The organism is Nocardia sp. NPDC047038 (genome assembly GCF_040644075.1).
Classification (GTDB): Bacteria; Actinomycetota; Actinomycetes; order Mycobacteriales; family Mycobacteriaceae; genus Nocardia; species Nocardia sichangensis.
The window spans coordinates 113515-211485 of the sequence record NZ_JBEYVQ010000010.1 but is presented as its reverse complement, the minus strand read 5'-3'; the positions used below and the strand labels follow the sequence as shown (position 1 = coordinate 211485).

77 protein-coding genes (1 of these 77 only partly in view) are annotated in these 97971 nt (G+C 68.8%); 57 read left to right on the top strand and 20 right to left on the bottom strand.

Going from position 1 to position 97971, the window contains the following annotated elements; genetic code table 11:
- Positions 1-898 precede the first annotated feature (898 nt).
- From ABZ824_RS28390 to ABZ824_RS28350, 9 genes are all read left to right on the top strand, one after another.
- A complete protein-coding gene (locus ABZ824_RS28390; RefSeq protein ID WP_356966593.1) occupies positions 899-1468 on the top strand; it encodes a hypothetical protein in 570 nt (189 codons plus the stop codon).
- Between the two features lie 29 nt (positions 1469-1497).
- Positions 1498-3114, top strand: a complete 1617-nt coding sequence (locus tag ABZ824_RS28385) for a hypothetical protein (RefSeq protein ID WP_356966591.1) — start codon at positions 1498-1500, stop codon at positions 3112-3114.
- Between the two features lie 45 nt (positions 3115-3159).
- The gene (locus ABZ824_RS28380; protein ID WP_356966589.1) at positions 3160-4623 is read left to right on the top strand and encodes a PE family protein; all 1464 of its coding nucleotides are present in this window, start codon (positions 3160-3162) and stop codon (positions 4621-4623) included.
- 22 nt (positions 4624-4645) lie between these two features.
- Positions 4646-4984, top strand: a complete 339-nt coding sequence (locus ABZ824_RS28375) for a hypothetical protein (protein ID WP_356966587.1) — start codon at positions 4646-4648, stop codon at positions 4982-4984.
- Complete coding sequence (locus ABZ824_RS28370) at positions 4981-5706, top strand: hypothetical protein (RefSeq protein WP_356966585.1); 726 nt, start codon at positions 4981-4983, stop codon at positions 5704-5706. The genes ABZ824_RS28375 and ABZ824_RS28370 overlap by 4 nt, the downstream gene beginning before the upstream one ends.
- Entirely contained in the window at positions 5703-6077 is a 375-nt protein-coding gene (locus ABZ824_RS28365; RefSeq protein WP_356966584.1) for a hypothetical protein, read from the top strand. Before ABZ824_RS28370 ends, ABZ824_RS28365 begins: the two co-directional genes overlap by 4 nt.
- A gap of 37 nt (positions 6078-6114) precedes the next feature.
- Positions 6115-6432 (top strand): hypothetical protein, encoded by a 318-nt coding sequence (locus ABZ824_RS28360; protein WP_356966582.1) that lies wholly within the window; start codon positions 6115-6117, stop codon positions 6430-6432.
- A gap of 7 nt (positions 6433-6439) precedes the next feature.
- Positions 6440-8986, top strand: a complete 2547-nt coding sequence (locus ABZ824_RS28355) for a hypothetical protein (protein ID WP_356966580.1) — start codon at positions 6440-6442, stop codon at positions 8984-8986.
- 146 nt (positions 8987-9132) lie between these two features.
- Positions 9133-11070 carry a type VII secretion target gene (locus ABZ824_RS28350; protein WP_356966579.1) on the top strand — a complete coding sequence of 646 codons (1938 nt, stop codon included), beginning with the start codon at positions 9133-9135 and terminating at the stop codon, positions 11068-11070.
- Positions 11071-11446: 376 nt separating this feature from the next.
- On the opposite strand, the gene ABZ824_RS28345 is transcribed toward ABZ824_RS28350, so the two are convergent.
- Positions 11447-12574 carry a hypothetical protein gene (locus tag ABZ824_RS28345; protein ID WP_356966577.1) on the bottom strand — a complete coding sequence of 376 codons (1128 nt, stop codon included), beginning with the start codon at positions 12572-12574 and terminating at the stop codon, positions 11447-11449.
- Positions 12575-12750: 176 nt separating this feature from the next.
- Here ABZ824_RS28345 and ABZ824_RS28340 point away from each other — a divergent pair, with 176 nt between their 5' ends.
- From ABZ824_RS28340 to ABZ824_RS28245, 20 genes are all read left to right on the top strand, one after another.
- The gene (locus tag ABZ824_RS28340) at positions 12751-13698 is read left to right on the top strand and encodes a C40 family peptidase (RefSeq protein ID WP_356966575.1); all 948 of its coding nucleotides are present in this window, start codon (positions 12751-12753) and stop codon (positions 13696-13698) included.
- Positions 13699-13725: 27 nt separating this feature from the next.
- Positions 13726-15390: a hypothetical protein gene (locus ABZ824_RS28335; protein WP_356966574.1), complete on the top strand. Its 1665-nt coding sequence runs from the start codon at positions 13726-13728 to the stop codon at positions 15388-15390.
- 527 nt (positions 15391-15917) lie between these two features.
- Positions 15918-17678 (top strand): type VII secretion AAA-ATPase EccA, encoded by a 1761-nt coding sequence (gene eccA, locus ABZ824_RS28330; RefSeq protein WP_356966571.1) that lies wholly within the window; start codon positions 15918-15920, stop codon positions 17676-17678.
- 106 nt (positions 17679-17784) lie between these two features.
- Positions 17785-19341 carry a type VII secretion protein EccB gene (gene eccB / locus ABZ824_RS28325; protein WP_356966569.1) on the top strand — a complete coding sequence of 519 codons (1557 nt, stop codon included), beginning with the start codon at positions 17785-17787 and terminating at the stop codon, positions 19339-19341.
- On the top strand, positions 19338-23339 hold the full coding sequence (gene eccCa, locus ABZ824_RS28320) for a type VII secretion protein EccCa (protein WP_356966567.1): 4002 nt from the start codon (positions 19338-19340) through the stop codon (positions 23337-23339). The genes eccB and eccCa overlap by 4 nt, the downstream gene beginning before the upstream one ends.
- Before the next feature lie 75 nt (positions 23340-23414).
- Entirely contained in the window at positions 23415-23666 is a 252-nt protein-coding gene (locus tag ABZ824_RS28315; RefSeq protein ID WP_356966565.1) for a hypothetical protein, read from the top strand.
- Between the two features lie 34 nt (positions 23667-23700).
- Positions 23701-24072 (top strand): hypothetical protein, encoded by a 372-nt coding sequence (locus ABZ824_RS28310; RefSeq protein WP_356966564.1) that lies wholly within the window; start codon positions 23701-23703, stop codon positions 24070-24072.
- Between the two features lie 213 nt (positions 24073-24285).
- On the top strand, positions 24286-24696 hold the full coding sequence (locus ABZ824_RS28305; RefSeq protein WP_356966562.1) for a hypothetical protein: 411 nt from the start codon (positions 24286-24288) through the stop codon (positions 24694-24696).
- Between the two features lie 42 nt (positions 24697-24738).
- Entirely contained in the window at positions 24739-25038 is a 300-nt protein-coding gene (locus tag ABZ824_RS28300; RefSeq protein WP_356966560.1) for a hypothetical protein, read from the top strand.
- Between the two features lie 542 nt (positions 25039-25580).
- Positions 25581-25892 carry a hypothetical protein gene (locus ABZ824_RS28295; protein ID WP_356966558.1) on the top strand — a complete coding sequence of 104 codons (312 nt, stop codon included), beginning with the start codon at positions 25581-25583 and terminating at the stop codon, positions 25890-25892.
- A 30-nt stretch (positions 25893-25922) separates the two neighbouring features.
- On the top strand, positions 25923-27284 hold the full coding sequence (locus tag ABZ824_RS28290) for a PPE domain-containing protein (RefSeq protein WP_356966557.1): 1362 nt from the start codon (positions 25923-25925) through the stop codon (positions 27282-27284).
- 59 nt (positions 27285-27343) lie between these two features.
- Positions 27344-28174 (top strand): ESX secretion-associated protein EspG, encoded by an 831-nt coding sequence (locus tag ABZ824_RS28285; protein WP_356966555.1) that lies wholly within the window; start codon positions 27344-27346, stop codon positions 28172-28174.
- A gap of 34 nt (positions 28175-28208) precedes the next feature.
- Positions 28209-29801, top strand: coding sequence for an AAA family ATPase (locus ABZ824_RS28280; RefSeq protein ID WP_356966554.1), 1593 nt, complete (start codon positions 28209-28211; stop codon positions 29799-29801).
- 34 nt (positions 29802-29835) lie between these two features.
- On the top strand, positions 29836-31359 hold the full coding sequence (gene eccD / locus ABZ824_RS28275; protein WP_356966552.1) for a type VII secretion integral membrane protein EccD: 1524 nt from the start codon (positions 29836-29838) through the stop codon (positions 31357-31359).
- Positions 31359-32714 (top strand): type VII secretion-associated serine protease mycosin, encoded by a 1356-nt coding sequence (gene mycP, locus ABZ824_RS28270; RefSeq protein ID WP_356966550.1) that lies wholly within the window; start codon positions 31359-31361, stop codon positions 32712-32714. The genes eccD and mycP overlap by 1 nt, the downstream gene beginning before the upstream one ends.
- Positions 32711-34429, top strand: a complete 1719-nt coding sequence (gene eccE / locus ABZ824_RS28265; RefSeq protein WP_356966548.1) for a type VII secretion protein EccE — start codon at positions 32711-32713, stop codon at positions 34427-34429. Before mycP ends, eccE begins: the two co-directional genes overlap by 4 nt.
- 16 nt (positions 34430-34445) lie before the next feature.
- A complete protein-coding gene (locus ABZ824_RS28260; RefSeq protein ID WP_039804933.1) occupies positions 34446-34799 on the top strand; it encodes a helix-turn-helix transcriptional regulator in 354 nt (117 codons plus the stop codon).
- 77 nt (positions 34800-34876) lie between these two features.
- The gene (locus tag ABZ824_RS28255; protein ID WP_356966546.1) at positions 34877-35929 is read left to right on the top strand and encodes a hypothetical protein; all 1053 of its coding nucleotides are present in this window, start codon (positions 34877-34879) and stop codon (positions 35927-35929) included.
- Position 35930: 1 nt separating this feature from the next.
- Positions 35931-36623, top strand: coding sequence for a hypothetical protein (locus ABZ824_RS28250; RefSeq protein ID WP_356966544.1), 693 nt, complete (start codon positions 35931-35933; stop codon positions 36621-36623).
- 170 nt (positions 36624-36793) lie between these two features.
- Entirely contained in the window at positions 36794-41734 is a 4941-nt protein-coding gene (locus ABZ824_RS28245) for an NAD-glutamate dehydrogenase (protein ID WP_356966542.1), read from the top strand.
- 35 nt (positions 41735-41769) lie between these two features.
- On the opposite strand, the gene ABZ824_RS28240 is transcribed toward ABZ824_RS28245, so the two are convergent.
- On the bottom strand, positions 41770-42834 hold the full coding sequence (locus ABZ824_RS28240) for an SPFH domain-containing protein (protein ID WP_355072211.1): 1065 nt from the start codon (positions 42832-42834) through the stop codon (positions 41770-41772).
- Positions 42835-43046: 212 nt separating this feature from the next.
- Here ABZ824_RS28240 and ABZ824_RS28235 point away from each other — a divergent pair, with 212 nt between their 5' ends.
- Positions 43047-44579 carry an amino acid permease gene (locus ABZ824_RS28235; protein WP_356966541.1) on the top strand — a complete coding sequence of 511 codons (1533 nt, stop codon included), beginning with the start codon at positions 43047-43049 and terminating at the stop codon, positions 44577-44579.
- A gap of 318 nt (positions 44580-44897) precedes the next feature.
- Positions 44898-47141, top strand: a complete 2244-nt coding sequence (locus ABZ824_RS28230) for a tetratricopeptide repeat protein (protein WP_355072215.1) — start codon at positions 44898-44900, stop codon at positions 47139-47141.
- 6 nt (positions 47142-47147) lie between these two features.
- Here the strand turns inward: ABZ824_RS28230 and ABZ824_RS28225 are convergent, their stop codons facing one another.
- Positions 47148-47504, bottom strand: a complete 357-nt coding sequence (locus ABZ824_RS28225; protein ID WP_356966539.1) for a DUF1707 domain-containing protein — start codon at positions 47502-47504, stop codon at positions 47148-47150.
- 204 nt (positions 47505-47708) lie between these two features.
- On the opposite strand from ABZ824_RS28225, the gene ABZ824_RS28220 reads away from it, so the two are divergent.
- The 4 genes from ABZ824_RS28220 to ABZ824_RS28205 all read left to right on the top strand — a co-directional run bounded on the left by ABZ824_RS28220 (position 47709) and on the right by ABZ824_RS28205 (position 54564).
- Positions 47709-48443, top strand: a complete 735-nt coding sequence (locus ABZ824_RS28220) for a MerR family transcriptional regulator (RefSeq protein WP_355072219.1) — start codon at positions 47709-47711, stop codon at positions 48441-48443.
- Between the two features lie 241 nt (positions 48444-48684).
- On the top strand, positions 48685-49260 hold the full coding sequence (locus ABZ824_RS28215; protein ID WP_355072221.1) for a dihydrofolate reductase family protein: 576 nt from the start codon (positions 48685-48687) through the stop codon (positions 49258-49260).
- Between the two features lie 115 nt (positions 49261-49375).
- Positions 49376-51904: an AAA family ATPase gene (locus ABZ824_RS28210; RefSeq protein WP_356966536.1), complete on the top strand. Its 2529-nt coding sequence runs from the start codon at positions 49376-49378 to the stop codon at positions 51902-51904.
- Between the two features lie 107 nt (positions 51905-52011).
- On the top strand, positions 52012-54564 hold the full coding sequence (locus ABZ824_RS28205) for a hypothetical protein (RefSeq protein WP_355072225.1): 2553 nt from the start codon (positions 52012-52014) through the stop codon (positions 54562-54564).
- 46 nt (positions 54565-54610) lie between these two features.
- On the opposite strand, the gene ABZ824_RS28200 is transcribed toward ABZ824_RS28205, so the two are convergent.
- The 5 genes from ABZ824_RS28200 to ABZ824_RS28180 all read right to left on the bottom strand — a co-directional run bounded on the left by ABZ824_RS28200 (position 54611) and on the right by ABZ824_RS28180 (position 60674).
- Positions 54611-55153 (bottom strand): hypothetical protein, encoded by a 543-nt coding sequence (locus ABZ824_RS28200; RefSeq protein ID WP_355072227.1) that lies wholly within the window; start codon positions 55151-55153, stop codon positions 54611-54613.
- Between the two features lie 149 nt (positions 55154-55302).
- Positions 55303-55677, bottom strand: a complete 375-nt coding sequence (locus tag ABZ824_RS28195) for a hypothetical protein (RefSeq protein WP_356966534.1) — start codon at positions 55675-55677, stop codon at positions 55303-55305.
- A gap of 938 nt (positions 55678-56615) precedes the next feature.
- Positions 56616-57365 carry a DUF6008 family protein gene (locus tag ABZ824_RS28190; protein WP_356966532.1) on the bottom strand — a complete coding sequence of 250 codons (750 nt, stop codon included), beginning with the start codon at positions 57363-57365 and terminating at the stop codon, positions 56616-56618.
- A 181-nt stretch (positions 57366-57546) separates the two neighbouring features.
- Positions 57547-58167, bottom strand: a complete 621-nt coding sequence (locus ABZ824_RS28185; RefSeq protein WP_356966531.1) for a TetR/AcrR family transcriptional regulator — start codon at positions 58165-58167, stop codon at positions 57547-57549.
- A 38-nt stretch (positions 58168-58205) separates the two neighbouring features.
- Positions 58206-60674 (bottom strand): phosphoketolase family protein, encoded by a 2469-nt coding sequence (locus ABZ824_RS28180; RefSeq protein ID WP_356966529.1) that lies wholly within the window; start codon positions 60672-60674, stop codon positions 58206-58208.
- Between the two features lie 208 nt (positions 60675-60882).
- On the opposite strand from ABZ824_RS28180, the gene ABZ824_RS28175 reads away from it, so the two are divergent.
- The 7 genes from ABZ824_RS28175 to ABZ824_RS28145 all read left to right on the top strand — a co-directional run bounded on the left by ABZ824_RS28175 (position 60883) and on the right by ABZ824_RS28145 (position 67226).
- Entirely contained in the window at positions 60883-61458 is a 576-nt protein-coding gene (locus tag ABZ824_RS28175; RefSeq protein WP_356966527.1) for an FKBP-type peptidyl-prolyl cis-trans isomerase, read from the top strand.
- A 264-nt stretch (positions 61459-61722) separates the two neighbouring features.
- Entirely contained in the window at positions 61723-63099 is a 1377-nt protein-coding gene (gene tig, locus ABZ824_RS28170; RefSeq protein WP_356966525.1) for a trigger factor, read from the top strand.
- A 235-nt stretch (positions 63100-63334) separates the two neighbouring features.
- Positions 63335-63922, top strand: a complete 588-nt coding sequence (locus tag ABZ824_RS28165; protein ID WP_355072241.1) for an ATP-dependent Clp protease proteolytic subunit — start codon at positions 63335-63337, stop codon at positions 63920-63922.
- A gap of 70 nt (positions 63923-63992) precedes the next feature.
- On the top strand, positions 63993-64661 hold the full coding sequence (locus ABZ824_RS28160; protein ID WP_355072243.1) for an ATP-dependent Clp protease proteolytic subunit: 669 nt from the start codon (positions 63993-63995) through the stop codon (positions 64659-64661).
- 430 nt (positions 64662-65091) lie between these two features.
- Positions 65092-66372, top strand: a complete 1281-nt coding sequence (gene clpX, locus ABZ824_RS28155; protein ID WP_195131826.1) for an ATP-dependent Clp protease ATP-binding subunit ClpX — start codon at positions 65092-65094, stop codon at positions 66370-66372.
- Between the two features lie 149 nt (positions 66373-66521).
- Positions 66522-66932, top strand: coding sequence for an STAS domain-containing protein (locus ABZ824_RS28150; protein WP_356966523.1), 411 nt, complete (start codon positions 66522-66524; stop codon positions 66930-66932).
- A 27-nt stretch (positions 66933-66959) separates the two neighbouring features.
- Positions 66960-67226 carry a ribosomal protein L7/L12 gene (locus tag ABZ824_RS28145; RefSeq protein ID WP_355072247.1) on the top strand — a complete coding sequence of 89 codons (267 nt, stop codon included), beginning with the start codon at positions 66960-66962 and terminating at the stop codon, positions 67224-67226.
- Between the two features lie 99 nt (positions 67227-67325).
- Here the strand turns inward: ABZ824_RS28145 and ABZ824_RS28140 are convergent, their stop codons facing one another.
- From ABZ824_RS28140 to ABZ824_RS28125, 4 genes are all read right to left on the bottom strand, one after another.
- Positions 67326-68207 carry a hypothetical protein gene (locus tag ABZ824_RS28140; RefSeq protein WP_356966520.1) on the bottom strand — a complete coding sequence of 294 codons (882 nt, stop codon included), beginning with the start codon at positions 68205-68207 and terminating at the stop codon, positions 67326-67328.
- A gap of 218 nt (positions 68208-68425) precedes the next feature.
- Complete coding sequence (locus ABZ824_RS28135; RefSeq protein WP_355072251.1) at positions 68426-68995, bottom strand: carboxymuconolactone decarboxylase family protein; 570 nt, start codon at positions 68993-68995, stop codon at positions 68426-68428.
- A 106-nt stretch (positions 68996-69101) separates the two neighbouring features.
- Complete coding sequence (locus ABZ824_RS28130) at positions 69102-69479, bottom strand: nuclear transport factor 2 family protein (RefSeq protein WP_356966518.1); 378 nt, start codon at positions 69477-69479, stop codon at positions 69102-69104.
- Between the two features lie 39 nt (positions 69480-69518).
- Entirely contained in the window at positions 69519-70313 is a 795-nt protein-coding gene (locus tag ABZ824_RS28125; RefSeq protein WP_356966516.1) for an AraC family transcriptional regulator, read from the bottom strand.
- Positions 70314-70799: 486 nt separating this feature from the next.
- On the opposite strand from ABZ824_RS28125, the gene mihF reads away from it, so the two are divergent.
- Positions 70800-71114: an integration host factor, actinobacterial type gene (mihF, locus tag ABZ824_RS28120; RefSeq protein ID WP_039796616.1), complete on the top strand. Its 315-nt coding sequence runs from the start codon at positions 70800-70802 to the stop codon at positions 71112-71114.
- Between the two features lie 104 nt (positions 71115-71218).
- Here mihF and ABZ824_RS28115 read toward each other — a convergent pair whose 3' ends face one another.
- The 4 genes from ABZ824_RS28115 to ABZ824_RS28100 form a co-directional block, all read right to left on the bottom strand.
- On the bottom strand, positions 71219-71758 hold the full coding sequence (locus ABZ824_RS28115) for a hypothetical protein (protein WP_356966513.1): 540 nt from the start codon (positions 71756-71758) through the stop codon (positions 71219-71221).
- An 80-nt stretch (positions 71759-71838) separates the two neighbouring features.
- Complete coding sequence (gene fdhD, locus ABZ824_RS28110) at positions 71839-72678, bottom strand: formate dehydrogenase accessory sulfurtransferase FdhD (protein ID WP_356966511.1); 840 nt, start codon at positions 72676-72678, stop codon at positions 71839-71841.
- Between the two features lie 49 nt (positions 72679-72727).
- Positions 72728-75025 (bottom strand): FdhF/YdeP family oxidoreductase, encoded by a 2298-nt coding sequence (locus ABZ824_RS28105; RefSeq protein WP_356966509.1) that lies wholly within the window; start codon positions 75023-75025, stop codon positions 72728-72730.
- A gap of 380 nt (positions 75026-75405) precedes the next feature.
- Positions 75406-76662: an FHA domain-containing protein gene (locus tag ABZ824_RS28100; protein ID WP_356966507.1), complete on the bottom strand. Its 1257-nt coding sequence runs from the start codon at positions 76660-76662 to the stop codon at positions 75406-75408.
- A 526-nt stretch (positions 76663-77188) separates the two neighbouring features.
- Here ABZ824_RS28100 and ABZ824_RS28095 point away from each other — a divergent pair.
- Both ABZ824_RS28095 and ABZ824_RS28090 read left to right on the top strand, forming a co-directional pair.
- Positions 77189-77860 carry a TetR/AcrR family transcriptional regulator C-terminal domain-containing protein gene (locus ABZ824_RS28095; protein ID WP_356966505.1) on the top strand — a complete coding sequence of 224 codons (672 nt, stop codon included), beginning with the start codon at positions 77189-77191 and terminating at the stop codon, positions 77858-77860.
- A gap of 43 nt (positions 77861-77903) precedes the next feature.
- A complete protein-coding gene (locus ABZ824_RS28090) occupies positions 77904-78422 on the top strand; it encodes a GNAT family N-acetyltransferase (RefSeq protein WP_356966503.1) in 519 nt (172 codons plus the stop codon).
- Between the two features lie 22 nt (positions 78423-78444).
- On the opposite strand, the gene ABZ824_RS28085 is transcribed toward ABZ824_RS28090, so the two are convergent.
- Entirely contained in the window at positions 78445-79986 is a 1542-nt protein-coding gene (locus tag ABZ824_RS28085) for a glycerol-3-phosphate dehydrogenase/oxidase (protein ID WP_356966501.1), read from the bottom strand.
- Between the two features lie 42 nt (positions 79987-80028).
- Entirely contained in the window at positions 80029-80664 is a 636-nt protein-coding gene (locus ABZ824_RS28080; protein ID WP_356966500.1) for a helix-turn-helix domain-containing protein, read from the bottom strand.
- Between the two features lie 179 nt (positions 80665-80843).
- Here ABZ824_RS28080 and ABZ824_RS28075 point away from each other — a divergent pair, with 179 nt between their 5' ends.
- Complete coding sequence (locus ABZ824_RS28075) at positions 80844-82421, top strand: FAD-binding oxidoreductase (protein ID WP_356966605.1); 1578 nt, start codon at positions 80844-80846, stop codon at positions 82419-82421.
- A complete protein-coding gene (locus ABZ824_RS28070; protein WP_356966498.1) occupies positions 82418-83362 on the top strand; it encodes a diacylglycerol kinase in 945 nt (314 codons plus the stop codon). Before ABZ824_RS28075 ends, ABZ824_RS28070 begins: the two co-directional genes overlap by 4 nt.
- Before the next feature lie 27 nt (positions 83363-83389).
- Here the strand turns inward: ABZ824_RS28070 and ABZ824_RS28065 are convergent, their stop codons facing one another.
- Positions 83390-84088, bottom strand: a complete 699-nt coding sequence (locus ABZ824_RS28065) for a hypothetical protein (RefSeq protein ID WP_356966496.1) — start codon at positions 84086-84088, stop codon at positions 83390-83392.
- 122 nt (positions 84089-84210) lie between these two features.
- The gene (locus tag ABZ824_RS28060; RefSeq protein ID WP_355072278.1) at positions 84211-84804 is read right to left on the bottom strand and encodes an XRE family transcriptional regulator; all 594 of its coding nucleotides are present in this window, start codon (positions 84802-84804) and stop codon (positions 84211-84213) included.
- A 91-nt stretch (positions 84805-84895) separates the two neighbouring features.
- Between ABZ824_RS28060 and ABZ824_RS28055 the strand changes: the two genes are divergently transcribed.
- The 10 genes from ABZ824_RS28055 to proB form a co-directional block, all read left to right on the top strand.
- On the top strand, positions 84896-85822 hold the full coding sequence (locus tag ABZ824_RS28055; protein ID WP_356966494.1) for an NAD(P)/FAD-dependent oxidoreductase: 927 nt from the start codon (positions 84896-84898) through the stop codon (positions 85820-85822).
- Between the two features lie 301 nt (positions 85823-86123).
- The gene (locus tag ABZ824_RS28050) at positions 86124-88802 is read left to right on the top strand and encodes a valine--tRNA ligase (RefSeq protein ID WP_356966492.1); all 2679 of its coding nucleotides are present in this window, start codon (positions 86124-86126) and stop codon (positions 88800-88802) included.
- Between the two features lie 89 nt (positions 88803-88891).
- Entirely contained in the window at positions 88892-90262 is a 1371-nt protein-coding gene (locus tag ABZ824_RS28045) for a folylpolyglutamate synthase/dihydrofolate synthase family protein (RefSeq protein ID WP_355072950.1), read from the top strand.
- A gap of 106 nt (positions 90263-90368) precedes the next feature.
- Positions 90369-90785, top strand: a complete 417-nt coding sequence (locus ABZ824_RS28040) for a DUF4233 domain-containing protein (protein WP_355072284.1) — start codon at positions 90369-90371, stop codon at positions 90783-90785.
- 129 nt (positions 90786-90914) lie between these two features.
- Positions 90915-91331, top strand: coding sequence for a nucleoside-diphosphate kinase (gene ndk, locus ABZ824_RS28035; RefSeq protein WP_355072286.1), 417 nt, complete (start codon positions 90915-90917; stop codon positions 91329-91331).
- 470 nt (positions 91332-91801) lie between these two features.
- Complete coding sequence (locus tag ABZ824_RS28030) at positions 91802-95038, top strand: translation initiation factor IF-2 N-terminal domain-containing protein (protein WP_356966490.1); 3237 nt, start codon at positions 91802-91804, stop codon at positions 95036-95038.
- A 332-nt stretch (positions 95039-95370) separates the two neighbouring features.
- Positions 95371-95682: a 50S ribosomal protein L21 gene (gene rplU, locus ABZ824_RS28025; protein WP_039796660.1), complete on the top strand. Its 312-nt coding sequence runs from the start codon at positions 95371-95373 to the stop codon at positions 95680-95682.
- A 22-nt stretch (positions 95683-95704) separates the two neighbouring features.
- Positions 95705-95971: a 50S ribosomal protein L27 gene (rpmA, locus tag ABZ824_RS28020; protein ID WP_355072289.1), complete on the top strand. Its 267-nt coding sequence runs from the start codon at positions 95705-95707 to the stop codon at positions 95969-95971.
- Between the two features lie 121 nt (positions 95972-96092).
- Entirely contained in the window at positions 96093-97547 is a 1455-nt protein-coding gene (obgE, locus tag ABZ824_RS28015) for a GTPase ObgE (protein ID WP_355072291.1), read from the top strand.
- 163 nt (positions 97548-97710) lie between these two features.
- Positions 97711-97971: the 5' portion of a glutamate 5-kinase gene (gene proB, locus ABZ824_RS28010; protein WP_355072952.1), read on the top strand. It continues 840 nt past the right edge of the window; the window shows 261 of its 1101 coding nt (coding positions 1-261); its start codon is at positions 97711-97713; its stop codon lies off the right edge, out of view.

Genomic DNA, 97971 nt, shown 5'->3' with positions numbered 1-97971 from the left:
ATCCCCGCCATCGGCGCCATACCCGCCACCAACTCCGGATCCACCAACGGCTCCGGCTCCGGCTCAGGCTCCCGACCCCCACCACCCGGCGGCGCCGACTCCACCCGCGGAGCCACCACACCACCCGGCTGCCCAGGCACAGCAACCTGCCCAGGCACACCCTGACCAGGCACACCCGCGGGCAGCCCCGCCTGACCAGGCACGCCCGACCCACCCGGCACAGCCGGACCCGAATTGGACGAATTCGGTTGCCCGGCGCCAGCGGATTGGCCGGGTGCCGGAGCGCCCGCTTGCCCGGGCGGAGGGGAAACGCTCGGTTGTCCCGGTACGGCCGTGCCCGGCCGTGGCCGCTGCTGATCCGGCCGGCTTGACCATGGCGTCGCAGGGCCGGTCTGGTGATCTTCCGCCGTCTCCGGCTCTTGCGCTGCCACCTCGACCCCGGCGGGCCAGATTTCAGCAGAGGTCATGATCGTCCCCCGGTTGACGGTGCCATCGGCAGGTGGAGGGTGCCCGAACGGTAGGTTCGAGCAGTGGGTCGTAGACGTTCATCCAACCCATCCGCACAAGTCGCTGTGAACTCATCTGGCAGCCTGGACAATTCGCGCATGTCAGTGTAGATGGATTCGGACCGGCCTCCCCGGTTCTGCCAGCGCGCTGCTTCCCGTAGTTGGGAAGCCTCGACAATGAAGACGTCGAAAGTAGGTCTCACTCATGGTCGATCACCGCGTACACCGCTCCGGTCGACGATGAGGAGTTCGATCGAAAGGCGGACTTTGCCGTGGTGAGGCACGAGCCTTGCGAGCCTCTGACCCAGGTGGTGTCGGCCGCAATGGACACAAGTGACGACCAGTCGACCGCCGTGCACCGGCGCTCCGCCTAGCATCCGGGAGGTGATCTCATGGGCTTCTTCGGTATTCCATGGTCGAGTGTCGCCAAGTTCGCGGTGACCACAACTGCCACCGTTGCTGGTGGCGCGGTTGGGTCGCTTATTCCCATTCCGGGGGTCGGTACCGCGTTAGGCGCTTCGGCGGGGGCATTCCTGTCGGAGACGCTCTGGGACGGCATCTCCACTGGCAACTGGGGCGAGGCAGCGAGTAATGGCGCCGAATCCGGCGCCTTTGCATTGCTAGGAGGCGGGGCCGGTGGTGCCGCCCGTGGTGCGTTCGCGACGCTGGGTGGGCGCAATCTGGCGAGACGGATGCTCGACGGTGCAATCCATCCAGCTATAAGAAACCCTACCCAGATCGCCCGAGCAACATTAGGCAGGGATGTCGCAACGGCGTTTGGCAATAGGGGCGTCTCACTGAATGCCGCCCGCGGTTGGTTGACCGGCGCCGGCGTTTTTTCCGGTCTTTCGGGCGTCGGGCATGCAGGGGGGCCGGGCTCGGCTCCGGGGCAAGGGCAGTCATATCCGGCGACGCTGCCGACCAAGCCACTCAACGCAAAAACGACATTCAGCACTAGCTGAGGGGCGGTTCCATGAAGGAAATGCACCCGATGCTGATGCCCGACCGGAAGAAGATCCAGGAGGGCAATTACCCGGCCGAATGGGTCTTCTCGGTCTTCACCGATTCCTGCTTCAAGAGCCTGTATCAAAACTTCGACGGGATCTGGAAGAGTCTCGGAGAAGATTCGAAGAGTGATCCCCCCAATGCTCCGGATGTGCCACAGGTCGCCCCCGCGAATGTCGGCAGTTTTACGAACTACACGGAAGTGGCGGTGCAACTGAAGCGGTCGTACAGCGACCTGAACGGCAACATCACCGAACTGGTGAACTCGGTACGAGAATCCGGAAAATGGTCCGAAGCGGGGCAGCAAGTGACCAATAAGGTAATCGACGAGAAAATTGTGGCGATGGCGCCTACCGCCCCACCCCAGGGCATACAAATCGACAGTTATATCTTGACCTGGGTGACTGATGCCAACGATTCCCTTGCCACCGAGATCGATACCGTAAGGCAGGGGCAGAGCGGCGTGGCCAAGGACATCGACGATCAGACGAAGATGATCAAGGACCTGCAAGATCAGATAAAGAAACTGGAGGCGGCGTCGAAGGACCCGGCGACGACCCCGCCTGCCGTCGACACGTCGAACTGGCCGACGACCCCCGGTACCACCGACCAGACGACCCCGCCGGCCGTGGACAACAGTGCCTTCCCCACCGGCCTGGACAGCCTGGACGACCCGACCAGCCCCAGCACGACGCCGACCGATCTGGACACCTCTGGAACGGACACTCCCGGCTCGACCAGCCAGACGCCCAGTAGTCTCGACCCCAGCGGGACCACGACGCCGGGCGTGACGACACCCGAGACTCCGAGTGTGCCGTCGTCGGCCGCTACGTCGCCTGCGAGTTCCGGCCTGGACGCGATGTCCATGCTGCCGTTCATGATGGGGCCACTCATGAATCGTCTCGGCGCAGACACGGACCTGAACAGCCGCCGCGCGGAGCTGGATCCCCGTCGTTACGAGGACGAACTCGACCAGGTCGCTCCGCAACCGGTTGTCCCGCCGACCACGGCCCAGCCCGTCACCGCACAGCCGTCCACGACCGCTCCGGCGGCGCAGCACACCGGAGCGCCCGCGGGCACGACGACTTCCACACAGCCCGCGGTGGCGCCCGGTCGTACACCGGGTGCGGACGGCAGCGTGGTCTACACCTTCCCCGACGGACGCACGCAGAAGGTTTCCGCGATGCGCGCCCAAGTTCTCGACGCGGCGTTCGGAAACAAGAGCGGCACCGACGCGCAGAAGGCGTACGAGAAGACGTCGTCGAAGTGGTCGGACAAGAAGCAGATCGGCGCTCCCATCGATCCTTTCCAGGCGATGACCGGAGACGTCGGCATCTGGGAGAAGCGCACGGCGGTTCTCGTGGTATTCCCTTCCGACACGGGTGGCACGATGGAAGTCATCGTCGACGGCGAGCTGAAACCGTGCAATCCAGCTGAGATGTCCGACAAGGCAGGAGAATTCGGTGCGTTCCAGGGGTTCGTGCACCCGAAGGACACCGATATGACCGCGCCGGTGGACGGGGGCGTGCCCTCGGCGACGCCGGGCACGGCCGATCAGTCCGCGAACGCGGCAATGCCGGTTGCCGCGGTACCCGCGGGCTGATCGCGCGAGCAATGTGGCAGCGGCAGATGAGGATAGGAGGTCGCGATGGCGCTGAATGTGGATCCGCAGGAACTCGTCGCTGCGGCGTCGAAACTCGCCGGGGTGGCGCGCGATACCGGGGCGGCGATACCCGGCGGATGGGTGGTGCCCGCGGGAGCTGACCCGATTTCCGCTGCGGCGGTGCCGGAGCTCAACGCGCAAGCCGCGTCTCTGCTCAATGGCATGGCGGGTGTTCTCACCGACATCCAGCGCACCGCGTACAACATCGGCACGGCGGCAGCCGAGTACACCGCGGGCGATGACGACGGCGCACGGGCCATCAACGGCAGCGGCGGTGAACGCCTGACCAATCCCGTCGGCGATGTCCAGGAAATCGGCCAGCGGCGCCCGCCCGCGCTGAGGTTCCCTGTCGCGGGTGGCGCCGTCGACCCGTTGACCTTCGCCCAGCAGTTGCACTCGGGCCCAGGGCCGGGCGCGGCGAAGGGATTCGCGGACGCGTTGCGCAAGTTCGCCGGAGGACCGCACCTCGCGGCCGTCGAGGGAGTGGACTCGGCGACGAGGTCGATGCAGCACTGGGAACCGGTCGGCGCGAAGGCGGCGTCGGAACTCGGGCGGCGCCGCGGATGGCTCGACCAGCTCGGTACGGGTCTCGGTCTCCTGGCCGACGGAATCGACACCTACAGCGACGCATTCCGTACCGCGAAAGCGAAGCATCCCACGCCGGAGGAGATCATCGCCGCGCGCAAGGAGCTCCTCGCGGCGATGCGCTCCAAAAACGAAGTCGGTATCCAAGCCGCGCTGGCGAAATTCAACGAACAGAATGCTCGTTCGGCGGAGACGATCACCGGATATTCCACCGAGGTCGGCTCGAAGGTCGGCACCAGCGAAGGCACCGGCGATGGCAAGGGAAGCGGTAGCGGTGACAGCAGCGCGTTGAGCCAGATGCTGCCCGCCTTGATGAGTGCGATGACCTCGGCCGGAATGCCACTGAGTCAGCTCGGCAAGTCGGATCCGTCGGAGGCGTACGACGACTACGGCGTCGATGACTACGGTTACGACGATCTCGGCATTCCCAGCGGACTCGGGACGGGCAGCCCGAGCGGGATGCCCGCCGGCAGTCCCGGTCTCGGCATCCCGGATGTCGAGGCCGAAACCGTCGCGGCGACCGCGCTGCCGGTGGCCGCGGCGGCCAGTCTGGGTTCGGGCATGCCCCGCACGTCGGTCATCGAACCACTCGCCGCGTCGTCGGCCGCAGGGGCAACCGCCGCGCGTGGCGGATCGCCGATGATGCCGTACATGCCGATGGCGCCGGGTATGGGCAACGCGGGAGGCAATGGCAACGACCGCAACCGAGTCGTGGCGTGGCATCCGGACCGCTTGATGTATGTCGATGACACACCGCACACCGAAGCGGTCATCGGCGAACGGCCGACCATAGCCCCGACCGTGACCCCGCCGACGCCCGGCCCGGGCAACCAGACACCGACCCAATCCGGAGGTAACGCATGAGTGAGCGCAGCGAGGTGGAGCTATGAGTTCCATCCACCCGGACGTGCAGGCGGCTTTGGACGCCGCCCGCAATCTGCGGCACCGGATCGCCGAGATGCGGGAGAAGATCGACAACATCAGGGCACGCAGGCCGTCGCCCAGTGGCGCGGTCATCCCGGAAGTCGACGCGATGGGGAGGTTGACCGACCTCTACCTCGCGCCGGGCACCGCTGCGCGGCTCAGCTGCCCCGAACTGGTCACCGAGATCATGGCCGCCATCCGGGAGAGCACCGCCGACGCGGCACGGCAGTACCAAAGCGTCATGGAGAACCCCGTCGAGGCGGCAGAGCCGGTCGCCACCGCTTCCGGGCAGGCAGGATGACCGAGCCGGCCCCGGACGTCACCGTCGCGGATACGGTGCGGTGGCTGCACGACGAGGGGCTGGTCCGTCTGGCCGGGGTGGCGGACGGTATTTCGGAGACGATCGTGGCCTACACGATCGATATCGCCACCGGAACCGTCTCGGCGCACCCGGCGACCGGTGGCTCGGTCGGTGCGGACGTGGTGTCCCTGGCCGCCGATGACCTGCCGTACCCGGTGGGCACCGCCAGGCGTCTGGTGATCGCCGGTGTCACGAATACGGATTCGGTTCTCGTGGTCGACTTGGCGGCCACCCTCACCATCGCGATCAACGCCGACCATCCCGAGCAGGCGGCTCGCTCGTGGGTGCTGCAACTGCTGTTGAATCCCGAGGTCACCATCACCACCAACAGCGCGGACGTCGCGATCGGAACCAGCGCCCGGTTGCGGCAGAGCTTCATTCCGGGCGGCGGCGCGACCTTGGTCAATGTCGACGACACCCGCCCGCCGCTCACGGCCGTCAGCTTGAACGCAACTACCGACGGTCCCGATCATCTCGATGTGGCAGCCGACGGCACCGGTGAGATGTATCTCGGCGCCAGGTTCTGGCAGTTGCGCCAAGTCATGCGTATCGAGGACTCCGCGTGGTCCGCACTGGCAGCGCGCCTGGAATCCGTGTCCGACGATGCCGACTACCTGATAGACCCTCGCCCCGGCGAACGATTCTCGGAGAGCAGCCGATGACCGACATGCACTCGTTCCAGGTCGACGACTTCGACGTCGACGACGACGGTGAGCACGAAGCCGCCCCGCCGGACTGGCGGAACCTGACCTACGAGGTGTTCAACCCTGATCACACGGTCGGCGTCGGGTGCGACCGGGACGGGGAGATCATCGGCCTGTATATCACCGATGACGCCCGCGACAACGGCGACGAGTGGCTGGCGTCCCAAATCGTCAAGCTCGCGCGCCTGGCGCACGCGAAATCGCGTGTGGGCCTGCGGGCCGAGATGGAGTACAAGGGCACCCGTTCCTACACGATCGACTCGTTCGATCTTCCGACCGAGGCGTCGTATCGCGCCATGGAGGAATCCGAGTTCCGACGCGACACCTGAGTGCCGACCGCCGCAACGGCGAGACAGGACAGCGACAATGACCGACAGACTCGACACCGACCCGCCGCACGAGGTGGTCGCCACCGCGTACAAGTGGGGGACGGCGATGACCACTACCGGCGGTCGGACGAAAGGGACCGTCGACGGCTTCGTCGCGCCGCGGCGGCCCGAATCGGAGCTCGACCGCCAACTCGTGGCGAAGACGGAGTGGATCAGGACCACCTTCGAGCGTGCGGTGCGTGCCAACGGCCGCCGGGCGGAGGCGACCACGCAGTTCGCGGCACGGATCTCCCACGCGCACGGTGATCACGATCGAGAAGGCGGCGCCGCGGTGCGTAGCGCCGAACCCATCTGACTCGCTGATGGAACCGGAGCGCAGCAGTCCGTACTGGACCGAGATCGTCAAAGACAACTGGCCGGCGATTTCGCCGGGGGACTGGGATGCGCTCGAACGTCTCGCGCGCGACGGCGCGGCGGGGTTGGATCTGCTCGAGGCCGACGGCAAGCGCCGCGACTTCGACGAACGGGTTCGCGCCAGCGCCGCTCTGGACCCGATCAAGGACGAGATGCTGCGCCAGAGCAAGAATCCGCAGGCGTTCGCCGACGCCTTGGAGGCGGCAGCCGACACCTTTCGCTTCTTCTCCGACCTCGTCTACCGGACACGCCACAAGATCCTGGACGTGGTCGATGAGGCCACTCGAAGGATCAACGCGACGAAGCGGGCCGCCGCGGCGGAGGAAGACGAAGCCGACGCCCAGGCGATCCGGAACCGGATTCCCGGAATAATCAACGCCGCCCGGGACGACGTCGAGGATATCGTCCGAGCCGCGCTCGGCGCGCTCGGGCCGAACGACCTGCCCACTTTGAATCGGATCGGCGATGCGCTGGACCAGCCGGGGCCTTGGGAGCCGGAACACCGCAGGGCGCACGACCACAGCGGTGGCGACCACCAACAGAACCGTCCCGCCACGGATCACTCCGGCAGCCAACGGCAAGACGGATCACCGCGGGTGAACGGGCCGAAGGACGATTCGCCGGTTGCGGTGTTCCCCGAAAAAGTCGATCATCGACCGACCGTGGACCCGGGCGAGGTGCTGTTGCCCGGTGACGAACTCGGGCAACAACCGAATCCGGAGCCGGTGCAGGACACTCCGGTCGGCCCTTCGGCGACAAACCCTGTGCCCGACCAGCGCACGCCCGGTGGGGCGACGACCGTCCCCGTGAGCAACACGCCCGGTGGGGTCCCCGATCACGGACCCGGTCTGCCTGCCGCGAGTGGCCCGCCTCGTGGGCACATCACGGACAGCCAGCCCATGGCTTCGGACCAGGATGTGGCGACGGACGGTCACGATCAAGGTGTGCCCGGTTCGGATGCACACGGTTCACGCGGGAGGGACCAGGATGTCTCGGTCGACAGAACGGAGTCCGCGAGCCCCGACCGTGCCACTACCGTCTCTGCGGCGGAATCGCACGACATTGCCGCATCCGACCAGTTCACCGGTTCCTCCGTGCCCGGGGCCGACCCGGTCGCATCGGCGCCACCGCCGTTGATTCTTCCGCCACCTGTCGCGGCGCCTGTTGCCACCGCACCGCCCGCATCGTATGTACCGGCCACACCCGCCGCCTCGGCCCCTCCTCCCGGATCGTCGGTCTCCGCTCCAGCGGCACAGGCGAGCTCGGGTCCGCCGCAAGTCCAGCCGAAGCAGACCACGGTCGCGCCGAGCGAAACCCGTGGACCGGCCGCCGCGCCCAAAGTCACGGCGGTGGGCGCGACGCCACCTCCCGGGGCGAGCGGCACAGGGCGGGCGCAGCCGCCGGAACGGACCGAACAGCGTGCTGATGCGGACAAGGACGACACCGACGACTCGATGCGCACCGTGGTGGGCGCGGCCATGACCTCGGCGGCCGCACCGGCATTCGTGCTGGGCGAGCGAGTGGATGGCGACCTGGTGCTGGCCCGCACGCTGCTCGGCGGCGTCCTTGCCGCGGGCGGCGACGCGGTCCTCGGGCTCGGCTGGGCAGTCTCGGTGATGCGTCATTCGAGCGGCATCACCGCATTCATCACCTCGAACGAGGGCCGCGGCTGGATGCCCGCCGGGCTGTACCTGCCGCGTGAGATGTCCACGCCGTGGGTGTGGGAGGTGGCCCAGAGCGCGTGGGAGGGTGTCGCCGATCCCGCGCGTGTTCTGGCCGAATTCGGAATCGCCTGGGGCCGCAAGTCCGGTGCTCGGCTGACCGCCGTCGTCTCTTCGGAGGAAGTCGGTGCCGAGTTGCGACGGCAATTGGGTGACGTGCCGATCGAAGGTGAAGTCCCCGCCGCTTCGGCGATGGACTTCAGCGCGCCGAAGCCGAATCTGGTCGACCGCCTCGAACTGATCGGAGCTCCCGCGCTGGTGCAGCGGGCCGCGACCACGCCGGAGTCGGAGATCGGGGTGCGATGCTGGGAGTTGGCCTGGGACGCGCATGTCCGGGTCCACAAGGCGGGTCTGGGTTCCCCCGCCGCGCTGGCAGCGCCTGCGACACGGGAGCGGATCCTCGGCGCGCTCCGGCAGGGCCGTGAGGTATCGCAGGAGTGGTGGGAGGAGTTGCGGGATGCCGACGACCTGCTCACCGCGACGATGCTGTCGCGGCGTGCCGATGTGTCCAGGGTCGCGCTGGGCGAGTTGCGCGCCGATCAGGCCGACGGCCGGTACACGTCGGAGATGAGCGCGTTGCGCGCCATGGTTTTCGAGCGCCGCTGCGACGAACTCGTGCTGCTGCTGGCGGAGGACGCGACACGCCGGCGTCTGCGCGACGCGGTGTACGCGCACGCGCAAATCGTGGGTCATCCGGACTTCGTCGCACCGGCTCCGGGCCCCGCTGCCGCCCGGACTCGTCGCCCGACCATCACCGCGGGTCCGGGTCGGTGAGGATGGGCCGGGCGCCGCAATAGACGAAAAGCGCTACGGCCCAATGCCACTGATCAAAGTGTGAACCGGGCAAACGCCGCGCACTACCCATGGCTGGGAAGGATCGACAATAGTGGGACGTGTGGTGGGAAAGGATCTGATCGAGCATGCCGAACAGCATGGAAATCGACCCTGCGGTTTTGCGTCAGCTGGCCGACCAACACCGCCGGGTCGCGGCCGATACCAGGGAATGGGCCAAACCGCCCGCTGACTGGCTCGCGAACTTCCTGCCCACCTACGGCAAGATCGCCTATCCGGTCTACGAAGCGCTGGAGCGCTATTACGATGCCCGCCAGCGTGCGGGCGAGGCGCTGGCCAGTGAACACGACCGCACCGCCGATTCGCTGCAGGCGTCCGCGGCCGCCTACGAGCGGCATGACTCGGAAACCGCCTCGGAGATCCGGCGGCTGATGGACGACACCGATCACAGGTCCCCGACCGGGCTCGGCGGAAGCCCGACCGATCAGTACGGTCCGGGCGGCACGAGGACGCCGGTCGGTTCGGCGCCCGGCGACAGCCCCGTGTCGGCCGCTCCTACTTCGGCAGGCCCCGTTTCGGCGGGCCCGGCATCGGCCGATCCCGACGGCACCCAGAACTACCCGCTCGGTACGTCGCCCGGCGGCCCGAACGGTGCGTCGCCCACGGGTACGGGTGTGCCCGGAGCGACCGCCGCGCCGACGGAATCGGTCGGCACCAACGGCGCTGGAACGCCGAACGCGGCCGGCGCGACGCCGACAACAACGGGTGGACCGTCGAGCACCGGCGTGACCGCGCCGACGACCGCAGGCATGCCGCCCGGTGGAGTGGGGCCACTCAACGCGAGCCCGGACGACCGAGGCGCCACGCAGCCGACCAGCGGCGCGACCGGCCGGTCGGACATGCCGCCCATGCCGGTCCCGGTCGCGAGCCCGTTCGCCTCCGCCGTCGCCTCGGCGAAGGACAAGGAGGCTGAACCCGCCTACGTGGTGGGCAGCCCGGTCAACGACGATCTGGTGCTGGCCAAGACGCTGCTCGGTAGCGTGCTCGCCGCCGTGGACTCTCCGGTGGGCATGGCCTGGGCGGTCGCGGTGATGCGCGGTCCAGGGGGAATCGGCGTCTTCATCACTTCCAACGAAGGCCGTGGTTGGTTGCCCGCAGGACTGTTCCTGCCGCGTGAGGTTTCCACGCCGTGGAACTGGGACGAGTTGCTCGCCGCCGACGACGGTGCCGGTTCACCGTGGGAGGGTGTCACGGATCCGGCTCGGGTACTGGCGGAGTTCGGCCTGGCGTGGGGCGGCAAAGCGAACGCGAGCTTGTCTGCCCTGGTCTCGTCCGGACCGATCGACCCCGGCTTGCGTGCCCGATTCGGTGACGCGGCGATGGAAGGACTTGTCGGTCCGGTCTACGACGTCGACCTGCGCACGTTCACCCCCGACACGGCTGACCGCCTCGGTCTTGCTGGTTCGATCCCCGGCCTGGAGCATGTCGCGTCGGTGCCCGACGCGAAGGTGGCATCTCGATGTGTGGAGCTGGCCGCGGATGCCCACGCACAGGTCGGACGTTCCGGACCGGTGCCCGCCGAAGCCGCCACGTCGCGCACGGTGCGGGAACGAATCCTCGCCGAGTTGCAAGCCGGGAGGGCCGTGCCGCGCGCACTGTGGGACGAGCTGCGTGACGCCGACGATCTGCTGGCGGCCTCGATGCTCGGACAGCGGGTCGACGTGGGCCGTGTGGAGATCGGCCAGCTGCGGCTGGATGCCGGGGTTTCCCCATTGCGCAGCATGGTTTTCGAGCGACGATGCAACGAGCTGGTGCTGCTGCTGGCCGACGAACCGGGGCGACAGACTCTGCGCGACGCTGTCTACGCGCACGAACAGATCACGTTGCATCCGCAATTCGTCTCGACACCGGCGCCCGTCTCCGCCGCCGTGCAGCCCGAGCGGGTGGCTCGGCCCGCGACGGTTCCCTCGGTCACCGCACCGGAAGTCGCCGGAGGGCCGCCGCCCACCATCGTCGTCGCGCCTTCGACGACGCCGCCGTCGGTGGCGCCGCCGGAGCAGTCGTGAAAGCTGAACTCGCCTAGAGTCTTTCGGAGGTACGGACGCGGTGCGGTGGGGTTTCACACCCACCTCGCCGCGACCCGGATCGCGCGTACCTGCCAGCAACCGTGCTACGCGAAACCGGTCTGTGCAGGGGAGGCGAGGGCACACACTGGGCAGGCACCGGCAATTCCGACCGAGTTGCGGCGACGGCCCATGGGAGGCTGCGCTGCCGTGCTCATGGTGACCGACGCGGCGGACACCGATGGTTGCGTTGATCCCCACGGCCCGCGCCGACGCCCGTCCGCCGGACCGCGATCGTGCCAGGCGAATAGCCGGATATCGAGCGTGCGAACCAGCTACACGCGGGATCACTTCGAGCGGTGACCGAACGGCCGCTCGACTATGCGTCGATGACCGAGCTTTCTTCCCGATCCGGTTCGCGCTCGTCCACCGCATCCTGCGCGGTCTGGCTGTCGGGCCGATCGGCGGCGGACCTCTCCCTGGTCCGCCGAGCCGGGATGACGCCGGGTGATCCGGTGGCCGGAGCCACGTTCTGTTCGCCGGGCGGCGCGGTATTCGCCGCCGGGGCCGCGGTGACGCCGCCGGGTGGCGCGGTGACGCCGCCGGGTGGCGCGGTGGCCGGTTGTGCTCCGGCTGGTTGCGCGTTCGGGTCGCCCTGCGGCGGCGCGGCCTGGTTGCCGGGTGGCGGCGCTTGGCCCGGCTGTCCGGGAGCGCCGTTCTTCTGATTCTCCTCGGCCTTTTTTGCCTTGTCCTCTTCGGCCTTCTGCATCATCTGGGGTATCTGCGAGATCAGCGGCATGGCCGCCATCGGCAGCATCGCCAGCATCGGCAACAGCGACGACAGTCCGCCGTCGCCGCCGCCACTGCTGCCGCCGGAGGTGCTTCCCCCGTTGGTCTGGCCGCCGCTCGAACTTCCGTTGCCGCTGCCGCTTCCGCCGCCGTTGGCCATGTGATCGTTGAGTTCGGCGATCGCGGTGACCTTGTCGTAGACCCGGTCCACCGCGGTGGCGACAGCTTCGAGATAGGGAAGCTCGTCTTTGGGCTTGAGTTTGCGCGTGCCCGCGCGCTTCAGCGTTTCGTTGAGGTTGGCGACGATATCTTGGATTGATTTCACAGCCCGCGCCTGCTCGCTGGCCACCGTCTGCGAGGTCCTGATCACCTTATTGTCCATCTGCAGCAGTTGAAACTGCTTGGCCTCGACCTTGTCGACGCTTTTTCGATATTCCTCGTCCGCTTCGCCCTTGCCGAGGGTTTTGTAGAAGTCGGGCTGCAGCAGCTCTTCCACGTCCGGCGGCGGCTTGGGCATGCCGCGGCCGAGCAGGTCGACGGCGGTTTGGATGGCGGTCTCCGCCATCGCGATGAAGGCGCGCAGCCCTTCCGACGCACCGGGCGGGCAGTGCAAATGGATCGGCACCACATGCTTGGCGTCGGAGGCATAGCTCGCCAGGGTGGCGGATGCCGACGCCGTTGCCTTCTTGGCTTCGGTATTCGTCGCCGTCGTTACCATGCAGCCGCCACCGCCTCTCAGAAGTCACCCCTATTGTCTCGGCTTCCCGATTCTGGGAAGTGGTTCATAGTTCGATTACCCACCCAGGAATGGGAATACGGCCGAAGCGGTGGAGGCGACACAATAGCTGCAGAGTGTGAGAGGCGGTCGGTGATGAGCGATGGCGAGTCGGTCGAATGGCACCGGCACTGACGAATGACCTGGACGGAGTGCTCCGATCGCTGCTCGCGCTGTACGGCGACGGCCAGCCCGCCGGCCAGGCGGCGACCACGACCCAAGCGCTCGCCGCCGACCTGGGCGCCCATTCCGGCGTGGCGGCGCGCCGGTATGGCGAGGCGCAGGGCATGCAGCTGTCGATCGCGGAATCGCATGCGGGCAAGGACAGCATCGTCCAGAAGGCCGTGGGCGAGTCCGGTGACGGATCGGTCAACGGCCGCGGCCGGCTCACCAACCAGATCGCGGATCTCCAGAGCCGGATACAGGCGATCGCCGCGGTGGGCGACACCCGTTTCAGCGGTCCCGCGCTGCTGGATGCCGCGCAGACCACCATCTCGAATGCCACCAAGCAGGTCGACGCCGATGTCGCCGCCGCGCGTCAGCAGGCCGCGCAGATCATGCCGCCCGCGACGCCGGTGACCCGGCAGGCCGGGCACGGCGCCGCGCCTCGGCGGCGGCGACGGACGCGTTCCAGGGCCAAGTCCTCGTCTCGGTTGCGTCGCAGCGGCATGGTGCCCTCCGACGGGACGACCGGCAGCAACGCGGTACTGGCCGCCAGTAACTGGCTCGGCACGCCGTATGTCTGGGGTGGCGGCGGCGCGGGTGGTCCGAGCGGCGGCGGATTCGACTGCTCGGGCCTTACGCAGTACGCCGTCGCCCAGGCCAGCCACGGGGAAGTGGTGTTGCCGCGCACCACATACGAGCAGATCTACAGCGGGGTCCGGGTGCATCCCGAGGATGTGCGTCCCGGTGACCTGGTGTTCCCTGCCAGCTCCTTCAGCACGAGAGGGCCCGAGCACGTGCAGCTGGCCGCGGGCAACGGAATGGTCATCGAGGCGCCCTACACGGGTTCGACGGTGAAATGGTCACGTATGCCGAGCGAAGCCGTCGTCGTGCGGGTGCTGTGAGCCGGTGACCGCGGAGGAGAACGCAGCGTGGCCATAAATATCCCCAGCGAGGTCGCGCTGTTCCTCAACATCTGCGGCATCCCCTACCCGGACATCAACGAGGACGATGTGCGTGCCCTCGCCGGGCATGTCCGGACCTTCGCCGAGCAAGTGCGGGATACGCACGACTCGGCGAGCGGCGTGATAAACCAGATGGGCGCCTTCTACTCTGGCGAGTCCTACCAGCAGCTGGTCGCCACCTGGGCGGGCATGAGCGCTACCCACATGCGACAACTCGACAGCGCCTGCAAGCTCGTGGGGCAGGCCCTCGAAGTGGCGGCGACAGTGATCACCGCGGTGAAGATCGCCGTATTGGCCGAACTCGCCGCCCTGGCCGCGACCTACGCGTCGATCATGGTCACGCCGCCGCTGGCTCCGTCCGCGCCGCTGGTCGCCGCAGCGGCACGCCGCCTGTGCGAGGAGATGGTGCAGTACCTGGTCGGCTACATCGTCGCCGAGGTCGTCGGCAAAGCCATCGAACCTCTCGAGCAGGCCATCGACGACATGGTCAACGGGATCGTCTACGACGCCACCCGCAACGCCCTCGATATCCCTTCGTCGAGCGGAGCCACCCGGTTGAACATCGACACCGACGCGGTGCAGCATTTCGCGAAGGTGCTCGATGATCACGCCGACGACATCATGCGGCACGCGGCGACATTCGCCGAGAACGTCGCGGAACTCGACTTCACGACGTCGACGCCGTTCGACGATGTGGCGCAGCACACCGCGACGGACACCCCCACACCGCACGGTCCTGCCCCGGCAGCGCGGGAATTCCCTGTAGCGCGCGACGCACAGCCCGGGTCACGCTTCGCTCCGGCTGCACAGGGAAACATTGGTCTCGACGGACACCGCACCGACAACGTGCGAGTCCCCGCCGCGATGCGTGATGCCACGAACGCGATCGGTAACGGGGACCGGCCGGTCGACCGGAACGGATCCGAAGGCCGCGCGGGTGGTCCGGTCCAGGCCGGCGACCGGTCGGCCGCACCTGCCGGTGCGGACCCACGTGATCCGGCCGCGGATCCCGCGAGGAAATCACCGGTATCCGATGTCGGGCGCAACGGCGTGGATTCGGATGTGGCGCAGCGACCCGCCGGGCTCGAGCCCCCCCGTGCGATCTCCGCGCAAGCGGATGCCGTGCCGGTCGCCGCTCGTGATGCGGTGCCCGAGGTTCCGGCGCGCTCGACGCCCGACGCCGATGTGCACCGGCTCGGCTTGGCATCCGACGCGGTTGCGCCCGCCGGCCAGCTGTCCGTAGCGGACGGGTCCGCGGTCGAGAGTCCCGTCGTGGGCGATTCGCCGAGTGTTCCGCCCGTCACCCAGCAGGGCTCCGCTGCGGCGTCCACCCCTTGGGGGCGTGCCGTGGCGCAGTCGGGCCCGTCGAATCCCGCACCGCCGAAGCCCGAACCTCTGGCGAAGGCCACTCCGAAAGCCCGTCGGCCCGCGGTGACCCCGTGGACCAAGACCCGTCGTACTCGGGACGTTCCGGCCGTGGTGCACGCTCCGGCCGCGCGACCGCCGCTGCGTGTGGTCCGGGAGAAGGGGGCCGAAGCGAGCGTCGACAGTGTCCATCTCGCCGACGCGGCGGCGGCTCCGTCGCGGGTGACGTCCTCCGATCGCGTGGATCCGTCGGGGGCGCGCGACTGAGCGGACGATCTATGGCACAAGAAAACCCATTCCCAAGCAGGGGAATGGGTTGCTGAGTCGAAGTGGCGGCAGTGGTAGACGTAGACACACCGTGCTACCGGCCTGGGTGTCGCGCCCCCGCAACGGCCGGTGGCCTGCCGGTGCCACCGGCCGTTGCTTTGGGTTCAGATCGTCAGGATGAGGGACTGACGATCTGTGTTCAGACAGTACCCTCTTCTGTCGGAACGTTCAATAGTGTGCACCTAAATAGCGGCAAGAAATTTCGCCAGAGCCTGCGACCTGCTGCGCGGCGGCTGGAGGGACCGGATCGCGGCTGGCCAGCCGCCGCCTAAGGGGTCGTCTGCAGGCGGATGTTTGCCGACCCTGAGGTAAACATACCGTTAACTGATGGCACGTTCAAAATTGGCATGTCCCGGCCGGGCGGCATCATGCTGTGGCCTTCCCATTGTTGGGAAGTGACCGAGTCCTGGGCGTGACCGCCGGAATCTATCGTTCGATGAGGCTAGATCGGCGGAAGGGAAGTCCGAGTGTCAGCGGCCGAGGACGCGTTCTACACGGGTGTACAGAATCTTGGGTTGGTCGCCGGTGGCGTGCGCAACGAACAGCACGCGGCGGCAGCGTTTCGGGCTGCCACCGACCTCGACCCGGACATGTGCGATGCCTGGCTCGGGCGCGCCATGGCGGGGGAGGTCACCTCTGAGGTGATCTATGGCGCCTATCGCTCGGTGCACAATCTCTATCGCGATCAGCAACGGGCGGGTCTGGTCGATCGCGCCCTGTGGTGCCAGGTCGAGATCGGCATGTACGGCCTGCGCGTCGCGATGGCCGACCGTGACCAGATCGCCATCGCACAGGCGTGCTCGTATGCCGAAGGCGGTGAATGGCAGGAGGCCGCGGCGATTCTCGACGAGGTTCCGCGCGACGATGTATCCGATTTCGTGCGTATGTCGCTGTACTTCCGGACGAAGCAATGGCCGGATGTGCTCGCGCTGCGCAGCGCGCGGCCGGTACTGGAAGACGGTCTGCTGGACATCGCCGCGGAGTTGATGACCGCGCAGTCGTTGGCGCATCTGGGTCGCTTCGGCGAGGCCATGCCGCGCGCGCAGCGGATCGTCGAGGACAGCTCCTCGGGCAGTCTGTCCTACATTTGGGCCGACGCGCACTTCTTGCTCGGCATGCTGATGCGGCACAACGGCGACCACGAAGCCGCCGACAAGGTCCTCAAAGGACTACAGGGCTCGGCGCTGTGGCCCGAGCGCGAGGAATGGCAGCGCGCGGTGCGGGACAAGGCGTACCGATTCGAAGTCGCCACTGCGGAACTCATCGCCTCCCGGACCAACAAGTGGGATCCGAAGACGGGTGACGATCCGCGTGAGGCGGCCGCCAGCGCGGCGCGTGCGGAGCGCGAGAGCCTCCTCGCGGAGGCCTCGGATCTGCTGCAGGCGCAGATCGGCATGGACTCGGTCAAGGAGCAGGTCGACCGGCTCAAGTCCGGCGTGCTGATGGACCAGGTGCGCGCCAAGCGCGGGCTCGCGGTGGATTCCAAGTCGCAGCATTTGATCTTCTCGGGCCCGCCCGGCACCGGTAAGACGACCATCGCCCGTGTGATCGCCAAGATCTTCGCAGGCCTGGGTGTCGTGGAGAACGCCGATGTCATCGAGGTCTCCCGCAACGATATGGTCGGCACCCACCTCGGCCACACGGCCCCCAAGACCAACGCGCTGATCGACACGGCGCTCGGCGGTGTGCTGTTCATCGACGAGGCGTACACCCTGATCCAGGAAGGTCTTTCCGGCGGCGACGCGTTCGGCAAAGAAGCGGTCGACACGTTGCTGGCCCGGATGGAGAACGATCGCGACAAGCTCGTCGTGATCATCGCGGGATACGAGGACCAAATCGACCGGTTCCTCGCGTCCAACGACGGTCTGGCGTCCCGTTTCACCAAGCGCATCCGTTTCGCCAGCTACGGGGCCGACGAGCTGGTGCAGATCGCCGAACACATCGCGCGGAAGAAGGACTCGATCCTCTCCGAGCAGGCACGCGAGGTGCTGCGGCTGCGGTGCGAAGAGTTGGCGGGGCAGACCAAGAACGGCAGGCGATTGATCGATCTGGCCGGCAACGGTCGTTTCGTGCGCAACGTGGTCGAGGCCGCCGAAGCCGAGCGCGACTATCGCTTCACCAGGGAGAACGCCGATATCGCCGCGATGACCGACCAGGAGCTCATGACGATCGATGCGTTCGATGTCACCGCGGCGCTGGAGGGTTTGGCGCCGAGCACGCGGGTGTGAGGCGTCCGCTGATCCACTGTTCCCGACGCTGGGGATAGTGGTCGTATTCATGCCGTAACCGCTGGTTACGGTGTGGTGGGCAGGGCGGCGGAAGGAACGAGAACCGGTGGCGCGCTTCCGGGTTGTGACCAAACACCAGATTTCCGGCTGGCGCTTTCTGCTGCGCCGGATCGAGCACGCGCTGGTCCGTCGCGACGCGTCGATGATCGATGATCCGCAGCGCGGTCGCTCGACCGCGCTGACCGTCGGCATCGCGCTCGCGTGCGTGATCATCGCGGGTGCTGCCGTGCTGGCGTTCTTCAAGCCTGCCAAGAAGGTGGGGGACTCGAAGATCATCGCGGAGAAGGACACCGGCGCGCTGTTCGTGCGCGTGAACAACCGGCTGTTCCCGGCGCTGAATCTGACGTCGGCCCGGTTGATCGTCGGGTCCCCCGACAAGCCGGTGCAGGTCTCCCGGGACGAGCTGTCGAAATTTCCCCGCGGGCCGTGGGTCGGCATTCCCGGTGCGCCTGGCAGCATCGTCGACACCGGCGAGAGGGATTCGTCGTGGACGGTGTGCGACACGGCGCGAACCGGTGCGGCGGCGCCGGTCAACCCCGCGACCGGTCTGCCGACCGTGAGTCGCTCCGCGGTGCGCACGACGGCGATCGGCGGCCCGCTCACCCTGGACGGCGACGCCAATCGCGCACTGGGCGACGGTGAGGCCCGTCTGCTGCGTGACGACACCACGACCTGGTTGGTGTACGGCGACGCCGAGAAAGGCGTGGTGCGCGCCGCGATCGATCTCGCGAACACGGCGGTGGCCATGGCGCTCGGCATCGATTCGACCGCTCCGGTGATGGCGGCGTCCAAAGGCTTGGTCAACGCCATTCCCGAGGCTCCTCCGTTGCGGGTGCCCGACGTACCGGGTAAGGGCGAGTCGGTCACGCTGAACAATGGATTCACCACGCCGGTCGGGTCGGTACTCACCGTATCGACGCCGGACCAGGGAGTTTCGTACTATCTCGTCTCACAGTCGGGGTTGGTGCGGGTCAGCTCGGTGCTGGCGGCGATGGTGCGCAACGCCGACTCCCAAGGCGCGGTGTCCACTCGCACCGTCGGCCCCGACGTGATCGCGGCGAACCTGCGCCCCGGGCAATGGCCGGGCACCGCCACCTATCCGACGCGTCCCATTCGCTTGGTCGACCCGGAGCGGTCCGGCGTGACCTGCTTGCACTGGTCGCGCTCGGGAAACGATCCGAACGCGGCCACCGAGCTGCTGGTGGGGAGACAGTTGCCGCTGACGAAGGATGAACAGGGTCGCGCCGTGGACTTGGTGACCTCCGCCGCCTCACGCGGCACCACCGCGGACGCTGCCTACCTGCCCAGGGACACCGGCCGTTTCGTGCAGGTGACCGGCACCGAGCCGGGATCGCCGTTGCGGGAATCGCTCTACTGGGTCTCCGACAGCGGCGTGCGCTACGGCCTCATCACCGAGCCGAACAGCGGCGGCGGCGGCGATCCCACCTTGACCTCGCTCGCCCTGCGTGCCCCGGTCCCGGCGCCGTGGAGCATCATCTCGCTCTTCGCGGTCGGACCCGCCCTGTCCCAGAAGGAAGCTCGCATCCAACACGACGGAATTCCGAACAACAAGATCGTCGCCGGGCTCGGGGGAACACAGTGACCAGTACTCGCCGATTCGTGCGGCCCGCACGGATGGTGCGCGGTCCCAAAGCACCCGCCGTGACCGAGTTGCGGCTGCAACCGCCGACCGAGCTGCCCAAGCCGGTTCCGCCTTCGCGGCTGCGGATGATCATGCCCGTGGTCATGGTCGCGGCCATGGCAGGGATGATGGTCATGATGTTCCGCGGCGGCGGAGCCATGAACCCGATGACGCTGATGTTCCCGGCCATGATGGTCGTGTCGATGTTCGGCATGATGGGTGGCGCCTTCGGGGGCAATTCCGGCGGTGCGGCGAGCCTGAACGAGGAACGCAAGGACTACCTGCGCAGTATCACCGACAACCGCAAGACGGTGCACGCGGCGGAAGCCGAGCTGCATACCTTCCTCCGCTACACCCACCCCGGTCCCGACGAGATCGCCCGGTTGATCGGCGGCAAGCGGATGTGGGAGGTGCAGGTCGCCAGTCCGCAGTTCCTGCGCGTGCGGGTCGGCCGCGGGCGCATCGCCAACCAGGTGCGCGTGATCGTCCCCGAAGCCGCGCCCACGTCCGATCTGGACCCGGTCGGCGTCGTCGAGCTGACCCGCTTCGCCAAGGCCTATTCCACGGTCGGCGGCATGCCGGTCGCGATCAATCTGCTGTCGGCGCCGCAGGTGGGCATCGATGGCGACCCGCGCTTGGTGTCCGGGCTGGTCCGCGCGATGATCGCCGAGGTGGTAGTGCTGCACGGACCGGACCAGGTGGCGGTCGCGGCGGTGCTGTCCGACCCGGACGCGCCGGAATGGTCCTGGCTGAAATGGCTGCCGCACACCCAGCATCCGAACGAGACCGATGCCATCGGCTCCAGCCGGATGGTCTACCGCACCGTCGCCGAACTGCGCACCAAGGTGCTCGCCGGGCTCAATCGGGGTCCGTTCTCGGCTAATTCGCAGCCCACCTTGGATCGCACGCACTTCCTGCTGCTCGTCGACGTCGCCGGGCCCGCGAGTGACCGGGACATTTCCGGCATCGACGGCTGCACCTGGTTGCGGCTGGGCGCCACGGAACAGAATCTGCCGCGCGCCCTGCGCTTCACCGTGAGTGACGACCGGTCGCTCAACGAGGTGACCGTCCGTGGGCTGCGGCGCGTCGGCGTCGCCGACACGCTCTCGGTGGCGGCGATGACGAGGATGGCGCGCAGCCTCTCGCCGTACCGGCTGTCCACCGTGGTGGAGGCGGTGGCCGCGGAGCAAGCCAGCGGCGGCACCTCCTGGGAGGAAATGGTCGGTCTGCCCGATCCGGGCGCGGTGCGCATCGATCTGCAGTGGCCCCGGCGCCGAGACGCGGACCGCTCGCGGTTGAACATCCCCTTCGGACACGATCCGGCGGGCGGTGTGGTCTATCTCGACATCAAGGAATCCGCCGAGGAAGGCATGGGCCCGCACGGCATGTGCATCGGCGCGACTGGTTCCGGCAAATCGGAATTCCTACGCACGCTGGTGCTCTCGGCAATCGCGACGCACTCCCCGGACGTACTGAACCTGTTGCTGGTCGACTTCAAAGGTGGCGCCACCTTCCTCGGCTACGACCGCCTCTCCCATGTCACCGCCGTCGTGACCAACATGGAGGAGGAAGCCGATCTCGTCACCCGTATGGAAGACGTGATCAACGGTGAAATGGCCCGCAGGCAACGTATTCTGCGCGACGCGGGCAACTTCGCCAGCGTGGCGGATTACGAACGAGTGCGCGAGCAAGGCGCGGACCTGCCGCCGCTGCCGACGCTGCTGATCATTCTGGACGAGTTCGCCGAACTGCTCGAACAGCACCCGGGCTTCTCCAAACTGTTCGTGGCCATCGGCCGGCTGGGCCGATCGCTGCGCATCCACCTGTTGCTCGCCTCGCAGAAGGTGCCTGCCAACCGGATGGGCGAGCTCGAGGCCCATTTGTCGTACCGGGTGGCGCTGCGCACCAACCAGACCAGCGACTCGCGCGACGCGATCGGCACCGCCGACGCCTATCACTTGCCGAAGAAGCCCGGCGCCGGTTACCTCCGCGTCGGCGCAGGCGATCTGCAACGGTTCCAAGCCGCGTATGTCGGTGAGCCTTACACCGCGCCGGTGCAGAACTCCACGGCCAACGCACAGCGGGTGCGGCGTGCCGGGGGCGGATATCGGCCGCCGCAGCGTTTCACCGCGGTGCATATCGCCGACGCGCGTCCGGCCTCGATCGCCGCGCCGCAGCCGGTCGCGCCGACGCCCGCGTCGGAAGGCGAGCCGGTGACCATCATGGAGACCGTGCTGCAGCAATTCGCCGGCCACGGCAGGCCCGCCCACAAGATGTGGCTGCCGCCGCTCGGCACGCCGCCCACCCTCGACAAGCTCGTCGGTGCCGTTCCCCGAGGCGCGCTGCAGCTTCCGCTGGCGATCGTGGACAAGCCACGTCAGCAGCGCCAGGACGTGTGGTCGGTCGATCTGTCCAGCGCGGGCGGCCACGTGGCCGTGGTCGGTGGCCCGCAGTCGGGAAAGTCGACCGCGCTGCAGACCCTGGTCGTATCGGCCGCCATGACCCACACGCCCGAACAGGTGCAGTTCTATTGCCTGGACTTCTCGGGCGGCCTGTCCGGTCTTCGCACTGTGCCGCATGTCGGTTCCGTGGCCTCCGCACGTGACACCGACCGTATTCGACGGACTTTCGCGTTGATCAACAACTTGATCGCCATGCGGCAGACGCTGTTCACCGAACTCGGCATCGATACGATGCGCGAGTTCCGGCGTCGCCGCGGCTCCGCCGCCGAGTCCGCGCGGTTGACCGCGGCCGGCGATGTCCACGGGGATGTGTTCATCGTCGTCGACGGTTGGGACATCGGATTCGCGACGAATGGGCCCTTCTACGACGAGTACATGCCCACGATGGAATCCATTGCGGTACAGGGTCTCAATTACGGTATCCATCTGGTCATCAGTAGTTCGCGGTGGGTGGCGATCCGGCCACAGATCAAGGACATGGTGCAGACCCGCCTGGAAATGCGGTTGGGTGACCTGACCGATACGGTTTTCACCGGGCAGCGGAGTGTCGTGGCGGCCATCCCGCCGAATCGGCCGGGCCGGTGTATTTCCACTGACGGATTGCACATGCTCACCGCACTCCCGCGTGCGGACGGGAATGGCGATCCGGAGTCGGTTGCCGCCGGCCTGGCCGCCGTTGCCGACCAATTGCGTCGGACACACGACGGTCGTACGGCGCCGGAAGTGAGGTTGCTGCCGAGCCAGGTCTCGTTGAGCGAGGTCCTCGCGCGTATCCCCGAGCCGACAAACCTCGCGCAGCGGCTGGTCGTGCCGTTCGGTGTCCGGGAATCCGACCTCGGTCCCGCTGTACACGACTTCGGCGTATCTACGCATCTGGTCGTGCTGGGCTCGTCGGGCTCCGGAAAGTCGACGGTGGTATCGGCACTGCTGGAGTCCATCCGCACCCGTTTCACCAAGGATGAGGCTCGTGTGCTGCTGGTCGACTACCGCCGCCAGCATATGGAGGCCTTGCCCGACGACCAGTTGGTCGGCTATCTGACCAGCGCTAGGGATCTCAGTGAGAATCTGCCGCCGTTCGTCGCCAAGATGAGAAGCAGGCGTCCGCCGGACAATGTGACACCGCAACAGCTCAGGGATCGTTCGTGGTGGAGCGGGCCGGAAATCTTCGTCGTCATCGATGACTACCACATGGTTGCTCAACGCGGACAGCTCAATCCGCTCGATCCGTTGCGGGACCTCATGATCGATGGCCGCGATACCGGGCTGCATGTCATCGCGGCCCGGAATATCGCCCAAGCCGATTCTGCGATGTACGACAGCGTTCTCGGGCAGATCAAGAACCTCAACTGTTCCGGCATCATCCTCGATGGGTCGAGGCTGGACGGCATGCTCATCGGTGACGTGAAGCCCACCAAACAGCCGGTGGGAAGGGGAATCTTCGTGGAGCCGCTGCATTCCCGCAAGGACTTGGTCCAAGCCGCGTGGACGCCGGAGTGAACGCGCCGCACGGCCGAGGTTCCTGTGTCCCCCAAGGTTGGGAATAGCTTAGCGTTCTTGGTGTACCGCTCGAGTATGAGTGGCACCGATCGATTGGAGGCTTCGATGGTTCCAGTGCCAGTTCCTACCGAACAACTTCCCATGATCAGTGCCCGACTCGGTGCCGCGAAGCCGATGCTGTGGGTGACTCGCACCGACAGCAATGTCGTTATCGCCGAACCGAATCCGTACTACAACGCTTCTGTCCCGGTCGGAATCCCTTATGAGACCGCCGATACGGTCTGCGACGCTCTCGTCAGCCGTAGCGGCGCCGCTGCCGGCAGTTGACCGACCGTGTAGCCCGGTAGAGAAAGGGCGAGTCATGCCGTTCGACGTGTACGTCGCCGAGGGGCCGCAGGCGAATCGGATCCTCCCCAGCTGCCCCGGAACAGCGTCGTTGGTTGCCGTGTCGGCCGCCCGCGCGGGCATCGACGAGGCATCGATTCTCGCCATAGGCGTAATGGTGGAGCGTGCGCTGTCGTCGGCCGGTTCAACGGCCGATTCGGGTGTCGGTGAACGCTGGCCGGATGCGCTGGGCCAGGGCGTCGTCTCTGGAACCGCACCGTACTCGCCGGCGACCGATGGCGTCCGGTACTCGTGCCGCCTGCCGGGGTGTCAGTGCCCCGGCCGCTCGGACGCGGTGTCTCAGGAAGGAGGACAAGGGCAGGCCTGGGAAGGACTTCATACCAGGTGAACAGCTCGACGTGCCGGTGCTGGAGCGACCGCCGGCGATCGGCGTCATCGAATGCGACGAGGACGACACCCAGGAGGAACACGACGGCGAAAGCGGTGCTCATGAGGGTGCTCGACAGTTTCGATACGCGAGGCGGGAACCGCCGACCATGAGGCTTCTCGGTAGGCGTGCCGAGCGGCAAAACACATTGTTCGAAAGGAATGGCAAGGAGCCATGAGTTTTACCACTGAAATCGACCACGATACTTTGAGTAAGGCCCGGGTGCAGTTCGCCACTATTCTGGGCGAGTTCGAGTCGGCCGGGCAAGCATTGTCCGGAGTGCAGCATCAGTTCCCTGCCGCCGTCGAGGGTGAGATCGGCACTGCCATCTACAACGCGGTCGGCAATACGTACGAGCACATCAAGAGCTTGTGCAACATGTTGCAGACCCGCATCATGGATCCGATGGACGCGGCCAGGATCCAGGCCGATCAGGAGGGTATGGACCGGGCGGGTGAGATCGCGCGGCTGGGTAACGACGGCATGACCGACGTCGGAAACGCCACTGGCACATGGAACAACAACCAGATGGAGAACACCTCCGCCATCGGCCAGGATCAGTCGAAGATCAACCTCAATTTCTGACGGCCACGAAACCCGATACAGCTCTAGAAAGGTTTGAGGACAATGGGCAGAATCAAGAACGTCTACGGGCAGGTGGACGGACTCACCTCCGATACCGAACAAATCATCGGCCGTATTCGCGACCAGATCATTCCGGATGTCAAGAAGCGCTGGGATGAGACGCTGGCAACCTTCCAAGGTGACGGCGCCAACGCCTTCTCGGACATCACTCGGGATTTTCACTCCAGGCTGGGTGCGCTCGAGGCTGCCATGGCGCACCTGAACGGAAAGGTGACCAAGATTTCCGGCAGTGGTGGCGATGTGCAGACACTGGATCACCGGCTTTCGGGCCTGTTCACGTAGTCGTCGGGCCGACGCGGTCCCGTCCGCCACCCATGGCCTCGACGGGCGAGTCGCCTGACACTCGTGGTGGGAGAGTCGGAAGCCGAACCGATCTCCATCGATATGAATGTCGATGCCGTCCTTGTTCTCCGGAACATGGATGGCATCGACTTCTTTCTGCCGGCCCCCGCTCTTGTGCCGAACATCCCGATAACGTCGACCAGGGTCCGGTGCATGCCGTTGCGACCCGGACGAAACGCCGAGCCGGTACTGCCGAGGGCTACCGTGTACATCCGGTTGCCGAGCGTCGGCCGCAGTGCCTGTACCGGCAAACGGTCGCGTAGACGCTGCCGAGATGGGGTGCGTGAACGTCGTCGCACCGAGCGGCCGCCGACCGGGCCCTGAACCTCCTCGGGCCGGATCCGGTGCGGGCCGACTGGGCGCCGCGGCCCGCAAGATCCCACGTGCAGCCCCATTTTTCACGGCATTCCCACCTCTGGGAATGCCTTAGCGTTTTCGATGTACTACTCGCCAAGAGTGGTATCGGTCGTTAGGAGACTTCCATGTATCTCGCTGTTGATCCGGATCATCTCCCGGTTATCGCTTCCCAGCTCGGCGTCAGCGCGGAGGACTTGATGCTGATGCTCGGTACGGCCGCCCCCGTCGCTGTCCCGGCTCCGCCGGGTCTCGATGACGTGAGCGCACTCATCCCCACCGCATGCGCCAAGCAAGCGGGAATATTCTTCCCCACCACGGCGAACGGAGTCGCCATGGGGACCGATGGTGCGGTCGCTCTGCCGGTGGTCGGCGACACCTTCGCTGCCGGCGACCTGTGCGGCGGTACCGAGGTAGCCGTCGCAGCAGTGGCGATCTAGGCGCGGTCGGCCCGAGCGAAAGCTGATGAGATGCTTGCTGTCGTATTCGGCGCGTTGGGACCGGAGGGGATCATCGCCCCACTGCTGGCCGGCGATGGGGTCACGACCACGCGGTTGACCGCGAATGCTTACAGGATCATGGCCACGCAATTGAATGCCGCCGCGGCCAACACCGACGGCTCGATGCTCCAGATGGGCGGCACGTTTCAAGCGCTCACCTCCGAGCAGGCGCAGGCGGCGTTCCGTAAACATGCGGCATGGATGCGCGAGCAGGCCACGGTGGCCGAGGCGACCGGCGAGTTGCTGGACCGAGCGGCTGACATCTGCTCCACGGCCAAGGCCGCAATGGCGGCGGTCGCTGCCAAGACCGCTCAGGTCCGGGCACAGGAGGGTTTGGCGCTCGCAGGCGGCTTCGGTCCACTGAGCGGGCCGGTGCTCGCCGAAGCCGAGGCCGAGTTGCTAGCGCTCAGAGGGGCCGCTCTCGGGGTGATGGCCGGTTATGCCGGGGCACTGGTGCCCACCCTCGCCGCACTGCCGCCACCGATCGAGGCGCCGCCCATTGTGACCGGTGGCGCAGGTCCGAGTCCGCAGACGGAATACGTGTCATACGACAACCCGGCCAACCGTACCGAAATCGGTCCAACCCAGACACATACGTCGTCCACCTCGTCGACAGAAAAGTTGACCGGGTCGGATAACGGCGGCTCCGAATCGGTCGGCGACAAGACTCCTACCGATACGACCCAACCCACGGACACGACCCAACCCACCGACCCGACTCAGCCGACCGATCCGGCTCAGCCGACGGATCCGGCGAACCCGGGCACCAATCCCGAGCAATTGGCGAACGCGGATCCCAGTGGTTGGTCCGGTGATTCGGGAGCGAACGGCGTAGGAGACGGGGCCGCGGACCAGTCCTGGCTCTATGGCACGTCGCAGAACTCGCCGACGTTGGCCGGATTGAGTGGTGGAGCCGGGAGTCTCGTCGCGCTGAATATGGCTCGTGGTGGCCTTGGATCGATGCCGGGCGCTTCGACCGGGTTCCGGATGCCCGCCAACTGGACCCCGGGAGCCGGAAGGGCATTCGGCGCCATGCCGCAACAAGCGGCGTCCGGACCGATGGCCCGCAAGGGCCCGCCACGCGGTGCGGTCGCGCCCAAGGCGCGGATGCGACGACGCCGCGACGAAGAGAAGAAGTCGTCGAAGGTGTTCGTACCGGGCGAAGCCCGAGATGTTCCGGTACTCGAGCAAGCTCCTGTCATCGGGGTCATCGAGTACGAGGACCGCGATGACAGGGACGAGCCGACGACGCCCGAACTGGTACTTGCGGTCGGCGTCATCGAGCCGGACGAAGACGAAGCGGTGCTCGCCTCCGCAGAACCTCCCCGGTGAAGCGCGCCGAGGTCGAATATCGAGTCGAGGGAGATGATCACAATGCATTCGGGGAAGGTGTGGAAGACGATCCAGTAGCAATCGACCTGAACGTCGATGCCGCCCTGCTCTTACAGCATCTGGTCGGCATCGATTCCTATCCGCCGGTATTGGCGCTGCTGCCGAATATCTACCGCATCGAGGATCGGGATCGGGTGCATGCCGTAGTCGCCGGGCAGCTCACCGAAGTGGGCGTGCTCGAGGACGGTCGCGTGCACCCGGTGGTCGAGCATTGGCTCACGAGTCTGTACCGCCCGGATGTGGAAATGGATGTCCGGATCCTGGATACCGGGTTGGATGGCGAGTCGAAGGGAATGCTGCGAATGTCGCTGGTGCGCGCGGGCGAGACCCATGTGCTCGCGGTGCGCTCCGACGACCACGTCGTCATCCAGTCGGTGTTCCAGCAGGACCGCCAGCTCGACACTTTGTCGGCCGCGGTCGCGTCCGCGCTCGGTCCAGCGCAGGCGTTGCGGTTCGAGTCGATCGCCGCGCCCGTCGAGCAATTCGGCGAGATTCCCGACGACCAGGACGAACGGCGGCGTGCCCTGGTGGAACTCGGTGCGGAACCGCATGCCGCCGCGGTGCTCAGCCGGGTTCTGGACGAGGTGGTCCGACGGGCGGAGGTCGTGATCATCGAGCACCATGACGGCAGCTCGGCGCAGCCCGAATTCAGTGTGAACGTGCTGGATACGCTGTCGGGGCGAGTCATCGTGACGCCGAGCGTCGCGATGGACGGACAGAAGTGGGCGAGATATGCGCCGGGCGACGACGCGGCCTTGCGGTCGGGTATCGGTGCGCTGGTCGACCTGCTGCCCGGCCGAAGTTGGTTCGACACCAGCAGACTGAACTGAACGTCGGACCGTGTTTGTCGAGAGGACGACGGAAATGAACCGAGCACCGAGCATCAACGGTCATTCGGCCGAGTCCGCGCGCGCTCGCGGCGGTTACGACGCGTACTTCGCACCGACGAACGAGCTGAGCGACGCGGCCGTCGCACCCGGCCCCGCCCCCGAGACCCGGCAGGACGCCGACAACCCCACGCCCGTCGACCCCGTGATCGGCCCGCCGCGTGAGCCACGGCCGCCCGCCGGGGAATCCGATCCACGCTCCACACAGGCAATGGTGACGCCGCCGACTGGCGCGACCACGCTGCCTCCGCAAATGAATGCGCAGGCAAGCACGCCGCCGCCCCAGACGAATGTTCCGCCCGCGCAGGCGAGTACGCCGCCACCGCAGCCCAATTCCGCTCCGCCGCAGGCGGGCACGCCTTCGCCGGATTACTCGGCGCCGCCTGCGGCCGCGCCGAGAGCAGCGCAACAGTATTCGGCACAGCAGCGCTCCGCCGAGCAGTACCGAGCCGAGCAGCAGTCCGCCACGCAGTCTCAAGCGATCGCGCGCACCGACGCCGCATCCGCGAATCAGGAGTGGTCGTCCGGCTCGGCGTCCCCCTGGGTCCCCGAGCGCGTCGACCGCACCGCCTATGAGCCGACGCCGCGGATCGAGGTGCTGCCCGCCGCGCTCAGTTCGATCGAACTGCTCGCCGACATCTCCGCCGCGAAACGCGCGCAGCTGCGCTCCTCCTCCGGAATGCGGGGTGCGCTCAACAAAGTCGGTTTCAACCTCGGGCTCTCGCCCGCCGAACAGCGTGCCGAGGACCGCAAAGCGCGAATCCGGACCCAGCTGACCACGACCTATCAGATCGCGGTGATCAGCGTGAAGGGCGGCGTCGGCCGCACCACCACCGCGGCGACACTCGGCTCGACCTTCGCGGGCCTGCGCCCGGACCGGGTGGTCGCGATCGACGCGAACCCGGACTTCGGCGACCTCTCCACCCGTACCTGCAGGCACCCGTACGGCCTGACGCTGCGCGATCTGGCGCAATCCCAGAACCTCGACGCGTTCTCGGCGGTGCAGTCGTTCACCTCGATCAATTCCTCCGACCTCGCGGTGATCGCCTCCCCATGGTCCACCGAGGCCACCGAGGCGTTGTCCGGCCGCGAGTACAGCACCGCCGTGGAAGTGCTGCGCAAGCACTTCAATCTGCTGGTGGTCGACTGCGGGACCGGCGTGCTGGATTCGGTCACGTCGACGGTGTTGCAGACCAGCGACGCCGTCGTGGTCGTCACTCCGGCCACCGTCGGCGGCGTGACCGGCGCGGTGGCCACCCTGAACTGGCTGAGTTCCCACGGCCTGCAACATTTGATCGCGAAGTCGATCGTCGGCATCGTGCACCATCAGCCGCTGAAGCCGACCGTCGACGTGGACGCGATCGAGAAACTGTTCGAGACCGCGCAGCGCCCCACCTGTGTGCTGCCCTACGACGCGCACTTGGCCGAGGGCGGCGAGATCGACCTGCGGCTGTTGGAGAAGGAGACCGTGCTCGCGTTCGAAGAGTTGGCCGCATGGCTGGCCGACGGATTCCCTGGATACCTCTCCAGCGGCGCCGACAACTCCGGTGACCGCGGAGGGTGGCGATGAGCGGGAGTAGCGAGCGAATCAGCGAGGCGGAGGCATGAGCACTGCCGTCGCGCCCGCGCCTGCCGGGACGCAGCCGTCGGCGGAGGTCGCACGGGCCCGGATCGCCGTGATGATCTCCACGTATCAGGTCGACGTCGTGGTGCCGACCAAGTTCACCATCGAGACCTTCATCGACGACCTGCTGGTCGTGCTGGCTTCGGCGATCGATGACGAGAACGTCGATTTCACGCCGCCGCAAGGTCAGTGGAGCTTGGCCCGTCCGGGCGAGCCGCCGATTCCACGCTGGCGCAGCCTTGCCGACCACGACATCGACGACGGCACGGTGTTGATGCTGTCGGTCGTCGAGTCGGCCGAGGTGTTCACGCCGGTGGTCGAGGACATCACCGACGCGCTCGCCTTGATCAACGAGCGCGAGTTCGCCGAATTCGACGCGAACACCGCCGCGATCGTCGGCCTGGCCGTGCTCGGCATCGGGGCCTCGGCGGTGGCCGCCATGCTGGCCTGGTCGTGGACCATGACCGGGTCGACCCTGTGGTGCGGCCTGCCCGCCCTGCTGCTCGGCGGGCTGTGCTGGGCCGGTGCCGCGCTGTCGCGCAGGCGCAACGCTCCGGCGACGATCACCCTCGGCTTGACGTTGGCGGCGACGCCGCTGCTGTTCGCCGGAGGGGCGATGCTGGTGCCGCCCGCCTACGACCAGCCGGGGCCGTTCGCCGCGGCCAATCTGGCGGCTGGGGCCGTGGTCGCCGCGGTGGCCGCCGCCACCATGATGCGGTTGAGCAGGATGGGCATCGCGACCCTGATGGCGGTCACGGTGCTCGGCATCGCGCTGACCATCGCGGCCCTGCCGTTGACCTACGTGGATCTGTCCGTCGGGCAGGTCGCCGGCGGCGTGGCGTTCGTCGGGATCGTCCTGCTGACCACGGCGCCACGCTTGGCCGTGGTCATCGCGCGCATCCGGCCGCCGGATCTGCCCGACCCGGGCAGCGAGGTTTCCCCGACGACACTGACCGACATCTTCGACGCGGAGACGGTGCGCGAAGGGGACGAGCACACCGCAGTCGGCGAGCGGCAGCGCACTTCCGACGAGGCCGGTATCGAGGGCCGTGCCCGGCTCGCGGTGACCAGCCTGCGTGGCCTGATCGCCGCGATCTCCACGGTGCTCGCGTCTTCCGCGGTGATCTCGGCCGCGGCCAGCTCCGGTGGGATCCGCGAGATCGTCATGGGCACCGCGATCGGCGGCCTGCTGGCGATGCGCGCTCGCTGGCACCCCGACCGCGTCCAGGCGATCGCGCTGATCGCCGGGTCCGTGGTCACCGTCTGCGGTGTCGGCTTCGTCGAGGTGGGCGCCTACGAGACCCCGGTCGCACGTCTCGTGGTCGGACTCGTGGTGGCGTTGGCGGCGTGCGCGGCGTGTATGGCCGCGCTCCGGCTGCCGGGCAAGCGGCTGTCCCCGGTCACCCGGCGTGTCATCGATCTGGTGGAGTACGCGCTGATCCTGGTGGTTCCGGTGCTCGCCTTCTGGATCATGGGCGTCTACACCGCTATGCGAGGAATCTGATGAAGGTCGGCAGTGCCGCGGTCGCGGTCCTCGCCGGGGTGATGCTGGCGATCACCGCCGCCCCCGCCGTCGCGCTGGAGCCGCCGCAGGTCGTGGTCGGCGCGCCGCCCGCGGACGACCCGCCGGGACCCGAAGAGCCGATGAAGCAGCAGAAGGGCTGCCTGGCCGCGGGCGCGCTGCCCGATAGCGACCTCAGCCGTACTCCGCCGGCGGAACTGGCGCTGGATCTGCGCCGCGCCAAGGCGCTCAGCCGGGGTGCAGGCGTGACCGTCGCCGTCATCGACACAGGTGTGCAGCCGCACCCGCGCCTGCCCAACCTGGTGGGCGGTGGCGACTATCTCGCCGCGGGTGGCGACGGGCTGTCCGACTGCGACGCACACGGCACGCTGGTCGCCGGAATCATCGGGGCCACCTCCGATCCCGCGGACGGATTCTCCGGTGTGGCGCCGGACGCGCGGATCATCTCCATCCGCACCCGTTCCGGCGCGTTCAGTCCCGAACATCCGAGTTCTGATCCGAGCCAGCGGATCGCCGTCGAGATCCGGACGCTGGCCCGCGCGATCACTCGCGCCGCCAACCAGGGCGCCGGTGTGATCACCGTGTCACTGCCGATCTGCCTGCCGGTGGACGCGCAGCCGGACCAGTCCATGCTGTCGGCGGCCATCGGCTACGCCGTCCACGTGCGCGGCGCGCTCATCGTGACCGGTGCGGGCAACGCAGGCGGCGCCGGTTGCACGCAGAACCCGGACATCGACCCGACACGCCCCGCTGACGCGCGCAACTGGCGCGACGTGAAGACGATCTCCACACCCGGGTGGTTCGGCGCCGACGTGCTCACGGTCGGTTTCACCACCGCTACCGGCGCCCCCATGCCGGATTCGCTCACCGGGCCGTGGGTTTCGGTCGCGGCACCGGGCACCGGCATCGAATCGCTCGGCCCCGGCGGCGGTGGCCTGATCAACGGTGTCGGCGAACCGGACAAGCTCGTGCCGGTCGGCGGCGCGTCGTTCGCCGCGGCCTACGTCGGCGGTGTGGCCGCCCTGTTGCGCTCGCGCTTCCCCAATGAGACCCCACGCGAGATCGCCTCCCGCCTGCAAGCCAGCGCGCACGCTCCGGCACGCGGAATCGACAACATGGTGGGCGCGGGCATGGTCGATCCACTCGCCGCCCTGAGCTATCGCACACCGCCGCAGCAACCCGCGGGCCTGTTCCGGTCCTCGGAACTGCCGATGCCTCCTCCGCCGCGCGCGAAGGACCTGCGTCCCGCGATCACCGCGACCGTCGTCATCCTCGCCGCCGTACTGCTCGGCCTGGCCGGTAGCCACCTGAATTCCGCGATGCGGAGGCGCCGGTGAGCTTTCCGAGCGTACGGGTCGCCGGCGTCGAGCGGGGTCCGTTCGCCGCCTTCGTCGTCGTCGGCAGCCCGCTGCTGGTCGGGCTGTCGGCCAAGACGCCGTGGTGGGTGAGCGCGGTGGTGGTCACCGTCCTGGTCGCGACGGTGACCGTCCGGGTGAACGGGCGGACCGGTATGCGCTGGTTGCTGGACTGGGTGGCCTACCGCACCGGCCGGACCGCGCGGGCGCGCGAACGCACGCAGACCGCGCGCATTCGCGACGTGCAGGTCGCCGCGGGTGTGTGCGGAGTCAACGAGGCGGGTGACACGCTGATCGCGATGATCCAGCTCGCGCCGAACCTGGATCTGCCCACCGTCATCGCCGAGCGAACCCTCTACACCGAGGACACGATCCCGGTCGACCTGCTGCTTCCGATGCTGGACCACTTCGGCATCGCGGTCGACATCGACATCGTGACGACTGGTCAGCGGGTCCGCTCCAGCGGTAGCTACAGCATGCTCTACGACCAGCTGATCGGCTCGCACCCCGTGGTGGGAGATCGGCTGACCTGGCTGGTGGTCCGGCTCGATCAGGAACGCAACCTGGCGGCGCTGAGCAAGCGTGGGCCGTGCGCGGTGGTCGCTCCGCAAGCGCTGGCCAGCGCCACGCATCGGATCGCGGGCCGCCTGCGCGAGCGGGGTATCGCAGCGCACGCGCTGCCGGCCGCCGCCCTGCGGGAGGCCACGCGCCTGCTGCACGCGGGAATCGAACTCTCCGACCTCCAGGAAACCTGGAGCAATCTACAGACGTCGGTGCCGGGCCGGTGTGTGACCAGCTTCCTGATCGACTGGTCCCGGTTGGGCGGGGTGGGTCTGGACGACTGCTGGACCTGGAACCGCGGCCGCACCACGCTGGTGGTGAGCCTGACCTCCGACACCGAGGGGCCACGCGCCCTGGTCCGGTTCATCGGTCCGGCTGTCACCACCGAACCGCCGGACTACCTGCGACTACTAGGTGGTGACCAGTCCACGGCCTTGCTGGCATCGTTGCCAACCGGCGACTCGATCCGAGCCCTGCGCGGCTTCGAGTCCGGCGCCGACATCGCGCCGGAGGATCTCGCCGCCGAGCTGGCCATCGCGATCGGCCCGAACGGTCAGATCCTCGGTGCGATCAGCGGCCAGCCACGTCACACCCTGGCGTTGCCGCTGTTCGACCCCGCCCGGTTCAACCCGCGCAGACGCACCATCGACGTCCATGCCAAGCTGCCCGTCGCCCAGCAGATCATCCTGCGGGCGATGGTGGTCGGCGCGGACGTGGAGATCCATTCGGCGCGGCCGGACAGCTGGCGTCAACTGGTTACCGCGGTCGGCGACCCGCGCTCGATGCGCTTGGCCGACCCGGGCGACGGGCACGGCGCAGCAAACGGGGAGGCGGAGACTCCGGCCACCATCGCGGTCTTCGACCACCTGCCGCCGCGTGCGTCGAGCGCGCACACGACGGTCACCATCAGCGAGCCCGGCGGTCCGCGCAGGCGCGCTGTCGATCTCGCGATCAACCAGGTCAGCGCGACCGCGGTGGACGTGAGCATTCCGATGCGCACGGTGCGGGTCGACCTGATCGAGCCGAGAGGCGAAACACGATATTTCGATACTGTCGACGGCCCGCCCGCGCATCCCGCGGGGGCATCCGGACCCGTGGTTGCACCTCCGCAACCCGGTGGCCGTCGCGTGAGCTGATGGGAGCGGTCGGTTAATGTCTATCACCGTGGTAGCGGACACCCATTCCGATGGCGGCGAACTCCCTCATCAGGACGCCGGGGACGCGCTAACCCCGAGACAGGCCGCCGCGGCGATCTTCTCCAGCCGGTTGTCGGAGCTGATCGCGGAATCCGTCGTCTCGACCGAGGACGGATCGACGCGGTCGCTGACGCTCTACTCGCTGGCGCAGCACCTGGAACTGGCCTACCCGGACGTGCCGGTGTCGCAGTCCGGCCTGTACCGGCTGATCCACGGTGACGCGATCCCGCGCCTGGATCTGGTGATCGCGCTGGCTCGCGTCTTCGACGTGCCGCCGGAGTACTTCGTGACGGAGGAGAAGAAGCGCTGACCCGGCCGGTCGGCTGTTCTCTCCAGCGGGAATAGCGGCCGCATCGGGGGGCGCCTCGGGCCGGATACGATCCGGACATGCCCGCCGAGGACCCGGGAGATGTGTTTCTCCGTCATCGAGGTGCGGTCCTCGACGCACTGCTCGCTGATCCTTCGTTCGGGCCCTCCGCGACGTCGTCCACGGTCGGCGCGGATTTCGGCGGTAGCGCCGAGTCGGGTGACAGCGCGGCTATCAGCGTTCCGTCGCTCGGGTTGCCCGATCTCGACTCGCAGCCGATGGACGTCGCGCCGCGGCGCCGCACAGGTGACGGCCCCAAGGCCAGTGAGCGGATTCTCGCGCTGCTGAACGGGCAGGCGCAGGATTCCAGTCCGGCTATGGAGTTCGGGAACGACTTCTCCTCGGTCGCCGCGCGATCCACTGCGCAGGCCGAGGCGGAGCCGGAGCCGGAACGCCCGTCCACGGCCTCGGCCAACCGGCTCGCCCCCGCGCAGCAGGTCGCCAAGGACGCGCTCGTCCAGCTGCGCAAACCCAAAGTCGCGTTGATCGTGGCCGCGGTGCTCGCCGTGCTGCTCTTGCTGTTGTTGATCACCACCGGCGGCGGTGCGAAGAACACGGCGCAGGACCAGGTTCTGGTGGTCACGCCGCCGCCGACCTCCGCCGCGCCCTCGACCTCGCCCGCGCCGCCGTCGAGCTCGATCATCCAGCCGAAGTCCGCGGAGTCGAAGTGCCCGCCCGGCAGCACCTCGGGGATGGACGCGTTCGGCGGGCAGGCAGGCAAGGCGTGGTCGTGCGTGCGGGCCTACAAGGTCGACGGTCAGGTCATCACCATCGATCTGGGCAAGACCTACCAGATCGATTCGATCGGGATCGTGCCCGGCTGGGACCACATCAGCGCGGACGGCACCGATCAATGGGCGAAATATCGTACGGTGAGCCGGGTTTCGTACCAGTTCGACGACGGCACCAAGACCGTATATACGCAGCCGACGCTCGACCAGCGGACCTTGGTGGTGACCAAGGTAGCGCCCGCGGTGAGCGCCTCGAAGATCGTGCTGACCGTGCTCGAGTCCAAGGGCGATTCGTCGATCAACACCACCGCGATCTCCTCCATCGTCATCACGGGGCACTGAGGTGTCCACACTGCCCGAACTCGCCTGCCAGTACTGCGGCCACCGCAACACCGGCGCCGATGCCCGCTGCACCCATTGCGGAGCGCCGCTGCGCTCGGCCGTGGACACGGTGAAGTCCGTCGCGGAGCACCTGCCAGGTCAGGTCGCCGAAGTCGCCGAGAAGGTCGGCGGCGAAGCGAAAAGGTTTGTGGACAAGGCATATCCGCGCTGGCAGTGGCAGGCGGTGGGGGTGCTCGCGCTGCTGATGGTCGTTGCCGCCGTCTGGGGTCTGTGGTCCTGTTCGCCGTCGCTGCCGTCGATCGCGCAGGGAAGCGCGCAGGGGAGCGCGCCGGTCCGGGCCATCCCGGATCTGCTCCGCACGGCCGCGAGCTGTCAACCGCTGGATTCCGGTGGGCAGCGGGAGAAGTGCGTCGTCGCCGCCACCGACCCGATGCTGTTCGGCAATATCGCGGGCGGCCGGGATCTGACCTTCTACGCCGAACTGCTACCGCAGGATCGTTTGGCGGACAGCATCTCTCGATGGCGCGGCGCGGGCGGCACTGCCCTCGTGGACGGTCCTGTCTACGCGGCGATCGGCCCCTCGGCAACCGTCTGGTACGCGGATACCCGGACCGGTCTTCGGTTGGAGACGGGCAACTTCGCCGGTCGAACGGGCGCGCAGACCTTCCTGTCGCGTGCGGGACTGCTCCGCTGAGGTAGCAGCGCACGCTTCCGCCGGGTCCGGAAAATACCTGATCCCGGACGCCGTAACCCACGCCGGCGAGAAAAAATTATTGTTACACTGTTGATTGTGCCGTTGTCCAGCGGTACGTTATTTAAGTACGAAACACGTACGAGCGCAGTTCTCGGGAAGGCAACGGATCGATGGTGGCAACCACCCAGCAGACGATTTCATCGAAGCGGTTCCGCGATGATCCGACCGATCTGGAAGCGGCGTACTTCCGGTGGATCCAGCCGGGGTCCTCGACGTCGGCGATCACGGATCGGGCCGAGCGGATCTTCCGTCAGCATCTGGAACTGGCGGCCACGCGCGCGCCCGGTTCGGCGACCACCCACGTCTACCGGCCGGACGACAGCGCCGGGGTCGGCGCCGCGATCCAGATCGTCAACGACGACATGCCGTTGCTGGTCGACTCGGTGACCGCCGCGCTGCGCCGCCTGGGCGCCACGGTCACCGAGGTCGTGCATCCGGTGTTCGACGTGTCGCGCGACGCCGACGGCCGGGCGCTGTCCATCGCGCCCCGCGACGGTGTGGCCGAACCGGCGGGGGAGACCGACGGTCGGGCGTTGCGCGAGTCGTGGATCCACGTGCAGCTGGGCGCGGGCCTTTCCGACGAACTGGTGGACCGGATCGAGCAAGCCCTGCCGCCGCTGCTGGCCGACCTGCGCCGCGTGGCCGACGACACGCCGACCATGGTCGAAGTGCTCAATACCGTTGCCGACCAGCTCGATCAGGCGGCGCAATGGGCGGGCGACGCGGAGATCCCGCAGACCGCCGGTCTGCTGCGTTGGCTGTCGGACGGGCACTTCACCCCGCTCGGCTACGGCTACTACCACTTCCGCCGCTCCGCGCCGAGCGCCGACGCCCCCTTCGAGCCGTGGCAGCTGCCCGGCACCGGGCTCGGCATCCTCGGCAACGGCGCCACCGCGGACATCAGCGTGCCCGTCGTCGGCGCGAAGCGCACGGTCCTGCGGATGGCCAACGGCTCGGTGGACTCGCTGCTGCCCGGTTCCAGGGACCTGTACTTCATCAGCGTGGCCGACTACGGCTCCAGCGACCCGAGCGGCCGCGCGGCCTGGGGCGACACCGTCAAGATGGTCAAGGGCGAACACGTCTTCGTCGGCACCTTCACCGTCGCGGGTCTGCACGAGAACATCCTCGACATCCCCGTCATCTCCCGGCGCGTGCTGCAGGTCATCGAATGGGCGGGCTTCGGTCTCGACTCGTTCTCCGGGCAGGCCATGCTCGAGATGATGCAGTCGTTCCCGCGGGTGGAGCTGTTCTCCACCGACGCGCGCAGGCTGTTCGAAACCGTCTCCGCGGTCATGAATCTGGGTCTGCGGCGGCAGGTGCGGTTGTTCATCCGGCGCGATTCGCGCAGCGACACCATCTACTGCCTGGTCTACATGCCGCGCGACCGCTACTCCACCGAGGTTCGCGTGCGCATGGGCGAGATCCTGCGCGAGCAGTTCGACGCCGAACAGATCGCGTACTCGGCGCGGGCCACCGAATCGGAGCTGGCCGTCGTCTACTTCACGGTGCACCGCAAGCCGGGCGCCGACGCCGCCGACATCTCCGAGGAGAATCGCGAGCGGATCCAGGAGCTGCTGCTGGCGACGACGTGGACCTGGGGTGACCGGCTGGTCGCCGAGGCCGCGGGCGCGTCCGACGTACCGCAGGCGCTGGCCACCGACTACGCGGCGGCCTTCCCCACCGGCTACCAGCAGGAGCACGAGCCCGCGCACGCGCTCACCGATCTGCGCCGCCTCGAGCGGCTGTCCGATGGGGAGATCGACACCGATCTCTACCGCCAGGGCGACTCCGCCGCACCGGAATGGCGTTTCACGCTCTACGTCGCTGGCGAAGGCGTCTCGTTGAGCCGCGTGCTGCCGGTGCTGCACAGCCTCGGTGTGGAGGTGGTCGACGAGCGGCCCTACCGCGTCGTGCTGGCGGACCGGCCGGACCGCTGGATCTACGACTTCGGGCTGCGGGTGAGCGCGGCGCCGCTGCGGGAAGCGCTCGCCGCCGAGCCGCCCGCGCAGCTGGCGCATTCCGTCGATGCCGCCTCGCTGCCGGAAACCAGTGCGCGGCGGCGTTTTCCGGACGCCGTGACCGCGATGTGGTTCGGTCGCGCCGAAGTCGACGGCCTCAACGAACTGGTCCTGCGCGCCGGCTTGCACTGGCGTGAGGTCGCCCTGCTGCGGGCCTATGCGAAGTACTTGCAGCAAGCCGGATTCGCCTACACCTTCGGCAACATCACCCGCGTGCTGCTCACCCATCCGGCGACGGCGCGGTCGTGCATCGAGTTGTTCGCGGCGTACTTCGACCCGGACGGCGTCGAGGCGGAGGCCGCGGGCCGGGCCGCGGAGATCGCCGAGCGGGTGCAGGCCGAGATCGACGCGGTGGTCAGCCTGGACACCGACCGCATCCTGCGCGCGCTGTTCGGTCTGATCGAGGCGACCCTGCGCACCAACTACTACCGGCGCGACGCGGCCGGAGCCGCGCTGGATTACCTGTCGCTCAAGCTCAATCCGCACGCGATCGCCGAACTGCCCAAGCCGAAGCCGCAGTTCGAGATCTTCGTGTACTCGCCGCGGGTGGAAGGCGTGCACCTGCGCTTCGGTTCGGTCGCGCGTGGCGGTCTGCGGTGGTCGGACCGGTTGGAGGACTTCCGCACCGAAATCTTGGGCCTGGTGAAGGCGCAGGCGGTGAAGAACGCGGTGATCGTGCCGGTCGGCGCCAAGGGCGGTTTCGTGGTCAAGCAGCCACCGGCGGCCACCGGCGATCCGGCGGCCGACCGGCAGGCCTTCGGCGCGGAAGGCGTCGCCTGCTACCGCACGTTCATCTCCGGCCTGCTGGATGTCACCGACAACGTGGATCACGCGACCGGCGAGGTTCTTCCGCCCGCGCAGGTGGTGCGCCGGGACGGTGACGACACCTATCTCGTGGTGGCCGCCGACAAGGGCACCGCGACGTTCTCCGATATCGCCAACGACGTGGCTCAGAGCTACGGTTTCTGGCTCGGTGATGCGTTCGCTTCCGGTGGTTCGGCCGGTTATGACCACAAGGCGATGGGCATCACCGCCAAGGGTGCGTGGGAAAGCGTCAAGCGGCATTTCCGTGAGATGGAGATCGACACTCAGACCCAGGACTTCACGGTGGTCGGTGTGGGTGACATGAGTGGTGATGTGTTCGGCAACGGCATGTTGTTGTCCGAGCACATTCGTCTGGTGGCCGCTTTCGACCACCGCCACATCTTCCTCGACCCGATTCCCGACGCGGCGCGTTCGTACCGGGAGCGGAAGCGGATGTTCGCGTTGCCGAGGTCGTCGTGGGCGGATTACGACACGTCGCTGATCAGCCCCGGCGGCGGCGTCTACGACCGCTCCGCCAAGGCGATCCCGGTCACGCCCGAGGTGCGCGCGGCGCTCGACCTGCCCGCGAGCGTCACCACCCTGTCGCCGCCGGAGATCATCAAAGCCATTCTCCTGGCTCCGGTGGATCTGTTGTGGAACGGCGGTATCGGCACCTACATCAAGGCGAGCACCGAGACCAACGCCGAGGTGGGCGACAAGTCCAACGACGCGGTCCGGGTGAATGCCGACCAGCTCCGGGTCAAAGTGATCGGCGAGGGCGGCAACCTGGGCGCGACGGCGCTGGGCCGGATCGAGTTCTCGCGCAACGGCGGACGGATGAACACCGACGCGCTGGACAACTCGGCGGGCGTGGACTGCTCCGACCACGAGGTCAACATCAAGATCCTGCTCGACGCCGTGGTCTCCAGCGGTGAACTCGCCGTCGACGAGCGCAACCCGTTGCTGGCCTCGATGACCGACGAGGTCTCCGAACTCGTGCTGCGCGACAACATCTCGCAGAACTTCCGGCTCGGGATGTCGCGGGCCGACGCGGCGGGCATGTCCGGGGTGCACGGCAGGCTGATCAACGACCTGGAGCAGCGCCGCGGTCTGGACCGCGAACTCGAGGCACTGCCGACCGAGGCGGAACTGGCCCGCCGCGCCGCCGAGGGGTTCGGGCTCAGCTCGCCCGAGCTGGCGAATCTGATGGCGCACGTCAAACTCTCGCTCAAGGCCGACCTGCTGGCCGGCGATCTGCTCGACAGCGCGGCGTTCGCGTCGGTGCTGCCCGCCTACTTCCCCGCGCCGCTGCGGGAGCGGTTCGCCACGGCGATCGGCAGGCACCCGCTGCGGCGCGAGATCGTGGCCACCGTCGTGATCAACGAGATGGTGGACTACGGCGGCATCACCTACGCCTTCCGGCTCGCGGAAGAGGCCGGGGCGACCACCGACGACGCGGTGCGCGCGTACAAGGCGGCGGTGGAGATCTTCGATCTGCACGCGCTGTGGGAGCGGATCAGGCAGACGCCGATGTCCACGGCGGCGCGCAACGAGCTGGAGCTGGAGACCAAGCGCACGCTGGATCGGGCCGCGCGCTGGCTGCTGTCCAACCGGCCGCAGCCGATCGCGATCGGCGCGGACATCGCCAGGTACCGCGACGGCGTGCGCGCCCTCTCCGGCCAGGTGCCCGGGTGGCTGACCGGCTACCTCAGCGACGACCTCGCCGAGCGTTCGCGGCGGTCGATCACCCGCGGCGCGCCGCGGGAACTGGCCGAGGAAGCGTTCGGCTTGATCCACCGCTTCCCGCTGCTGGACGTGATCGACCTGGCCGACATCGCCGATCGCGATCCCGCCGAGGTCGCGGCCCTGTACTACGCGCTCAACGAGCACTTCCAGATCGAACGGCTGGTGACCGCGGTGGGCGAGCTGGAGCGCGGCGGGCGCTGGCGGGCGCTGGCCCGGCTGGCGGTCCGCGAGGATCTCTACGATTCGCTGCGGTCGCTGACCCGCGACGTACTGACCGCGACCGAACCGCAGGACAGCACCGCGGAGAAGATCGCGTACTGGGAATCGACCAACCGGTCTCGGCTGGCCCGTGCCGGCGCGGCGCTGGCGCAGATCTTCGCGTCCGAGACGCACGATCTCGCGGCGCTCTCGGTGGCGGCGCGGCAGGTGCGCGGCATGGTGAGCGGCGGTGAGTCGACCGTCGCACCGACGGTCGCGGGCTGATCTTCCACCCGATGCCCGGAGGCAGGCGCTCGGCGTCAGCCTCCGGGCATCGGCGTTCCGCAGTTGCCGCAGAACTTGGCGCCGGGCGTCGCTTCCGAACCGCAGTTCGGGCAGTGCCGCGGTTGCGGGGCGAGACGCGCCCCGCAGTTCATGCAGAACTTCGCGCCCGCGGGATTCGCGGACTGGCAAGCGGCGCATGACGTCTGGGCCGTCTCGGGCGCGGCGGCGGGCAATTGCGGCGCGGGGGAGGGGCTGCCGACGTGATGGCCGATCGCGTTCAAACTGAGCGCCGCGCCGAGGAATCCGCCTTCGACGCCGTGGTGGTGCCCGCGCGCGAAGCCTTGGCTCGCGCCGAGTGCGAGCTCGCCCGCGGCATAGCGCTGGAAGTCGCCGGTGAGGTTGATGTACTTGACGTCTTTGGCCAGCCGCTTCAGCCGGTCGGCGTCCTCCGGCGCGAGGCTGATGTCGAAGTTACCCATCCGAGGGATGCGCAGCCCGTATTCGTAGAGCGCGGTGTTGGTCTGGCGCAACACGGCCTGCTCGATGGGTTGCAGCTGTGCCGAGAGGCCCAGCACCGGCCAGTCGCCGCCTGCGACCCCCCTGGTCACCGCCATCTTCATGGATTTGAGCAGCAGGTCGGCGCACCAGTTCTGCACCCGTTCCTGGTCGGTGAGATCGGCCGTGCCCGCGAGCGCGGTGAGCAGTTCGGCCGGGTCGCGGACGCTCACGGCGAATTCGCCGAAGACGCGCAGCGTCACCACCTGCTCGCTGACCGGGTCGAGGATGTCGTCCAGTCGGCCGCCGAAGCGAATCCCCGGAAACTCGCGCGTGGAGACGAAATACAGTTCGGCGCGGTAGTAGTTGCCGCCGGTGAGGGTGTCGACGAGCGCGCCGAGCACCGGTAGCTCGTCGGCGTCGATGCGGTGGCGTCCCGGGCCCATCGCGCCGACCACACGCCCGGACTTAAGGAAGAGGGCGATCTGGTCGGCGTTGACCATCGCGCGGCTGTACCGGCGGATGTTGACGTCCGGCCACTTGTAGACCAATTGGTTCTTGCGGTCCTCGGGGACCGCGATGAATTCCCGCTCGAACCAGGCCATCTGCGCTCCCTCATCGGATTTGTCTCATCTAGCGTACCGATACGCGGTGGCACGATCAACGAATGTCGCGGCGATCGTCGCTGCTCGGACGCCCTTTTTTCAAAGTCTTTGATGTCCAGCGTGTTACAAGTCGCGACTCGCTATTGAACGTGCCGCTACATAACGGTACATTGAGCGAAGTTATGATCGCCGTCACGTGAAAGGCCACCGCCATGACCACAGTTCGACCACCCGCGGATGCGCCCGCGCAGGCTGCCGCGCTCGAAGACGAGGACTCGGGCTATCACAAGTCGCTGCGCCCGCGTCAGCTGCAGATGATCGCGATCGGTGGGGCGATCGGCACCGGCCTGTTCCTCGGCGCGGGTGGCCGGCTGGCCAGCGCGGGCCCCGGCCTGTTCCTCGTGTACGCCATCTGCGGCGTGTTCGTGTTCTTCATCCTGCGGGCGCTCGGTGAGCTGGTGCTGCATCGCCCCTCCTCGGGATCGTTCGTCTCCTACGCCCGCGAGTTCTACGGCGAGAAGCTGGCGTTCGCGGTCGGGTGGATGTACTTCTTCCACTGGTGCATGACCGGGATCGTAGACATCACCGCCATCGCGACGTATGTCCATTACTGGGGAGCGTTCGAGGCGATACCGCAGTGGACGATCGCCCTGGTCTCGCTCGCGATCGTGGTCAGCATCAACCTGGTCTCGGTGAAGTGGTTCGGCGAGCTCGAGTTCTGGGCCGCGCTGATCAAGGTGGTCGCGCTGGTGACCTTCCTGATCGTCGGCACGGTGTTCCTCGCGGGCCGCTTCAAGATCGACGGCCAGACCACAGGTCCGAGCGTGATCGCCGACCACGGCGGGCTGTTCCCGAGCGGGATCCTCCCGCTGGTCCTGGTCACCACCGGTGTCGTATTCGCCTACGCCGCAGTGGAACTGGTCGGCACCGCGGCCGGTGAGGCGGAGAACCCGGAGAAGATCATGCCGCGCGCGATCAACTCGGTGATCGCCCGGATCGCGCTGTTCTACGTGGGTTCGCTGGTCCTGCTCGCGCTGCTGCTGCCCTACACCGCGTTCAAGAACGGCGAGAGCCCCTTCGTCACCTTCTTCTCGCGGCTCGGCGTGGAGGGCGCGGGCTCCGTAATGAACCTGGTCGTGCTGACCGCGGCGTTCTCCAGCCTGAACGCCGGTCTCTACTCGACCGGCCGCATCCTGCGCTCGATGTCGATGAACGGCAGCGCGCCCACCATCGCGGCGCGGATGTCCAGTGGCGGCGTGCCCTACGTCGGCATCCTCGCCACCGGCGCGGTCGCCCTCATCGGCGTCGGCCTGAACGCGGTGGTGCCGGATCAGGCCTTCGAGATCGTGCTGAACATGTCGGCGCTGGGCACCATCTTCGCGTGGACCGCTATCGTGGTCTGCCAGCTGCAGCTGTGGCGCTGGTCGCGCACCGGCCGCGCGCAGCGTCCGTCGTTCCGGCTGATCGGCGCGCCGTACACGAGCTTCGCGACGCTGGTGTTCCTCGCCGTCGTGGTCGGGCTGATGGCCTTCAGCGACGACCACGTGCAGCGCGGTGCGGTGATCGCGATGGTCGTCATCATGGCCCCCGCGCTGGTGGGCGGCTGGTTCCTCGCCCGAAAGCGGGTGCTGCAGATCGCGGAGATCCGCCAGGGCATCACCGGTCAGTTCCCGGTCCTGGCCGAGCGCCCGCGCCGCGAATCGGGCGATCCGGTGGTGATCCTCGACAAGCCCGACGAAGAGTAAGGCAGTATCCGCCCCGGGCCGTTCGTCCGGGGCGGATCTATTCCCAATGTCGGGAACAAAACCAGCGCGCATCGACAGGCGACGGACCAGAATGAAACCGCGATCACACGGCGGGTCTGAGAGGTTCGTATGCCGGAGCACCCCAGCGCATCCGACCGTCCACTTGCGCACCCTTGGGCGAATCGGCGCATGCGCGGTACCGACGTGCCCCGGCGAACTGCTCACCCCTGGGCAACTCGGCACCTGCTCAAGACCGAAGTGCCTCCGCTACCACCCAATCCGTGGTCAACTCCACGGTATGTCGAGAAACCACGTGCCGTGGCAGTCGACTCGGTTCCGAGCGCCGTCGAACCGGCCGACCGGGACGGCGACGAGCACACCATCGGGACCGCCGAGTTGTTGCTCGGCGCACTCGAGTCCGACCCCGGTTCCGGGCGCAGCGCGCGCTCGCGGCCGAGCGGGCGCAGACTGGGCGGCGGCCTGGTGTCCATGCCCAAGGTGAGCCCCCTCGACCCGCGCACCGCGGTGATGCAGAACCCGGAAGTGCCCGAGCACAAACGGTTTTGCTGGAAATGTCAGCAGCCGGTCGGCCGCACCACCGAAGCGCGGCCGGGCGCCGTAGAAGGCGAATGTGGAAGATGCGCTTCGCCGTTCAACTTCCGGCCCCTGCTCCAGCCGGGGGAGATGGTCGCCGACCAGTACGAAGTGCAGGGCTGCCTGGCCCACGGCGGGCTCGGATGGATCTACCTCGCGATCGATCGCAATGTGAGCGACCGCTGGGTGGTGTTGAAGGGGTTGCAGAACCCGCTCGACTTCGAGGCGCACGTGGTGGCCCTCGCCGAACGCCAATTCCTCTCCGAGGTGGCCTATCCCGGCATCGTCAAGATCCACAACTTCGTCAAGCACCGTTCCGGGCGCGACGTGGCCGACGGCTACATCGTCATGGAGTACGTCGGCGGACGCTCGCTGAAGAAAATGCTGGATCTGCGTGCGCCGGAGCGTATTCCGGCGTCCGAGGCGATCGCATTCATGATGGAGATCCTGCCCGCGCTGGACTATCTGCACTCGTTCGGCCTGGCCTACAACGATCTCAAGCCCGACAACATCATGGTCAGCGAGGACGAGGTCAAGCTGATCGACCTCGGCGCGGTGGCCGCGATGGAGTCCTACGGCAGCATCTACGGCACCCCGGGCTATCAGGCGCCCGAGATCACCGAGACCGGCCCGACGGTCGCCTCGGACATCTACACCGTGGGGCGGACGCTGGCCGCGCTGGTGCTGGACATGCCCAAGAACGCCGACGGACACCAACTGCCCGGCGTCCCTTCGCCGGACGATCAGCCGCTGCTGCGGGAATATCCGGCGTTGCGCAGGCTGCTGTGCCGGGCGACCGATCCGGATCCGCGGCGCCGCTTCCCGACCGCCTACGCGATGTACGGCCAGCTCGCCGGCGTGCTGCGGATGGTGCTGGCCTACGACACCGGCAAGGAACATCCGCAGGCGTCGCTGGAATTCGGCGCGATGCGCGGCGATTTCGGGATCGAGACGTTGATCGGCCAGACCGACGGCATGACCGACGGGCGGCATCGCCTGCCCGCGCTGGACGCGCCGAGCGTCGTCGCCGCCCTGCCGGTGCCGCTGATCGACAGCGAGGATCCCAGCGCCGATCTGCTGTCCACGCTGCTGCACGGCGATCCGAGGCACGCCCTGGACGCGTTGCGCCGCACCGCCGACCGGATCGTCTCCGGGACCATCCCGGAGCCGGAGACGTTCGAACTGGAGGGCACGCTCACCGCGGTGCGCGCGCACCTGGACCTGGGCGAGGTGGTGCCCGCCTGCGACCGGCTCGCCGATCTGCGGCCGGACTACGGCACGGACTGGCGCATCGAGTGGTACTCGGCCGTCGCCGCCCTGCTGGACGGGCAGTACGAGCGCGCCTACGAGTACTTCGACCTGGTGCACGGCATGCTGCCCGGTGAGATCGCCCCCGCGCTGGCGCTGGCGGCCACCGCCGAGCTCACCCTCCAGCATCTCGGGGATGCCGCGGGCGACCACTGGCATCGGCTCGCCGAGGAGTACTACCGCACGGTCTGGCGGACCAATCACGGCGTGGTGAGCGCGGCGTTCGGCCTGGCCCGCAGGCTCGCCGCCGACGGCGGCCTGCTGGAAGCCGTCGAGGTGCTCGATCAGGTGCCGGAGGCGTCGCGGTATCAGAACGTGGCGCGCATGACCGGGTGTCTGCTGCTGGTCTCGCAACCGATCCCGGAGACCACCGAGGCCGACCTGCTGGAGGCGGCCGCGCGGCTGGACGCCGCGCCGGACGAACCGCGGGCGCTGCAACTGCAGGTGATCGTGGTGGGCGCGGCGCTGGAGTGGGTGCGCGCGGGCGGTCAGGCCGCCACTGCGGAGGCCACCCTGCTCGGTTTCCCGTTCACCCCGCTGGGGCTGCAACGCGGGCTCGAGTCGAGCCTCCGGGCGCTGGCCCGGATCGCCCCGCACCGGCTGCACCGTTACCGCCTGGTCGACCTGGCCAACTACGTGCGGCCGAAGTCGAGGTGGTGAGCGGTCTCAGGTGGTGCGCGCGGTGAGCATGAAAAGCGCTGGCGCGGCCAATATCATCAGCAGCCACAGCCAGTTGCCCGTGGTCACCGCGAGCACCACCGAGAAGACCACGGCCGCCCCGGCCAGCACCACCAGGCGCGGCAGCGGGTTGACCGGGGTGACCTCGGCCGGGGGCGGTGTGCTGCCCGGCAGGTCGGCGAACAGTTCGGCCAGTTGACTCTTGCTGGTCGCGGCCGCGACGGCCGCGCTGAGTTCGTCGAACTCGGCCAGGCTCAACCGTCCGGTGCCCAGGTGGTGGGTCAGCTCGCGCATCGCGCGCTCGCGGTCGGCGAGACTGGCCGGAAGACCCGCGGATTCACCCATGCCGGAAGGATAGGCGCAGCGGCGGAACCGGGCGTCGGATGGATTTCCAGAGGCGGGAAGAACGGCTGGTGGGCGCGCCCTCGGGAGGCCGCGTCGCAGCACGCCAGTGATGTTTGCTGAAATGTCGCTAGAGACCGGTCGGTCGTCCCGGCAATGGCCGCGCACCGGCGGTCGTCACGTGTTGCGATGTGGTTTCCTTGAGGTATGACTGCGGGTGTGGAATACACGATCGACGAGCTGGCGCGGGAGGCCGGTACGACCGTGCGCAGCCTGCGCGTTTACCACGAACGCGGTGTGCTGCCGCCCCCGCAGGTCAAGGGGCGTACCGGGTTCTACGGTGCCGACCACCTCAATCGGGTGCGCACCATCAGCAGGTTGCTCGATCGTGGGATCAAACTCAACGGCATCAAGGAATTGCTCAACGCTTGGGACCGTGGCGACGACCTGGGGGACATTCTCGGTGTCGGCGAGCCCGGCGCGACCGAGCCGCTCGTCGTGGACGCCGGGGAAACGATCGCGGCGACCGAACTGGCGGAGCGCTATCGCGACGTGCCCAACGGTCTGGCCCGGGTCGTCGCCGCGGGTCTGTACGAGCCCGTCGACGCCGCGACCTACCGGATCGCGGACCGCCGTCTGACCCAGAGCCTCGACCAGATGGCGGCCGCGGGCATCCCGGCCGACGAGGTCCTCGGCGAGTTGGAGAAGCTGCGTGCCGACGCGGAGCGGATCGCCCGCCGCTACGTGGACCTGTTCCGGCGCACCGCGTGGGCGTCGTTCCAGGACTCCGAACGCGGTCCGGCGCAGGTCGCCGAGCTCGCCCAGCGCCTGGCGGCGACCAGGCCGGTCCCGGCGGAGACCACCGCCGAACTCGTGAACCGGCTCGTCGCAAGGTATCTCGACCAGGACGCCGAGCTGGCCGAGGCGCTGCCGGAAGCCTGATCCGACCGCCTGGCGTCGCCGACCGAAGAATTTCTGTTTCAGATTCCCATCATTGGCGATACGTGGCGGTAACGTGCCGTTGATCAACGGTATATTGGCACCATCCGGCGCGCGATCGCGGCGCCGAGTCGCCTGACATCCCCTACTTAGGTATGTCTGCGGGCAACCTACCGATGCGCCGAAGTGTCGCTCCCCCCGACAATCTGAATGTCGCACAAGGGCAGCAGATGGGTGTGGGCACATGGGAAGCGTGACACTGTGGATGCAGATGTCGCTCGACGGCTTCGCGGAAGGGCCGGATCAGGAGGTCCACTGGCCGGTGGTGGACGAGGAACTGTGCGAGTCGTTCCTGGACGAATTGCGCTCGGCCGACTTGTTCCTCTACGGCCGCAAGACCTACGAGATCATGGCGTCGTTCTGGCCGACCGCCGACGTGGATCCGGCGATCTCGGAGTTCTACGTGGACTTCGCGCGGTGCTGGAAAGAGACGCCGAAACTGGTCTTCTCGCGCACCATGGCCTGCGCGGGGTGGAACACCCGCGTGGTCAGGGAGGACCTCGTCGAGGAGGTCACGGCGTTGCGCGCGCAGCCGGGATGCGACATGGTCCTGTTCGGCGGCGCGGAGACGGCGTCGGCGTTCATGAAGCACGACCTGATCGACGAGTACCGGTTGTTCGTGCATCCCATCCTGCTCGGTGGCGGGATTCCGCTGTTCCCGACGCCCGCGGTGGTGTCGGGCTTGCAGCTGGTGGACGTGATGACCTTCGACAGCGCGGTGGTCCAGATGCACTACCAGCAGATGGCCTCCGCCAGGTAGGAACCGGCGCGGGAAGCGCGTACCGGACCGGCGACCGCGCGAGCGGACGGCTTCACCGTCGACGTAACCTCTGATTGTCGAGCGCTTTGCCGCGTCGTCGGCTAACTTTCGTTTTATGTCCCTGGTTCAGGCACGTGGCGACGTGCTGCCTGCATCCACCAGTGAATTCGTCGGCCGGGAAACGGAATTGGACCGGCTGGGCACGCTGCTGGACGGCGGCGCCCGCCTGATCACCCTGGTCGGCCCGGGCGGGATCGGCAAAACCCGATTAGCCGCGGAGGCCCTACGCCGTTGCGCCCGCGTGCGGGGCAGGCCGGTGTACTGGGCGCGATTGGCCGGGCTGGAGGCCGACAGCACCGCCACCGCGCAGGACGTGATGCAGTCGGCCGTGTGCGCCGATGCCGGTTCGCCGCCGGCCCGCGACGCGCTGGTGCGCACCTTCACCAGCGGAGACCGTCGCACCGAGCGCGCCGTGCTCGTCCTGGACAACTGCGAACACCTGCTCGGCGCGGTGGCGGCGATGATCGCCGAGTTGCTGGAAGGCACACCGGGACTGACCATCCTGGCCACCAGCCGCGAACCGATCGGCTGGGCCGACGAGTACATCCTGCCCGTACCGCCGCTGTCGCCGCGGCAGTCGCTCGAATTGTTCCGGCAGCGGGCCGAACTCATCGGACGCGCGATCCCGGACGAGCGCGAGGCGACGGCCGTTGCCGCGCGGATCTGCCGCCGGGTCGACCACAACCCGCTGTTCATCCGACTTGCCGCGGCGCGCCTGCGGCATCAACCGCCGATCATGGTGCTGCACGAACTCACCGGCGACGCGGATGACAAGCGGTTGCACTGGACCCACGGAGCACGTGCGGGCGCCGAGCGGCGCCACCGCGGCGTCTACGACGTGATCGCGTGGTCGTTCGCGCTGTGCGGGGCCTCCGAGCAGTTGCTGCTCGAGCGGCTGTCGGTCTTCGCCGCCGGATACGAGACCGACGACGAGTCGCTGCGCGGGGGCATCGACCTCGACGCCGCGATCGCGGTATGCGCCGATGACGACCTGCCCGCCGGTGAGATCGAACATCTGCTGGAGCGGCTCACCGAACAGTCGCTGTTGTCCGCGCACCTCACCGCGACCACGGTCAGTTGGTACCTGGTGGGCAGCGTCCGGGTGTTCGCCAGGGAGCGGCTGTGCCGCCGGGGCCGCGCCGAGCTCGACCGGCTCGCCGGACGGCACCGCCGGTATCTGCGGGACAAGGTGGTCGCCGGACAGGCCCTCTGGCTCGGTCCGCAGGATCAGACCTGGCTGGCATGGGCGCGGTCGGCGTGGAACGACATCGTGCTCGGCATCGAATCCGGGTTGGCGGACCCGGCCGAAGCCGTGGTCGCCCTCGAGATCGCCACCGTCCTGCTCTCGATGAAGGTGCCGTACGTCAAGTCCGGCGCCGGCGCGCTGACCCGGTTGACCGAACGCGCGCTGGAGGCCACCCGCGGCTCCGGCCCCGGCACCTCCGGGCTCGCCGACCTGGCCACCGCTCTGCTCGGCTGGAACTCGCTGTGGCAGGGGCGGACCGATCACATCCCGCAACTGCTCGCCGACCGCGCCGCCCTGCCGTCGGATGCGGGCCCGCGATACACCGACACAGATTTCGGGCTGCCCGCGCCGGTCGAGTGGATGTGGGGCCTCGAACTGATGCTCGTGCGCGGCGACCGGCGCGCGATCACCGTCCTCACCCGGGCCCGCCACAAGTTCGCCGAACAGGGCGATCGCATCGGCGCGGAGCGCAGTGACGTGTTCGTGGTGTTCTGCGCCGCTCTCGTCGGCGACCGGACGCAGGCGCTGGAGCACACCGCGCGGTTCCTGGCGCGGTCGGCATCGTCGGGCTCGACGTTGTCGCGAGCCTGGGCCGAGATCGCGCGCGCGGTGGCGCTGGCCAAGCACGGGTCCGCCGCCGAGGCGCTGACGCTGACCCATGGTGTGCTCACTCGGCACCGCGGTGAGCAGGACACTTGGACGGCGAGCTGGGCGGTGGGCGCGCACATCGTCGCGCTGGCCCAGGTCCTGCTCGCGCAGCGCGCCGAGGGCCGCGATCGTGCCGAGTGCACCGACACCGCGACGGAGATCGCGTATCTGGTCGGCAGTTTCAAGACGCGGCAGCGTTCGATGGGCATCTCCGTCGAACGCGTTCCGTTGATCGCCGCCGAACTCCGCGGCGCGGCGGAGGCCGCCCGCGCGGTGCTCGGCGACCGGGCCTATGCCGCCGCCGAGCGCAGAACGCGACTGCGGCCCGAACTGGACGCACTGTGGTGTTCCATTGCGGATCCGGTCCCGGCCTCCCGGCGCCCGGATCGCCCGGCGGCCTCCCGGCCGGTGTCGCGGCGGCCCGCTTCCCGCTGGAACGATCTGTCGGACGCCGAGCGCGATGTCGCCGTCTTCGCGGCGGCCGGCTGGCCCAACAGCGCCATCGCCGGGCGGCGGCGCAGCTCCATCCGCACGGTCGACGCGCAGGTCGCCGCCATCCGGCAGAAGCTGGAGATCGCCTCGCGCGCCGACATCGCCGCCCACATCCCCGATGAACTCGCCGATCGGGTGCGCTACGAATCCGAGCGGCGGCCCAGCCGGCGCCGTCGAGGGGGGAGCCGGGATCGATAGACCACTGCCTCCCCGGCGACCGGGCCGGAGGCGTGCGAAACCCTTCCCCCGGCCGCGCCCATTAGGCTGCTCGAGCGGTGATTGTCTGGATCGGTAGGTGCGTCGGCATGTCGGAGGTGAACAGCGGTGGTGACAACGGTCCCGCCGCGCCCGTCGAGTTCGTGGGCAGGCATGCCGAACTGCGGCGGATAGAAGCCCTGCTGAGCTCGTCCAGCGCCCGGTTGATCACCCTGGTCGGGCCTGGCGGCATCGGCAAGACGACGTTGGCGGTGGAAGCCGTACGGCGCTATCGCGGCGCGGCGCGGCACCCGGTGTATTGGACGCGCCTGGCCCGGCTGGTGCCCGGCGCGGAGACCGGGGCGGTCGCCGAGGAGGTGCTGCTGTCCGTCGCGAAGAACGGCATCGCGGGCCGCTCCGCCTGGGACGGTTTGGTGGAGATCTTCGCCGACGGTCTCGCCGATGGCGAGACGCACCGGACCATCCTGGTGCTGGACAACTGCGAACACGTGCTGGCCGGAGTCGGCCCGCTGATCATCGGACTGCTCCAGGCGGCCCCCGGCTTGACCATCGTCGCGACCAGCCGGGAGCCGATCGGCTGGATCGACGAGCAGCTGGTGGCCGTGCCTCCGCTGTCCAGCGTGCACGCCCTCGAACTGTTCCGGCGGCGAGCCGAGCGCACCGGACGGCCGATCTCCGAGGATCCGGGCCAGCTCGCCATCGCCACCCGCATCTGCGGGCACGTCGACAACAACCCGCTGTTCATCCGCCTGGCCGCGGCGCGGCTGCTGCACCGGCCACCGGCGATCCTGTTGCGCGAGTTGTCCGGTGACACCGACGATCGCCGCCTGCAGTGGACGCACGGGGCCAGGGGCGGCATCGGCGAACGGCACCGCAGCGTGCGTGACGTGATCGCCTGGTCCTACGGCCTGTGTACCGCGTCGGAGCAGTTGCTGCTGGACCGCTTGTCCGTGTTCGCCACCGGTTGCGACGCCGAGGACGACGAGACGCCGTGCGGCGGGGCCGACGTGGACGCGATCGTCGCGGTGTGCGCGGACGCGACGTTGCCCGCGGAGCGAATCGAGGGGCTGCTCGAGCGCCTGGTGGAACGCTCGCTGCTGTCGGCCCGTATCACCACCTCGACGGTGCGCTACTACCTGTTGGAAAGCGTTCGGGTGTTCGTGCGCGACCGGCTGTCGGCCCGCGGCGATCACCTGGACGAGGCGCGGCTGTTCGCCCGGCATCGGCGGCACTATCGCGACCGCGTGGCCGCGGGCCCGGCCACCTGGTACGGCCCGCGGGAGCAGGAGTGGATCGCCTGGGCCCGGGCGGCCTGGGACAACATCCTCATCGCCGTCGAGACCAGTCTCGCCGATCCGGAGGAGGCCGTGGTCGGGCTGGAGACCGCCGCGACGCTGATGGCGTTGCGCGTGCCGTTCATCACCGGGTCCAACCGCGCCATCACCAGCCTGACCGAACAGGCGCTGGAAGTCACCGCGCAGGTGGAGCCGCCGCCGACCCGGCTGCGGATCAACGCGACCGCGCTGGTGGGCTGGATCGCCATCTGGCAGGGCAGACACGCCTATACCGCGCAGTTGTTGGACGAATGCGCCGCGGAGTGCCTGTCCGACGCGGAACTTCGGCGCGGCTGGCGGGAGACGACGGCGACCGATGTCGGCCTGCCCGCCGCGGTGGAGTTCACCTGGGGACTCGAACTGCTGCTGATCCATCTCGACATCCGGGCGGTGGACGTGCTGGCCAGGGCGCGCAGGAAATTCGCCACCTTGGGCGACCGGGCCGGAGAGCAGCGCAGCGAATTGTTCGAGGCGCTCACGTACGCGAACCTCGGTGACGCGGACGTCGCGCTCGGGGCCGCGCGCAGGCATCTGGACCGGGCCGTCGCTTCCGACGCGGGCTGGGCGACCTCATGGGCGGAGCTGGCCTGGATGATCGCGGTGTCCCGGCACGGCGATCCGCGAGAGGCGGTCACGCTCGGGCGGTCCACCCTGGAACGCCTGCTGATCACGGGGGACACCTGGACGGCGGGCTGGGTCGCGCATTTCATGATGATGGCGCTGACCTACCTGCTGTCCGCCCGGATCGAGGCGGGGGACACCGACAGCGCCGAAGCGATCGCCGCCGCCACCGAGATCGCCCATCTGCAAGGTGGGATCGCTACGCTGCACCGCTCCATGGGCATCGTCGCCGACCGGGTGACCCTGGTCGCCAGGGGCACCGCTCAGGCGGTCGCGGCGGTCACCGCGGTCCTCGGCGCTGAGGCGCACGAAGCGGCGGTTCAGCGCGGCGCCCGCCTGCGTCCCGAACGCGACGAACTGCAATTACTGCTGCTGGGCAGGTTGCCCGCCGATCGGCTGCTGCCTGCGCGGCGGTCGCAGGCCAGGTCGACGGCCTCGCGCTGGGACGAGTTGACGCCCGCGGAACGCGAGGTCGCCGTGCTGGCCGCCGCGGGCTGGGCCAACAGCGCCATCGCCGCGCGCAGGGGCAGCTCGATCCGGACGGTCGATGCACAGGTGGCGACCGTACGCAGAAAGCTGATGGCGGCTACCAGGGCCGACATCAGCTGGCACGTGCCGGATCACCTCGAGGAGCGGATTCGGCTGGAATCGGAGCGAAGGCCCGCGCGAACGCGAACACGCCCGTAACCGCGGCGGCGGTCACGGGCGTGCCGGTAAGAAGGTCGGTCAGGGGTCAGGTCAGGGAGCCGTCGTAGCACAGGCTCGACGACCGCCAGGAATGCTGCGGCCCGGTGCCGGGATCGAAGGCCCACTGGTCGATCGATCCCGCGGCCTTCCACCACACGGAGCCGCGTCCGTCCGAGACGACCTGGTAGACGTCCTCGGAACCCTCGATGAGCTGGCTTCCGACGCAGTAGTCGTTGTATTCCGTGCCGTACTGGCGGGCGCCGGGGCTGAACAGGCCCGCGGGGTGGGTGTAGGCGCCCGGGTTGGGCACGGTGCTGGCCTGCCGCACATTGTGTCCGCGGTGCCAGTAGGGCGCGCCGACCCCATCGGTGCCGCAGGTGAAGGTCGAGCCCCCCGCGACGACGGTGGTGCCCTGGCCGTAGGCGCCACCGGCCCAGAGGCAGGCAGCGCCCTGAGCCTCGGCGGTGCCCGCGCCGAGGCTCAGGCCGCCCGCCGCCACCGCTGCCGCCGCCAGCAGGGTGAGCGTCCGTGCCGTGCCGCGCTTGTCGTTACACGCGGTCGTCCGGCGAAGCCCGTTAATGTTGATCATTGGTGTTTCTCTTTCGTGCGCTATCCCGGCCGGAGTGGATTTCCGGGATTGGTGATACTTCAAGTAATGTGCCGCTAGACAGCGGTACGATCAGTCCAGAAGGACGTCGCGGAAGATTGTGGGTGCGAGTGAGTGAGCCGGTCCGGCGATCACTGGCACCAGCGGGCCTGCGGGCGGCAGACGGTGTAGCCGCTGCCGTCCGGGCGGGCGACGCGCGACCAGCTGGGGCTGACGGAATTGTTGCCCGTGGTGGTGTCGGCCGGCGCAGGGGTGCTCTGGCGCTGGTGGTAGTCGCGGATGGCGTCGTCGTGCTCGTCCGCGCGGAGCGGGTCGTTGTCGCGGTGGTTGTAGCCCATCGGGTCGATCTGGTGCCAGCCGTTGGTGTCGCCGGTGCCGTTGCGCGGGTCGGAGGGGCCCGAGTGCGACTCGGCGCCCGCGATGCCGACGGCGCCGGCGGTGAGGATGCCGACGATCGCGGTACAGGCGAGCAGTCGCCGTGCGGCGGAGTGGGTCGTGGCGGTCATCGTAAGTCTCCGTTCGGAATTCGAGCCGTGCGCGGCGACACGGTTCGAGCGGCGGCGGTGCGGCGAACGTCGATGGTCGGGGTTGCCGCGCGAGGTGGGGGCGGGGAAGGGATCGGGGCGGCATCCGTCGCGGACGTCTGGTCCGCGGGCCGGTGCCGGTCGGCTCGGTCCCGGTTGTCGGGATGGGAAGAGCCCGGCCTGTCGTCTCCGTGGCGGCCCGGGTCTGCGGGGCGCGGTGCCGCGACGATCGCGTCGGGCCCGGCCAGCGCTTCGGCCGGCGCCGGGGTTTCCGGCGTGGCCGCTATCGCGCTCACGATCAGCGGGCGGACGAGCCAGGTCTGTGTCCGTCGCTGGTGCGGCGTGATGCCGGTCATCGTTCGCGTCCGTTCATCTCGCCACCTCGGGATCGGAGATCGGCCCGGTGTGGTCCGATCGGCGGGTCCCTATCTATCGTGCCGTTGGATAACGTCACATTAATCGACGGGTCGATATCTTGTCGAGTGCTTTCCCATACTTGGGAAGAATTGCGGAGTTTCCGGCCTGGGTCGGCGTCTTGACCAGGGGTGATGCCGACCGCCCGTAACCCGGGGGCTTTGCGAAACTTGCTCGACGCGATGCTTTTTCGGGACGGTGCGGCCTTCCGGCGGGCCGGGTAGGGGGCGCGGCAGTGATGCGGCGCTCTCGCCGAAAGTGACGTGGGTAGCACGACCGGCCGGGGTACGGGTGCTGTGTCTTCGTTGCACTCACCACGCCAGGGCCGTGCTGACCGCGGAGGTGGAGTCGGCATGCGCGCGGGATGCGGGGGCGAATGAAGGGCAGCGGCAGTGCCGCGCGGCTCGCCGCTGTGGGCTGATGAACGGGCTGCGACGGAAAGCCCTTCGCACATACACGAAAAGGGCGCCTGCCGCGATGGCAGACGCCCTTTTAGGGTTGCTGGATCAGGCCTCGGTGACCGCCGCGTATGCCGGGGCCCCTGAACCCGTGGCCGCCGCGGGCGCGCGGCTCGGCTTCGCGGCGGCGGGGTTGCGGAACGGGGCTTCGATCACGGCGCGCTCCTGCCACAGGTAGTACAGCGCCATCGCGAAGATGCTCGTGCCGATCACGTTGGCCAGGAAATGCCACCAGATGCGGTAGGTCGACGCACCGGCTCCCGGGTCGAGCAGGCCGAAGAAGGTCGACAGGCCGATCGCTTTGGTGCCGAAGGCGACCGTCAGGGTGAGCGCGAGATGCTCGAGTCCGTGGATGCCCTGCATCAGTACGCCCATGCGGCCCCACTTGCGCGCCTTGCTCTCCAGGGCGTGGTGGGTGACCAGTGCGACACCGACCAGTCCGGCGAGGAAGTGGAAATTGCCGACCAAGTGCAAGATTTCCATCCCGAGCGACGGCTTCATATGGTTGACCTGGCCGAATCCCTTGGCCAAGCCGGTGCCCCACGGCGTCATCCACGCCGGTGAGTTCGGGTGCTGGACCCAGTATCCGACCTGTGCCACGTGCTCCTGGAAGTGACCTATCTGGGCGATGACGCCCAACGCGATCACACCGAGCGCGGTGCGGAACATCCATGGTCGCAACGGTTTGCGCATCGCGATGGCGAGCACGCCGACGGCCGCCCACATGACGACCATCCAGGCCACCATCAAGATCGCACCTAGGATTTCGAACCCGGTCGCCTCGGCTGTGTGGTTCATGGGGAACCGCCCTTCTGCGCGCCCTCCGGCAACGGCGACGGATGGGGGGAGTTGCTTAGGAAACGCGCGGAACGCGTTGTTCGCAAGATACAAGGTCGTGGGGCTCGTGTCCGAGATTTCCGAATGTCCTGGTATCTGCGACAATTCGATTCGAGTCATACTCAACGCGTATAGTGCGAGTTCACGATGGTCGCAGAAAGCCTTCGACGATGCGGTGGGCGCGGTCGGCGGCCTCTGGATCACCGATCCGCAGCGCGGTATTCGTCGCGCAGAGCACCGCATCGATCTGGAAGGCGACCAGATCGGCGTCCAGTTCAGGGATCTCACCGGCGGACGCCGCCGCGCGCAGCTCCCGCGCCAGCAGCCGAACCCACACTCCCTGATCGCGGAGCAGGGCGTCGCGCACCGGGCCCGGCTTGCTGTCGTGCTCGGCCATGGTCGCGACGCGGAAGCATCCGCCCGCGAACAGCGGCGTCGTGGCATAGACCATCCAGTGCTCCACCAAGGCCCGCAGACGGGCGACGCCGTGCGGCGCGGACCGTGCGGGTTCGACGACCGCTTCCACGAAGCGGTCGCGTGCGTGATCGATGGTGGCCAGTTGGAGTGCTTCCTTGGTGCGGAAGAGGGTCTGGATTCCGGCCTTGCTCAGACCGGTGTCTTCGGCCAGCCTGCCGAAACTCAGGCCGTCCAATCCGTCGAGCGAGGCGATGTCGACCGCATGCCGCAGCACCGTGGCACGCGTCTTCGCACCGCGCAACAGGCGCTTGTCGGTGATCTCGGCGGTTCGCTGACCACTTTCCATACGGTCGATCGTACTTTCTGCCGCCGGGTTCGTGGGGCTCAGTTCCGCTGGTAAGGCCAGTTCCAGTCGGCGACCTCGGGGAGGTCCTCGCCGTGTTCCCTGGTCCACGCACGGGCCGTCCACCGCGCGTCGACCATCTCTTGCCGCAGCCCCGCGGCCCGCTCGCGCAGGGACGGCACCCGATCGATCACGTCCATCACCAAGTGGTAGCGGTCCAGATCGTTCAGCATCACCATGTCGAACGGCGTGGTCGTGGTGCCGCGCTCCCGATAGCCGCGCACGTGCAGTTCGTCGTGGTTGGTGCGCCGATAGGTCAGCCGGTGGATCAGCCACGGGTAGCCGTGGAAAGCGAAGATCACCGGCCGGTCCTGGGTGAAGAGCGTGTCGAACTCACTGTCCGGCAGGCCGTGCGGGTGCTCGTCCTGCGTTTGCAGCCGCATCAGGTCGACTACGTTCACCACCCGGACGCGCAGGTCGGGCAGACGTTCGCGCAGGATCGCGGCCGCGGCGAGGGTCTCCAGCGTCGGTATGTCGCCCGCGCAGGCGAGCACCACGTCCGGCATGGTGCCCACCTCGTCGCCGTGGCCAGCCCACGGCCAGATGCCGATCCCGCGTGCGCAGTGCTCGGCGGCCTCGGTCACCGACAACCAATCGGCCTGCGGCTGCTTGCCCGCGACCACCACGTTCACGTAGTGGCGGGAGCGCAGGCAGTGGTCGTAGGTGGACAGCAGCGTGTTCGCGTCCGGCGGCAGGTACACCCGCACGATCGAGGCCTTCTTGTTCAGCACCACGTCCAGGAATCCGGGGTCCTGGTGGGTGAAGCCGTTGTGGTCCTGGCGCCACACGTGCGAGGACAACAGGTAGTTCAGGCTGGGGATCGGACGCCGCCACGGCACCGCCGAACTGGCGTCGAGCCATTTGGCGTGCTGGTTGAACATGGCGTCCACGATGTGGATGAACGCCTCGTAGCAGGTGAACACGCCGTGCCTGCCGGTCAGCAGATAGCCCTCGAGCAGTCCCTGGCACATGTGTTCGGACAGCACCTCGATCACCCGGCCGCCGCGGTCGAGTTTCTGGTCGCGGCGGTCGATCTCCGCCTGCCAGTTGCGGCCGGTGACCTCGAGGATGTCCTGCAAGCGGTTGCTGGCCAGTTCGTCCGGCGCGAAGGTGAGGAAGTTGTCCGGATTGTGCCTGGTGACCTCACGCAGCCAGCCACCGAGCACCCTGGTGGCCTCGTGCCGGGTCGCGCCCGGCGCGGTGACCTCGACGCCGAAGTCGCGCCAGTCCGGCAGGTACAGGTCGCGCAGCAGCGTACCGCCGTTGGCGACCGGGTTGGCGCTCATCCGCCGTTCCCCGACGGGTACCTGAGCGGTCAGCTCCGGCACCGGCTTGCCGTCGTCGTCGAACAGTTCCTCCGGACGGTAGGAGCGCAGCCACTGTTCCAGCACCGCGCGGTGGTCCGCGTCGGTGCGCGCGCCCGGCAACGGCACCTGGTGCGCGCGGAAGGTGCCCTCGACCTGGTCGCCGTCCACCACCGGCGGACAGGTCCAGCCCTTGGGTGTGCGCAGCACGATCATCGGCCAGCTGGGCCGTGCCCCATCGGCGCCGTCGCGTGCGGCGCCCTGGATCCGCCCGATGCGTTCCATGCTCGTGTCCACCGCCGTGGCCATCGCCTGGTGGACGGCCGCGGGATCGTCGCCGGCGACGACGATCGGCTCGTAGCCGTAGCCACGCAGCAGCGACAGCAACTCCGGCTCCGGGATGCGCGCCAGGATGGTCGGATTGGCGATCTTGTACTCGTTCAGCGCCAGGATCGGCAGCACCGCGCCGTCGCGCGCCGGATTGAGGAACTTGTTCGCATGCCAGCTCGTGGCCAGCGGACCCGTTTCCGCCTCGCCGTCGCCGACCACGCAGAACACGGTGAGATCGGGGTTGTCCAGGGCGGCGCCGAACGCGTGCAGCAGCGAATAGCCGAGTTCGCCGCCCTCGTGGAAGGAGCCCGGCGTCTCCGGTGCGCAGTGACTCGGCACCCCGCCGGGAAAGGAGAACTGGCGGAACAGCGCGCCCATGCCCGCGGCGTCCTGCGGAATGTGGCTGTAGACCTCGGAGTACGTCCCCTCCAGCCAGCCGCACGCGTTCGGGCCCGGACCGCCGTGCCCGGGGCCCGCGACGAAGACGGCGTTCAGGCCGCGTTGCCGGATCGCGCGATTGGCATGCACCCACACGAGATTCAGGCCGGGCACCGTGCCGAAGTGCCCGAGCAGCCTGGGTTTGACGTGCTCGGCGCGCAGCGGTTCGCGCAGCAGCGGATTAGCCGTCAGGTAGATCTGGCCGACTGCGAGATAGTTCGCGGCGCGCCACCACGCGTCGATCGCCGTCAGCTCGTTGCGTGCCAGTGGGCCCGGCACGTCCGCCAGCCGGTAGGGACGCGGTGCGACGGTCCGGCCGCCGGTGCTGCCGACGTTGTCCGCCGAAGTATCGCCACCCGCACTCGCCATGTGGGTCATGTGCCGACTCTCCTCACGCTCATGGCATCGGGGACGGCGGCGCCACGACCGGCCGCCGTCGCGGTCCTGCGAAGGTTGCCGATCGGAATCGACAACGCCGGATGGAGAATTCACCGCCAGCCTAGCCGCAGCGGGCCGCGCGGCGGTCCGAGCGTGTCGCGGGAAGCTCGTCCCACCCGGGGCCCGTTCGTGGTCTAGGGTCCGCGGCATGCACATTCTCGGCAGGATCATCGGTATCGGCGCCGTCGCCGCGACCACCATCGTGCTGGCGGCCTGCGGCTCGGACGACGAGTCCGCTCCCGCCGTCTCCACGACGCGGACCACCGCGGCGGCGGGGCCTTCCGCGCAGCGCCCGGCTACCCAGAGCAAGGGCCGCGAGTGCACCGCCGACGACATCCGCGTCACCGGAGATTTCGGCGCCGCGCCGAAGATCGCCCTCCCCGACAACTGCGACCCGCCCAAGCAGCTGATCGTCAAGGATCTGAAGGAGGGCAGCGGGCCCGGCGCCGCGCCCGGCCAGCAGCTGACCATGAATTACGCGCTGGTCACCTGGTCGGACAAGAAGACGCTGGACAGCTCGTTCCAGCGCGGCAAGCCGTTCCAGCTCACCCTCGGCGGGGGACAGGTCATCCCCGGCTGGGATCAGGGACTCGTCGGCGTCAAGGAGGGCGCGCGCCGCTTGCTGATCGTGCCGCCGGAGCTGGGCTACGGCGCGGGCGGGCGTGGCATCGCCCCGTACGAGACGCTGGTCTTCGTCACCGACGCGGTCTCGGTGGGGAAGTAGCCCGGCCGCTCGCGTCGCCCGCCGGGGCACCGCCGGATGCAGGTCCGCTCGGCCGGTCAACTAACCTGGTCGGGATGCGTGGCGTACGCCGCACCCCTCGTCGTCTCGGCCGAGGCCGGGACTCCGGTTCGGATCGGCGCCGGTGGGGGAATGCGGCAGCCGGCGTAGGGCCGCCTCGCCCGCCGTTCCGATCCCGGAATGCCGGGGGCGGGGCGCCGCAAGACGAACGTCAACCAGTACGAACAACGAACAAGGAGCATGTCCGTGAAGAGCACCGTCGAGCAGCTGAGCCCGACCCGGGTCCGGATCAACGTCGAGGTGCCCTTCGAGGAGCTGAAGCCGGATTTCGACCGCGCGTACAAGGCACTGGCCAAGCAGGTCCGCATCCCCGGCTTCCGTCCCGGTAAGGCGCCAGCGAAGCTGCTCGAGGCCCGTCTCGGCCGTGGCGCGATCCTGGAGCAGGTCGTCAACGACGCGCTGCCCGGTCGCTACAGCGAGGCCGTCACCACCTCCGAGGTGAAGGTCATCGGTCAGCCCGAGATCGAGATCACCAAGATCGAGGACGGCCAGGAGCTGGCCTTCACCGCCGAGGTCGACGTGCGGCCGGAGATCACGCTGCCGGACTACGCGAGCATCGCGGTCACCGTCGACGCGTTCACTGTCGGCGACGAGGACATCGAGGAGCAGTTGCAGTCGCTGCGCCAGCGCTTCGGCACCCTGACCGGGGTGGAGCGTCCGGTGCAGGACGGTGACTTCGTCTCGATCGACCTGTCGGCGACCGTGGACGGCCAGGAGGTGGCCGAGGCCGCCACGACCGGCCTGTCCCACGAGGTCGGTTCCGGTCAGCTCATCGAGGGCCTGGACGAGGCGCTGGTCGGGTTGTCGGCGGGCGAGTCGAAGGAGTTCACCTCGAAGCTGGTCGCGGGCGAGCACGCGGGCAAGGACGCGGTCATCACCGTGACCGTGCAGACCGTCAAGGAACGTGAGCTGCCCGAGGCCGACGACGAGTTCGCGCAGCTGGCCAGCGAATTCGACACGCTGGAGGAGCTGAAGGACGATCTGCGCGGCCGCGTCGAGCGGGTCAAGAAGGTGCAGCAGGCGGGCGAGATCCGCGACAAGGTGCTGGACACCCTGCTCGAGCAGGTCGAGGTGCCGCTGCCCGAGGCCGTGGTGAAGGCCGAGATCGACGCGGTGACCCACGACGCGGTGCACGGCTTCGACCACGACGAGGCCAAGTTCGCCGAGGCGCTCGAGGCGCAGGGCAGCACCCGCGAGGAGTTCGACGCCGACACCAAGCAGGCCGCCGAGAAGTCGGTCAAGACCCAGCTGCTGCTGGACGCGATCGCCGAGGCGGAGGGCACCCAGGTCGGCCAGGATGAGCTCACCGAGCGGATCCTGTTCCAGTCGCAGCGCTACGGCCTGTCGCCGGAGCAGTTCATCCAGCAGGTGCAGCAGGCGGGCCAGCTGGGCGCGATCTTCGCCGACGTGCGGCGCGGCAAGGCGCTGGCGGGCGTGGTCGGCCAGGTGACCGTCACCGACTCCGCGGGCAACTCGGTGGACACCACCGAAATGTTCGGCGCCCCCGCCGATTCCGCCGACGAGGACGCGGCCGTCGAGACGGCCCCGGCGGACGCCGAATAATTCCATGGAATGTCGGCGTGATCGACGCCCGGGAGGTGCGCTGATTGCGCTGTGAGCGAAGAAAGGGCGGTACCGGGAGTTCGGTGCCGCCCTGCTTCGTTAATGTTTGTGACGACAAGTTGGATGGCCATGTCCGACCGGGTGCGGCATATCCAACCAGTGATGGCTATGTGGCAATCCGCAACGAGCCGGCGAGAGAAGGCAGGTATCCGTGACAATCAACCAGGCAGGGGTCATGACAACCGCGACTGCTGGTCTCAACCTCAGTGATTCGGTGTACGAGCGCCTGCTGCGTGAGCGCATCATCTTCCTCGGCACACAGGTCGACGACGACATCGCGAACAAGCTGTGCGCGCAGATCCTGCTGCTCTCGGCGGAGGATCCCACCAAGGACATCTCGCTCTACATCAACTCGCCGGGCGGCTCGGTGACCGCGGGCATGGCCATCTACGACACGATGCAGTTCGCCGAGTGCGACATCGCCACCTACGGCATGGGCTTGGCCGCGTCCATGGGGCAGTTCCTGCTCACCGCGGGCACCAAGGGCAAGCGCTACGCGCTGCCGCACGCGCGGATCATGATGCACCAGCCCTCGGCGGGGATCGGCGGCTCGGCGGCCGACATCGCGATCATGGCCGAGCAGTTCGCGCACACGAAGCGTGAGCTGAACGAACTGCAGGCGCAGCACACCGGCAAGTCGGTCGAGCAGGTCACCGCCGATGCCGACCGCGACCGCTGGTTCACCGCGGCCGAAGCCCTGGAATACGGCTTCATCGACCACGTGATCAGCCACGCGAATCAGGCCAACGGCGCCAAGAAGTAACGCACCGGATCACCCACAGGCCCCCGGACACCTCGAACGTCCGGCCGCCGCACCGACTTTGGAGACGAAGATGGCCAATTCGATCGACCCGCGCGCCGGCCTGTCCGGCATGGCACCGCAGAGCCCGCAGGCGCGCTACATCCTGCCGTCGTTCATCGAGCACTCGAGCTTCGGCGTCAAGGAGTCCAACCCGTACAACAAGCTGTTCGAAGAGCGCATCATCTTCCTCGGCGTGCAGGTGGACGACGCCTCGGCGAACGACATCATGGCGCAGCTGCTGGTGCTGGAGTCGCTGGACCCCGACCGCGACATCACCATGTACATCAACTCGCCGGGTGGCTCGTTCACCTCGCTGATGGCCATCTACGACACCATGCAGTACGTGCGCGCCGACGTCGCCACCGTCTGCCTGGGCCAGGCCGCCTCGGCCGCCGCCGTGCTGCTGGCCGCGGGCACTCCGGGCAAGCGCGCCTGCCTGCCCAACGCGCGCGTGCTGATCCACCAGCCCTCGCTGGAGGGCGGCATCCAGGGCCAGGTGTCGGATCTGGAGATCCAGGCCGCCGAGATCGAGCGCATGCGTCGCCTGATGGAGAGCACGCTCGCGCGGCACACCGGCAAGGACGCCGACACCATCCGCAAGGACACCGACCGCGACAAGATCCTGACGGCCGAGGAGGCCAAGGAGTACGGGATCATCGACACGGTGTTCGACTACCGGAAGCTGAGCGCGCAGAAATAAGGCGCGAATCGTCGTTTCCGGCCGGGGCCGGGACGGCGGGGGCGAATTGCCGATCCCGGGGCTGTTCGCTCTAAATTGCTTTGTGACAGGGAATTCCGGCCGGGAAGTACGCAATGGGGCATACCGCCCGGCCGGGCCGCCCTCGCGCCGCCGCGGTTCGAGAATTTGTTCGAACCGACGGCGCCGCGCGGCGGGCGGTGCGGAGGTATGGCTCGTGACGACTCGCACAACCCGCGCGAGAAACATGCGCGAGTTGTCGACCTCCATCCCGAACACCGGGTACGGTCAACCTAGGGACCTTTGCTCCCGGTTGACGGCACTGCCCCACCGGCCACGAAATCAGCCGATGCGTTTGCGGCTGCGAAAGTGGTGGACAGCTGGCAACCTGGACGGACGGTTGCACGCGGACAAGGAAGTAGGGACCCACGAGATGGCGCGCATCGGAGATGGCGGCGATCTGCTGAAGTGCTCGTTCTGCGGAAAGAGCCAGAAGCAGGTCAAGAAGCTCATTGCGGGACCAGGGGTGTACATCTGCGACGAGTGCATCGATCTCTGCAACGAGATCATCGAGGAGGAACTCGCCGAGTCCAGCGAGGTCAAGCTCGATGAGCTGCCCAAGCCCGCCGAGATCCGGGATTTCCTGGAGAACTACGTGATCGGCCAGGACACCGCCAAGCGCACTCTCGCGGTGGCCGTCTACAACCATTACAAGCGCATCCAGGCCGGTGACAAGGGGCGGGACAGCCGCGGCGAGACCGTCGAGCTGGCCAAGTCCAACATCCTGATGCTCGGTCCCACCGGTTGCGGCAAGACCTACCTGGCCCAGACCCTGGCGAAGATGCTGAACGTCCCGTTCGCCATCGCCGACGCCACCGCGCTGACCGAGGCCGGGTACGTCGGCGAGGACGTCGAGAACATCCTGCTGAAGCTGATCCAGGCGGCCGACTACGACGTCAAGCGCGCCGAGACCGGCATCATCTACATCGACGAGGTCGACAAGATCGCCCGCAAGAGCGAGAACCCGTCGATCACCCGTGACGTGTCCGGCGAGGGCGTGCAGCAGGCCCTGCTGAAGATCCTGGAGGGCACTCAGGCGAGCGTGCCGCCGCAGGGCGGGCGCAAGCACCCGCACCAGGAGTTCATCCAGATCGACACCACCAACGTGCTGTTCATCGTGGCGGGCGCCTTCGCCGGTCTGGAGAAGATCATCTCCGACCGCACCGGCCACCGCGGCATCGGTTTCGGCGCCGAGGTGCGGTCGAAGGCCGAGATCGACACCACCGATCACTTCGCGGAGGTCATGCCAGAGGACTTGATCAAGTTCGGCCTGATCCCCGAGTTCATCGGCCGCCTGCCCGTGGTCGCGTCGGTGACGAACCTGGACAAGGAATCGCTGGTCAAGATCCTCTCCGAACCGAAGAACGCGCTGGTCAAGCAGTACGTCCGGCTGTTCGAGATGGACGGGGTCGACCTCGAGTTCACCGACGACGCGCTGGAGGCAGTCGCCGACCAGGCGATTCTGCGCGGCACCGGCGCGCGTGGCCTGCGGGCGATCATGGAGGAAGTCCTGCAGCCCGCGATGTACGACATCCCCAGCCGCGACGATGTCGCCAAGGTCGTCGTCAACGCGGATACGGTCAACGACAACGTCCTGCCCACCATCGTGCCGCGCAAGGCGCAGCGGCCGGAGCGCCGGGAGAAGTCGGCGTAATTCGGGTGTGGCGACCCGTCGCAGGGGGTACTCCTCCGTGAGGGTTGAGCAGACAGCCTAGTTCCGGCGTTCTTCTCCGGGGCGCATCATTGAACCCGCGAGCAAGCCCGTTTCCGAGATTGCTCGCGGGCGACTGGACCGAGGTCCTCATGTCGACAGGCTTGGCCAACCCCACGTACGTTCTCACCGCCGCTCGCAATGCCGATCACCCCGCCGAGCGGCTCAAGATCTCCGTTACTGTTCCGAGCGACTCGGTCACGCTGTGCGCGCTCGCGGGTGAAGTCGATCATTACACCGCCGAAGTGTTTCGACGCAGGCTGATCGGCTCGCTGGGCACGGCGGCGCCTTTGGTGGTCGTCGATCTGTCGAAGGTCACGTTCTTCGGCGTCGCCGGGTTGCACGTCCTGGTCGACGCGCGGTCCATGCTGGACCAGACCGGCCGTAGGATGCGCCTGGTAACCGGGCCCCGGTGTGTGGACCGGCTGCTGGAGCTGGCGGGAGATCTGGCGCGCTTCGAGACGATGTCGAGTCTCGCCGACGCCGTGCTCGACGCGGCCTGACGCGGCCGGGGTCGATACCATCGGGGCATGTTCGCCAACCGGCGCTTGGAGCGCAAGGTCGACGCCCTGCACGCCAAGCTCGACCTGATCATGACCCATCTGGGCATCGAGGCGCAGGCAGCGGCCGTGCCACCGCGTGCCGTGCCTGCGGTCCCGCGCGGCGACGGCATGGCCGAGATCGATGCGCTTCTGGCGCAGGGCAAGAAGATTCACGCGATCAAGCGGTATCGCGAACTCACCGGGTGCGGCCTGAAAGAGGCCAAGGAAGCAGTCGAACGCCGGTATCCGTACTGATCACCGGGGCGCGAGCACAGGGCTCGACGGCTCGCGCGCCGGCGCGGAAGTAGAGCGGGCATTCTTCGACGACTTGCCCCGCACCGCAGGCTGATAGGTCTAGCTGTGTGCGCCCTGCACCACGGGAGTGTGCAGATCCACTGGGAAGTCGGCGTCCGCGCTGGACAGGCTGTCCGCCGCGGAGCGTTCCGGCAAGGGGTCGTGCCCGGTCGGGTCGGGCAAGCTCCGCACCTGCTCGGTGGCATAGCCGATCGCGTGTCCGTATCGCGCGCTCGCGGCATCGTGGATGAGCAGGGCGACGCCGATCATCACCGGGGCGACACCGTGCACGGCGGCGTCGAACCATCGCCCGGCGCTCACGTACGGGTAGGTGTTCAGTCCGACGGTGAGCGCGAGCAGGGCCATTTCCGCCGCCGCCACTTGGCTCCGGTTGTCCAGCACGCCCCATTCGGTGACCTTGTTCGTGCCGATCATGATGATGATCAGCGACACGCTGATCATCGCCTCGAGCAGGTAGCTGAACCAGTACAGTGGGTCGCCCGGGCCACCCGGGGCGATGTTGTGCTGAACGTTGACCGCCGACCACAGCATTCCGGCGGCGACCACGCCGGCCAGCGCGCCGAGCGACCAGGAGCGGTGCCGGTACAGCGACGCCAACCTGGCGTGCGGGCTGGACGCGCGCCGCTGCGCGGCAATCGCCTTGCGCGCCAAAAGCAGGTCCCTGATCTCGGCCTTCTCGATGGCCTCCGCGGTGTGCCGCGCCCGGTCGGAGGCCGCGGCGCCCGCCTCGGCGTGCTTCCACCGCTGTTCGCGGTCCTGGGTCCGGATCCGTTCGGCCAGTTCGCGTTCAGCGAGCAGTTCCTCCTCCGACAGCGCGCCGGTCAGAGCCGGGTCGAACTGGTAGGCGAGACGGCCGCGGGCCTTCTCGACTCGTCTCGCCAGCCGTGCGACGTCGTCGTCCGGGGTCTGTTCGTCGAGCATGCGGCTCCAAACGGTCGGGCGGAGGGGAACTCGAGAAACCGAAGACGCCGTTACCCCGCACCGAAACTCGCGAAGGTAGCCCGCCGGCCGCGGCACGGCCAGGCGACGTCAACACCTCTTATTCTTAGTGCATTCCGGGCCGTAACGACAGCCCCGGGTGAACGCGGCGCCGAAGTACCAGGTCGGATCGCACCATTCCCGCAGCGCCGCGGCCCTTTTCACGACCAGGGCACCCGGCACGAATCGGTGCTGAAACCCTGCGCCGTGATCCCGAGCGCCGAATTGAACCGGGCGCGTGAGTTTTCCAGCGCGATCTGATAGCTGAGCTCCACCACACCCGCTCGGCCGAAGCGCCGCTCCAGGTCGGCGACCTGTTCGTCGGTGACCGTGGTCGGCGTTGCGGTCATCGCGTCGGCGTAGGCGATGGCGGCGCGCTCGTCGTCGGAGTACAGCGGCGAGGTCGCGTAGTCGGCGATATGTTCCAGCCGCGCGACGTCCAGCTCGCCCAGGCGCATGAGCATGGCTCCGAAGTCGACGCACCACGAACAGCCGATCGTCCAGGCCGTGCGATACACCGCGATCTCGCGGATGACGGCGGGCAGGGCGGTGCTGGCCTTGCCGACCATGGTCTCGTGGACCGCGCTGGCCCTCAGCAATTTCGGATGGTTGGCGGTGACGGCGAAGGGCTCCGGCACTTCGCGGAAGCGGCGCTTGGCCAGCCGGTAGAGCAGCTTGGTCGTCGGTCCCGCGTGTTGCGGGGTGACGGCGGCGATACGGGTGGCGCTCATGTCGATCTCCTTCGATCAGCGGATGTGGTTCCTACTTCTCGGACGAGAGACCGTGCCGGAATGTGATGGGGCCGCGATGTGACCTGGCGCACCCGGCCGCCGGGCGCTACTCGGGCTCGACCCGCATGTCCTCCTGGCTCCAGTAGGCGCGCATCCCGGTGATCCGGCCTTCTTCGTCGAACTCCATCACATCGATCGGTGACAGGACGAAGCGCTGCCCGCCGACCTTGGTGACGATGGTGAACGGGAACGCGGCCTGATTGCCCGCGATTCTCACGTCCTCCGGCCGCAACTCGGTCTCCCGATCCAGTGCGGCGATCACCTCGTAGAACTCGCGGATGGCCTCGTGGCCGCGCTTGGGTGGAGTGCCGACGGGGTCCTCCACGATCGCGTCGGGCGCGTACAGAGCGACGATGTCCTCGGTCGGCCCCGAGCCGACCAGCTTGACGTATTGCTCCACCACGTCGCGAATCTGTTTGGCCATCGAGTCTCCTCCGAAATGAAACGTGTTCTAATTTGTAGCCTAGCGCGTTCGGACGCCCGATTCGATCCCTTCCGCTTCGTCCAGCACGACGATCCGTACTCCGGTGGCGAGCAGTGTGGTGGCCGACAAGCCGAACAGGGTGCGGAAAGCGTCGCTGAAGTGTGAGGGGCTGGCGAAGCCCGCGTCGGCCGACGCGGCGGTGAGGTTCGCGCCCTCGGCGAGCGCGCGGCCGACGTCGAGCATCCTGGCCCACAGACGGTACCGCCGGAACGAGGTGCCCGCCTGGGCGGCGAACAGATGCAGGAAGCGCGACTCCGACAGGTGCGCGGCCGCGGCGAACCGGGCGGCGGTGAACTCCCGCGCGGGATGGGCGAGGAGGGTCGCCATCGCCTCGGCAACCCGGTCGTCCGGCGTGGGGACCGGCCCGGCGCCGATGAGTTCGGCCAGCGAGCGCGGATCGGGGCACGTGCCGCTCGCAGCCGTGGCGAGCGCGGCTTCCGCCCGATGGCCGAGTCCGAATTCAGCGTGCCACCGGATCATCCGGTCCCGGCAGGCTCGGGCGCCCCGCGACCCCGGATCCAGATAGCAGAACATCATCTGGTCGCCGCCCGCGACGACGCGGTGCACCCGGCGCGGCGGGATCAGCGCGCTGCGCACGGTGTGCGTGACGGCATCGGTCGCGAGCGTGAACGGCGCGTCCAACCCGACGGCCAGACAGTTCACGGCGGTGGAATGCGCGTCCGGACGCAGGGACGGTCCGCGATAGATCGCCTGCCCGGGCCACAGCCACAGAATCGCGGACGCAGTCGTCCCCGGCGGAGTGCTCGGCTCCATGCCGTCATGCTGTCACGGGCCGTGCGAACCGCGATATTTTCTGTTGTCCGGGGGTGAAGGCTCCGCTCGGTGTGACCCGAGCGGGCCCGGGGGATCGCCGTTGATCCCCCTTGGTTCGCCGTTGAACCAGACCCGCGTTCGGTATTTGCTGACTCTGTCGGTAACGGCTCATCCCGCGTTACCGCGCGGCGACGGCCGCTTCGGAGTAGTCGCCGTCCCGGCGCACCGCTTCTGCTCCGTGGTTCTCGGTACGCGTCGTCCGACGCGACGATCCGGGCGAGGGACAGCTCCGTGACGTGGTGTTCCTTTCGTCCTATTCGTCTGTAGCCCGTCGGCCGTCCACTGATTCCGACGGCGCGAACCGGGGAAATTCATCGTCATTTCCGCAGTTCGTGCCCGGTGTGTCGAGCTTGCGCTCCCGGTGCCGTGCTGTTTACTCGGTCCGGTCAACCAGATGTTCGAGTGACGAGTGGAAGCGGAGGAGACATGGCACTGCCTACCATGACCGCAGAGCAGCGCACCGAGGCCTTGGCCAAGGCGGCTGCGGTCCGCAAGGCACGCTCCGAACTGATCGGCAAGGTGAAGGCGGGCAAGGTTTCGGTCGCGGATCTGCTGAAGAAGGCAGACTCCGACGAGCTGGTGAAGAAGACCAAGGTGGCCGCGGTGATCAAGGCCCTGCCCGGTGTCGGGCCGGTGAAGGCCGCGAAGTTGATGGACCAGGCGGAGATCCCGGAGGATCGCCGGATCGGTGGGCTCGGTGCGCGTCAGCGCGCGGCACTGCTCGAAGCGCTGAAGGACTGACGGTCGGGGAATTCGCCAAGTCGCGGCGTCATCCGCGGATCCACCGGATCACGCCCGTGGTGATCTCCCACGGGCGTCCCGGACTCTGCTGCCGGGTTCGCCGATCAGCGGACGGCGCGCGGACGGCGGCGCGGGAAACGCAGCGTCACCGGTTGCGGGTCCGAGAGGGGCAACTCGCCTCGCGGCGGCAGGAAGAGGCAGGCCGCTCCGCCGATCACGAGCAGCAACGCCGCGATCAGGCTGGCCGTGAAGCTCGCCGCGCCCATGTCCGCGGGCTTGTGGAAGAGGTGGTAAAGGGAATGGGGGATACCGAAGGTGAGCCAGCCGACGCCCGCGATCCGGGCCGCCGTGGTTCGGTTGACCACGAGCGCGGCGATCGTCACCGCTGTCAGCGCCAGGAAGAAGGCACCCACGTCGGCCGCCAGATGGTGGTTGTAAGGGCCGTCCGCCGCCACCCACTTGGCGCCGAACCCCGGAAAACTGGTGTACCAGGAATGCGGCGCGAACGTGGCCCAAAGGCCGACGATCGCTCCTTGTACCGCCAAGACGGCCAGCACGATCCGCGTCAGCAGCAGGCGGCGGTACTGCTCGAACCGCATCCGCACCCGCAGGCCCTCGGAGTTCCCCTCCACCGATATCCGCATCGGCCGCTCCGTTCTCGCCGAATCCGTTCCGGCTCCGTGCAGTCACGGTAGAACGGGCGTCCGGCGCGGGCAATAGTGAGTCAGGCCAACAACGAGTCGGCGCCCGGATCGGTGCGCAGCCGCTCGGGGACGGTGTAGACGTTCATCGTGTCGCCGCGGAGGAAGCCGATCAGACTCAGTCCGGCGTCGGCGGCGAGATCGACCGCCAGCGAACTCGGCGCCGAGACCGCGCCGAGCATCGGGATTCCGGCCATGACGGCTTTCTGCACCAGTTCGAACGACGCGCGCCCGCTCACGATCAGCACCAGATCATCGGCGGGCACCCTGGATTCGCGCAGTGCCCAGCCGATCACCTTGTCCACCGCGTTGTGCCTGCCGATGTCCTCGCGAACCGCCAGCGCTTGCCCGTCGGTGGTGAACAGGCCCGCCGCATGCAAGCCGCCGGTGGCTTCGAACACCGATTGGCGGTCACGCAGCATGCCGGGCATCGCGGCCAGTACCCGGGTGTCCACCACCGGGCCTGCGGCGGGCAGGGGGAATCGGGTGCGCTTGCGGACCTCGTCCAGGGCGGTCTTTCCGCACAGTCCGCAGGCTCCGGTGGTGAGGAACGAGCGGGTCGACACCGGCACGGGGGTGCGCAGGGTGACGTCGAGGACGTTATAGGTGTTGCGGCCCTGGTCGTCGGTGCCCGCGCAGTAGCGGGCCGCCACGATGTCCTCGGCGGAACCGATGACGTCTTCGCTCAGCAGGAATCCGTGCACCAGGTCGATGTCGTTGCCGGGGGTGCGCATGGTGACCGTCAGCGACTGCCCGTCGATGCGGATCTCGAGCGGTTCTTCGACGGCCAAGGTGTCCGGGCGCTGGATCTGCCCGCTGGGCGAGATCCGGCGCATCCGGCGGCGAGCGGTGACGCGGCTCATGCCGTGTTCCCTTCGGCGCGAGCACTGTCCTGCGGCCGGACCCGGCTGGTCATGCCTTGCTCGCCTCGAAACGAATGGTGACCGCTTTGGAGACTGGCGTGTTCGATCGTTTCGCGACGTGGTCCAGTGGCACCAGGGGATTGGTCTCGGGGTAGTAGGCGGCGGCGTTGCCGCGCGGTGTGGGGTAGGAGACCAGGCGGAAGCCTTCGACGCGGCGTTCGGTGCCGTCGGTCCACTCGGAGACGATGTCGACCAGATCGCCGTCGCGGAAACCGAACGCGGTGATGTCCTCGGGGTGGACCAGCACCACTTTGCGGCCGTTGTGGATGCCGCGGTAGCGGTCGTCCAGGCCGTAGATGGTGGTGTTGTACTGGTCGTGACTGCGCAGGGTTTGTAGGATCAGTCTGCCCGCGGGGACCGGCAGCCAGGTCAGCTCGTTGACCGCGAAGTTGGCCTTGCCGGTGGCGGTGCGGAATTCGCGGGCGTCGCGCGGCGGATGCGGTAGCTGGAAGCCGCCCCGGCCGCGAACTTTCGCGTTGTAGTCGGCGCAGCCGGGCACGACGCGGGCGATGGCGTCGCGGATGCTGTCGTAGTCACGGGCGAAGCGGGCCCACGGCACCGGGTGGTCGGGGCCCAGGACTGCCCGGGCGAGTTCGCAGACGATGGCGACTTCACTGCGCAGCTGGTCGCTGACCGGCCGCAACCGTCCGGTGGACAGGTGCACCATCGACATCGAGTCCTCCACGGAGACTTGATTCTTGGCGCCGTCCGGGGCCAGGTCGAGGTCGGTGCGCCCGAGCGTCGGCAGGATGAGCGCGGTACGGCCGTGCACGACGTGGCTGCGGTTGAGTTTGGTGGAGACCTGCACGGTGAGCGCGCAGTCGCGCAGCGCGGCTTCGGTCACGGCGGTGTCGGGGGTGGCGGAGACGAAGTTGCCGCCCATGCCGATGAAGACTTTCGCCTGTCCGTCGCGCATGGCGCGGATGGCGGCGACGGTGTCGAGGCCGTGCTCGCGCGGGCTGCTGATGCCGAATTCGCGGTCGAGGGCGTCGAGGAAGGCGTCGGGCATCTTCTCCCAGATGCCCATGGTGCGGTCGCCCTGCACATTCGAGTGACCGCGCACGGGGCACACACCCGTGCCCGGTTTGCCGATCATGCCGCGCAACAGCAGCAGATTGGTGGCCTCCTCGATGGTGGCCACCGCATGGGCCTGCTGGGTCAGGCCCATGGCCCAGCACAGGATGATGTTGCGCGAGCGGGCGAACAGCTCGGCAGTGTGCTCGAGTTCGGCCGCGGTGAGACCCGTCGCTTCCAGTACGGTGTCGAGATCGACTGTGCGCGCGTGCCTTTCGTATTCGGCGTAGCCCGCGCAGTGGGCGTCGACGAACGCCCGGTCGACCACCGTGCCCGGTGCGCGGTCCTCCGCTTCCAGCAGCAGGCGGCCGAGCGCCTGGAACAGGGCCAGGTCACCGCCGAGGCGGATCTGCAGGAAGTCGTCGGCGATCGGCACGCCGGTGGTGACGCCCTTGATCGTCTGCGGGTCGCGGAAGCCGAGCAGCCCGGTCTCGGGTAGGGGGTTCACCGCGACGATCCGGGTCCCGTTCGCCTTGGCCGCGGCCAGCGCGCTGAGCATCCGGGGATGATTGGTGCCCGGATTCTGTCCCGCGACGATGATCAGATCGGCCTTGGCGAAGTCGTCGATGGAGACCGAGCCCTTGCCGATCCCGATCGAGCTCGACAGCGCCGCGCCGGAGGACTCGTGGCACATGTTGGAGCAGTCCGGCAGATTGTTGGTGCCGTAGCTGCGCACCAGCAGCTGATAGAGGAACGCGGTCTCGTTGCTGGTGCGGCCGGAGGTGTAGAACACCGCCTCGTCCGGAGAGTCCAGCCCGCGTAGCGTGTCGGCGATCAAACGGTAGGCGTCGTCCCAGGCGATCGGCCGGTAGTGGGTGTCTCCGGGACGCAGCACCATCGGGTGGGTCAGCCTGCCCTGCTGCCCGAGCCAATAGCCGGATTTGTCGCTCAGGTCCGCCACCGAGTGGGTGGCGAAGAACTCGGGAGTCACCGTGCGCAGCGTGGCTTCCTCGGCGACGGCCTTCGCGCCGTTCTCGCAGAACTCGGCGGGCCTGCGATGGCCGCTCGGCTCCGGCCAGGCGCAGCCCGGGCAGTCGAAGCCGTGCACCTGATTGACCCGGGCCAGGGTGCGCGCCGTGCGGATGACGCCCATCTCCTCGATCGAGCGTTTCAACGCCACCGCCACGGCGGTGACGCCCGCGGCCTGCTCTTCGGGCGGGGTCACCGTCAGTTCGGACTCGTCGATGTCGCGGCTCGGTCCGTTTCGGTGCATGTCGCCATTGTGCTCCCCGCGCGATCCGGGCTCGACTCGACCGGTTGATCGGCCGTCCCCGGCGCGAGGCCGGTGAGCCGGGCGCGAAGCAGTCCGGTACACGGCCGTGGTGCGGCCTGGCCTCGGCCGTGCGAGGGCCGACCCGGAGCCCGGTTCCGCGAGCGCGGCGGCGCGGCGAGCCGTTCACGCTGTGCGGCGCCCTGGTGCGAGGCAGCCGCGAGCGCCGGGGTCATGACATGCTCGAACGGTGGTCGGCGCCGGTCCGGGTGCCCGATGCCGTGCGTGTGTGTGCGGGCGCGGCGACGCTGTTCGGGTACCCGGGCGCCGGTGCCGGCAGGCGAACTCGTCACCGCGGCCACTTTGCCAGGCGCCCTCGGCGGCTACGAACGGCGGCGCGCTCCCGCGATATCCGCAGTGCCCGTGCGCTGCTCGTCGCCTCGGTAGGTGAGGACCCGCTCGCTGATGCGGACCCGCCAGCCGGGCGGGAGCTCGGTCGGGGACGTGCTGATCCTGGTCCACTGGTCGGTGCCGGGACCGGCGATGAAGGTGCCGGAGGTAGCGGCGGCGTCCCGGATGTACACCTTGCCGCCGTCCACCGACACATAGGCGTGGACCCGCGAGACATGGCGATCGCGCTGGATGACGATCGGCGTGGCGGCGGCGGTGCGGACCGCCTCGTCCACCTGCGGTCCGCGCCCGATGACGTAGGCGCGGTCCAACGGGTAGGCCGCCCCCTCTTCGGTAACCAGCGCACCGACGGCGTCTCCGGACAGCGCCGCCGGGCTCATGGCTCGCGTTCCGCCGTTCTCGGGCGCTTTGCGCAGGGCGACCGGTTCGCGCGCGGGCTGCACCTGGGACCACGCCGGCGGTCGGTCCGGGACCGGCCGGGGCGGACGCGGTTTGGCGAAGGGGCGGACCGACTCGTTCGGCCTGGGTGTCGCTGGTGCGAGGGCGTCGGCGGCGCTGGTCTGCCGAGGGATCGGCGTTGCCTGTGCGGCGGCGTCGGACGCGCCGGTCGGTCGCGGAGCGGGCGATGCTTGCGCGACGGCGTCGGACGCGCCGGTCGGTTCCGGCATCGCCGCGAAACCGGCCGCCGCCGTCGCCTCGGGCTCGGCCTGTGCGGAAGGCTCGGACGTGCGTGGTTCGGCGGCTTTTCCGGTGCGTCGTACCGCGGCGTGCAGCACGAAGCCGCCGCCGGGGACCACGCCGGCGCGCAGGTCGGTGCGGGGCAAGGCGGTCGGCGGCTCGCCGGTGTCCGCGCCGATCGTGATGCGGCGCACCGGTTCGCGCACGATCTCGTCCACCCAAGTGAACGCACGCCCGCCGTCGAGGCGGCGGGTGCCCTCCGCGCCTTGGATCTCCGCGGTCACCGGTCCGCGCAACAGGATCAGCACGCCGTCCGCGGTCGGGGCGACCACACCGAACGGCGGCGGTTGGACGGTGCTGCCGAAGATCACCGCGGCCAAGCGTTGCGCCAGCGCGGCGCCGGGATGCTCGCCTTCGGCCACGGCTTCGATGGTGCCGAGTATTCGGTCCGTGGAGGTCGTTTCGGCCCCGAGGTATGCGACGACCGCACCGAAACGGGCGACGAGTCCGTCGCCCGGTGCGACACCCACGGTGGACGGTTTTCTGCGCACCCGCGCCCTCCTTCCCGGCGCACTACCGGCATACCGAAGCCAGCATAGAGCGTCGGCGACAACCGAACCGGGGTCTGCGCGCATCGCGAAGCGGACAGTGCGAACGTCTCGCCGTGTCATCGGATTCTCGAATCACGCTCTGTCGGGCGGGTTCTCGTGAGCGGTCGCCGCCAACCTTCGCAAAGGCTGTGAGCTGCATGTTGTGGTGTTTTCCGCAGCAAGCGGCCGGTCATGCCGAACAAGAGATACCGTGGTGCGAGTCACAGAATATGTATGGGCGCATCCGCCCGGCGGGACCGGGCGCGCTGCGTCCACCGCGGATCATCGGCGCACCCGTTGTGCTGCGCTCGGCGCGGCATGGCGCGCCGGTCGGCCGCGACCACGTCGAAGAGTCCTCGCACGCGATCGGGGCGACGTTCGGCGGCCTGCTCCGTCCCTCCGGATCGGCCTCTTCGCGGCAGCTCCGGACGCGCATGGACTTGCGCCGCTCACCCGAACGGCGTTCGTCCCTCGTTATGCTCGGCTCATGAGCGCAGCAGCCGTCAGCCGCAGGGCCCGCCCGGCCAAAGCTCCGCTGAGCCGCGAGGTGATCGTCGAGACCGGCCTGCGCATCCTGGACCGGGATGGAGCGGCGGCGCTGACCATGCGCCGGGTCGCACAGGACTTGGACACCGGCGCCGCCTCGCTGTACGTATACGTCGCCAATCGCGACGATCTGATGGCCGCCATGCTCGACCATGTCCTCGGTTCCGTCCCTGAGCCCGCCGGGGCGAGCTGGCGCGAGCGGCTCACCGAGCTGGTCGATGCCACGGTGGCGGCGATGAGCAGGCACGAAGGGCTGGCGCTCGTCGCGCTCGGTGTGATTCCGAGCAGTCCGAACGCCCTGCGGCTGGTGGAGCTGATGCTCGGTGCGCTCACCGAGGCGGGACTGGACGAGCTGACCGCGTCGTGGGCGGTGGACCTGCTGTTCCTGCACATCACCGCGTCGGCGTCCGAACAGAGTGCGCACCGCATCGGGGGCGGCAGCGAGCAGGAGTACCTCGCCGCGATCGAGCGTCGCTTCGCCGAACTGCCCGCCGACCGCTATCCGACCGTCGTGGCCATGCGGGATGCTCTGCTGGCGGGCGGCGGTGCGGCGCGCGCGGCCTGGGCCGTGCAAGTGCTGCTCAACGGCATCCTCGCCACGCGGGCGCAGTGAAATTCGCTGGCTCATGTCGTGGGGGCGGACCGACAATGGGCCGGTGATCCGACCCGCGACATCCCGAGACCTCCCCGTGCTCCAGGACATCGAGCGCGCGGCGGGTGAGCCGTTCGCGCGAATCGGGATGACGACCGTGGCCGACGACGAACCGCCCTCGCTGGCCACTCTGCGACAGTTCCAGCAGGCCGGGCGGGCCTGGGTGTGGACCGACGACGACCTGCCGATCGGCTACCTCGTCGCGGCAGTGGTCGACGGGAACGCCCACATCGAGCAGGTCTCGGTGCGCCCGGATCACGCCCGGCGCCGGATCGGCAAGCGCTTGCTCGACCAGGCCGCCCGATGGGCCGCCGTCGCGGGCCTACCCGCGATGACGCTGACGACGTTCACCGAGGTGCCGTGGAACGGGCCGTATTACGAGCGGCTCGGCTTCCGGTACCTGTCGGCGGGGGAGGAGACACCGGGGCTGGTCGCGCTGCGCGCCGCCGAGCAGGCCCACGGCCTCGACCGCTGGCCGCGCGCGTGCATGCGCGCGGAACTGTCCGCATGGTCGATGGACTGAGCCGCCCGGACGCGTCGTGCCGTCAGGCGAGGGCGCGTACGGCCGCGGGCGCCGCGGCGGCCCGATCTTCGGCGATCAGGCCGATGCGCGTGCGCCGATCCAGCAGGTCGTCGGCCTCCAGCGCGCCCTCGTGGGACACCGCGAACGCGAATTCGGCTCCGAGTACGTCGATTCCGGGCGCGACCGGCACGGCGAGGGCAGGATCACGGCGCGCCGCGGCCAGCACGGCGTCCGCCTCACCGCCGTAGCGTTCGATCAGCACCGGCGGCGCGTCGATGCGGTCGCGTGCCGCCCCGGAGACCGCGCCTACCAGTGGTAGCCGCCGGGTGCGGCACGGTGCCGCGGCGAGACCGTTGTGCGTGACGGCGGCGTCGATCACGTCCTCGGCCATCTTGCGGTAGGTGGTGAGTTTGCCTCCCACGATGGTGACGATCCCGCTCGGGGAACGCAGCACCGCGTGTTTGCGCGAGATGTCGGCGGTGCTGTCGTCGGCGGTCTCCAGCAGTGGGCGCAACCCGGCGTAGGAGCCGCGAATATCGGCGCGGGTCAGCGGCTCGCGCAGGGCGGGATTGATGGTGTCGAGCAGGAAATCGATCTCGCCGTCGGTGGCCTTCGGCTCGTCGGGAACCGGGCCCGGCGCGTCCTCGTCGGTCAACCCCAGGTACACCCGGCCGTGCGCGGCGGGGAAGGCGAAGACAAAGCGGCCGATGCTGCCGGGCACCGGTACGGTGAGCGCCGCGGACAGGCCGCCGAAGGACGCGGCGGAGAACACCAGGTGGGTGCCGCGGCTCGGGCGCAGCCGGATGCTCGGATCCACCTGATCGGCCCAGACTCCGGTGGCGTTCACCACGGCGCGCGGCCGCACCGCCAGGGTCTCGCCGGTGCGTGTGTCACGCAGGGTCGCCGAATTCCCGGTCACGTCGAGCGCTTCGACGCGGGTCAGAATGCGCGCGCCGTTGGCCGCCGCGGTGCGCGCCAGTGCGACGACCAAGCGCGCGTCGTCGACCAGCTGTCCGTCCCATGCCTGCAGCCCGCCGCGCAGGTCCGCGCGGCGCACGGTCGGTGCGAGCCGTACCGCCTCCGCGGCGGCGACGCGCCGGGACCGGGGCAGCAGCGCCGCGGGGGTGCCCGCACCACGCCGCAACAGATCACCCGCCAGGAAACCAGCGCGCACCAGTGCGGCTTGCGTCGTGCCGATATTCGGCAGCAGCGGGACCAGTTGGGGCAGCGGGCGCACCAGATGTGGCGCCGTGGTGCGCATGAGAATGCCGCGCTCCGAGGCGCTTTCGTGGGCGATGCCGACGCGGCCGCTCGCGAGATAGCGCAGACCGCCGTGCACCAGCTTGGAACTCCAGCGGCTGGTGCCGAAGGCCAGGTCGTGGCGTTCCACCAGCACGGTGCGCAGCCCGCGGGCCGCGGCGTCCAGCGCCGCGCCCGCGCCGGTGACGCCACCGCCGATCACCAGCACGTCGACCTCGGCGCCGTCGCCGAGCCGCGACAGATCCGCCGCACGGCGGGCGGCGTTCAACGCGGAGTCCCCGGTGCGCCCCGGATCAGTGCTCATCACAATGCCTTTCGGATACGGCGAGAAGGGTGCGAAGACGGCTCATCGCGCTTGTCTCCGGTCGGTGTCCTCGGTCGTCTCCCGGGCGTGGTCGTCCAGGTATCCGTCGATCGCGCGACGGAGTTCGGCGTCGAGGTGCTCGCCCGCCAGCAGCGGCGCGACGGTGCCCGCCGACTGCACCGCGGATTGGGCGATCAGCAGCAGCATCGTGGCCATCCGTTCCGGGTCGCCCCCGCGAATGGAGCCGTCCCGGTGGCCGTCGCGGATACCCGCCGCGAACAGCTCGATCAGAGCGCGCTGGTTGCGCCCCAGCCTGCCGAAGACGTAGGTGAGCATCAGATCGGTGTCGGTACGGAAGATCTTGCCGAACAGAGGATTCGACCGGACCGTCGCCGCTCCCGCGACCACGCCCTCGACCAGCCTGACGCGCGCGCTGCCCGCCGACGGCATGGTCGCCGCCACGATCCCGCGCAGCTCGCGGACCAGCAGCTCGGCCACCAGCGCGCCGGTGTCCGGCCAGCGGCGGTAGACGGTCGGCCTGCTGACGCCCGCTCGCCGCGCCACTTCGGTGAGGGTGGTGCGGCGCACGCCGAATTCCTCCACGCACGCGCGAGCGGCGTCGAGGATCGCCAGGTCGGTCGCCGAGAGGCGCTCGGCGGAGTCGTCAGGAGCGGTCAAGGTGTCACCACCGGGGGTTGATCGGCCGACGGCTGGCGTCGACCAAGGAAAATGGTCCGAATTTTCGTTACTGCTTGACAGTATATGTCAAACTGTAACGCATGGTGGAGACACGGCAGCACGCAGCGGGCGATACGGCTTCCGCGGCAAAGACCGGCGTGAGCGGATCGGCGGCGAGTATGGTCTGGGATGCCTGGGGAATCCCGGCTGGGCACCAGCCACTTTCGGAGCGGATCCGTGGTCTGCTGACGCAGGTGTTCGGGGTGTCCGGCGATCTGGTGGCGCGCCGCGATGAGGGCGACGTGCCACTGCGCGAATCGGCGTTGACGCCCGCGCGGCGAGCCGGATTGGTCGAGGTGGTCGGTTCCGAGAACGTGTCGGCCGACCACCGCGATCGGTTACGGCACGCAGGGGGGAAGAGCACACCCGATCTGCTGCGCCGCCGGGCCGAGGGCCCGCAGGACGCGCCGGACGCCGTCGTCTTCCCCGCCGACCACGACGAGGTGCTCGCCGTGCTCGCCTACTGCGCGGCGAACGCCGTCGCGGTGGTGCCGTTCGGCGGCGGCACCAGCGTGGTCGGCGGCGTCGAACCCGTGCGCGGTCGCTTCGACGCCGTGATCGCCCTGGATCTGCGCAGGCTGGACACGATCACCGCGATCGATCCGATCAGCGGCACCGCCACACTGGGCGCCGGACTCACCGGCCCGCGCGCGGAGGAACTGCTCGGCGTGCACGGCTTGTCCCTCGGGCACTTCCCGCAGAGCTTCGAGTTCGCCACCATCGGCGGCTTCGCGGCGACGCGATCCTCTGGCCAGGCTTCGGCGGGCTATGGCCGTTTCGACGACATGGTGCAGCGGCTGAAGATCGCCACGCCCAGTGGCACGCTCGTCCTCGGGCGCGCCCCCGCCTCGGCGGCGGGGCCGGACCTGCGTGAGCTGTTCGTCGGATCGGAGGGCACGCTCGGCGTGATCACCGCGGTCACCTTGCGCGTGCACCCGGTCCCGGAAACCGTCGCCTACCAGGCGTGGTCGTTTCCCGATTTCGCGACCGGCGCCGCAGCGTTGCGCGCGGTGGTGCAGGAGGGTGCGGCGCCGACCGTGCTCCGGCTGTCCGACGAGGCGGAGACCGGGATCAACCTCGCCCGCTCCGGCGATATCGGCGGCAATCCGGTGGCCGGATGTCTGGCCGTCACCACCTACGAGGGCAGTGCCGCGCACGTCGCCGCGCGCAGCGCGGAAGCGGGTGCGCTGCTGGCCGCGGCGGGCGGCTCGGCCCTGGGCGAGTCAGCGGCCAGGGAATGGGAGCACGGTCGTTTCGCCGCGCCGTACCTGCGCGACGCGCTCCTGGATGTCGGGGTGCTCTGTGAAACACTGGAAACCGCCACCACTTGGTCGAATCTGAGCGCGCTGAAGGAGAAGGTGACCGGGGCGCTGACCGATTCGCTCAGTGCGCAGGGGACGCCCCCGCTGGTCATGTGCCACATCTCGCACACCTACCCGACCGGTGCGTCGCTGTACTTCACCGTCGTCGCCAAGCAGTTGGACGACCCGCTGGCGCAGTGGCAGGCCGCCAAACGCGCCGCGGGCGACGCCATCGTCGCGGCGGGCGGCACCATCACCCACCACCACGCGGTGGGCACCGACCACCGCCCCTGGTTGCCGGACGAAGTGGGTGACCTCGGCGTGCGCGTCCTGCGCGCGGTGAAGGCCGAACTCGATCCGGCCGGCATCCTCAATCCGGGAAAGTTGGTGCCGTGACCGAATATTCGCCGGTACGCAAGGTCACCGTGGTGACCAACCCGCGGTCCGGGCACGGCAAGAGCGGCGCGGCGGCGAGCGCCGCGATCGCCCGTCTTCGCGCGGGTGGCGCCGAGGTCGCCGAGGTGTGCGCGCCCTCGGCCGTCGAAACGGTTCGGCAGGTGCGAGAAGTCATCGCGGGCGACGCACCGCCCGATGCCGTGGTCTGCGTCGGCGGCGACGGCCTGATCAACCTGACCCTTCAGGCCGTCGCGGAGACCGGCGTCCCGCTCGGCATGGTTCCCGCGGGCACCGGCAACGACCTGGCCAGGGAACTCGGTGTGCCGACCGACGACCCGCTCGCCGCCGCCGCGCTCGTGCTGCGCGGGCGGACCAGGACGATCGATCTCGGCCGGATCGAGTCGCCCGGCGCGCCGATGTGGTTCGCCACGGTGACCGGCACCGGATTCGACGCGCGAGTCACGCTGCGCGCCAATGAGATGCGCTGGCCGAAAGGCAGGCTGCGCTATACCGTCGCCGCGCTGGCCGAGATCTCCGGGCGCTTCACCGTTCCCTACCGCGTCGAGTTGGTGGACGCGGTGACCGACGGGCTGACCAACCCCGGCACGGGCTCGCTGCTGGAGACCGAGGCGGTCATGGTCGCGGTCGGCAACACCCGCACCTACGGCGGCGGCATGTTGATCTGCCCGGACGCGATCATGGACGACGGACTGCTCGACTTGACCGTGGTCGGCGCGCTGTCGCGGCGGGAGATGCTGCGCTTGCTGCCCGCGCTGTCGGCGGGGAAACGCCAGAATCACCCGGAGGTCAAGCAGTTCCGCGCCGCGGCCGTCACGTTGACCGCCGCGGGTGCGCCCGCCACGGCCGACGGCGAACCGGCGGGCACCCTGCCGCTCACCATCAGGGCCGTCCCGGCGGCACTGACCGTCCTGGTGCCCTGAGGCGCACCGAGGCGGCGGTTTCGCCGGTCAGGCGAAGGTCACGCACCCAAGGCGGTCGACGGCCGCGCGGTCGACGATGACGACCGACCGGGAACCGCGGGCCGCGGGTTCCGTCGCCACCACGCTCATCAATCGCCGCCAGCCGCGCACGTGCAGCCGGAAGGCCACGTGATTGATCCGCCGTCCGCGGCTGTGCTGGCCCGCCCTTGCCACCGGCGCGGGCACATCGAGCAGGAGCAGGTGCAATTCACGTCCCGCCGCCCAGCGCGCGATCAGAACGCGCGCCCACCGGAAGGTGGCGCAGTCGTGGATGACGACCGGGCCGTCGACCTCACGCAGCGCGGCGCGAACAGCGACGAAGTGCGCCACGTGCACCACCGGACGCCACAGCAGGTAGGGCAGCCACCAGAGTCTGGGCCGCCAGCGATTGCGCGCCTGCATCGAGTCGAGCACCAGCACCCCGGCGGGACTGTGCGACGGTGCGGTGGCCGCCGCGTCGGCGTCGAAGAATTTGCGCAAGGCGGTGCTCTTACCCGCGCCGGGGACGCCCGCGACGATCAGCGCCGCGGCGGCGGGGTATCGAATCTCCGCGACCGCGCGACCGCGTAGATCGTGCAGCGCGTCCGGGACCAGGATCGGCGGTCGCGGTTCGGGGGCGTGCCCGGGCACGGCTTCCAGCGGGGGGTTCACCTCTCCCAGCGTCCGCAGCCGAGACGGGTTCGGCATCCGGGAAAACCCCCGTTTTTCTTGGTGATTCGCCGAGTGAGATGCGCCTGGGGTGTTCACCCTTCCCAGAGTCCCGAGATTCCGTCCTTTCGGCAATACTGGACATTTCGGACACTATCGGTTCATGTGGGTTTCCGGCCCGCCGACCGCGCGCGAAGATGCATTCGTTCACCCTGGGACCCGAAAAGGCTGAGAATTTCCACCGGTCCCCGGCCCGCGCTACCGAACCAATGCGGTTGGCGGGTGTCGAATTCCGCGGCCTCGCCGGGGCCGAGCACCAGATCGTGTTCACCCAGCACCAGCCGGAGTCGTCCGGACAGGACGTAGAGCCACTCGAAACCCTCGTGCACTTTCGGGTCGGGCTCGCCACGCTCGGGCGGGATGATGATCTTGAACGCTTGCAACGGCCCCGGCTGCCGGGTCAGCGGAAGAATGCTGAGCCCGTTCATCTTCCGTGCCGTCGTGTGGACCCGAGGGTCGGCGATCCGCGGTGCGGCCACCAGTTCGTCCAACGGCACCTGGTGGGCCATCGCGATCGGCAGCAGCAGTTCCAGGCTGGCTTTTCGCTGGCCGGACTCGAGCCGCGACAGCGTGCTCTTGGAGATCCCGGTGCTTTCCGCAAGCGCGGTGAGCGTGACGTTGCGTCGAGTCCGCAGCGCTTTGAGTCGCGGACCGATGTCGGCGAGGGCTTGGGCGACGCCTGGTGGTGTGGACATGTCACCAGTGCACCGCGTCGTCCCGCATTTGGCAACAGTAGTTGCTGATATGCGCCGAGCGACGGCACTGTGTCGGTGGAGGTGATCGCGGATGAGCGAGACATATGACGTGGTGATCATGGGTGGCGGTGCGGCGGGGTTGTCCGCGGCGTTGGTCCTGGCCCGGGCGCGGCGGCGGGTCGCGGTGGTCGGAGGCGGCGCGCCGCGCAACGCGCCCGCCGAGCACATGCACGGGTTCCTGTCCCGGGACGGGATGCCGCCCGCGCAGTTGCTGGCGGCCGGAGCCGAGGAGGCGGCGGGCTACGGCGCGGAGGTGATCTCCGACGTCGTCGTCGGCGCGGAACGGGTGGGTGAGTCGGAGTTCGTGCTGCGGCTGCGGGGCGGTGCGACGCTGCGGGCGCGCCGCCTGCTGGTCGCGACCGGGCTGCGCGACGAACTGCCGCGGCTGCCCGGAGTGCGCGAACGATGGGGGCGCGACGTGCTGCACTGCCCTTATTGCCACGGCTACGAGGTGCGTGACCAGCCGCTCGGCGTGCTCGGCGGGCGGGAACCCGGCGCATCGGCGCGGGCGGTGCACTTGGCCCTGCTGCTGCCGCAGTGGTCGGACGACGTCATCTTGTTCCCGAACACGATGCCCCTGTCCGACGACGACCGCGCTCGCTTGGACGCGCGCGGCGTGCGGGTGCTCGACGGCGAGGTCGCCCGGTTCGTGGTGCAGGACCGGCTGCGCGGTGTGGAGCTGGCCGACGGGCGAGCGGTGCCGAGGACGGCGATGTTCGTCGCGCCGACCTTCCGCGCCAACGACGACGTGCTGGTGGCGCTCGGCTGCGCGTTCGACGACAGCGGCTGGGTGGTGACGGACGCCACCGGGCGCACCAGCGTGGCGGGCGTATGGGCCGCCGGTAATGTGAGCGATCCGGCTGCGCAGGTGATCTCCGCGGCGGGCGCGGGCTCGACCGCCGCGATCGCGATCAACGGCGACTTGGTGTCGGCCGACGTCACCGTGCCGGCCCGATAAGGGGAATATCCGGGGTAGAAAATGCCGGAAGCTGAGAATTGCTTATGGATTCCGAGTCCGGCCTCGGATCGCCGGTAAGCTACTGGCATAGGCGGAGTGTTCGGTGTCCCTCATCCACCGAAGACTCCGCCTTTCTTTGTCTCCGTCGTGAAATACCGCTCCGCGCGATTCGTCCGGAGCGCCCCGCGGGCCGATATCCCTCCCGATTTCCACAGCGCCGCCGCCCGGCGGATCCGCGGGTAGCGGCGAGCCGGGTCGACCGACCCGAAGTCGGCGCGGCGACGCGCTCTAGAATCGCGGGGTGACCAGCGCAGCCCCTGACAACACGCGTAATCGTGCCGATGCCCTCCCCAAGAGCTGGACTCCCAGCGAGGTGGAGGCCGAGATGTACGAGCGCTGGGTAGCCGCTGGCTATTTCACCGCCGACACCGGCAGCGGCAAGCCGCCCTACTCGATCGTGCTGCCGCCGCCGAACGTCACCGGCACGCTGCACATGGGCCACGCGCTCGACCACACCCTGATGGACACGCTGTCGCGCCGCAAGCGGATGCAGGGGTACGAGGTGCTCTGGCTGCCCGGCATGGACCACGCGGGCATCGCCACCCAGACCGTGGTGGAGAAGCAGCTCGCGGTGGACGGCAAGACGAAGGAAGACTTCGGCCGCGAACTGTTCGTGCAGAAGGTCTGGGATTGGAAGCGGGAATCCGGCGGCGCCATCCAGTGGCAGATGCGCGCGCTCGGTGACGGCGTCGACTGGAGCCGGGACCGCTTCACGATGGACGAAGGCCTGTCGCGCGCCGTGCAGACGATGTTCAAGCGGCTCTACGACGCGGGCCTGATCTACCGCGCCGAGCGGCTGGTGAACTGGTCGCCCGAACTGCGCACCGCGATCTCCGACATCGAGGTCAAGTACGAGGACGTGGAAGGCGAGCTGGTCTCGCTGCGCTACGGCTCGCTCCGCGACGACGAACCGCACGTCGTCGTCGCCACCACCCGGGTGGAGACCATGCTCGGCGACACGGCGGTGGCCGTGCATCCGGAGGACCCGCGCTACCGGGCGCTGATCGGCACGACCCTGGAGCATCCGATCACCGGACGGCAGATCCCCATCATCGCCGACGACTACGTCGATCCCGAATTCGGCTCCGGCGCGGTGAAGATCACACCGGCGCACGACCCCAACGACTTCGAGATGGGTCTGCGGCACGGGCTGCCGATGCCGACGATCATGGACGAGCGCGGCCGGATCACCGGCACCGGAACCGAATTCGATGGCATGGACCGCTTCGAGGCCCGCGTCAAGGTGCGCGAGCGGCTCACGCGAGAAGGCCGTGTGGTCGCCGAGAAGCGGCCGTACCTGCACTCCGTGGGGCACTCCGAGCGCACCGGCGAGCCGATCGAGCCGCGCCTGTCCATGCAGTGGTGGGTGAAGGTCGAGTCGCTGGCCAAGGCCGCAGGCGACGCCGTGCGCAGCGGCGACACCGTGATCCACCCCAAGAGCCAGGAGCCGCGCTGGTTCGGCTGGGTCGACGACATGCACGACTGGTGCATCTCGCGTCAGCTGTGGTGGGGCCACCGCATCCCGATCTGGTATGGCCCCGAGGGCGAAGTGGTGTGCGTCGGGCCCGACGAGCAGGCGCCCGAGGGCTGGGTGCAGGACCCGGACGTCCTCGACACCTGGTTCTCCTCCGGCCTGTGGCCGTTCTCCACGATGGGCTGGCCGCACGCCACCGCCGAACTCGAGAAGTTCTATCCCACAAGCGTGCTCGTCACCGGCTACGACATCCTGTTCTTCTGGGTGGCGCGGATGATGATGTTCGGCACCTACGTCGCCGAGGACGCCGTGCTGACCACGGGCAAGGGCGGCGCGCGGCAGGTGCCGTTCAAGGACGTGTTCCTGCACGGCCTGATCCGCGACCAGTTCGGCAAGAAGATGTCCAAGTCGCGCGGCAACGGCATCGACCCGCTGGACTGGATCAACGCCTTCGGCGCCGACGCCACGCGCTTCACCCTCGCACGCGGCGCGCAGCCCGGCGGCGACCTCTCGGTCGGCGAGCCGCATGTGCTCGCCTCGCGCAGTTTCGTGACGAAGGTGTTCAACGCGACCAAGTTCGCGCTGATGAACGGCGCGCGGGTGGGCGACCTGCCCGATCGCGCACAGCTCACCGACGCCGATCGCTGGATCCTGGACCGGCTGGACGCGGTGCGCGCCGAAGCGGACGCCGCGTTCGACGCCTACGAGTTCGGCAAGGCGTGCGAGGCGCTCTACCACTTCGCCTGGGACGAGCTGTGCGACTGGTACCTCGAGCTGGCCAAGGTGCAGTTCGCCGCCGACGGCGCGCGTGCGGAAGCGACCCGGTTGGTGCTCGGTACCGTGCTCGACGCGGTGCTGCGCCTGCTGCACCCCGTCGTGCCGTTCGTCACCGAGGCGTTGTGGCAGGCGCTGACCGGCGGCGAGTCGATCGTGATCGCGCCGTGGCCGCAGGCCTCCGGGGTGCCCTTGGACCAGGAGGCGGCGCAACGTATCTCCGACACCCAGCGGTTGATCACGGAGATCCGGCGGTTCCGCAGCGACCAAGGCTTGGCGGACAAGCAGAAGGTCGCGGCCAAGCTGATCGGGGTCGGCGAGGCGGGGCTCGGCGAGCAGGCGGCGTCGGTCGCCAACCTGGCGCGGCTCACCGAGCCGGACGCGGGCTTCGCCGCGACCGCGTCGGTGGAGGTCCGCCTGAGCGCCGGGACGGTCACCGTGGAGCTGGACACCTCGGGCGCGGTCGACCTGGACGCCGAGCGCCGCAGGCTGGAGAAGGATCTGGCCGCCGCGCAGAAGGAACTCCATGGCACCGCCGCCAAGCTCGGCAACGAGGCGTTCTTGGCCAAGGCGCCCGACCACGTGGTCGAGAAGATCCGCGGCAGGCAGCAGGTCGCCGCGGACGAGGTGGCGCGCATCGGGGCCCGACTTGCGGAGTTGAGCGGCAAGTGAACCACGAGCCGGAACCGCAATACGGCGACGAGGGCCGTGGCGGCGGAGCGCGGCTCGGCTCCGGTCCGTCGCCGGTGGAACTGGCCGAGATGGCGCTGGTCGAGGCGGAACTCGACCAGCGCTGGCCGGAGACCAAGATCGAACCGTCGCTCACCAGGATCGCCACGCTGATGGATCTGCTCGGCTCGCCGCAGCAGAACTATCCGGCGATCCACATCGCGGGCACCAACGGCAAGACGTCGGTGACCAGGATGATCGACGCGCTGCTCACCGCACTGCATCGGCGCACCGGCCGGATCACCAGTCCGCATCTGCAGCTGGCCACCGAGCGGATCAGCATCGACAACGCGCCGATCACCCCGGCGAGGTATGTGGAGATCTATCGCGAACTGCTGCCGTTCGTCGAGATGATCGACAAGCAGTCGGCGGCCGCGGGCGGGCCCGCGATGAGCAAGTTCGAGGTGCTCACCGGCATGGCCTACGCCGCCTTCGCCGAGGCGCCGGTCGATGTCGCGGTCGTCGAGACGGGAATGGGCGGCACCTGGGACGCCACCAACGTCATCGACGGGCAGGTGGCGGTGATCACGCCGATCGGCCTGGACCACACCGATTACCTGGGTCCGGACCTGGCCTCGATCGCGGGGGAGAAGGCCGGGATCATCAAGCGCGCCCCGGAGAGCCTGGTGCCGCGCGACAACGTCGCGGTGATCGCGCAGCAGGAACCCGAGGCGATGGAGGTGCTGCTGCGCCGCGCCGTCGAGGTGGACGCCGCGGTCGCGCGCGAGGGCTCGGAGTTCCGCGTGCTCGCCCGGCAGATCGCGGTGGGCGGGCAGCAACTCGAGTTGCAGGGCCTGGGCGGGGTGTACGACGAGATCTTCCTGCCGTTGCACGGCGAGCATCAAGCGCGCAACGCGGTGCTCGCGCTCGCGGCGGTGGAGGCTTTCTTCGGTGCGGGCGCGCAGCGCAGGCTCGACATCGACGCCGTGCGCGCGGGCTTCGCGAGCGTCACCAGTCCCGGGCGGATGGAGCGGATGCGCAGCGCGCCCACCATCTTCATCGACGCCGCGCACAATCCGGCGGGCGCGCGGGCGCTGGCCGCGGCGCTGACCGACGAATTCGACTTCCGCAAGTTGGTCGGCGTGGTCGCGGTGCTCGGTGACAAGGACGCCGACGGTATCCTCACCGCGTTGGAGCCGGTGTTCGACGAGATCGTCGTCACCAGCAACGGGTCGCCCCGCGCGCTGGACGTGGAGACCCTCGCCGACCTCGCGGTCCAGCGGTTCGGCGACGAGCGCGTGGTATCCGCCGCCACCCTGCCCGACGCGCTGGAGACCGCGATCGCGATCGCCGAGGAAGTGGGCGACGCGGGCGAGATGGTGTCCGGCGCGGGAGTGATCATCACGGGATCGGTCGTCACGGCGGGCGCGGCTCGCGCGCTGTTCGGAAAGGACCCGGCGTGAGCGCCAGGTGCGTGCACCGCGGCCCACTCGACCATCGTGGGACCGGGAACCACCGCATGAGCGCCGGTCACCGCACGAGCCCGGCGGATGCCGAGGAGGGCACAGCATGAGCGAACCGGCCGAACGAGACGAGCAGTCGGTGCCCGCGCCCGCGACCGACCCGTGGAAGGGCTTCCGCGGGGTGATGGCGGGCACGCTGGTGCTCGAGGCGATCGTGGTGTTGCTCGCGTTGCCGGTGGTTGCCGACGTCGGCGGCGGCGTGACCTGGTTGTCCGGCACCTATCTCGTGGTGCTCGCGGTGGTGATGTTCCTCGGGGCCGGGTTGCAGCGGCGGTCCTGGGCGCTGCCGTTCAACCTCGGGTTGCAGGTCCTGGTGCTGCTCGGCGCGTTCATCCATGTGTCCATCGGCGTCATCGGTGTGGTGTTCGCCGTGGTCTGGGGCTTCATCCTGGTGCTGCGCGCCGACGTGCGCGGCCGGATGGAGAAAGGGCTGCTGCCGAGCCAGCGCATCCAGCGGTCGTAGCCGCAGGGCCGCCAAGGACGCTGCGGGTCGCACTTTTTCCGGCGGAGGTCTCCCTGCCGAGCGCCCGGGAAGCCGATCAGCCCGACCGCTGGTGCGGTGCCCGGAAGTATGCCGGATAGGCTGTGCGCCGTGACTGAGCAGACGTTGGTACTCATCAAGCCGGACGGTGTGGCCCGTGGCCTTGTCGGCGAGGTGCTGGCACGGATCGAGCGCAAGGGCCTGAAGATCGTCGCCCTGGAGCTGAAGCACGTGTCGGAGGAACTGGCCAAGGGCCACTACGCCGAGCACGCCGAGAAGCCGTTCTTCGGGTCCCTGATCGAGTTCATCACCTCGGGCCCGGTCGTCGCGGCCATCTTGGAGGGCCCGCGCGCCATCGCCGCGTTCCGCCAGATCGCGGGCGGCACCGACCCGGTCGAAAAGGCGGTGCCCGGCAGCATTCGCGGAGACTTCGCTCTGGAGACCCAGGAGAACCTGGTCCACGGCTCCGATTCACCCGAATCGGCCAAGCGGGAGATCGCCCTCTGGTTCCCCGAACTGCCCGCCTGACCGAGTCTCGATCGTCGTGCCCGCGCCGCCGCGAGACCCGCGTTCGCGCCGCGGGCGGGACCGAGTCGAGCGCCGATGGCGAACGCCCGGCGCGCGGTATGGGATACTGGCATCGGCTGCTTTCGACGCCGACTGTTCGTGCAGGTGCGCGAACGAAACGTGACGAGGGCAGCCGGATGACACCACGGTTCGATGCCGATCATCGCTGCCATGGACAAACGGCCTGGTCACCGGGTCCGCTGTTCGTGTAGGCACGCTGGATGAGCGCTCGCGCCGCGGAGTTCAGCCATACAGCCAGGCGCCGCGTGACCAGTTAGCCCGACCGACGCACAACCGAGGAGATAACCGGGCACGCGGGGCGAGACCACTTGATCTCGCGCCCACCGGGTGCGAGTCGAACGGACAGCGCCCCCGCGTCGGCCGCGTCACTCCCGCCGGGAGGGACGCGCCCGGGGGCCCGAGGAGACTTCGTGGCCGATCAAGAGCCGCTGGAAACAACATCACAGGATGCCGAACAATTGCCGGAGCGAATCCGAGTTCACGCACTCGCCAAGCTGCTGGGGGTGACGAGCAAGCGCATCCTGGCCAAGCTCACCGAGATGGGGGCGGACGCGCGCAGCGCCCAGTCGAACGTCGACCGAGCCGTCGCGGAGTCCGTGCGCGACGCCTTGGTGACGGTCGAGGCGGACGCCGCGGCCGAGCAGCCCGCCGCCGGGACGGGAGACGCCTCCGTACCGGCGCAGCCGGAGGAAGGCGCGCCCCCTCGGGCGCCCGTGGCCGAGCAACCGGCGCCGGAACAGCCGACGCCCGCGGCCGAACGACCCGCGCCTGCCACGGAACCACCGGCATCCGCCGGTGACGTTCCGTTCTCCGGTGCGGGCGTCATCTTCTCCGCGCCGGACACGGTGTCCACCGCGCAGCCGCCGCTCAGCGCGCCGGCCAACCACACGCACCTGTTCACGCACTCGGTGCGGCCGGAACCGGAGCCGGTGGCTCCCGCGGTGTTCGAGTCCGCCGCCGTCGTGCAGGCGCCGCTGTTCCTGTCACCGGACGCCGCGGCCGCCGAGGAGGCGCGCAAACAGCGCCGCGCCGAGCGTGCGGGCCGCCGCGCCGACGAGCAGGCACCCGAGCCCGTCGAGGACGAGACCGAGGTCACCGAGGACGAGCGCGAGTCGTCCGATCAGCACGGCGACGCCGACCAGCCGCGGCGCCGTCGCCGTGGCCGCCGGGGGCGCGGTCGCGGCCGGGGCGAGCAGCAGTCCGATGGCGACGGCGAGGGCGAGGACACCGAGACCGACGACGAGTCGGCTCCCGCGGCCGCCGAGTCCGCCGAAGCCACCGACGCGGCGGAATCCGCCGAGACCGCCGAGGGCGAGGGTGAGGACGAGGACGGCGTGCCGGAAGGCTCGAGCCGCCGTCGCCGTCGCCGCCGTCGGCGCAAGGTGGCCGGTGAGTCGGGCGAGAACGAGCCCGCCGACGACGATCCGCCGAACACGGTCGTGCACGAGCGCGAGCCGCGCAACAAGAGCCGCGGCCGCGTCGCGGTCGACGAGGTCCAGGGCATCACCGGCTCCACCCGGCTGGAAGCCAAGCGGCAGCGCCGTCGCGACGGGCGCGAGGCGGGCCGTCGCCGCCCGCCGATCCTGACCGAGTCGGAGTTCCTGGCCCGGCGCGAAGCGGTGGACCGCGTGATGGTGGTGCGCGAGAAGTCGTTCCCGGATCACCCCACCGCGACGCAGGTGGCCGTGCTCGAGGACAACGTCCTGGTCGAGCACTTCGTGACGAGCACAGGTTCCGCGTCCATGGTGGGCAACGTCTACCTGGGCAAGGTGCAGAACGTGCTGCCCAGCATGGAGGCCGCGTTCGTCGACATCGGCCGCGGCCGCAACGGCGTGCTGTACGCCGGTGAGGTCAACTGGGAGGCCGCCGGGCTCGGCGGCAAGGAGCGCAAGATCGAGCAGGCGCTCAAGCCGGGCGACCAGGTGCTGGTCCAGGTGAGCAAGGACCCGGTCGGCCACAAGGGCGCCCGGCTGACCACGCAGATCAGCCTGGCCGGGCGCTTCCTGGTGTACGTGCCCGGCGGCACCTCCACCGGGATCAGCCGCAAGCTGCCGGACACCGAGCGCAAGCGCCTCAAGGAGATCCTGCGCGACATCGTGCCCGCCGACGCCGGTGTCATCATCCGCACCGCCTCCGAAGGCGTCAGCGAGACCGAACTGGCCCGCGACGTGGAGCGGCTGCAGGCGACCTGGCGCACCATCCAGGAGCAGACCGGCAAGGACGGCAACGCGCCCAAGACGCTCTACGAAGAGCCCGATCTGTTGGTCAAGGTCATCCGCGACCTGTTCAACGAGGACTTCTCCAAGCTGGTCATCGAGGGTGACCGGGCCTGGAGCACGGTGGAGAAGTACATCGGCACCGTCGCGCCGGACCTGCTCGCCAGGGTCTCCCGGCACGAGAACAACGGCGTCGACGTGTTCGAGACCTACCGGATCGACGAACAGCTGTCCAAGGCGCTCGATCGCAAGGTGTGGCTGCCGTCGGGCGGCACCCTGGTGATCGACCGCACCGAGGCCATGACGGTGATCGACGTGAACACCGGCAAGTTCACCGGCGCGGGCGGCAGCAACCTGGAGGAGACGGTCACCAGGAACAACCTGGAGGCGGCCGAGGAGATCGTGCGCCAGATGCGGCTGCGCGACATCGGCGGCATGATCGTCGTCGACTTCATCGACATGGTGCTGGAGTCCAACCGCGATCTGGTGCTGCGCCGCCTGACCGAGGCGCTGGGCCGGGACCGCACCCGCCACCAGGTCTCCGAGGTCACCTCGCTGGGCCTGGTCCAGATGACCCGCAAGAAGCTGGGCACCGGCCTGGTCGAGGCGTTCTCCACCACCTGCGAGCACTGCCACGGACGCGGCATCCTCGTGCACAGCTACCCGGTGGAGCCCGGCTCCGGTGAAGAGCCCGCCGCGCGCACCCGCGAGAGCGGTTCGCGCAGGCGTCGAGGCCGGGACAAGGCGGCCGCGGCGGCTCCCCAGCCTGCCAACGGGTCCGGTCCCGCGGCCGAACCCACCGAGGACGACGCGGCCGTCAAACGGGCGCATCCGGTGGCGCTGGCGATGGCCGCGCACCAGTCCGAGGAGGCGCCGGAAGCGACCGCGGACACGTTCGCCGAGCCGCAGGTCGCGGACACGGCCGAGGCCGCCGTCGCGGACGAGGCCGCCGAAGAGCGCGTCGTCACGGAGACCGTCGAGGCCGCGGTCGCGGTGCCCGCCGAGGAGCCGGAGACCGAGCCCGCCGAAGTGGTCGAGGTCGTCGAGCAAGTCGAAAAGGTCGAGTCGGCACCGGCGGAAGAGCCCGTCTCCGAGCCCGTCGGTGCGTCCGTCTCGGATGCCGCGCCGCAGCCGGTCGCCGACGCCGTCGCGGCTGCCGAGCCCGTCGCGACGACCGAGAACGGTGCCGCCGCCAACGGGGTCGCCGAGCCGGGCCCGAGCCGTCCGGCTCGTCGCCGGCGGGTTGCCCGTTCGGCCGCCGCGCCCGCCGCGGACAGCTCCGGAGCGGTGTTCGTGCTGCCCACCGGAGACCAGGCGCCCGCGCCCGCGGTCGACTACTCCCAGCCCGAGCCGGTCGAGGTGCCGCAGCGCAACCGGCCGCGCAGGCGGTCGGTCGGCCGCCCGGCAGGCGCGCCGGACGCCGCGAACTGAGTTCTCGCCGACACCACTGTGGCCCCCGCCGGTCCTTCCGGTCGGGGGCCACAGGCGTTCCCGCAGCGAACGCGTGGCAGGGCCGCGGTGCGCGGGTGAACGCCGGTTTGGTCGTCGCGGTAGCCGTCCTGTAATCTTGGACAGTCGCTGCCCGGTGACAACATGTTTTGTCTTCGTGGCCCGGTTCTCGACAGTTCGATACCGAGAGCCACCAGGTGCCGAGGCGGTGGCGATTACCAGACCAGTCGTGTGGCGGTTTCCGGTGGATTCAGACCGGAGGTGTCGCCGCGTGAACGAGTGCCGAGCACTATAGGAAGAAGGGCAGCCGACCGATGGCAACGTACGCGATCGTCAAGACCGGCGGAAAGCAGTACAAGGTCGCGGTCGGTGACCTGGTGAAGGTCGAGAAGATCGAGGGTGCGCCGGGTACCGCCGTGGCGCTGGATCCGGTTCTCGTCGTCGATGGCGCCGAGCTGACCACCGACGCCGACAAGCTGGCCAAGGTTTCCGTGGCCGCCGAGGTGGTCGAGCAGACCAAGGGCCCGAAGATCCGCATCCACAAGTTCAAGAACAAGACCGGCTACCACAAGCGCCAGGGACACCGTCAGCCGCTGACGGTCCTGAAGGTCACCGGCATCAAGTAAGACATCCCGAGGAGAACCAGCTATGGCACACAAGAAGGGTGCGTCCAGCTCCCGGAACGGACGCGATTCCAACGCCCAGCGACTCGGCGTCAAGCGCTTCGGCGGCCAGTCGGTCAAGGCAGGCGAGATCCTGGTGCGTCAGCGCGGCACCCACTTCCACCCCGGCGTGAACGTCGGCCGTGGCGGTGACGACACCCTGTTCGCCCTGGCGGCGGGCGCGGTGGAGTTCGGCACCAAGCGTGGACGCAAGACCGTCAACATCGTGACCCCGGAGCCGGTTCAGGCCTGACCGCCGAACCACTTCCGGATAACAGCGAGCGGGTCAGGGTCTCGGAACCCTGGCCCGTTTTTCGTGTTCGCGAACGAGCAGCCCTCAGTACGACCAGTCCCGAAGGAGGATGATTCGGCGTATGTCCAAGTTCATCGACCGTGTCGTACTGCATGTGCGTGCGGGTAAAGGCGGCCACGGATGCGCCTCGGTGCACCGCGAGAAGTTCAAGCCGCTCGGCGGGCCGGACGGCGGTAACGGCGGCAACGGCGGAGACGTCATCCTCGAGGTCGACTCCAACGTGCACACCCTGCTGGACTTCCACTTCCACCCGCACGCGAAGGCGGGCAACGGCAAGCCGGGCGAAGGCGGCAACCGCGACGGCAAGCAGGGCGTCGACCTGGTGCTGAAGGTGCCCGACGGCACCGTGGTGCTCGACGACGACGGCAAAGTGCTCGTCGACCTGGTCGGTACCGGCAACCGCTTCATCGTCGCCCGCGGCGGCCGCGGCGGACTCGGCAACGCCTCGCTGGCGTCGAAGGCCCGCAAAGCGCCGGGTTTCGCGCTGCTCGGCGAGGACGGCGAAGAACTCGACTTGGTGCTCGAACTGAAGTCGGTCGCCGATGTCGGGCTCGTCGGCTTCCCTTCGGCGGGCAAGTCCTCGCTGGTCTCGGTGCTCTCGGCGGCCAAGCCGAAGATCGCCGACTATCCGTTCACCACGCTGGTACCCAATCTCGGCGTCGTCGCCAGCGGTGAGACCACCTTCACGATCGCCGATGTGCCCGGACTGATCCCGGGCGCGAGCGAGGGCCGCGGACTCGGGCTGGACTTCCTGCGGCACCTGGAGCGCTGCGCGGTGCTCGCCCATGTGGTGGACTGCGCCACGCTGGAGCCGGGCCGCGACCCCGTGTCCGATGTCGACGCGCTCGAAGCCGAACTCGCCGCCTACCAGCCGGCGCTGAGCGCGGACGCCGGGCTCGGCGATCTGGCCGACCGCCCACGCGTGGTGATCTTGAACAAGATCGATGTACCCGACGCGGCCGAGCTGGCCGAGATGGTGACCGCGGAGTTCACCGAACGCGGCTGGCCGGTGTTCGAGATCTCCGCCGTGAGCCACGTGGGCCTGCGTCCGTTGACCTTCGCCCTCGCGGATCTGGTGCGCCGGTACCGCGAGGAGCATCCGCAGGCAGCGCCGAAGCGCCCGGTCATCCGCCCGATCGCGGTCGACGAGACCGGATTCAGCGTGCTCGCCGACCCGGAGGAGCCGGGCGGCTTCATCGTGCGCGGTACCCGGCCGGAGCGCTGGGTGCGGCAGACCCAATTCGACAACGACGAGGCCGTCGGCTACCTGGCCGACCGTCTGGCGCGCCTGGGCGTGGAAGACGAACTGGTGCGGCTGGGCGCGGAGCCGGGAGCGCCGGTGACCATCGGCGACGTGACGTTCGACTGGGAGCCGCAGATCTCCGCTGGCATCGACATGGTGCCCACCGGGCGCGGCACCGACATCCGGCTGGAACAGACCGACCGGGTCAGCGCGGCCGAGCGCAAGCACGCGTCCCGGGTGCGACGCGGTCTGGTGCAGGAAGACGAGGAGTAGACGTGGACCACGGTCGAGTCGCCGTGCGCCCTCGGTGGGCGCCGTGTCCGGCGGACTCGATCGTTCGCGGCTGGGTCCCGACTACCGTGGATTCGATTGTGGTGCAGGGAGTTCGGTGGGGATGCAGGTGAGGTCTATCAGCGCCGAGGCGGATTCCTCGGGCCTGAGCGAGGCGCGGTTGGCGATCGCGGCGGCGCGCCGGGTCGTGGTGAAGATCGGTTCCTCCGCGCTGACCAGCTTGAAAGGCGGCCTGGATACCGCGCGGCTGGATCGGCTGGCCGACGCGGTGGAGGCGCGGATGCGCGCCGGATCCGATGTGGTGGTCGTATCCTCGGGCGCCATCGGCGCCGGCATCGCGCCGCTGGGCTTGACCAGCCGTCCGCGTGACCTGGCGACCAAGCAGGCCGCGGCGAGCGTCGGGCAG

Coding starts and splice junctions, on each gene's coding strand:
- ABZ824_RS28390 (WP_356966593.1), top strand. CDS start 899: ATGGGCTTCTTCGGTATTCCATGGTCGAGTGTCGCCAAGTTCGCGGTG.
- ABZ824_RS28385 (WP_356966591.1), top strand. CDS start 1,498: ATGCTGATGCCCGACCGGAAGAAGATCCAGGAGGGCAATTACCCGGCC.
- ABZ824_RS28380 (WP_356966589.1), top strand. CDS start 3,160: ATGGCGCTGAATGTGGATCCGCAGGAACTCGTCGCTGCGGCGTCGAAA.
- ABZ824_RS28375 (WP_356966587.1), top strand. CDS start 4,646: ATGAGTTCCATCCACCCGGACGTGCAGGCGGCTTTGGACGCCGCCCGC.
- ABZ824_RS28370 (WP_356966585.1), top strand. CDS start 4,981: ATGACCGAGCCGGCCCCGGACGTCACCGTCGCGGATACGGTGCGGTGG.
- ABZ824_RS28365 (WP_356966584.1), top strand. CDS start 5,703: ATGACCGACATGCACTCGTTCCAGGTCGACGACTTCGACGTCGACGAC.
- ABZ824_RS28360 (WP_356966582.1), top strand. CDS start 6,115: ATGACCGACAGACTCGACACCGACCCGCCGCACGAGGTGGTCGCCACC.
- ABZ824_RS28355 (WP_356966580.1), top strand. CDS start 6,440: ATGGAACCGGAGCGCAGCAGTCCGTACTGGACCGAGATCGTCAAAGAC.
- ABZ824_RS28350 (WP_356966579.1), top strand. CDS start 9,133: ATGCCGAACAGCATGGAAATCGACCCTGCGGTTTTGCGTCAGCTGGCC.
- ABZ824_RS28345 (WP_356966577.1), bottom strand. CDS start 12,574: ATGGTAACGACGGCGACGAATACCGAAGCCAAGAAGGCAACGGCGTCG.
- ABZ824_RS28340 (WP_356966575.1), top strand. CDS start 12,751: ATGGCACCGGCACTGACGAATGACCTGGACGGAGTGCTCCGATCGCTG.
- ABZ824_RS28315 (WP_356966565.1), top strand. CDS start 23,415: ATGAGTGGCACCGATCGATTGGAGGCTTCGATGGTTCCAGTGCCAGTT.
- ABZ824_RS28310 (WP_356966564.1), top strand. CDS start 23,701: ATGCCGTTCGACGTGTACGTCGCCGAGGGGCCGCAGGCGAATCGGATC.
- ABZ824_RS28305 (WP_356966562.1), top strand. CDS start 24,286: ATGAGTTTTACCACTGAAATCGACCACGATACTTTGAGTAAGGCCCGG.
- ABZ824_RS28300 (WP_356966560.1), top strand. CDS start 24,739: ATGGGCAGAATCAAGAACGTCTACGGGCAGGTGGACGGACTCACCTCC.
- ABZ824_RS28295 (WP_356966558.1), top strand. CDS start 25,581: ATGTATCTCGCTGTTGATCCGGATCATCTCCCGGTTATCGCTTCCCAG.
- ABZ824_RS28290 (WP_356966557.1), top strand. CDS start 25,923: ATGCTTGCTGTCGTATTCGGCGCGTTGGGACCGGAGGGGATCATCGCC.
- ABZ824_RS28280 (WP_356966554.1), top strand. CDS start 28,209: ATGAACCGAGCACCGAGCATCAACGGTCATTCGGCCGAGTCCGCGCGC.
- eccD (WP_356966552.1), top strand. CDS start 29,836: ATGAGCACTGCCGTCGCGCCCGCGCCTGCCGGGACGCAGCCGTCGGCG.
- mycP (WP_356966550.1), top strand. CDS start 31,359: ATGAAGGTCGGCAGTGCCGCGGTCGCGGTCCTCGCCGGGGTGATGCTG.
- ABZ824_RS28260 (WP_039804933.1), top strand. CDS start 34,446: ATGTCTATCACCGTGGTAGCGGACACCCATTCCGATGGCGGCGAACTC.
- ABZ824_RS28255 (WP_356966546.1), top strand. CDS start 34,877: ATGCCCGCCGAGGACCCGGGAGATGTGTTTCTCCGTCATCGAGGTGCG.
- ABZ824_RS28245 (WP_356966542.1), top strand. CDS start 36,794: ATGGTGGCAACCACCCAGCAGACGATTTCATCGAAGCGGTTCCGCGAT.
- ABZ824_RS28240 (WP_355072211.1), bottom strand. CDS start 42,834: ATGGCCTGGTTCGAGCGGGAATTCATCGCGGTCCCCGAGGACCGCAAG.
- ABZ824_RS28235 (WP_356966541.1), top strand. CDS start 43,047: ATGACCACAGTTCGACCACCCGCGGATGCGCCCGCGCAGGCTGCCGCG.
- ABZ824_RS28225 (WP_356966539.1), bottom strand. CDS start 47,504: ATGGGTGAATCCGCGGGTCTTCCGGCCAGTCTCGCCGACCGCGAGCGC.
- ABZ824_RS28220 (WP_355072219.1), top strand. CDS start 47,709: ATGACTGCGGGTGTGGAATACACGATCGACGAGCTGGCGCGGGAGGCC.
- ABZ824_RS28215 (WP_355072221.1), top strand. CDS start 48,685: ATGGGAAGCGTGACACTGTGGATGCAGATGTCGCTCGACGGCTTCGCG.
- ABZ824_RS28210 (WP_356966536.1), top strand. CDS start 49,376: ATGTCCCTGGTTCAGGCACGTGGCGACGTGCTGCCTGCATCCACCAGT.
- ABZ824_RS28205 (WP_355072225.1), top strand. CDS start 52,012: ATGTCGGAGGTGAACAGCGGTGGTGACAACGGTCCCGCCGCGCCCGTC.
- ABZ824_RS28200 (WP_355072227.1), bottom strand. CDS start 55,153: ATGATCAACATTAACGGGCTTCGCCGGACGACCGCGTGTAACGACAAG.
- ABZ824_RS28195 (WP_356966534.1), bottom strand. CDS start 55,677: ATGACCGCCACGACCCACTCCGCCGCACGGCGACTGCTCGCCTGTACC.
- ABZ824_RS28190 (WP_356966532.1), bottom strand. CDS start 57,365: ATGAACCACACAGCCGAGGCGACCGGGTTCGAAATCCTAGGTGCGATC.
- ABZ824_RS28185 (WP_356966531.1), bottom strand. CDS start 58,167: ATGGAAAGTGGTCAGCGAACCGCCGAGATCACCGACAAGCGCCTGTTG.
- ABZ824_RS28180 (WP_356966529.1), bottom strand. CDS start 60,674: ATGACCCACATGGCGAGTGCGGGTGGCGATACTTCGGCGGACAACGTC.
- ABZ824_RS28175 (WP_356966527.1), top strand. CDS start 60,883: ATGCACATTCTCGGCAGGATCATCGGTATCGGCGCCGTCGCCGCGACC.
- ABZ824_RS28165 (WP_355072241.1), top strand. CDS start 63,335: ATGACAACCGCGACTGCTGGTCTCAACCTCAGTGATTCGGTGTACGAG.
- ABZ824_RS28160 (WP_355072243.1), top strand. CDS start 63,993: ATGGCCAATTCGATCGACCCGCGCGCCGGCCTGTCCGGCATGGCACCG.
- clpX (WP_195131826.1), top strand. CDS start 65,092: ATGGCGCGCATCGGAGATGGCGGCGATCTGCTGAAGTGCTCGTTCTGC.
- ABZ824_RS28150 (WP_356966523.1), top strand. CDS start 66,522: ATGTCGACAGGCTTGGCCAACCCCACGTACGTTCTCACCGCCGCTCGC.
- ABZ824_RS28145 (WP_355072247.1), top strand. CDS start 66,960: ATGTTCGCCAACCGGCGCTTGGAGCGCAAGGTCGACGCCCTGCACGCC.
- ABZ824_RS28140 (WP_356966520.1), bottom strand. CDS start 68,207: ATGCTCGACGAACAGACCCCGGACGACGACGTCGCACGGCTGGCGAGA.
- ABZ824_RS28135 (WP_355072251.1), bottom strand. CDS start 68,995: ATGAGCGCCACCCGTATCGCCGCCGTCACCCCGCAACACGCGGGACCG.
- ABZ824_RS28130 (WP_356966518.1), bottom strand. CDS start 69,479: ATGGCCAAACAGATTCGCGACGTGGTGGAGCAATACGTCAAGCTGGTC.
- ABZ824_RS28125 (WP_356966516.1), bottom strand. CDS start 70,313: ATGGAGCCGAGCACTCCGCCGGGGACGACTGCGTCCGCGATTCTGTGG.
- mihF (WP_039796616.1), top strand. CDS start 70,800: ATGGCACTGCCTACCATGACCGCAGAGCAGCGCACCGAGGCCTTGGCC.
- ABZ824_RS28115 (WP_356966513.1), bottom strand. CDS start 71,758: ATGCGGATATCGGTGGAGGGGAACTCCGAGGGCCTGCGGGTGCGGATG.
- fdhD (WP_356966511.1), bottom strand. CDS start 72,678: ATGAGCCGCGTCACCGCTCGCCGCCGGATGCGCCGGATCTCGCCCAGC.
- ABZ824_RS28105 (WP_356966509.1), bottom strand. CDS start 75,025: ATGCACCGAAACGGACCGAGCCGCGACATCGACGAGTCCGAACTGACG.
- ABZ824_RS28095 (WP_356966505.1), top strand. CDS start 77,189: ATGAGCGCAGCAGCCGTCAGCCGCAGGGCCCGCCCGGCCAAAGCTCCG.
- ABZ824_RS28085 (WP_356966501.1), bottom strand. CDS start 79,986: ATGAGCACTGATCCGGGGCGCACCGGGGACTCCGCGTTGAACGCCGCC.
- ABZ824_RS28075 (WP_356966605.1), top strand. CDS start 80,844: ATGGTCTGGGATGCCTGGGGAATCCCGGCTGGGCACCAGCCACTTTCG.
- ABZ824_RS28065 (WP_356966496.1), bottom strand. CDS start 84,088: ATGCCGAACCCGTCTCGGCTGCGGACGCTGGGAGAGGTGAACCCCCCG.
- ABZ824_RS28060 (WP_355072278.1), bottom strand. CDS start 84,804: ATGTCCACACCACCAGGCGTCGCCCAAGCCCTCGCCGACATCGGTCCG.
- ABZ824_RS28055 (WP_356966494.1), top strand. CDS start 84,896: ATGAGCGAGACATATGACGTGGTGATCATGGGTGGCGGTGCGGCGGGG.
- ABZ824_RS28045 (WP_355072950.1), top strand. CDS start 88,892: ATGGCGCTGGTCGAGGCGGAACTCGACCAGCGCTGGCCGGAGACCAAG.
- ABZ824_RS28040 (WP_355072284.1), top strand. CDS start 90,369: ATGAGCGAACCGGCCGAACGAGACGAGCAGTCGGTGCCCGCGCCCGCG.
- rplU (WP_039796660.1), top strand. CDS start 95,371: ATGGCAACGTACGCGATCGTCAAGACCGGCGGAAAGCAGTACAAGGTC.
- rpmA (WP_355072289.1), top strand. CDS start 95,705: ATGGCACACAAGAAGGGTGCGTCCAGCTCCCGGAACGGACGCGATTCC.
- obgE (WP_355072291.1), top strand. CDS start 96,093: ATGTCCAAGTTCATCGACCGTGTCGTACTGCATGTGCGTGCGGGTAAA.